The 115,343-nt window shown below is 60.1% G+C and carries 105 protein-coding genes, 1 tRNA gene and 1 riboswitch (1 of these 107 running past the window's edge); of the genes, 62 read left to right on the top strand and 44 right to left on the bottom strand.

Annotated elements, in window-relative coordinates:
- The 5 genes in view from K328_RS24200 to K328_RS0114560 are tightly spaced (at most 34 nt apart) and all read left to right on the top strand, a layout consistent with a single transcriptional unit that may run on beyond the window.
- A protein-coding gene (locus K328_RS24200) for a type I secretion system permease/ATPase (RefSeq protein WP_051284941.1) crosses the window boundary here: on the top strand, positions 1 to 21 show its 3' end. The gene continues 1,743 nt to the left of window position 1, outside the view; 21 of the gene's 1,764 nt are visible here — the last part of the coding sequence; its start codon lies off the left edge, out of view; its stop codon occupies positions 19 to 21.
- Positions 22 to 33: 12 nt separating this feature from the next.
- Positions 34 to 1,431: an HlyD family type I secretion periplasmic adaptor subunit gene (locus K328_RS24195; protein ID WP_051284940.1), complete on the top strand. Its 1,398-nt coding sequence runs from the start codon at positions 34 to 36 to the stop codon at positions 1,429 to 1,431.
- Positions 1,432 to 1,456: 25 nt separating this feature from the next.
- The gene (locus K328_RS0114570; protein ID WP_028466600.1) at positions 1,457 to 2,770 is read left to right on the top strand and encodes a tetratricopeptide repeat protein; all 1,314 of its coding nucleotides are present in this window, start codon (positions 1,457 to 1,459) and stop codon (positions 2,768 to 2,770) included.
- Between the two features lie 34 nt (positions 2,771 to 2,804).
- Positions 2,805 to 5,195: a UDP-N-acetylglucosamine--peptide N-acetylglucosaminyltransferase SPINDLY family protein gene (locus tag K328_RS0114565; RefSeq protein ID WP_028466599.1), complete on the top strand. Its 2,391-nt coding sequence runs from the start codon at positions 2,805 to 2,807 to the stop codon at positions 5,193 to 5,195.
- A gap of 17 nt (positions 5,196 to 5,212) precedes the next feature.
- Positions 5,213 to 6,010 (top strand): FkbM family methyltransferase, encoded by a 798-nt coding sequence (locus K328_RS0114560; protein ID WP_205620673.1) that lies wholly within the window; start codon positions 5,213 to 5,215, stop codon positions 6,008 to 6,010.
- A gap of 28 nt (positions 6,011 to 6,038) precedes the next feature.
- Here the strand turns inward: K328_RS0114560 and K328_RS0114555 are convergent, their stop codons facing one another.
- From K328_RS0114555 to K328_RS0114535, 5 genes are all read right to left on the bottom strand, one after another.
- Entirely contained in the window at positions 6,039 to 6,734 is a 696-nt protein-coding gene (locus K328_RS0114555) for an acylneuraminate cytidylyltransferase family protein (protein WP_156901366.1), read from the bottom strand.
- Positions 6,735 to 6,806: 72 nt separating this feature from the next.
- Positions 6,807 to 8,420 carry a calcium-binding protein gene (locus K328_RS24190; RefSeq protein WP_051284939.1) on the bottom strand — a complete coding sequence of 538 codons (1,614 nt, stop codon included), beginning with the start codon at positions 8,418 to 8,420 and terminating at the stop codon, positions 6,807 to 6,809.
- Between the two features lie 459 nt (positions 8,421 to 8,879).
- Complete coding sequence (locus tag K328_RS0114545) at positions 8,880 to 10,760, bottom strand: tetratricopeptide repeat protein (RefSeq protein WP_028466596.1); 1,881 nt, start codon at positions 10,758 to 10,760, stop codon at positions 8,880 to 8,882.
- A gap of 41 nt (positions 10,761 to 10,801) precedes the next feature.
- Entirely contained in the window at positions 10,802 to 11,878 is a 1,077-nt protein-coding gene (locus tag K328_RS0114540; protein WP_051284938.1) for a Gfo/Idh/MocA family protein, read from the bottom strand.
- A gap of 68 nt (positions 11,879 to 11,946) precedes the next feature.
- A complete protein-coding gene (locus tag K328_RS0114535) occupies positions 11,947 to 12,963 on the bottom strand; it encodes an NAD-dependent epimerase/dehydratase family protein (protein WP_028466594.1) in 1,017 nt (338 codons plus the stop codon).
- A gap of 123 nt (positions 12,964 to 13,086) precedes the next feature.
- Here K328_RS0114535 and K328_RS0114530 point away from each other — a divergent pair, with 123 nt between their 5' ends.
- The 4 genes from K328_RS0114530 to K328_RS0114515 all read left to right on the top strand — a co-directional run bounded on the left by K328_RS0114530 (position 13,087) and on the right by K328_RS0114515 (position 16,361).
- A complete protein-coding gene (locus tag K328_RS0114530) occupies positions 13,087 to 13,524 on the top strand; it encodes a hypothetical protein (protein ID WP_028466593.1) in 438 nt (145 codons plus the stop codon).
- 136 nt (positions 13,525 to 13,660) lie between these two features.
- On the top strand, positions 13,661 to 14,032 hold the full coding sequence (locus K328_RS0114525) for a hypothetical protein (RefSeq protein WP_028466592.1): 372 nt from the start codon (positions 13,661 to 13,663) through the stop codon (positions 14,030 to 14,032).
- 33 nt (positions 14,033 to 14,065) lie between these two features.
- Positions 14,066 to 15,268: a glycosyltransferase family 4 protein gene (locus K328_RS25925; protein WP_051284937.1), complete on the top strand. Its 1,203-nt coding sequence runs from the start codon at positions 14,066 to 14,068 to the stop codon at positions 15,266 to 15,268.
- The gene (locus tag K328_RS0114515; protein WP_028466591.1) at positions 15,255 to 16,361 is read left to right on the top strand and encodes a glycosyltransferase family 4 protein; all 1,107 of its coding nucleotides are present in this window, start codon (positions 15,255 to 15,257) and stop codon (positions 16,359 to 16,361) included. The genes K328_RS25925 and K328_RS0114515 overlap by 14 nt, the downstream gene beginning before the upstream one ends.
- Here the strand turns inward: K328_RS0114515 and K328_RS0114510 are convergent.
- The 8 genes from K328_RS0114510 to K328_RS0114475 all read right to left on the bottom strand — a co-directional run bounded on the left by K328_RS0114510 (position 16,353) and on the right by K328_RS0114475 (position 26,333).
- A complete protein-coding gene (locus tag K328_RS0114510; RefSeq protein ID WP_028466590.1) occupies positions 16,353 to 17,270 on the bottom strand; it encodes a glycosyltransferase in 918 nt (305 codons plus the stop codon). The genes K328_RS0114515 and K328_RS0114510 overlap by 9 nt on opposite strands.
- Entirely contained in the window at positions 17,267 to 18,202 is a 936-nt protein-coding gene (locus K328_RS25920; RefSeq protein WP_028466589.1) for a glycosyltransferase, read from the bottom strand. Before K328_RS25920 ends, K328_RS0114510 begins: the two co-directional genes overlap by 4 nt.
- Positions 18,203 to 18,225: 23 nt before the next feature.
- A complete protein-coding gene (neuC, locus tag K328_RS0114500) occupies positions 18,226 to 19,380 on the bottom strand; it encodes a UDP-N-acetylglucosamine 2-epimerase (RefSeq protein ID WP_028466588.1) in 1,155 nt (384 codons plus the stop codon).
- Positions 19,381 to 19,384: 4 nt separating this feature from the next.
- Positions 19,385 to 20,569 carry a LegC family aminotransferase gene (locus K328_RS0114495; RefSeq protein WP_036554414.1) on the bottom strand — a complete coding sequence of 395 codons (1,185 nt, stop codon included), beginning with the start codon at positions 20,567 to 20,569 and terminating at the stop codon, positions 19,385 to 19,387.
- A complete protein-coding gene (locus tag K328_RS0114490) occupies positions 20,569 to 21,567 on the bottom strand; it encodes a GDP-mannose 4,6-dehydratase (protein ID WP_028466586.1) in 999 nt (332 codons plus the stop codon). The genes K328_RS0114495 and K328_RS0114490 overlap by 1 nt, the downstream gene beginning before the upstream one ends.
- 113 nt (positions 21,568 to 21,680) lie before the next feature.
- Positions 21,681 to 22,829: a glycine oxidase maturase GoxB gene (gene goxB / locus K328_RS0114485; protein ID WP_028466585.1), complete on the bottom strand. Its 1,149-nt coding sequence runs from the start codon at positions 22,827 to 22,829 to the stop codon at positions 21,681 to 21,683.
- Positions 22,826 to 24,880, bottom strand: coding sequence for a CTQ-dependent glycine oxidase GoxA (gene goxA, locus K328_RS0114480; protein WP_205620672.1), 2,055 nt, complete (start codon positions 24,878 to 24,880; stop codon positions 22,826 to 22,828). Before goxA ends, goxB begins: the two co-directional genes overlap by 4 nt.
- 109 nt (positions 24,881 to 24,989) lie before the next feature.
- The gene (locus K328_RS0114475; protein WP_028466583.1) at positions 24,990 to 26,333 is read right to left on the bottom strand and encodes a nucleotide sugar dehydrogenase; all 1,344 of its coding nucleotides are present in this window, start codon (positions 26,331 to 26,333) and stop codon (positions 24,990 to 24,992) included.
- 54 nt (positions 26,334 to 26,387) lie between these two features.
- Between K328_RS0114475 and K328_RS0114470 the strand changes: the two genes are divergently transcribed.
- Positions 26,388 to 27,254 (top strand): phytanoyl-CoA dioxygenase family protein, encoded by an 867-nt coding sequence (locus K328_RS0114470; RefSeq protein WP_028466582.1) that lies wholly within the window; start codon positions 26,388 to 26,390, stop codon positions 27,252 to 27,254.
- A gap of 127 nt (positions 27,255 to 27,381) precedes the next feature.
- Here the strand turns inward: K328_RS0114470 and K328_RS0114465 are convergent, their stop codons facing one another.
- A complete protein-coding gene (locus K328_RS0114465) occupies positions 27,382 to 28,302 on the bottom strand; it encodes a pirin family protein (protein WP_028466581.1) in 921 nt (306 codons plus the stop codon).
- Positions 28,303 to 28,531: 229 nt separating this feature from the next.
- Here K328_RS0114465 and K328_RS25915 point away from each other — a divergent pair, with 229 nt between their 5' ends.
- From K328_RS25915 to K328_RS0114435, 6 genes are all read left to right on the top strand, one after another.
- Positions 28,532 to 30,187, top strand: a complete 1,656-nt coding sequence (locus K328_RS25915; RefSeq protein ID WP_051284936.1) for a sensor domain-containing diguanylate cyclase — start codon at positions 28,532 to 28,534, stop codon at positions 30,185 to 30,187.
- 164 nt (positions 30,188 to 30,351) lie between these two features.
- A complete protein-coding gene (locus K328_RS24170; protein ID WP_051284935.1) occupies positions 30,352 to 31,227 on the top strand; it encodes a shikimate dehydrogenase family protein in 876 nt (291 codons plus the stop codon).
- Positions 31,228 to 31,235: 8 nt separating this feature from the next.
- The gene (locus K328_RS0114450) at positions 31,236 to 31,778 is read left to right on the top strand and encodes a hypothetical protein (RefSeq protein ID WP_028466580.1); all 543 of its coding nucleotides are present in this window, start codon (positions 31,236 to 31,238) and stop codon (positions 31,776 to 31,778) included.
- Positions 31,775 to 32,455 (top strand): glycosyltransferase family 2 protein, encoded by a 681-nt coding sequence (locus K328_RS24165; protein ID WP_051284934.1) that lies wholly within the window; start codon positions 31,775 to 31,777, stop codon positions 32,453 to 32,455. Before K328_RS0114450 ends, K328_RS24165 begins: the two co-directional genes overlap by 4 nt.
- Positions 32,452 to 33,114, top strand: coding sequence for a glycosyltransferase family protein (locus K328_RS25910; RefSeq protein ID WP_028466579.1), 663 nt, complete (start codon positions 32,452 to 32,454; stop codon positions 33,112 to 33,114). The genes K328_RS24165 and K328_RS25910 overlap by 4 nt, the downstream gene beginning before the upstream one ends.
- Entirely contained in the window at positions 33,111 to 33,824 is a 714-nt protein-coding gene (locus K328_RS0114435) for an acylneuraminate cytidylyltransferase family protein (RefSeq protein ID WP_028466578.1), read from the top strand. Before K328_RS25910 ends, K328_RS0114435 begins: the two co-directional genes overlap by 4 nt.
- A gap of 25 nt (positions 33,825 to 33,849) precedes the next feature.
- Here the strand turns inward: K328_RS0114435 and K328_RS0114430 are convergent, their stop codons facing one another.
- Entirely contained in the window at positions 33,850 to 34,623 is a 774-nt protein-coding gene (locus K328_RS0114430) for a hypothetical protein (RefSeq protein WP_156901362.1), read from the bottom strand.
- A gap of 201 nt (positions 34,624 to 34,824) precedes the next feature.
- Between K328_RS0114430 and K328_RS0114425 the strand changes: the two genes are divergently transcribed.
- Complete coding sequence (locus tag K328_RS0114425; RefSeq protein ID WP_028466576.1) at positions 34,825 to 35,460, top strand: putative 2OG-Fe(II) oxygenase; 636 nt, start codon at positions 34,825 to 34,827, stop codon at positions 35,458 to 35,460.
- 3 nt (positions 35,461 to 35,463) lie between these two features.
- Here the strand turns inward: K328_RS0114425 and K328_RS0114420 are convergent, their stop codons facing one another.
- Positions 35,464 to 35,841: a hypothetical protein gene (locus K328_RS0114420; protein ID WP_028466575.1), complete on the bottom strand. Its 378-nt coding sequence runs from the start codon at positions 35,839 to 35,841 to the stop codon at positions 35,464 to 35,466.
- Between the two features lie 117 nt (positions 35,842 to 35,958).
- Positions 35,959 to 36,186: riboswitch (cobalamin riboswitch) on the top strand.
- A 101-nt stretch (positions 36,187 to 36,287) separates the two neighbouring features.
- Between K328_RS0114420 and cobW the strand changes: the two genes are divergently transcribed.
- Genes cobW through cobO form a run of 3 tightly spaced genes read left to right on the top strand, consistent with a single transcriptional unit; the run spans position 36,288 to position 41,806 of the window.
- Positions 36,288 to 37,316, top strand: coding sequence for a cobalamin biosynthesis protein CobW (gene cobW / locus K328_RS0114415; protein ID WP_028466574.1), 1,029 nt, complete (start codon positions 36,288 to 36,290; stop codon positions 37,314 to 37,316).
- A 30-nt stretch (positions 37,317 to 37,346) separates the two neighbouring features.
- Positions 37,347 to 41,105 carry a cobaltochelatase subunit CobN gene (gene cobN / locus K328_RS0114410; protein ID WP_028466573.1) on the top strand — a complete coding sequence of 1,253 codons (3,759 nt, stop codon included), beginning with the start codon at positions 37,347 to 37,349 and terminating at the stop codon, positions 41,103 to 41,105.
- Positions 41,106 to 41,155: 50 nt separating this feature from the next.
- Positions 41,156 to 41,806 carry a cob(I)yrinic acid a,c-diamide adenosyltransferase gene (cobO, locus tag K328_RS0114405; protein ID WP_051284933.1) on the top strand — a complete coding sequence of 217 codons (651 nt, stop codon included), beginning with the start codon at positions 41,156 to 41,158 and terminating at the stop codon, positions 41,804 to 41,806.
- Here the strand turns inward: cobO and K328_RS0114400 are convergent.
- The 5 genes from K328_RS0114400 to K328_RS0114380 all read right to left on the bottom strand — a co-directional run bounded on the left by K328_RS0114400 (position 41,803) and on the right by K328_RS0114380 (position 46,938).
- Positions 41,803 to 43,092: an FAD-dependent oxidoreductase gene (locus K328_RS0114400; RefSeq protein ID WP_028466571.1), complete on the bottom strand. Its 1,290-nt coding sequence runs from the start codon at positions 43,090 to 43,092 to the stop codon at positions 41,803 to 41,805. The two genes, cobO and K328_RS0114400, sit on opposite strands and share 4 nt — an antisense overlap.
- A gap of 181 nt (positions 43,093 to 43,273) precedes the next feature.
- Positions 43,274 to 44,491 carry an adenylate/guanylate cyclase domain-containing protein gene (locus K328_RS24160; protein ID WP_156901360.1) on the bottom strand — a complete coding sequence of 406 codons (1,218 nt, stop codon included), beginning with the start codon at positions 44,489 to 44,491 and terminating at the stop codon, positions 43,274 to 43,276.
- A 48-nt stretch (positions 44,492 to 44,539) separates the two neighbouring features.
- A complete protein-coding gene (neuB, locus tag K328_RS0114390; RefSeq protein WP_028466570.1) occupies positions 44,540 to 45,568 on the bottom strand; it encodes an N-acetylneuraminate synthase in 1,029 nt (342 codons plus the stop codon).
- A 6-nt stretch (positions 45,569 to 45,574) separates the two neighbouring features.
- Entirely contained in the window at positions 45,575 to 46,228 is a 654-nt protein-coding gene (locus K328_RS25905; protein WP_051284931.1) for an acetyltransferase, read from the bottom strand.
- 47 nt (positions 46,229 to 46,275) lie between these two features.
- Positions 46,276 to 46,938 (bottom strand): NAD-dependent epimerase/dehydratase family protein, encoded by a 663-nt coding sequence (locus K328_RS0114380; RefSeq protein ID WP_245577549.1) that lies wholly within the window; start codon positions 46,936 to 46,938, stop codon positions 46,276 to 46,278.
- Here K328_RS0114380 and K328_RS0114375 point away from each other — a divergent pair, their 5' ends adjacent.
- Genes K328_RS0114375 through hisH form a run of 3 tightly spaced genes read left to right on the top strand, consistent with a single transcriptional unit; the run spans position 46,939 to position 50,036 of the window.
- Complete coding sequence (locus tag K328_RS0114375; RefSeq protein ID WP_245577548.1) at positions 46,939 to 48,603, top strand: N-acetyl sugar amidotransferase; 1,665 nt, start codon at positions 46,939 to 46,941, stop codon at positions 48,601 to 48,603.
- Between the two features lie 24 nt (positions 48,604 to 48,627).
- Complete coding sequence (gene hisF / locus K328_RS0114370) at positions 48,628 to 49,395, top strand: imidazole glycerol phosphate synthase subunit HisF (RefSeq protein ID WP_028466567.1); 768 nt, start codon at positions 48,628 to 48,630, stop codon at positions 49,393 to 49,395.
- Positions 49,395 to 50,036: an imidazole glycerol phosphate synthase subunit HisH gene (hisH, locus tag K328_RS0114365; RefSeq protein ID WP_028466566.1), complete on the top strand. Its 642-nt coding sequence runs from the start codon at positions 49,395 to 49,397 to the stop codon at positions 50,034 to 50,036. The genes hisF and hisH overlap by 1 nt, the downstream gene beginning before the upstream one ends.
- A gap of 18 nt (positions 50,037 to 50,054) precedes the next feature.
- Here the strand turns inward: hisH and K328_RS0114360 are convergent, their stop codons facing one another.
- Entirely contained in the window at positions 50,055 to 51,386 is a 1,332-nt protein-coding gene (locus K328_RS0114360) for a surface carbohydrate biosynthesis protein (RefSeq protein ID WP_028466565.1), read from the bottom strand.
- Positions 51,387 to 51,824: 438 nt separating this feature from the next.
- Between K328_RS0114360 and K328_RS0114350 the strand changes: the two genes are divergently transcribed.
- Both K328_RS0114350 and K328_RS0114345 read left to right on the top strand, forming a co-directional pair.
- On the top strand, positions 51,825 to 52,724 hold the full coding sequence (locus K328_RS0114350) for an NAD-dependent epimerase/dehydratase family protein (protein WP_169721213.1): 900 nt from the start codon (positions 51,825 to 51,827) through the stop codon (positions 52,722 to 52,724).
- A 127-nt stretch (positions 52,725 to 52,851) separates the two neighbouring features.
- The gene (locus K328_RS0114345; RefSeq protein WP_028466563.1) at positions 52,852 to 53,634 is read left to right on the top strand and encodes a phytanoyl-CoA dioxygenase family protein; all 783 of its coding nucleotides are present in this window, start codon (positions 52,852 to 52,854) and stop codon (positions 53,632 to 53,634) included.
- Here K328_RS0114345 and K328_RS0114340 read toward each other — a convergent pair.
- Positions 53,631 to 55,262 (bottom strand): carbamoyltransferase family protein, encoded by a 1,632-nt coding sequence (locus K328_RS0114340; protein WP_028466562.1) that lies wholly within the window; start codon positions 55,260 to 55,262, stop codon positions 53,631 to 53,633. The two genes, K328_RS0114345 and K328_RS0114340, sit on opposite strands and share 4 nt — an antisense overlap.
- A 218-nt stretch (positions 55,263 to 55,480) precedes the next feature.
- Between K328_RS0114340 and K328_RS0114335 the strand changes: the two genes are divergently transcribed.
- The 6 genes from K328_RS0114335 (at position 55,481) to K328_RS0114310 (ending at position 61,023) form a co-directional block, all read left to right on the top strand.
- Complete coding sequence (locus K328_RS0114335) at positions 55,481 to 56,065, top strand: SIS domain-containing protein (protein WP_028466561.1); 585 nt, start codon at positions 55,481 to 55,483, stop codon at positions 56,063 to 56,065.
- Entirely contained in the window at positions 56,065 to 56,817 is a 753-nt protein-coding gene (locus K328_RS0114330) for a transaldolase (protein WP_051284930.1), read from the top strand. The genes K328_RS0114335 and K328_RS0114330 overlap by 1 nt, the downstream gene beginning before the upstream one ends.
- A 45-nt stretch (positions 56,818 to 56,862) precedes the next feature.
- Positions 56,863 to 57,876 carry an NAD-dependent epimerase/dehydratase family protein gene (locus K328_RS0114325; RefSeq protein WP_028466559.1) on the top strand — a complete coding sequence of 338 codons (1,014 nt, stop codon included), beginning with the start codon at positions 56,863 to 56,865 and terminating at the stop codon, positions 57,874 to 57,876.
- Positions 57,877 to 57,957: 81 nt separating this feature from the next.
- On the top strand, positions 57,958 to 58,950 hold the full coding sequence (locus tag K328_RS0114320) for an NAD-dependent epimerase/dehydratase family protein (protein WP_028466558.1): 993 nt from the start codon (positions 57,958 to 57,960) through the stop codon (positions 58,948 to 58,950).
- Positions 58,951 to 58,952: 2 nt separating this feature from the next.
- A complete protein-coding gene (locus K328_RS24150; protein WP_084608319.1) occupies positions 58,953 to 59,957 on the top strand; it encodes a thiamine pyrophosphate-dependent dehydrogenase E1 component subunit alpha in 1,005 nt (334 codons plus the stop codon).
- 13 nt (positions 59,958 to 59,970) lie between these two features.
- Complete coding sequence (locus tag K328_RS0114310; RefSeq protein WP_028466557.1) at positions 59,971 to 61,023, top strand: alpha-ketoacid dehydrogenase subunit beta; 1,053 nt, start codon at positions 59,971 to 59,973, stop codon at positions 61,021 to 61,023.
- Between the two features lie 3 nt (positions 61,024 to 61,026).
- Here K328_RS0114310 and K328_RS0114305 read toward each other — a convergent pair whose 3' ends face one another.
- The 5 genes from K328_RS0114305 to K328_RS0114285 are packed head-to-tail and all read right to left on the bottom strand — an operon-like array spanning position 61,027 to position 66,356.
- The gene (locus K328_RS0114305) at positions 61,027 to 61,683 is read right to left on the bottom strand and encodes a class I SAM-dependent methyltransferase (RefSeq protein WP_028466556.1); all 657 of its coding nucleotides are present in this window, start codon (positions 61,681 to 61,683) and stop codon (positions 61,027 to 61,029) included.
- Positions 61,676 to 62,563 carry an NAD-dependent epimerase/dehydratase family protein gene (locus K328_RS0114300; RefSeq protein ID WP_028466555.1) on the bottom strand — a complete coding sequence of 296 codons (888 nt, stop codon included), beginning with the start codon at positions 62,561 to 62,563 and terminating at the stop codon, positions 61,676 to 61,678. The genes K328_RS0114305 and K328_RS0114300 overlap by 8 nt, the downstream gene beginning before the upstream one ends.
- A 1-nt stretch (position 62,564) precedes the next feature.
- A complete protein-coding gene (locus K328_RS0114295) occupies positions 62,565 to 63,857 on the bottom strand; it encodes a UDP binding domain-containing protein (RefSeq protein ID WP_028466554.1) in 1,293 nt (430 codons plus the stop codon).
- 3 nt (positions 63,858 to 63,860) lie between these two features.
- The gene (locus K328_RS0114290; RefSeq protein WP_028466553.1) at positions 63,861 to 64,787 is read right to left on the bottom strand and encodes a Gfo/Idh/MocA family protein; all 927 of its coding nucleotides are present in this window, start codon (positions 64,785 to 64,787) and stop codon (positions 63,861 to 63,863) included.
- Positions 64,788 to 64,802: 15 nt separating this feature from the next.
- The gene (locus K328_RS0114285; protein WP_028466552.1) at positions 64,803 to 66,356 is read right to left on the bottom strand and encodes a PfkB family carbohydrate kinase; all 1,554 of its coding nucleotides are present in this window, start codon (positions 66,354 to 66,356) and stop codon (positions 64,803 to 64,805) included.
- A gap of 322 nt (positions 66,357 to 66,678) precedes the next feature.
- On the opposite strand from K328_RS0114285, the gene K328_RS0114280 reads away from it, so the two are divergent.
- The 8 genes from K328_RS0114280 to K328_RS24145 all read left to right on the top strand — a co-directional run bounded on the left by K328_RS0114280 (position 66,679) and on the right by K328_RS24145 (position 75,027).
- Positions 66,679 to 67,746 carry a sirohydrochlorin chelatase gene (locus K328_RS0114280; protein ID WP_036554406.1) on the top strand — a complete coding sequence of 356 codons (1,068 nt, stop codon included), beginning with the start codon at positions 66,679 to 66,681 and terminating at the stop codon, positions 67,744 to 67,746.
- Positions 67,747 to 67,760: 14 nt separating this feature from the next.
- A complete protein-coding gene (locus K328_RS0114275) occupies positions 67,761 to 68,414 on the top strand; it encodes a precorrin-8X methylmutase (protein WP_028466550.1) in 654 nt (217 codons plus the stop codon).
- Complete coding sequence (locus tag K328_RS0114270; protein ID WP_028466549.1) at positions 68,411 to 69,652, top strand: bifunctional cobalt-precorrin-7 (C(5))-methyltransferase/cobalt-precorrin-6B (C(15))-methyltransferase; 1,242 nt, start codon at positions 68,411 to 68,413, stop codon at positions 69,650 to 69,652. Before K328_RS0114275 ends, K328_RS0114270 begins: the two co-directional genes overlap by 4 nt.
- Positions 69,649 to 70,368, top strand: a complete 720-nt coding sequence (gene cobI / locus K328_RS0114265) for a precorrin-2 C(20)-methyltransferase (protein ID WP_028466548.1) — start codon at positions 69,649 to 69,651, stop codon at positions 70,366 to 70,368. Before K328_RS0114270 ends, cobI begins: the two co-directional genes overlap by 4 nt.
- Positions 70,365 to 72,161, top strand: a complete 1,797-nt coding sequence (gene cobJ, locus K328_RS0114260) for a precorrin-3B C(17)-methyltransferase (protein WP_028466547.1) — start codon at positions 70,365 to 70,367, stop codon at positions 72,159 to 72,161. Before cobI ends, cobJ begins: the two co-directional genes overlap by 4 nt.
- A complete protein-coding gene (gene cobM / locus K328_RS0114255) occupies positions 72,158 to 72,925 on the top strand; it encodes a precorrin-4 C(11)-methyltransferase (protein WP_028466546.1) in 768 nt (255 codons plus the stop codon). The genes cobJ and cobM overlap by 4 nt, the downstream gene beginning before the upstream one ends.
- Positions 72,926 to 73,175: 250 nt before the next feature.
- On the top strand, positions 73,176 to 74,015 hold the full coding sequence (locus K328_RS26400) for a GSCFA domain-containing protein (protein ID WP_169721212.1): 840 nt from the start codon (positions 73,176 to 73,178) through the stop codon (positions 74,013 to 74,015).
- Positions 74,016 to 74,061: 46 nt separating this feature from the next.
- Positions 74,062 to 75,027, top strand: a complete 966-nt coding sequence (locus K328_RS24145; protein ID WP_084608317.1) for a DMT family transporter — start codon at positions 74,062 to 74,064, stop codon at positions 75,025 to 75,027.
- 51 nt (positions 75,028 to 75,078) lie between these two features.
- Here K328_RS24145 and K328_RS0114245 read toward each other — a convergent pair whose 3' ends face one another.
- Both K328_RS0114245 and K328_RS0114240 read right to left on the bottom strand, forming a co-directional pair.
- Entirely contained in the window at positions 75,079 to 75,834 is a 756-nt protein-coding gene (locus tag K328_RS0114245; RefSeq protein ID WP_036554404.1) for a cobalt-precorrin-6A reductase, read from the bottom strand.
- A gap of 2 nt (positions 75,835 to 75,836) precedes the next feature.
- Positions 75,837 to 76,928, bottom strand: a complete 1,092-nt coding sequence (locus K328_RS0114240) for a cobalt-precorrin-5B (C(1))-methyltransferase (RefSeq protein WP_028466544.1) — start codon at positions 76,926 to 76,928, stop codon at positions 75,837 to 75,839.
- A 162-nt stretch (positions 76,929 to 77,090) separates the two neighbouring features.
- On the opposite strand from K328_RS0114240, the gene cobA reads away from it, so the two are divergent.
- Together cobA and K328_RS0114230 are read left to right on the top strand one after the other, a co-directional pair.
- Positions 77,091 to 77,933 carry a uroporphyrinogen-III C-methyltransferase gene (gene cobA / locus K328_RS0114235; protein WP_028466543.1) on the top strand — a complete coding sequence of 281 codons (843 nt, stop codon included), beginning with the start codon at positions 77,091 to 77,093 and terminating at the stop codon, positions 77,931 to 77,933.
- A 4-nt stretch (positions 77,934 to 77,937) separates the two neighbouring features.
- Positions 77,938 to 79,266, top strand: coding sequence for a cobyrinic acid a,c-diamide synthase CobB (locus tag K328_RS0114230; RefSeq protein ID WP_028466542.1), 1,329 nt, complete (start codon positions 77,938 to 77,940; stop codon positions 79,264 to 79,266).
- 68 nt (positions 79,267 to 79,334) lie between these two features.
- Here the strand turns inward: K328_RS0114230 and K328_RS0114225 are convergent, their stop codons facing one another.
- Complete coding sequence (locus tag K328_RS0114225) at positions 79,335 to 79,823, bottom strand: Fur family transcriptional regulator (protein ID WP_051284951.1); 489 nt, start codon at positions 79,821 to 79,823, stop codon at positions 79,335 to 79,337.
- Positions 79,824 to 80,057: 234 nt separating this feature from the next.
- Here K328_RS0114225 and K328_RS0114220 point away from each other — a divergent pair, with 234 nt between their 5' ends.
- The 4 genes from K328_RS0114220 to K328_RS0114205 all read left to right on the top strand — a co-directional run bounded on the left by K328_RS0114220 (position 80,058) and on the right by K328_RS0114205 (position 83,715).
- Positions 80,058 to 80,591 carry a PAS domain-containing protein gene (locus tag K328_RS0114220; RefSeq protein ID WP_028466540.1) on the top strand — a complete coding sequence of 178 codons (534 nt, stop codon included), beginning with the start codon at positions 80,058 to 80,060 and terminating at the stop codon, positions 80,589 to 80,591.
- A gap of 182 nt (positions 80,592 to 80,773) precedes the next feature.
- Positions 80,774 to 81,841, top strand: a complete 1,068-nt coding sequence (locus K328_RS24140) for a hypothetical protein (protein WP_051284928.1) — start codon at positions 80,774 to 80,776, stop codon at positions 81,839 to 81,841.
- Between the two features lie 234 nt (positions 81,842 to 82,075).
- Positions 82,076 to 83,521 (top strand): methyl-accepting chemotaxis protein, encoded by a 1,446-nt coding sequence (locus K328_RS0114210; protein ID WP_028466539.1) that lies wholly within the window; start codon positions 82,076 to 82,078, stop codon positions 83,519 to 83,521.
- A 118-nt stretch (positions 83,522 to 83,639) separates the two neighbouring features.
- Positions 83,640 to 83,715 (top strand) — tRNA-Thr (locus tag K328_RS0114205).
- A gap of 27 nt (positions 83,716 to 83,742) precedes the next feature.
- On the opposite strand, the gene K328_RS0114200 is transcribed toward K328_RS0114205, so the two are convergent.
- Positions 83,743 to 84,585 (bottom strand): hypothetical protein, encoded by an 843-nt coding sequence (locus K328_RS0114200; protein WP_028466538.1) that lies wholly within the window; start codon positions 84,583 to 84,585, stop codon positions 83,743 to 83,745.
- A gap of 200 nt (positions 84,586 to 84,785) precedes the next feature.
- On the opposite strand from K328_RS0114200, the gene K328_RS0114195 reads away from it, so the two are divergent.
- Together K328_RS0114195 and K328_RS0114190 are read left to right on the top strand one after the other, a co-directional pair.
- Positions 84,786 to 85,142, top strand: a complete 357-nt coding sequence (locus tag K328_RS0114195; protein ID WP_028466537.1) for a hypothetical protein — start codon at positions 84,786 to 84,788, stop codon at positions 85,140 to 85,142.
- 6 nt (positions 85,143 to 85,148) lie between these two features.
- Positions 85,149 to 85,646 carry a hypothetical protein gene (locus K328_RS0114190; protein WP_028466536.1) on the top strand — a complete coding sequence of 166 codons (498 nt, stop codon included), beginning with the start codon at positions 85,149 to 85,151 and terminating at the stop codon, positions 85,644 to 85,646.
- A gap of 30 nt (positions 85,647 to 85,676) precedes the next feature.
- Here the strand turns inward: K328_RS0114190 and K328_RS0114185 are convergent, their stop codons facing one another.
- A complete protein-coding gene (locus K328_RS0114185; protein ID WP_028466535.1) occupies positions 85,677 to 86,117 on the bottom strand; it encodes a hypothetical protein in 441 nt (146 codons plus the stop codon).
- A 170-nt stretch (positions 86,118 to 86,287) separates the two neighbouring features.
- Positions 86,288 to 87,010: a Bax inhibitor-1/YccA family protein gene (locus K328_RS0114180; protein WP_245577547.1), complete on the bottom strand. Its 723-nt coding sequence runs from the start codon at positions 87,008 to 87,010 to the stop codon at positions 86,288 to 86,290.
- Between the two features lie 168 nt (positions 87,011 to 87,178).
- On the opposite strand from K328_RS0114180, the gene K328_RS24135 reads away from it, so the two are divergent.
- The 4 genes from K328_RS24135 to K328_RS0114160 all read left to right on the top strand — a co-directional run bounded on the left by K328_RS24135 (position 87,179) and on the right by K328_RS0114160 (position 88,921).
- Positions 87,179 to 87,562 (top strand): hypothetical protein, encoded by a 384-nt coding sequence (locus tag K328_RS24135; RefSeq protein ID WP_051284927.1) that lies wholly within the window; start codon positions 87,179 to 87,181, stop codon positions 87,560 to 87,562.
- On the top strand, positions 87,559 to 88,191 hold the full coding sequence (locus K328_RS0114170) for an SIS domain-containing protein (RefSeq protein WP_028466533.1): 633 nt from the start codon (positions 87,559 to 87,561) through the stop codon (positions 88,189 to 88,191). The genes K328_RS24135 and K328_RS0114170 overlap by 4 nt, the downstream gene beginning before the upstream one ends.
- Before the next feature lie 69 nt (positions 88,192 to 88,260).
- Positions 88,261 to 88,719: a hypothetical protein gene (locus K328_RS24130; RefSeq protein ID WP_051284926.1), complete on the top strand. Its 459-nt coding sequence runs from the start codon at positions 88,261 to 88,263 to the stop codon at positions 88,717 to 88,719.
- A gap of 1 nt (position 88,720) precedes the next feature.
- Complete coding sequence (locus K328_RS0114160; RefSeq protein WP_036554400.1) at positions 88,721 to 88,921, top strand: hypothetical protein; 201 nt, start codon at positions 88,721 to 88,723, stop codon at positions 88,919 to 88,921.
- Here the strand turns inward: K328_RS0114160 and queC are convergent.
- A complete protein-coding gene (gene queC, locus K328_RS0114155; protein WP_028466531.1) occupies positions 88,918 to 89,622 on the bottom strand; it encodes a 7-cyano-7-deazaguanine synthase QueC in 705 nt (234 codons plus the stop codon). The genes K328_RS0114160 and queC overlap by 4 nt on opposite strands.
- A 138-nt stretch (positions 89,623 to 89,760) precedes the next feature.
- Positions 89,761 to 90,930, bottom strand: a complete 1,170-nt coding sequence (rlmN, locus tag K328_RS0114150) for a dual-specificity RNA methyltransferase RlmN (protein WP_028466530.1) — start codon at positions 90,928 to 90,930, stop codon at positions 89,761 to 89,763.
- A 24-nt stretch (positions 90,931 to 90,954) separates the two neighbouring features.
- On the opposite strand from rlmN, the gene K328_RS0114145 reads away from it, so the two are divergent.
- On the top strand, positions 90,955 to 92,124 hold the full coding sequence (locus K328_RS0114145) for an NAD(P)/FAD-dependent oxidoreductase (RefSeq protein WP_342665343.1): 1,170 nt from the start codon (positions 90,955 to 90,957) through the stop codon (positions 92,122 to 92,124).
- A gap of 13 nt (positions 92,125 to 92,137) precedes the next feature.
- On the opposite strand, the gene K328_RS0114140 is transcribed toward K328_RS0114145, so the two are convergent.
- On the bottom strand, positions 92,138 to 92,683 hold the full coding sequence (locus K328_RS0114140) for an invasion associated locus B family protein (RefSeq protein ID WP_245577545.1): 546 nt from the start codon (positions 92,681 to 92,683) through the stop codon (positions 92,138 to 92,140).
- A gap of 260 nt (positions 92,684 to 92,943) precedes the next feature.
- On the opposite strand from K328_RS0114140, the gene K328_RS24125 reads away from it, so the two are divergent.
- Both K328_RS24125 and K328_RS0114130 read left to right on the top strand, forming a co-directional pair.
- The gene (locus K328_RS24125) at positions 92,944 to 93,483 is read left to right on the top strand and encodes a sigma-70 family RNA polymerase sigma factor (protein ID WP_036554398.1); all 540 of its coding nucleotides are present in this window, start codon (positions 92,944 to 92,946) and stop codon (positions 93,481 to 93,483) included.
- A gap of 2 nt (positions 93,484 to 93,485) precedes the next feature.
- Positions 93,486 to 94,175, top strand: coding sequence for a ChrR family anti-sigma-E factor (locus K328_RS0114130; protein ID WP_028466527.1), 690 nt, complete (start codon positions 93,486 to 93,488; stop codon positions 94,173 to 94,175).
- Here K328_RS0114130 and K328_RS24120 read toward each other — a convergent pair.
- Positions 94,172 to 94,753, bottom strand: a complete 582-nt coding sequence (locus tag K328_RS24120) for an RNA methyltransferase (protein WP_036554394.1) — start codon at positions 94,751 to 94,753, stop codon at positions 94,172 to 94,174. The genes K328_RS0114130 and K328_RS24120 overlap by 4 nt on opposite strands.
- A 104-nt stretch (positions 94,754 to 94,857) precedes the next feature.
- Between K328_RS24120 and K328_RS0114120 the strand changes: the two genes are divergently transcribed.
- The 4 genes from K328_RS0114120 (at position 94,858) to K328_RS25895 (ending at position 101,844) form a co-directional block, all read left to right on the top strand.
- Complete coding sequence (locus K328_RS0114120; protein ID WP_051284925.1) at positions 94,858 to 95,919, top strand: asparaginase; 1,062 nt, start codon at positions 94,858 to 94,860, stop codon at positions 95,917 to 95,919.
- 122 nt (positions 95,920 to 96,041) lie between these two features.
- A complete protein-coding gene (locus K328_RS26930; RefSeq protein ID WP_051284924.1) occupies positions 96,042 to 97,277 on the top strand; it encodes a matrixin family metalloprotease in 1,236 nt (411 codons plus the stop codon).
- Positions 97,278 to 97,375: 98 nt separating this feature from the next.
- Positions 97,376 to 99,160, top strand: a complete 1,785-nt coding sequence (aspS, locus tag K328_RS0114110) for an aspartate--tRNA ligase (RefSeq protein ID WP_028466525.1) — start codon at positions 97,376 to 97,378, stop codon at positions 99,158 to 99,160.
- A gap of 8 nt (positions 99,161 to 99,168) precedes the next feature.
- On the top strand, positions 99,169 to 101,844 hold the full coding sequence (locus tag K328_RS25895; RefSeq protein ID WP_051284923.1) for a glycosyltransferase: 2,676 nt from the start codon (positions 99,169 to 99,171) through the stop codon (positions 101,842 to 101,844).
- Here the strand turns inward: K328_RS25895 and K328_RS24105 are convergent.
- From K328_RS24105 to rfbC, 5 genes are read right to left on the bottom strand one after another with little or no spacing between them, the layout of a single operon-like run.
- Positions 101,841 to 102,962, bottom strand: coding sequence for a M23 family metallopeptidase (locus K328_RS24105; RefSeq protein WP_051284922.1), 1,122 nt, complete (start codon positions 102,960 to 102,962; stop codon positions 101,841 to 101,843). The genes K328_RS25895 and K328_RS24105 overlap by 4 nt on opposite strands.
- A gap of 24 nt (positions 102,963 to 102,986) precedes the next feature.
- Positions 102,987 to 103,853 (bottom strand): glucose-1-phosphate thymidylyltransferase RfbA, encoded by an 867-nt coding sequence (rfbA, locus tag K328_RS0114095; protein ID WP_028466524.1) that lies wholly within the window; start codon positions 103,851 to 103,853, stop codon positions 102,987 to 102,989.
- A gap of 23 nt (positions 103,854 to 103,876) precedes the next feature.
- Positions 103,877 to 104,755 carry a dTDP-4-dehydrorhamnose reductase gene (gene rfbD, locus K328_RS0114090; protein WP_036554391.1) on the bottom strand — a complete coding sequence of 293 codons (879 nt, stop codon included), beginning with the start codon at positions 104,753 to 104,755 and terminating at the stop codon, positions 103,877 to 103,879.
- Between the two features lie 5 nt (positions 104,756 to 104,760).
- Positions 104,761 to 105,825 carry a dTDP-glucose 4,6-dehydratase gene (rfbB, locus tag K328_RS0114085; protein WP_051284950.1) on the bottom strand — a complete coding sequence of 355 codons (1,065 nt, stop codon included), beginning with the start codon at positions 105,823 to 105,825 and terminating at the stop codon, positions 104,761 to 104,763.
- Positions 105,826 to 105,847: 22 nt separating this feature from the next.
- The gene (gene rfbC / locus K328_RS0114080) at positions 105,848 to 106,408 is read right to left on the bottom strand and encodes a dTDP-4-dehydrorhamnose 3,5-epimerase (RefSeq protein WP_028466521.1); all 561 of its coding nucleotides are present in this window, start codon (positions 106,406 to 106,408) and stop codon (positions 105,848 to 105,850) included.
- A gap of 155 nt (positions 106,409 to 106,563) precedes the next feature.
- On the opposite strand from rfbC, the gene K328_RS24100 reads away from it, so the two are divergent.
- From K328_RS24100 to K328_RS0114065, 3 genes are all read left to right on the top strand, one after another.
- The gene (locus K328_RS24100; RefSeq protein ID WP_051284921.1) at positions 106,564 to 107,439 is read left to right on the top strand and encodes a glycosyltransferase family 2 protein; all 876 of its coding nucleotides are present in this window, start codon (positions 106,564 to 106,566) and stop codon (positions 107,437 to 107,439) included.
- Positions 107,439 to 107,867 (top strand): YqaA family protein, encoded by a 429-nt coding sequence (locus K328_RS0114070; RefSeq protein ID WP_028466520.1) that lies wholly within the window; start codon positions 107,439 to 107,441, stop codon positions 107,865 to 107,867. The genes K328_RS24100 and K328_RS0114070 overlap by 1 nt, the downstream gene beginning before the upstream one ends.
- A gap of 185 nt (positions 107,868 to 108,052) precedes the next feature.
- On the top strand, positions 108,053 to 110,626 hold the full coding sequence (locus K328_RS0114065; protein WP_084608316.1) for a DUF4347 domain-containing protein: 2,574 nt from the start codon (positions 108,053 to 108,055) through the stop codon (positions 110,624 to 110,626).
- Between the two features lie 8 nt (positions 110,627 to 110,634).
- On the opposite strand, the gene K328_RS0114060 is transcribed toward K328_RS0114065, so the two are convergent.
- Positions 110,635 to 112,725, bottom strand: a complete 2,091-nt coding sequence (locus K328_RS0114060; protein WP_028466518.1) for a tetratricopeptide repeat protein — start codon at positions 112,723 to 112,725, stop codon at positions 110,635 to 110,637.
- A gap of 850 nt (positions 112,726 to 113,575) precedes the next feature.
- On the opposite strand from K328_RS0114060, the gene K328_RS25890 reads away from it, so the two are divergent.
- Positions 113,576 to 115,343 (top strand): DUF4347 domain-containing protein (locus tag K328_RS25890; RefSeq protein ID WP_051284920.1); only part of this gene is annotated, 1,768 nt, incomplete at its 3' end.

Below are 115,343 nucleotides of genomic sequence, written 5' to 3'. Positions count from 1 at the left end.
AAGGCTGTGGCAGAAAAATGACTGGAGCCCTCAATGGCTGATACCCTTCCTGCATTAGATGGCGACTTTCTCACGAAGCGACTCCCGATCAAGGCGCGAGATGTTGACGTGAATAATGGCGCCGTCGGCGGCTCGCAGCTCACCAAACAGACATGGCATCGCTCCTCGCTATTTGGATGGAGCGTTCTGTTTGCATTTTTCGTGCTTTTCGGCGGCTGGTCCGTTGTCGCCCCCCTAGCGAGTGCCGTCCGCGCGCCAGGCAAACTCCATGTCGCAAGCGAGCCTCAGGTTGTTCAGCACTTCGAAGGTGGTATCGTTGACAAAATCCTCGTCCATGAGGGCGACACCGTCGAAAAAGACCAAGTACTTGTCCAGCTGAACCCTCTATCGACAGATGCGCAAATCGCACAATTGGAAAACCGTTTATTTGCTCTGCTGGCAGAACGTGCAAGGCTGCGAACAGAGCGTGACGGCCTGAGCAAAATCGAATTTCCCGCTATCATTCTGAAACAGAAGAATGACCCTGAGATATCGGGGCTTATTCATCGTGAAGAAATTTTGTTCCAGAAGCAGATGAAATCGCTCAACGATCAAAAACAACTGATTGCGGAGCGGATTTCTCAGTATCAAACCCAAATTGATGGCTCAATTGAACGGCTTGCGTCTATCAACAGGCAGATTGAGATTGTGGAAGAGGAACTCACCGGGGTTCGCACACTGTTTGATAAAGGCCTGGAGCGTAAGCCGCGCGTCCTTTCGCTGGAGCGTGGACAAGAGCAACTTCGCGGAGCCGCAGCTCAACTCAAATCAACTATCGCGCAGTATAAACAGGCCATCAACGAACAAGACCTGCGCCTTGCAGCCTTGGAAAACCAGCGTGAAACAGAAATCTCGTCCCGGTTACGTGAAAACGCCCTGCAATTGAATGATATTCAGGAGCAGGAAAACGTCTGGCGCGACCGTTTGAACCGCATCCAGATCAAGGCTCCAATGAGCGGACAAATTGTTAATCTGAACATACACACGACTGAAGGCGTCATCCGGCCCGGCGAAACCTTGATGACGATCATCCCGACTGAGGACGAGTTACTGGTCTCGGCCAAGATTGACCCGAAAGATATTGATGTCCTTCTCATCGGCGCACCGGTTCAGTTGCAGCTGTCAGCTTTCAATCCACGGACTACTCCTCCGATCGAAGGAACCCTTACGTCCGTGTCAGCCGACGCTGTGACAGACGGCCGTTCATCTAAGGAGTTCTTCGAAGCCCGTATCGTGATAGATCCTGAATCTCTTTCGCATAACCTACCTGGTGTCCGGCTGACTGCTGGCATGACGGTCTCGTCTCTTATTTCAGTGGGCGAGCGGACTTTGTTCGAATACATCGTGACCCCGCTGAGCCAAAGCCTCAGTCAGGCCATGAGGGAGCCATGAGCGGACTTCTTCTTATGGGCAAGGTATGGCGCAGATAAAGTCTGAGTTCAAAGTGGAAGTGGATGAAACGGCCGCCCCAGTAGCTTTAATCAGCGATTATCCGCTCCGCGTCATTCTGATGACTGGCGAAAGGCTCCTCGAACAGAAGCAGTATGACGTTGCTGCGCGGGTCTTTATGGAAGCCTTGCTCAAACGCCCTTGGTCTATCCGAGGTCTTACCGGCCTTGGCATTGCATACAATGCCATGAACAGGCCCGACGAGGCGGCGCGATGCTTTGCGCAAGTCATGTCCTATCGACCTGATTTACCGAAGGCGATGGAGGGCTGTGGCCATGCTTTTTCGATGCTGGAGAACTATTCTAAAGCGGAATCCTGGTATCGTCGCGCCGTCGCGGCCGCCCCCACCGCAAGATCCGTTTCCATTGCGCTCGGCGTCACTAAACTTAGACTGGGTGATTGGCAGCAGGGCTTTGCACTCTACGATCAGCGGGAAGGCGTAAAAACGCTTGAACAATCTATTGGCTCAGAAAAAATATGGGATGGACATGCCGCTCTTGAGGGCAAAACCATATTCGTTATCGGCGAGCAAGGCTATGGAGACCATATCCAGTTCGCGCGATACTGCGCGTTTCTGAAAGAGAAGGGCGCCCGCGTGATCTTCTTTACGCGGGAACCGCTCCGCAGGCTTTTTGAATGGATCCCGTCCATCGACCGGATCGTGGTCGACGGACAGAAGGCGGCATTCGACTACGCGGTGATGGCCATGAGCCTGCCCGGCCTGTTCAATACAGAGGCAGGCTCCGTCCCGTTCCGGACACCATACATCTTCCCGCCTCGCCCCGTCTCATGGGACAGCCGCACCAGTAAATCGGGTAAGCCAAGGATTGCCCTTGCCTGGAAAGGCAATCCGAACAACTCGCGCGATTATGTGCGCTCATGCCCGTCCGAGCTGATAGCCGAGCTGGTCGAGACGACCGATAAAGCCAATTTCCACGTCCTGCCCTTCGAGCTTGGATCAGAGCAGAGCGCCGTCCTGCGTAACCTGCCACAGCTCTGCGGTCAGGATGGCACGTTCGCCGATGTCGCGCTTGCCTTGGACGATATCGATCTCGTGATCTCTGTCGACACCAGCCTGGCCCATTTGGCCGGTGCTCTCGGCAAGAAAACCTGGCTCATGATCGGCCGGCAGCCGGACTGGCGCTGGCTTACTGCCGGAGAGGATGCTTTGTGGTACGACAGCATCCACATGTTTCGCATGGGCGTGGACTGGCCGGAGCTCATTGACCGCATTAAACAGGAGCTGGATCGTTTTCTGCGCGATTCAGATCGGCAGAATTAATTCCGGCTGCACATCGGAGATAAGGGACTGAGAGTTGACCGCTTCCGCTATTCTGAAATCACTCGTCCGGGATCAGGCAGTTTCGCTCCTTGAATCGCCAAGCCGTTCAGACGCTTGGGATCTCGCTGGTCAGAACTTCATTCGCCAGAAGGATATCCAGTCAGCCCTGTCTTCCTTCAAGCGATCCGAGGCTTCCGGCCCCCCTTACCCCGCGGCTTACCTGTACCGGCTTGCGATGGCTCTTGAACTCAGCCAGAACCACGGCGCCGCCGCCGCCCGGTATATCCGTGTCTATCGTGACAAAGACGCGGCACAGCGACGGGATGCTTTGTACCGAGCCGTCGGGTGCCTGCACCGCATGGGGGATCAGGCGACAATCGCGGAATTATTAGGCGATCTGAACCCCGGCGACTGGCGCGGATACCAGGAACTCGGCCTGATCGCCGGACTCGCTTTTTCCGGCACCGGAAATCCGGTTCGGAGTATTTCATGGCTCCTGATAGAACCGGACATCGAAACGCCTGAAAGTTCTGCTCGGCTCGTCCTCACGACGCTGATTGATAAAGGTGCGGAATTCAGAAATGCCGCGGACGTGCGGCGGTTTCTGCTCGAAAGCATTGAAACCTTTTTCATCGGCTCTCTGCTCTGCCGAAAGGTGATTCGATGGGTCGTTCGGTCCGGCCATGCCGGACAGTTGGCCTCTCCTGAGCTCATTCAATCAAGCAAGGGAAAATCCCTCAGCTACGCGTCGATGTTTTTCCGCGAGAGCGGCGCAAAGGACACGGCCCGCCGATTAGGCAAGATGGCTCTCGTCCTTCAGCCGGATGATCCCGGCAGCATGCAGGCCATTCTACCGGATGAAACCGAGGGAAATGTAGAAAGCCTGCATTCCCCCGTGCGATGGGCCAAGGCGATCATTATCGTCCCTGATTCCACGGATTTCATGGTCAACGATGCGGTGATCGCACTCAAGATCGCGGATCTTGAATCCCTCACGACCACGTATCTCGCGCGGGCGGCCGACCGGTTCAAAGCAAGCCCCAAATTGCTCTACAATATAGGGGCGCATTTCAATGAAAAGGCGCTGGCTGAGCAGGCGGAACCGGTTCTGAGACGCGCAGTCCTATTGGAACCTGGATATGCGAAGGCTTGGAGCTCCTATACAATTTCCATGTGCACGATGCTCAAACCAGAACGAGGCATCGTCTCGTCGCTGAGAGCTTTGACGTCAGATCCAAAGGTTCAATCGGGATACACCAATCTGGCGATGGCCTATCGAGGTGTTGGCGAGCTGGATCTTGCAGTTTCTGCCGGCAAACGGCAGCTGGAGGTGTCGCCGAACGATGCGGTGGCTCGTATGGGCGTTGCCTTCAATAGCCTCGCCATTGGAGCGATCGAAGAAGGCTTCACATTTTACCGTCATCGTTGGGCCCAGAAGGGATTCCCATCCAAGAAACGCCCGTTTCCGCAAACCGAATGGACCCTTCAGAAAATTCCCCGGGCGAGTAAGGTGCTGATCTACATGGAGCAAGGCATGGGCGATGAGCTCATGTTTTCTTGGTTCCTTTACTATGCGGAAGAACTCGCGCCGGGGCAGGTTGTAGTGGAATGCGACCAGCGCCTTATACCGGTGTTTGAAAGGACCTTCCCGACAATCGAGTTCTGGCCCATGACAGGGCCATGCCAGCGGCGACTGCTTGCTGACGATATCCAGTACAAAGTCCCGATTGGGCATTTGCCAAGCATGTTTACAGCCCGGCTTAGACAGCTGATCAAGGATCGGTGGACTCTGGGTCTTGATAAAATGCGTAGCGGGAATGGATGGATCCAGCCGTCGCCAGAAGGCGTGACCCGATGGCGAGATGAACTTGCGGCGATAGCTGGCGACCACCGTATTTGTATCGGTGTTGCCTGGCGGAGCGGGAATATGGCCCGAGCTCGTGTCTCGCAGTACCTCACCGCTGAGGAAATTGCGCAAAGTTTGCCGGATAATTCAGTCGCTGTGATCCTTCAGTATGTCTACGAGGATGAAGAAATCGATATCATTCGGCGGGAAGCTTCCCGGCGCGGGATTGATGTTGTTATTTTTGACGACCTCGATCTGAAGAATGATCTGTCCGATGTTGTTGATCTCTGCGCCGCGGTTGACGCGATCGTCACTCCGCTGACATCGACCGCTTTTATGGGAGGGGTGGTTGGCACGCCGACGTGGGTGTTCCGGACATCTCCGACGGAGAGTATCTGGCAGCAGCTCGGGGCTCCCCTTATCCCCTGGATTCCCGATATTAGGCTGTTTTTCAGGGACGCGACGGAGAGCTGGGACGCGTCGATCGTCACGGTCCGTGACGATCTTTCGGCGTCCATTGACTGGGTTCTTGAGCGGCGGAGACCGCGGGCGCAAGGCACCGAGGCAGACAACCAGTGAGTTCTGGATCCGACATATTGCGACTGCCATCCCGGCTCTTTTCCGACGGCTTTTTGCATCTCCCGATCAAGAGTGCCTCTGCAGCGTCGACAAAGCTTCAATTGCGGTTTCCTGTTGAGCTTCTCGAAGATTCCGGGTTGTTGCGGTTTGTCTTTTCCGAGTTTTCCGGCTCTGGGTTTGAATTCCGTGAACGAATGTTGTTAACCTCGCTGATTGAACCTTCCGATTTTCTGGTCGATATCGGGGCGCATTTTGGATTGTATTCGCTCGTTCTATCCGATGCGCTTCCTGGATTGGCTTGTCTTGCGGTTGAGCCGTCACCGGAGAATTACGATATCCTGTCGGAGAATGTGCGCTTCAATGGATTGAGCGAACGGATTTCGGCTGTTCAATGCGCCTTGGGAAACCGAATTGGTCGGGCAGCTCTCCGGTTGAATTCGAGCATGGGTCATCACATATCCGGGCTGGCCGGAGACAGCCACGGCCGGACGATTGACATCGATCTCCAATCCCTTGACGCCTTGCTCGCCTCACCTGCTGGAGAGATGGCCGGATTACGCCCGGTCTGGCTGAAGATAGATACCGAAGGGCGTGAAGCCGATGTTCTCGAGGGGGCCAGAGGGGCATTCCTGTCCGGGCGGATTCGGGGCGTTCTCTGGGAGTTTCGGGTCGGACATCTTGTCAACCCCGACAGGGATGCGATTCTCGGGTTCTTCAGGGAGTTCGGCTTTGAGTCTTTTGAGGTCTCAGACAGCAACATGATCTCGGTGCAGGCGTCTCTATTGAAGGAAAAGCTCCAGGTGCTTTGCGCTTGATCAGCTTGCCGTGCCCCAAAGTGGCGATTCAGAGATTGTAATGCCGGGCAATCGCCTCCGCGATTTTGACGTCATCCTCATAGTCGATGTCGATTGAGCGCCACGGCTCCATGATATGGATGGCGGATTGCGGATCGTAAAGCGCGCCTTCACGCAGCAATTTTGTTGCTTTGAATATATAGACCGCCCCATTTATAGCCCAGCTCCTGTCCCGTAAGTCCGTCTGCTCGCTTCCTTTTGTGGTCTGTTCCGAGCCCAATCTTGTTCTGGTCTCGGTTGTTCCGAAGGGCGGGGATGGTGGCGTGCGCCAGCGTGTGACAGAAACCCCGCTCTCGACGTTATTCTCTGCCATTCTTTCCAGCAGCGCCGATATGTCCGCGCCGGTTCGAAAAGGCGATGTCAGTTGCAGCAGAATGATTGTGCAGGTTTCCAGACCCAGTTTTTGAATGAGGTAGCGGAGAACATCCGCAGAAGACGTTTGATCCGCCGCAAGTTCGACCGGACGTGCATCGCATTCCATGTCCGGGTACTGCTCAGCCGCCGAGATCAGCTGCATGTCATCGGTGGATAGAATTGTCCGCTCGATCACGCCACTTTGAGCCACTGCGTCCATTGTGCGCTCGAGCAGTGTGCGTTCGCCTATACGCAGGCGGTTCTTTCCGCAGACCCGTTTGGATCCCATACGGGCAGGAATGATTGCGACAATCGGCTGTAATGCTGTCAATTTTCAATAATCACAAAAAGAAAGGGCGGGCCATATTGGCCCGCCCTTCCTCATTCAAAATATGTTTCCGACTTAGCTGAACGTGAAGTCGTTCAGGTCCAGCGTGGTGACGCCGGTGACCCGGATCACGGTGTAGTCGGAAGCGCCGCCGCCGTTGATGGCAACAGTGACTTCGTTGGAGCCGCTGACCTGAACCAGGCTGTTGGTGGTTCCAGTAAGCGTAGCTGCGGTCTGGAACGCCGGGATCGAGCCGCCTGAGAAGCCGAAACCGGTCAGCTGGATCTTGTCGGTACCGTCTTCAAAGTTGAAGACGATGGCAACAGTTCCACCGGCACCGAGAGATGCATTATCAGATGCCTCGATGACGAAGGTGTCATTACCGGATCCACCGTACAGTGAGTCTGATCCTTCGCTGCCACCCGTAGATGCAAGCTTGGCATAGATCACGTCATTGCCGTCGGAACCGTAGATGATGTCGGAACCTGCCGAGCCCGCGTAGATGATGTCGTCACCGGCACCACCAGACAGGAGATCGCTCGCGCCTGTTGCACCGGCACCGTACATGATGTCGTTGCCGTCATCACCGAACAGGGTGTCGACGCCGGAACCAGCCATCATGCTGTCGTTACCGGTACCACCATAAAGCAAGACCGAGCTGGAATTGGCAGTAGCGACAATCGTGTCGTCACCAGCACCACCATACAGCGAGTCGTTACCACCGGTACCAAGGATCGAGTCGTTACCAGCGTCGCCGGAGATCAGGTCAGCATCGGAGCCGCCATCGATCACGTCGTTACCGTCGCCGCCGAAGAGCGAGTCAGCACCGTCGGAACCGAAAATGCTGTCGATTCCAGCATTACCGAACACCTGATCAGCGTCTGAACCACCGTAGAGAACGTCGTTATCGGCACCACCGAACAGAGTGTCCGATCCACCAGATCCACTAAGAGTGTCGATGCCGGCGTTACCATAGATCAGGTCGTTGCCGTCGCCACCAATAACGGAATCGTTGTCTGCACCACCGAAGATCACGTCGGCCTCAGAACCGCCGTTCATGGTGTCAAGACCGGCACCGCCATAAAGCGTGTCAGCACCAGAGGTACCGACCAAGCTGTCGCCGCCTTTGTTACCGTAAATCAGATCGGCGTCGGCACCACCATCGATGACGTCGTTATCCGCACCACCGAACAGTGTGTCCGCGCCGCCGGAACCGAAAATGGTATCACGCTCGGAGTTACCATAGACCAGATCCGAACCGTCACCGGCCGAGACCACATCGTTGCCGGCACCGCCATAGATGACGTCGGAACCGTCGCCGCCACTGACCACGTCGTTACCGAGATTACCGAAAACAGTGTCGGCACCGGAACCGCCGTCGACCGTGTCATTACCCTGACCGCCATAAACGATATCAGAGTCGCCGTCAGCGGTAACGTTGTCGTTGCCAAGGTTACCGTAGAGAACGTCATTCCCATCAGAACCAGACAGCGTGTCATCGCCCTGGCCACCAAACATGGTGTCCGCGCCGGAACCGCCAAGAAGAGTGTCACCACCCTGATTACCGTAGACTAGATCCGCACCACCAAGCGCGGAGACAATATCCGAACCACCAAGAGCGGTGATGAGATCGGAATCTCCCGTGCCAGTAATCGTATCCGTCGTACTGGTGCCCGTTATCGTTGCCATTACAACCCCCTAGTTAGCATCAAAGCTACACCAAAACCGTTCTGGGTTAGCTTTGGTGCCGTATCTGGATTTCGTCAACCAAAAAATCCTGCACACCAAGCGAACGCCAGTCCTATTGCTAGCCGCGACGAAACGGCTCGGGTGATTTATTACACCGCTTGCCTAATGAACGCAAGCGGTTACCGGACGGTTTTAGCGCACAAGAATACCGCAACCCAAGCTCCCCCTACGTTCCTGCGCCCGAACGCTGACCACTCCCCTTGCATCTCGTTTAATTTCATAAAATCAATTAGTTATGTATAAACACCTTATCTTTTCAGGCACCTCGTCTGTCACGGCAGGGTTTCCTCACCTTCCGCAATTGGGGCAAAGACGCGTCGATCCGGGCAAAATCCAATCTGTTACCGTGTCTTCTCGGCAACAGATTGGAGATTGCTGGCAGACTTTAGCCGCAGAAAATTACCGAAGAGATTTTACAACCGCACTTAGGATCGATTCTGGATCTTCACTTCCCGGCGGCCAGAGCAATGTCGAATTTGGCAGCATCGGGGAATGTTGTGCACCGACTCGATAACGCCAATCACGCTGGACCGGCATCAACATCGCCACAGAGCGCGTGCCTGTAGCGACAGCCATCGGGACCAAGGCCGTCGCCAGGGAAACGACAACGTCAGCGGCCGCGATGGCGTCCGCGAGCCGAACGAGATCGTCGCGCACATCGAAGTCAGGTCGCACAACCCGGTCTTCTCCGAAAACGCGGACCAGCCCATCCCATTCATGCTCTCCCATGCCATATTGCAGCGGTAGGAAGACGGCGTTCTCTATGGCTGTGAGTCTCGAGAATCTCTCGACGTCGATAGCAAACGAGAGGTGTTGCACTGGTTTCGTGCTGCGCCAGGCGAGGCCGATGAGACGTACTGACCTGCCCCCGGTCAGTCGATGTTTGACTGCGTCCACCCATTCGGGGTCTGGTCGCATCCAGCCTGTCGGTGTCTGCTGCCCCGCCAGGCCCAGCCGATGTGGAAGACTCAGGAGAGGCAATTGTGCCTGATAGTCAGAGATGTCGACCTGCACATCGAGACGTCTCGGCAACGGCGTGATCTTGGGAAAGCAACGCTGGACAAGAGGCATCAACCGAGCATCGGTCTCGACCGTAAAATGCTCCGGACGGTCAGCGAGCGCCGTTAGATAAGACAGCCCCCAGATTTCATCCCCGACGCCCTGCTCGCCCCAGAGCAGTATTTTTCCGGCTGCCGGGCGCCCCGGCTCCCACAATGGCAGGTCAAAAGAAGCATTTGGCCAGAGCGAACGTTCGCTCGTAGGCATCTCCGCCGGCGCGAACCACCGGCCTTCATATGTTGCCAAGCCTTCCGAATAGCGGCCGGATTTCAAGAGCGTTATCGCCAAGTTATTTTGAAACCTTTGATCCTGCGGGGCAGCGATGTCGGCGCGTCGCAAGTTGGTCAAAGCATCGCCGACATTGGCCATGCTTTGAAGAATCGTGCCGCAGATGAAATAGCGTTCTCCGATGTGCGGATAAAGAACGGTCACGCGCCTGGCAATCGTGAGCGCCTCCTCTAACTGCCCTGTGCGCTCTAGAATCGCCGCCCGATTAGCGAGAACAGCGAACGCTCCAGGCGCTAGAATGTCAGCAAAGTCAAGCAACCCGGTCGCACGCGTGAATGCGCGCTGCTCGATAAAATAGCCTGAAGCGGCGATATAGGCATTGAGGTTGGCTGGATTACAAATCAGAGCCCGACAATGACACCGGCGGCTTTCGGCACTCTTATACAGTCGTTGCTGAAGAACGCCTCGCAACCGCCATGCATCGGATAGCAACGTTGAGGATCGGAGTACTTTCTCAACAACCTCAAGGGGCTCCAGAATCTTGCCACCCGCGATCTGACTCTCTACTTGCCCCACTCCCGTATCTGCATGCGCTCCCTGAACCCAAGCATGGGACTGAAATTTCCAACGCTTTGTCCTTTTTGCCATAAGGGTAGAGAGGCTCGTAGAGATCCGCGCCAAACCGGGCTGCAGCAATGCCGCGCGCCGAAGGCTGACGAAAGCTTTGTCCACCGTTTCGGCCTGCACATGCCTGTTCGACAGATTTACGTACAGACGAAAATCACCGGGTATCAGAATGATCGCCCTATGAAGAAGCGTCGCTCCTCGATCCGGCCAGCACCCGGCAAGAGCCGCCCAGCGCATGCCATCAGACGGACTCAATAGCGCTAGCGCCCGGAAAGACTCACGCTTTTCATCGTCAGCAAGCGCCCCCCGCGCGGCTCTAGCACGCAGGGTTTCCTCTAGAATAACTAACGGATCAGCGTCAGGCATATCACTGTCACGCGTCATATCCGAATGACCCACGCAAAGGGCTAGAGCCCCAGGCGCTCTGATTTCGGAGCATCCTTAAGCGCAACCCAACCGCCGACTTCCATACTTCGGTAAAGGGCATGGAGGAAAGCGAGGGCCTTGCTGCCTTCATCAACCGAGACAGGTACATCCGTCTTTCCGGCGCGCCAATAGTCGATGACCTCGCGAATATAGGGGCCGTGACCAAGGCCATAGCTGGTCGGCACTTCCTGGGAGAATGCTGCCTGCACATCCTCGTCACCGGCTTGCGGCTCAATCGATTCCCATGTCTCGACCAGGTTGATCGCCCGGCCGCCTACCTTAGCAAGGGCCTTGTCACCGACAATATGGAGAGAAGCCTCGAAATCCCGCGGACGCGCCGCCGTCGTGGCTTCGATCGTACCCATGGCACCATTCTCGAACCGGACGATCGCGGTCGCCGTATCCTCGGCTTCCAGTTTGTTGATCACAGCCCGGCCCTGGGCGCAAACCGCCTCGATCGGGCCTCCGAGCCAACGCATGGCATCGATATGATGGATGGCCTGCTGGGACAGCACCCCGCCATCCATCCGCCAGCGGCCATGCCAGGGGTCGTCGTAGTAAGACTGGTCACGACTCCAGTGCACCCGGATACCAACGGAAACCAGCTTGCCGAACCGGCCCTCATCCATCGCGCCCCGCAGGAAACGCATCGCGGGATTGTAGCGGTTCTGTTTTATCTCGGCACAGATCAGACCACGCTCCCGGGCAATCCGCGACAGCTCCTCTGCATGCTCCAGACGCAGGGCAACGGGCTTTTCGACGATCACATTGATGCCGGCCTCAAGCGCCTTCTTCGCATGCTCATAGTGATTGCCCGACTCGGTCAGGATGCAAAGCAGATCCGGTTTTTCGGAAAGCAGCGCGTCCATATCGGCAACCACCGGACAGCCGCCAATATCGTCGGCGAAGGATGCCGATTTTGACCCATCGAGATCCGTCACCGCCACAACGTCGGCAATGTCCGTCAATTCGTCGCGGAACACTTCCCGGTAACGCGCCGAAACCCGGCCGCATCCCAGAACCCCGATCCGGGCCCGATTTGCCCTGCTCGCTTCCATCCTCATCTTACTCCGCTTAATGCTTTCCAGGCTCCCCACGCATAGGGCAGCCCCATCATGTCATCTCTTCAGACTTTTTCACCGTCACCCAAATAGGCGAACCAGGTCTTCGTCGCGTCCGCGATTGAATCCGGATCCCAGAGCGGGGCATCCTTCCAGCGTTCGATATCCGCCAGCATGCGGGCCACGCCATCCTCAAAGGAGATTTCCGGCGCCCAGCCAAGCTCGCCCTGCAGCTTGGAAATATCCGCCCAGGTCACATCGGGCTCACCCGGCCGCTTCGGAACATAAACGACCTCGCCGCCGATCAGCTCGACAAGCCGGTTTATGGATTTCGGGTTTCCGCCGCCGGCATTGTAGATTTCGCCAGACTTCTCCGTCAGCGCCGCCGCATGAAATGCGCGCGCCAGGTCAGAGGCATAAATGAAATCTCGTCGCTGTGTGCCGTCACCGACAACCGTGAAGGGTTTCCCCGCAAGCTTCTGGCGAAGGAACACACCGAAGACGGCGCCATAAGCCCCCGTAGTCCGGACACGGGTACCGTATGCATTAAAAATGCGTACGGAATTGGCTGGCAGTCCATAGACCTGATGCCAATGCAACACTGCCTGCTCACCCTGATATTTGCTGAGGGCATAGGGATATTGCGGCTGTGCAGGATGCAGCTCGGTGGTCGGTGTGTCCGCCAATCCATAACAGGATGACGACGCGGCATAGACGAGCTTCTCGACATTCGCCTCGCGTGCGCATTCCAGGACATGGACAGTGCCTTGCGCATTCGTCGCCATGTAATCGATAGGTCGCTCGATCGATGGCACAATGTCGCCGATTCCGGCGAAGTGGTAGACGAAACGTGCTCCTTCAAAGGCGCGCCGCATGGACTCGATGTCCCGGATATCCGCTTCGAAGATCCTGAGGTCCGGATTGTCCGCATGGTGCTTCAGATTCGAACGGTGACCGCCGACAAAGTTGTCGACCACATGCACACGGAACCCCTCGGACAATAGAAGATCGACCATGTGGCTCCCGATAAAACCGGCTCCACCGGTGACGACCGCGATCCCGCGTTCGCTATTCCGAACCATCAAACCCAATCCCTCTGTTGAATTCCGGACCCATGTTCAAGATAACTCGCTGCTTAGCACAAGATGTGGCAATTCGGACAGCACGACCCAATTCGCCATGTCTTACGATAGGATGGGCGTCTGATGCCGAACAAATGGGTTCTCGAATCCGACCTGATTTTCCTTGAGCCAGCCGCGCGTTTTGCCGGACTGAACCCGAATGCCGTCCGTGAGTATCCGGGGCCGACGAAAGTTGCAGCCCTGATCTATCCGACCCCCTTTTGCCGGAACTCCATAGATTGGATGCGCGCCTTGTCGCACCTTGTTGCCCGAAACCGGGACTTCGAGCTGTTCCTGGTCAATGTAAAATCCGAGAGCGATATGCGGGAAACCAGCAGGACCCGAATTTATCCGGTTCTCGATGACCAAATCATCACACTTCTGACCCAGATAAACCAAGCCGATACGTTAAACCTCGCGCAGCAAAGCCGCAGGGTGGAAAGTATCTTGGAGCGTCTCAAACAGCGCGCATCCGAAGCTCTGCGTGATGAAATCGCCAATTTGTACGACAAAGGGCGATAGCACCGTGTTCCTGCATACGCGCAACCGCGACATGCCGGCCCCTTGAACGGGGACACAGCATCGACTAATGAACTCTATCAGGTCTCGCGGGCGCCTGTTAAGCCTCGACGCGACGCCACTACCAGATCAGGTCCCAATGAAACAGATTCTTGCATCCATAGCTCTCGTATTGAGCCTTGCAGCCTGTAAGTCAGAGGAAGAAGCTATCGATGGCCGGTGGGTCGGCACGATTACGGATGAAGCGCGCAAAGAACTCCGGATTGACGGCAAAATCGCCGACGACTTATTCGTAGTTGTGTTCGAACCGGATACCATTCATCTGAATGACACGGTTCGCAAGGCTGAGTATCTTTCCAATAAAGGGCGGACGCTGGTCAAATTCAAGAATGAGAACCGCGTCATGACCATCTATTTTGACGAGGGCGATAAGAATAAAATCCGCATGACAGCTGTCAGCTATTTCCGCGGAAAAATCTATAACTTCGAGCTGGAACGAGACAGCGATTAACGGAATTATTTCCGCCTTGGACCCTGCCCAAAAATGAAACCACAACGCATCGGAATTTCTTGGGCCATCCTGCCTGTAACGGGCTGGGGCATCTACGGCTACCAAATCATCCGGTATATGAGCCTGAAGACCAGGTTTATTCCGGTTATGCTTGAAGACATAAATCTGGATGTCGTCGACAAATTGGAAGCAACTGTAGTTTCCAGGTTGACTGAAAAGCCCTTGTTGCAACAACCAGATGGGCTTATCCCCTTCAAAAACACGGGTAAGCGGCTACCAATTCCAATCCTCCATGCCCGCGGCACAGGCGTCCAGCCACAATTTGCAGATCATTCTCTTGGTGTCATTGGCAGTCATAATCACGCGCTGACTTTTTTCGAGAACGCCAACATCCGAAAAGAAGAATCCGAGACCTACAAACGGTTTGCAAGCGTCACAGCCGGGTCGACGTGGAACGGTGAAATTCTGAAAAATGCAGGCGTGGAGAAAACCAGCGTTATTTTCCAAGGAGTTGATCCGGCGCAATTTCACCCGGCGCCCAAAAAGGGCTTGTTCGGTGACCGCTTTGTCATTTTCGCCGGTGGCAAGATGGAATATCGGAAAGGGCAAGACATCGCGCTGGCAGCCCTGAAAATCTTCATCGAGCGGCACCCCGAAACCCTTCTTCTTTGTATCTGGGACAATCAATGGCCCCACAGTTCGGCCTATCGACAATTTTCCAACTCACCACATCTCCCCTCGGTGCCAGCTCCCAATGCCAGAGGCCATCTACAAATCGACAAGTGGTTTGAAATATTCGGCCTCAGTAGAAAGCACGTGTATGCATTCACGAACTATCCGCATCGTGAGACTCAGGGACTGATGAGAGAGGCCGACGTTGCCCTCTTCCCGAACCGTTGCGAGGGGGGAACAAATCTCGTTGCCATGGAGACGATGGCCTGCGGCATCCCAACAATTATCTCCAGCAACACCGGGCACCTCGACATTATTCATGAAGGGGCTTGCATCCCGCTCAAATCCCAATCACCGGTGCCATCGCCCGAACCGGGGTTCGACACCACAGGGTGGGGTGAATCCTCAGTTGAGGAGATCGTCGAGCAGCTGGAATACGTTTACCAAAATCGTGAGAGAGCCGCCGAGATCGGCTTGCGCGGCGCCCAACGGATGCATCAGCTTTCCTGGGATCGGCAGGTAAGCCAATTGCTCACATTCATTGAAGATCATGGCCTTTCCTGAAGCAAAACCAGAAGCAATGAACAGCAGCCTGGTGCATGCGATCGGCTGGTTTGACGGGCGTTTCGGATACAATGTTCACACTCGAAATTTCTTCGATAACTTGTCGAAACTGATACCTGTCGCAGCTTCCCCGCTGTTTGGCCTTGATGGACCGTGGCAAGAGGATCGCGCTGTTCTGACTGCGCTTACGAAGCTCTCTCCCCGCGCGACCATCGCCCTGCTCTACGGCGATATGATGGACATTCTCGACGGCGCCCCCGGTAAACGGATTGCTTATACTGTCTGGGAATCGACCGAATTCCCGGCCGGCTGGCTGGATAAGCTCAAGCGTGCCGATGAAATATGGATTCCGACGGCCTGGGGCCGTTCCGTGCTCATCGACAACGGGGTTTCAGCAAGTCAGGTTCGGATCATGCCGGAAGGCGTCGATCCTGATGTGTTCAACCCGGAGATAGAACCAACTAACGCACTGGCTGCATATGAAGGGTTCAAGTTTCTGAATGTCGGGCGCTTCGAAACCCGCAAAGGGACCGAACTTCTCATCAAAAGCTTCGATGCGGAATTCGGCCCCGACGATGCAGTACGCCTCGTCCTCTCTTGCGACAATCATCACGACCCGGATTTCGATATCGGCCGTATCCTGCGCGGCATGCGGCTTCAGCGCCCAGACCGTATTGTCGTTATCCCTCCGGTGCGGAGCCATGCCCGGTTCGCCGAACTGTATCGCGCCTGCAATGCGTTTGTTTCCCCGTTCCGAGCCGAAGGCTGGGGGCTTCCAATTTGTGAGGCCATGGCCTGCGCATTACCGGTGATCGCAACGGACTATAGCGGGCCGACCGAGTTCATGGACGACTCGGCCTATCGCGTGACCTACAAACTGGTCCCAATCGAAGATAATTATTACAGATCAGCTGCCAATGTTGGCGGATGCTGGGCCGAACCGTGCGCCCAGCATCTGCGGAAATTGATGCGCGAAGTTTACGAGGACAGGGAAGAAGCGGCCAAGCGCGGGCGCGCCGGCTCCCGCCAGATCCTGGGTAATTTCACATGGATGGATGCAGCCCGGAAAGCTATGGAAGTCCTATCAAGCTGAAAGGGCTCTTTCGGTCAGCCGCTTCCAAACCTCCAGATTGTCACCAAAAGTAGCATCCACGCTGTTTTCTATAGCTGTTTCAAACGCTCGGTCGATGAGTTGCCGATGCCACACCGGATCGGCTGCCAGACGCAGAAGGCCATCTGACAGCTCTTCTGCAACCGTCTCAAGTGTCGCACTGTTGATCCAGATACCGTTTTCCGGACATGCAACATCGCGCAAACCTCCGCCATGCATTCCAGCAACCACAATGTCTGATGCCATAGCGTCAAGGAGGGGGAGAGCACTACCGCAGAGCCCTCTGAGAGAGATAAGAACATCACAACCCACAAGCCTATCTCGCCACTCCTCAAGGGCTTCAGCATCCAGATCAACCCACTCACATTCAGCAAGCTCGGGCCAGCCTCGTGTCAAGATACCTTTGATGAAATCAATCGCGAACTGACTACCCCCGAAACAGCCGATCCGTGACACCTGCAAGTGGTCCACGATGTTTCGAGCACTGGGATTAAAGTCCAGATATTCCGCTGATATTCGAAGTGTTTCGACCGACTTCCCAAGGGCGAGTTTTTGTAACATCCGTCCCGATTCTCTGCCCGGAGCAAGCGCAGAAACCACAAGATCAGAAGTCCGAATCCAATGATGATCGGTTTGGAAAAAGATATAGGGGTTCCAAATGATAGGCGCATGGGGAATCTGCCGCTCATCAAGATGGCGACGCAGGAACTTCCGGCACGCGACATCAAACACCGCAATTGCACCGTCACCAGGCAGATGGCGTGCATCATCTGAGAACTCGTAAAGACCTGCTGCCTGCCCTCCAGCACGTAACCGATCGATCTGTCCCTGATAGAAGCGCCGCTTCTCCGAGTACGCTGGTTCTCCCTCCATCAGGACAAAGCCAATCACAGGAACGATCTCCAGAAGTCGAGAAGCGCATCATCCATTGCCTGATCCGTGTATCCGGCAACAGTCTGTCGCCCGGCCTCCACCAGTCCTGAAAATGCATTGGGATCGGCACGCAATGACAAAATCGTCTCGGCGAGCAGATGAACCAGGTTGTCAGGCGTCGCCTCATCATACCAACGACCATTGGCTGCCGTCGCATAGTCCAGACCACCACCACCATGATAACCGACCACGACACAGCCTGCGGCCATCGCCTCGAGAGGTGGGAGCCCAAGCCCTTCATTCCGGCTGAGTGAAAGGAACACGGCACTTTCCGCCATAATCGCGGCGACGTCATTCGGATGCCTGTTATGAATGCTGACAAAGGGTGTTCCCGCGATATGCGGGTACAGATACCGCAATCCATACATAACCGAACCGAATTCGATCATACGCTTGCGCGGCATATAGCAAACCTGGATTTTTTTCTCGTCCGCCGGGCCAATGGCCGGACGGATCGCCGGGCGAATGACGAACGGATCCGCAACACCATGTGCATCGCGCAGGTGCGCAGCGATCGGCTCTGATACACAGAGAAAAGCATCAATCGGGAAATCCGATAACCGCTCGTGAGGCTGCAATGTTCCCCCGAGAAAGTAGTGATTCTGGCAGAAAAAAACCCGCCTCACTGGCATAGACATGACACGGTCAAAAGTGTGCCTAGGTAACGAGTCATGCAGGACGAGAATATCGCCGGGGCCGATTGCCAGCTGGTTACTGTTCTCAAAAACGGCATCTTGATCAACCCAGGGCGGAAGCCCGCCTTCATAGCTGCTCGCGATTTTTGCGTCGAACCCAGCCCGCCTGAGGCTCGCGACGTGAGCCGCCTGCACGATCACACCACCTATCGGCTGATCGAGATTCTTCACCGTCGCATAAACTATCTGAACCATCGGTTTCCGGCGCCGCCTGTTGCCTATAACGGGTCGTGGTAGCGCTTCATGCCGACCCCGACGAAAGGCGCTGCGGTCCGGAGGCGTGCAATAGTCCGTTCCGTCGCCCGACCGTCACCATATGGATTAACCGTATTGGAACAATCCATCGCCGAAGCCCGGTGAATCGCTGCGGTGATCGCATCCCGCTCTGGCAAGCAGTCGACCACCGACGTGGCCCGTATCCGGCCATCCTGGCGAGTGCCTATATTCACCGTCGGTATGCCGAAAGAAGGTGCCTCATAGAGACCGCTGGACGAATTACCGACGACCATTGAGGCGTGACGCAATGCCGAGAGATAGAGCATCTGGCCGAGTGACTCCCGGGCGAGGATTCGGGATGAGGATAATGCAGCCTCCTCCAGGGCCAGGTTAAGAGCCGCACCACCGGTATCGGCATTGGCGTAGGTGACTAGCGACACGTGATCTGTCGGAAGATCCTCGAGAGCGGCTAAAAGTTCACCGAACTGCTCTACAGGTGAGCCTTTATCCGCAGTCGCCGGATGGAAGGTGACGACAAGCAGATGCTTGCCGAGCGGCGCCCCAACTCGACGCTCCACCTCGTCCCGTGACAAAAGGTCGAGCGTCAGGATCGAGTCGAGTGCCGGTGACCCTGTCGTGAGTACTGTCGCCGGATCTTCTCCCATCCGGATCAGGCGCGCGCTGGCCTCCTCGTTGGTGGTGAAATGCAGGTTGGAGAATTTCGAGATCGCATGTCGCAGGCCGTCGTCAAGTGAGCCTGACGTGACATCGCCACCGGCGATATGTGCAATGGGAATATTCAGCAGATAAGCGGCAGAAGCAGCAGCGAAGGTCTCGAAACGGTCGCCCAGTAACAGGACAAGATCTGGTCTCTTACCACTCCACGCCCGCGTGAAACCGGCCATCCCGGCACTGGTCGAGAGCGCCACGTCTTCATGAGAACCGCCGGTCGTCTCGCAATCGATCCTGCCGGCGATCTCGAAGCCCGCAGCCTCAACTTCGTCGACCGTATTGCCGAACCGGGGCGACAGATGCATGCCGGTGACATAGAGATCGAGCGCAAAATCCGGCTCCGCAAGAATGGCTTCCAGAACCGGTTTCTGGATGCCGAAATCGGCGCGGCTGCCGGTCACGCCGGCGATGGTCTGGCGTTTCATGCCGTCAGCCCTGGCGCCCGAGCTTCGGGCTGCTCGGCAGATTGACGATCCGGTCCACCAACTCTTCCGTCACCGAGAGAGATGCCCGAGGGCATTCGCCGTTGAAGGAGAGCTCATGCATCGGCGTCCAACAGGGCCTGGCCTGGATGCCATCCGCGTTGAGCGCTTCCAGCAGCGCTTCGCGTGCCGCCCGGTCCGGCACCATCACTACATTGAGCCAGTAATTACTGACACACCCTTCCGGTTGCCCGAAGAACTCCGCATCCGGAACAGTGGCAAAAGCCGCACGATAGCGTTCCGCTAGTGCCCGCTTCTCCGAAAGAAATTGCGGCAGCATCTCGAACTGAGCGCAGCCAAGGGCCGCGTTCAGGTTCGGCAGCCGGTAATTATAGCCAATTTCGTCATGATCGAAGGCCCAGCGGTGCGGCAGTTTCGCCGTCGTCGTCAGATGCTTCAACCGCTTGGCCAACGCCTCATCATTGGTCACCACCGCGCCGCCACCGCCTGTCGTGATCGTCTTGTTTCCGTTGAAGCTGACAGCCGCAAGGAGCCCGCCGCTTCCCATCAGCCGGCCGTCCCGGGTCGATCCGAGGCTTTCCGCCGCGTCCTCAACCAATGCCAAATGCCAGCGCGCGGCTACCTCGACCAGTCGGTCCATGCGGATCGGATGTCCGAAAACATGCATCGGCACGACCGCGCTGATCCGGCGACCGGTCTTGCGATTATACGCCGCGCCACCCCGAATCTCCGCGATGCCTTCGAGATAGGCGTCGAGCGCATCTGGATCGAGGCCCAGAGTCTCACCCTCGCTATCGACGAAATGCGGCACCGCCCCCGCATGATAGACAGCATTGCAGGACGCGACGAAGGTCAAAGCCTGAACCAGCACCTCGTCATCCCGCTCCACACCTGCAGCGACCAGAGCGATATGCAGCGCGCCCGTTCCGTTGACGCAGGCGATGCCGAAACGGGTTCCCGACGCATCCGCCACAAGTTGCTCGAACCGATCGACATAAGAGCCGACGGAGGATACCCAGCCGGTATCGAGACAATCCTTCACGTACTCCCATTCGCGGCCGATGAATTCCGGCTCGTGCAGGGGTAACGGCCGGCTCTCCGGGAGCACGGAGCGCACGGCATCGACAATGGCGGACGGATCGAACGCACTGTTCTTCAGAACGGTAGTCATCAGACCTGGTATCCTTCCGGATAGCGGGCGAGGTTCGCCGGGTCGGTGAACCACTCGATGGTTTTCTCAAGCCCCTTGTCGAAGCCGTCGCGGCCGCCATGTGCGGGCGCCCAGCCAAGACTACCTTCTGCCACCGCAACACCGGCAAACAGCCGCTCGACCTCGCTTGCATCTGGACGCATGCGCTGTTCGTCCGAAACGATCTCGACATTGCGGCCCATCACCCGGCCGATGGCCGCTGCCGTCTCGCCAATGGAGATCTCGAAACCGCTTCCGATATTGGTCACACGGCCGATGGCCGCGTCGGCTGTCATCGCCGAAACGAAGCCCTGCGCCGTGTCCCGGACGAAGGTGAAATCGCGGGTCGGCGATACGGCACCCAGCCGGATTTCCTCCGCCCCGCGCGCGAGCTGCGTGATAATGGTCGGGATCACCGCGCGGGCGGACTGGCGCGGCCCATAGGTATTGAACGGGCGCAGCACCGAAACCGCCAGGCCGAAGCTCTTTTCATAGGATAGCGCGAGATGATCCGCTGCCGCCTTGGAAGCTGCATACGGGCTCTGCGGGTTGACCGGATGTTCCTCTGTGATCGGCACGAACTGGGCGGTGCCGTAAATCTCGCTGGTCGAGGTGCAGACGACCCGCTCCGTCTCCCAGAGACGCGCCGCTTCCAGCACGTTCAACGTGCCCGTGACGTTGGTGTCGATGTAGCTCTCGGGCGCCCTGTAGGAGTAAGGAATCGCGATCAGCGCCGCCAGATGCAGGATAGCCGACGCGCCCTTCGCCATGCTGACGACACAGCTCCTGTCGCGAATGTCGCCGAGCTCAATTTGAAGGCCGCCACGCAGCTCTTTCGGAATCGTCTCAAGCCAGCCGGTCGAGCCAAAGGAATTGTAAAGCGCGAGCGCCCGCACTTCCTGGCCTTGTTCCAGCAGCGTTTCAACCAGATGCGAGCCGATGAACCCATCGGCGCCGGTCACCAAAACCGGACCCGTCATGCCTGTCCCCATAAGATCTTGCGCGCGGGAATTATGTCACCCGCGTCAGACGCCGGACGATACATCAGGCAAGGGACCGGGTGAAAGCCAGATAAGTCATACCGTGCAGAAGATCAGGAGCCTGCCGCCATTGCTTCCGCCGAAGCTCTCTTGCGGCGCTGCCAGAACGGAGAGGCATCGAACCGCCGTTCCTCGGCATAGATCGCGGCTCTGCTTTGCAAGAATTCCTGCACGCCCTGACCAACCTTTTCGGCGTAGGCAGCAAGTGGTTCTGCGTCGCCGCCAAGCCTGGCCATCGCCGCATCGGCACCCCTAATCCCGGTCCAGAGCGCGGTGGTCATACCGTGGGAGGACAGCGGGTCGAAGGCTGCCGCGGCATCTCCGATGGCCGCCCAGCCCTCCCCAGCGGCAGGGGCAAGCCAGGTCGTACCGGCACTCGCCAGATCAGGTGAGGCATCGAGGTTGAATTCGGCGTCACGCAGCCATCGCCCGACATAGGTCGTGCGCTCCAGCATCGCCCGGAAAACATCTGCATCCCGCGTCACATCCTGGGGGAGCAAATCGGGGTCTGTATAGAAATTCAGCACCAGCCGGCCATCCGCCAGCAAGGTTGCGTACCACCAGCCTTCCGGCACGGTCTCAAGCAGGGTCGCCCGGGTCGGCTCCACCCCGGCATTTTCCTGCTGCGAAAGAACAGCACACAGCGCGACAAGCTGATCCGCCCGGAACCGGGCGGCATGATCCGGTGCATGTATCCCGGCAATCACGGCGCCCCGGCCGGAGCCATCCAGGATGAACCGGGCGCCGCATCGGCCCAACCGATCCCCGTCTTCGACCTCCAGAACCCAGCCGTCGCCATTTCGGTCAAGCCCGATCAGCCGAGCCTCGACGGGTGCCGCGCCTGAGGCAACGGCCAGCGCCCGCATTTCCCGCTCAAACACAGCCCGTTCCAGAACCGTACCGGGTCCTTCGAGATGAACGATCCCGCTGCGTTCCGCCAATTGGTCGCTGCCCCAGGCGGAAAACACGGATTGTTCCGGACGATGACAGGCCGCATCGAGCAATCTGGCAGCGCCGATTTCTTCCAGCATCGGCCGGGCCGCCGGGGACAGATGCTCCCCCGGCAGATCTCCGGCCTTCTGCCCCGGAGCGATCCAGAGGGGAGAATGCCCCGTTCTGATAAGACGGAGGATTGCGGCGGTTGCCGCAATGCCGCCGCCAACCACCGCGATATCCGCTGTCGAAAACGCTGCCGCCGTCATTTCGGCAACATGCCGTCCTTCGGCTTCCAGTCGAAGCGGAACTCCATCGTGTCCGCGCGCCCGACCTCGACATAAACCTCTCTCGGTACCCCGGCCGGTGCCTTCTCGTCTCTCGGGCCGGGGAGCTTCACAACAAATCCCATCCGCTCCCAGAGGGTGATCATGTTGGTAATGCCGTCCCAATAACTGCCGTTGGCATGATAGCCGATCCCGGCCACCGCGCGGGACCAGGCCACCCGGTTGTCGAAGAACTTCCGGCGCTCGCTGGTCGAAAGCGTCTCGTTCATCAATTCCTTGTAATAGGCCTCGGGCAGCACATCGATCGGCAGCAGTGCCGGCCACCAGACTGCGGTCGGGTAATTCTCCTGCATCAGGACCTGCTGACAGGAGAAAGCATCGCACTGCCAAGGCAGTCCCATCCAGCGGGTCAGGTCCCCCGCCATTTGCGGACCGATCGGCGGCGGTGTATCGCCGTAGCCGTCGAAGGCGATCTTCGGTGTCAGCAGAAAGCCCAGATCCTGCACCAGACTGGGCCGGTCGCCATGGGCCAGCCGGAAGGGTTCCGCATTCTCATCGGTGTTGCGCTGATACATCGGCGCCAGCCGGAGATAATAGGTCAGCTCCACTCCCGGATGGAACGCACCGCCGGAACACGGCTCCAGGGCGGCTTCCGTCAGCGCGTGGGGCTGTTGTTCAAGCGGCAGGTCTTCCAGCTTTTCGACCGCATCCGCTTCGGTATCCTGCCAATCATTGACGAACTGTCCCGCCGCCCACATCCGCAGGTGCTCGTATTGCTGCTTCGGGAACTGGAACCATTGCAGCGGACTGCCGGAATAGTTCACCCCGTCCCCCATCATGTAAGGGATCTTCAGGCGTTCTTCCTTGAAGGCATCCGGCTTGGTGTTGTACGGATTGCGAAATTTCTCGAAGACCGAGAGCCGGAACGCCCTGTTGCCCTCGTCCGGATTGGCGAGCTTGGCGATGAAGGCCGGGTCGGAGAAATCGCCGATATCCATCCAGCCTTGCCGCAGGTTCGCCGCGTCGGTCAGCCAGACCATCAGCGCGACGCGCCGGAAGGTCGGGTAAATGTATTTCCGGAAGGAGATCGGCGCCTCCGGCGGCTCCACCCAGCCCTCCTCGGCATTCAGGTTGCTGACCACGTCATACATGGTCGAGATCGGCGGAATGTCCGGCGCGAAGTTCGGACCGACGCAGGCAACCCAGGCCGGATCGGCCTCGAAAGCCACACCGTTGGCCAGCTGAACCGTCGCCGTCACCGGCCCGTCGCACCAGTCGTCATGCCAGCCGTCATTATCGGCGAAACTGGTGATCGCGGCTTGGGTCGGGGAATTCGAGACACCGGACGGCGGTACAACCAGCAGCCTGCCTTCCTCATCGGTCCGGACATTGCCGAGCCCGACTTTCTCTTCCCCCCAGAATTCACCCTCGAAGGCATAGGCGGGGTCGGCTCCATCCGGATTCACGTTCTGCCCGGAGATATCCTTTTTCCCGCCATCGATCACCAGCATCCGCTCACGTTCCGTATTGTCGGTGAAATACTGGTTCCGTTTCTGCCCTGGCAAACCAGGGGCGAGATCGCCATTGTCCAGCGGGTTGTTGAAGCCGTACCAGGCCGCCTTCGCATTCACGAGATGGGCAGACCAGGAGATTTTCGCCCCCCTGCCCGTCACCTCGCCAATGACACGGTCCTGCGCATCGAAGGCATAGACCCGGAAGCGCTGGACCTGCTTCTTGATCTTCCGGTCGCCATCCTTGAAACCGCCGTTCGGCATCGGCGGCAAGCCGGGCACCTCCGGCGCATGGAACCATTCATCGCTGCCACCGACGCGGCAAATCCCGATGGCGGGATAAATCCGCACCCTGGCGATCTCGGCCCCTTCGGGCGCAGGTTTCGCAGTGCCCGCCGCCACAGCGGCTTTCGGCTGCCAGATCAGGTTTGCGCCAAGAACTCCCGCAGCCGTCCCTGCCAGAAAGTCCCTGCGGCGCACAGAATTGCCTTGCGGCTGGTTATTTAAAAATTTCCGTCCCACTGCGTTCTCCCCGTCTAAATGACCGGGCACAGACTGCCACCATTGCGCGCATCATGATAGAGTATAAATTTATTATTTCTCGTAAAAATTGCCTCCAAAAAGACACTCGTCAGGCAGAGATAATATGATCGCCTGTCAGTCCCCGCGCCCGCATGGCGTTGCGGGTATCGACCACCAGCCGGGCATGGGTCGAGATCAGTCCGTAATCCACATCGTCGTGGTCGGTGACGACCAGCACGGCATCCGCCGCGGCCAATCGTTCCGCTGTCAGCCCTTCGCTCTTGCAGCCCGCAAGCGCGCCGAATTCGCGGGACGGCAGGATTTCCGGAATCCAGGGATCGTGAAAGCCTGCCTTAGCGCCCGCAGCCCGGAGCTTCTCCAGAATGGTCAGGGCCGGGCTTTCGCGCTGGTCCGCCACGTTCTTCTTGTAGGCCATGCCGATCAGTAGGATGTCGGCGCCGTTCAGGCCCTTGCCCGACTGCCGGTCCACCGCCTCGCGCAGCCGGTCGATGACATAATCCGGCATCGCCCGGTTGATCTCGCCCGCAAGCTCGATAAAGCGGGTCGACTGGCCAACGCTGCGGGCCTTCCAGGCAAGATAGAACGGGTCGATCGGAATGCAGTGCCCGCCGAGGCCCGGGCCCGGATAGAACGGCATGTAGCCGAAGGGCTTGGTCGAGGCCGCCTCGATGACTTCCCAGACATCGATATCCATGGCGCCGTAAATTACCTTCAACTCGTTCACCAGCGCGATATTCACCGCCCGGAATACATTCTCGGTGATCTTCACCGCCTCCGCCGTCGCGGCGCTCGAGACCGGCACGACCTTTTCCAGCACGGCGCTGTAGAGCGCCACGGCGAGCTTCCCGGAAGCTTCGTCGACACCACCGACCACCTTCGGGATACGGCCGATGGAATAGTTTTGATTCCCGGGATCTTCGCGCTCCGGCGCGAAGGCGAGGAACAGGTCCTTGCCGACCGTGCGGCCCGATGCTTCGAGAACAGGCCGCAGCTCCTCGTCCGTGGTGCCGGGATAGGTCGTCGATTCGAGCACCACAAGCGCGCCCAGCTTCAGCACCGACGCCAGCGCGGCGGCGGTATCGCGGACATAGCGCAGGTCCGGATCGCGCTCAGGGGTCAGCGGCGTCGGCACACAGATCAGCACCGCATCCGCATCGCCGAGGTCAGCGATCTCTGCCGTCGCCAGAAAATCCCCCGCCGCAATCTGCGCGCCAAGCCCGTCCACCGGGATATGCGGCAGATAGGACCGCTCCGCCGTCAGCGCCGTTATCTTGGCACCGTCGATATCGTAGCCGATCACCCGGAACCCGGCCTTCAGGCAGGCCAGCGCCAGGGGCAGGCCGACATAGCCGAGCCCGATCACGCCGATCCGCGCGCTCTTGTTGGAGACTTTGTCCAGAAATGCCTGGTCGAGGAATACTTGCACCGTCATGGGATCTGTCCGTAGCCTGAAGCAGGTTCACACGCAAGCACGGGAGAAAATGCGATGGCCGGTCTCAGCGACGCGCAAAGGGATGCCTTCTGGCGCGACGGCTATCTCACCATCGAAAACGCCGTCTCGCCGGACCTGCTCGGGCGGTTGCGCGATACTTTCAGTGGCTGGGTCGAGGAAAGCCGGGGCCATGCCGCCCCCTATGGCGAGACCATCAACAACAAGCCGCGTTTCGACGTGGAGCCGGGCCACACGTCAGAGAAACCGGGCCTGCGCCGGGTCAATGCGCCGGTCGAGGTGTCCGAGGCCTATTACGAGGCGATGGCCTCCAGCCACATGACCGATTGCGTCGCCGACCTGATCGGCCCGAATCTGAAATTCCATCACTCGAAGATCAATTCCAAGCTGCCCGGCGGCGCCACCCAGGTAAAATGGCACCAGGATTTCCCCTTCACCCCGCACACCAATGACGACGTGATCACGGCGCTGCTCATGGTGGACGAGGTAACGGAAGAGAACGGCCCGCTGGAAGTGCTCCCCGGCTCGCACAAGGGCGAGATCCACGGCCTCTGGCATGACGGTGTTTTCACCGGCGCCATCGACGACGCCATCGCGGAGGAGTGCCAGAGAAAGGCCGTCCGCAGTATCGGGCCCGCAGGTTCGGTCTGCCTGATGCACACCCGCCTTCTGCACGGCTCCGCCCCGAACCGCTCGGCAAACCCGCGGACACTGTTCATCTCGGTCTATTCGGCGGAAGATTCCGTGCCGGTCTCGCCCAGCCCGATGCCGAACAAGTTCGAGGGCACCGTGGTGCGCGGCGTCCGGACCGGCCGCGTACGGGCGATCCCTTACGAGATCACCCTGCCGCAACTACCCTCGACCGCATCCTTCTTTGACCAGCAGGCGAAGCATAAGGAGTGAGTCCCGCTCCTACCGCCCAAAACCGTCATCCCGATGAAAATCGGGATCCATGATGACGATCTCCGCTCTATGAACGGTGGATCCCGACCTGTGTCGGGATGACGACTTGGGGGCAGGAGAACGCCTCTCAGATCCCTGTCGCGCCTTCGCGGATGAAGGTGCCGTTATTGAGGTCGTGGATTGCCTGCCGCAGTTCCTCTTTTGTGTTCATCACGATCGGGCCGTGCCAGGCGACCGGCTCCTTGATTGGCTTACCGGCGACGAGCAGGAAGCGGATGCCCTCCGGCCCTGCCGTGACGCTGATCTCATCACCGCTGTCGAACTTCACCAGTGTACGGTTGCCGGACATGTCGCGGACAGTCAGCTCCTCGCCGGCGAACTCCTTCTCCACCAGCACACCAACCGGGTTGGAAGCGTCCCGGAACCGTCCGGCGCCGGCGAAGATATAGGCGAAGGCGTTGGAATGGGTGTCCACAGGCAGCCGCTTGGTCGTGTTCGGCGGCACGGAGATATCGAGATAGAGCGGATCGGCGGCGATGCCGTCGACGGGGCCGCGCTTGCCCCAGAAATCGCCGGTGATGATCTTCACCTTCGTGCCGTCATCGTCCGTGATCTCCGGAATGTCTCCACCGGAAATATCCTGGTAACGCGGCGTCGTCATTTTGTGCGCCGAGGGCAGGTTGGCCCAGAGCTGGAAGCCGTGCATCTGGCCGGCCGCATTCCCGCGCGGCATCTCCTGATGCATGATGCCCGACCCTGCCGTCATCCACTGCACCGAGCCCGCCCCGAGCACCCCGTGATTGCCGAGGGAATCCCCGTGCTCGACCTCGCCCGCCAGCACATAGGTGATGGTCTCGATACCGCGATGCGGATGCCAGGGGAAACCGGCCTGGTATTTCGCCGGATCGTCGTTTCGGAAATCGTCCATCATCAGAAACGGATCGGTCTCTGACGTATCCCCGAACCCGAACACCCGATGCAGATGCACGCCCGCCCCTTCCATCGTTGGTTGGGCATGGGACTCGGATTTTACGGCGCGGATCGACATGGCTGGCCTCCAGAACTCAGAGCGCGGCGGAACTGCCGCGCTTCATGAGAGATGGGGTGATGATAGCAGATTGGGAGGGGGTGATTGTTCGCTGATGAGGACACTCTGTTGCTCTCCGTCAGCTGAAGCCATTAGCGAAATTTTCACCACTTTCGATCAAAACCGATCTGTCTGTGTTGGGGAAGGGCGCTGGCCGCAATAAAGCGCCTCGATTAGGAGGTCGACAACGATGCGTCTCAAGCATCTCTTGATTATTGCGTTCGTCGTCGTGTCGGCAGCCCCCATGTTCCTCGGTCTGCAATATCTGAATAGTCAATTCGGCCAGTACACGCGTCAACTGTTCTCCGAGAATCTCTCGGCCCTGTCCCTTATCGCCAAACAGCGCCTTCTGGGGGCTGTCGACAGGATCCGGGACACCACGTCGCTGGTCGCCAGCCGAACACAGCTTCGGCACGATATGGCAGAGTGGAATCGCACGCACGATGCGGCCTATGCAGAAGACATCGCCCGCATCATCCTCGACGCGAGACAAGGGCTGACCCTTCTGAAAGAAATCTCCGTCTATGATCGGCAAAGCAATCTTGTCGCCTCGACGTCCTCCGCACCGGCACCTTGGCGGCTCGAACCCGATCAGGTCTTCAAGGAGAGCATCTACCTGACACAGGACGGCGAAGACGTTATTGCCACCAGTGTCGCCCCGCTGGTATTCGACCACAAAGTCTCGGGCTATATCCGGCTCGCATTCAAGACCACCTTTATTACCGAACTGGTCCAGCAGCGCACCGGGCTTGGCGAGACCGGCGAATGGTTGTTCGCCGTGCGCCACGAGAGCGGCGACGCCTTGTTCGCTGTTCCTCTCAAATACGACCAGAAGGCAGCATTCCGGCGGCGTGTTGCGATGGACCGGCTCGACGTCCCGATCACGCAGGCCATGCTGGGCAACGAGATCGTCATGAGCTTCGCTCCGGACTATCTGGAAAGGCCCGTCCTGGCGTCAACGCGCTACCTCTCCGAACTCGATTGGGGGCTCGTCGCCAAGATCAACGAAGAGGAAGTCGCAGCTCTGGTAAACCGGAACACGAAGCTGATCTACATCGCCGAGCTCTCCATCATCGTGCTGGCGATCTTCGCCGGTGTAGGACTGTCTTTCTTTATCGCCAAGCCGATCGAAAAATTACGGGCTCACACTGCGAAAGTCACGAGGGGCGAACTTGCGAAACCGCCAGAGGGCGGCGGGTGGCGCGAGGTCAGGGAACTGACCGAACATTTTTCGGTCATGATTGCCACTCTCAAGGAGTTCAACGAAACGCTGCAAAGCAAAATCGACGAACGAACGCACGACCTCGGCGAAGCCAACCGGAAACTGACCGAGCTGGCGACAAGAGACCCGCTGACGGGGCTCTACAACCGGCGCCATCTTGAAGTCTGTCTGGACCACGAGATCGGTAGGGCCCGCCGCTACGGCAGCGCGCTGGCGATAGTGATTATGGACATCGACCACTTTAAAGCGGTCAACGACGCGCACGGCCACGGAGTTGGCGACCTGGTGCTGCAACGGATCTCCGAGTTTCTAAAGAGCACTCTGCGCAAATCGGATATCGTCGCGCGGATCGGCGGAGAGGAATTCTGCTGGATCTTGCCGGAGACTCCGGAGGATGCAGCCGTGGCTTTTCTCGACAGAGTGCGCATCGGTATTTCAGAGATTGCATTCGAGGCCGATGCCGTCGCGTTCAACGTAACGTGCAGCTTCGGCCTCGCTGAGCTGAGCGACGCCTCTCCTGACGCCGACAAACTTCTGAAAAATGCCGATCTCGCTCTCTACGAGGCAAAAAGAGCCGGTCGAAACCGGATCGTCGCTTTCACGCAAAGCCCTAGAGAAGTGTAAGCGAGTACCTGCTGTCAGCGACACGCCAGTCGCCGCTCTACAGCAGCTTGGCCTTCGCCATATTCTTCACCCTTCCCTCCGCACCTCCACCTGCGCTAAACCAGTCTCACTTATTCCGGCGGCATTCCGCCACTTTCCGAACCAACACCCGGGACCGGTTCCACGTGCAGGACTTTCTCGACAACGCCCCACGCATCACCACCGAAAAATTCGCCGCCATTCTCGGGCTGACCCCGTCCAAAGGTGCACGCTCTCCGCTGCTCTGGAACGCGGCCTTTACGGCCGGCGGGATCGATGCCGCGATGGTGCCGATGGATGTAACGCCGGAGAATTTGGCCGGGCTGGTCGCGGCGCTGAAGGCAGACAAACGCTATATCGGCGGTGCGGTCGCGGTGCCGCATAAACAGGAGATCGCGAAGCTGCTGGACCGGCTGGAGCCGGAGGCGGAACGGATTGGCGCGGTGAATGCGATCTACCGGGACGGGGACGATCTGGTCGGCGCCAATACGGACGGGGCTGGGGCGCTGTCGCAGATCGCGGACGCCCTGCCGGACCTCGCCTCCCGCAAAGCTGTGTTGATCGGGCTCGGCGGGGCCGGGATCGCGGTCGCGGCCTATCTGGCCGGCGCGGTGAAAGAGCTGGTGGTCGCCAACCGGACCCCGGTAAAGGCCCAGGAGGCGGCGGCGAAGCTCGGCGCGCATGTCTCAGCGGCAGCGCTGCCGCTAACGGCGGATCTGCTCTCGGAGTGTGGCGTGCTGGTGAATTGCACCTCGGCCGGATATCAGGACGGGGATGCTGGCACACCTCTCGGTGCAGACGCGGAGGCGCTGATCGCCGCCCTGCCGGAGCACGCATTGGTCTATGACATCATCTACCAGCCAACTGAAACCGCGTTGCTGAAACTGGCGGCGGCGCGTGGTCTGAAGGTACAAAACGGGCTCGGCATGAATCTCGACCAGGCGGTGATTGCTTTCCAGAAGGCAAATCCTGGCGCGCTGCCGATTGATGCGGTACGCGACGCCATGCGGAACGCGGGGTAAGCGGCACCATGAAAATCAGACCCGCCAGCGAACAGGATGCACATTTCAAACACGGTGTAATCCTGCTCGGCGACCATGCGGACACGGTCGAAGCGGAAGCCTGGCCGATCGCTCTCGATGCGATCCGGCACGAGGAGCTGGAGAAGGTGGCGGAAGATTTCGACATCGTCGTTCCAGCCGACCATCTGTCCGCACCACCATTGCTCAAGGCCGGAACGAGGCCAGCCTTTCTGGTACACGATCTCGACGCGCTGGAACGGCTGCGGGCGATGCAGGAGACAGGTACTCTCAGGGGAACCATCCTGTTCGCGCCGACCATGGTTGCCCGCATCGAGCTGCACCGGCTGGCCCGGCCGACCCTGAAAGCCGCCCGGCCGATCCCGCTCGGCAAGGTGCTGGAAGAAGCCGATATCGCCGAGGAAACAGGCGGCCCCGGCATCGCCGCGTCGCTGAAGCCGACCGTGCTTGGAAAGAAAGTGCTGTACGCCCTGACCGAAGGCGCAGCCCTCGATTTCGGGGTGGTGGATGAAGACGACTGGAGGCAGTCATGATCAGTGTCGTCCTGCGGGCCAAGAACGAAGCCGCCTGGATCGGCCGCTGCCTGACCGCGCTGAAGCATCAGCGGGTAAAGGATATCGACGTCATCCTGGTGGATAACGATTCCACCGATGACACGCTGCCGATCGCCGAGGCCTATGGCGTCAACATCCAGTATATCAGCCGCGCGGAGTTCTCTTACGGCCGGGCGCTGAATATCGGCATCGCCGCCGCGAAATACGACACCGTGGCGCTGATTTCCTCGCACTGCGTGCCGGTGGACGAGCTTTGGGCCGATTACCTGCTGGCCCATCTCGGCCCGAACGGCGACCCGAAGCTCTGCGGCATCTATGGCCGGCAGGAGCCGCTGCCGGACACCAGCGCCATCGACCGGCGCGACCTCTGGACCACCTTCCGGGACGAACGGGTGCGCCAGCGCCGGGATTACTTCTTCCACAACGCCAATTCCGGTATCCGCAAATCGATCTGGGACGAGCATCCGTTCGATGAGGAAATCCGCGGCGTCGAGGACCGGGAATGGGGCAAGCGCATGATCGCGCTCGGCCATGAAATCCTCTATGAGCCGGGCCTCCGGGTCTATCACCATCACGGCATCCATCAGGGCCGCGACGAGGGCCGCGCCAAGCGGGTGGCCGAGGTCATCGACTACATCCGGACGAGCGCGCCATGAGTGACATCCTTACCATCATCCCCGTCTATTCCGGCGCCAGCTCGACCCCGAAACTGGTGAAGCCCTTGCACGGTGCCTCCAGCCTTGTCCGCACCATCGAAGCGGTGCTGGAAGATCTGCCGGACGCCAATGTGGTGCTGACCGCCGACGATGACGCGGTGAAGGCCCAGGCTGCGCCCTTTGCCGACCGGATCACCATCCATGACCGCAAAGCCGAGAGCTATTCGGACGCGCTGGTGGACGTGCTCGATGCACATCCGGCGAAGCAGGTCGTCGTCGTCGAGCCGACCCATCCGTTCCGGCCGCGCGGCCTGATCCGGCGCACGGCGGAGAACCTGGCGGCCCGCGAGCATCTCGACAGTGTGGTCTGCGTGCGCGAGTTCGAGGCCAGCCTGTGGCGGCTCGACCCGGACCGCACCATCCAGGCGCTCGATCCGGGCGGCGACCGGCGCAGCTCGACCTATTTCCAGGAAGTCGTCGGCCTGGCGCTGGCCACCCGGCCGGAGCTGATCCGCGAGGGCCGGCGTCTCGGCGACGCGGTCGGCTTCGAGGTGGTCGACCAGTTCTGGGCCCTTGTCGATATCCGCGACGACATGAGCCTCGCCATGGCCGAAATGGTCGCGGACCGCTTTACCGAACTCAGGAATTCCATCGCATGACAAAGTCTGACCGCGTTCTCGCCATCCTGCCCGCCCGCGGCGGCTCCAAGGGCCTGCCCGGCAAGAACGTCAAGCCGATCGGCGGAAAGCCGCTGATCGCCCATTCCGTCGAGCATGCGCTCGCCTCCGGCGTCTGCGACCGGGTGCTGGTCACCACCGACAATGAAGCGATCCGCGATGCCGCCGTCGCCGCCGGGGCCTGGTGCCCCTTCATGCGCGAAGGCTCGCTGGCCGAGGACCTGACGCCGACCGAGCCGGTGCTGAAGGATGCGCTGGAGCGGGCGGAAGAGATCGACGGGCCGTTCGGCATCGTCGTCTTCCTGCAGCCGACGGACATCTTCCGCAAGCCGGAATGGATCGCCGAGTGCGTCAACCGGCTGAAGGCGGACGACAGTCTGGAAACGGTCTTCGTCGCCAACAAGACGCACAAGAATTTCTGGTCCCGGAACGCGGACGGGGAATGGCAGCGGGTGTTCGACTGGATGGCCGTCTACGGCCCGCGCCAGACCCGCACGCCGCTGTTCCGCGAAGATACCGGCCTCGCCTCCGCCATCCGCGCCGACCTGATCCGGGCCGGCAAACGGACCGGCATGAAGGTCGATATCCTGGAGATCGACGATGTCGCCTCCGGTATCGACATCCACGACGCCTTCGACCTCTACATGGCCGAAAAGGCGCTGGAATATTTCGCGAAGAACGGCGGGCAGTAAGCCCGCCGCCAAGATCGCCGAAAGGTTATTGCAGCCCTCCGCAATTCACGCTGTTACCGGCATCATAGACATAAGCCGTCACCGGATTCTGATTCGCGTTCCAGGTCACGTTTATGTTGAAAGCACAGGCACAATTGGGGCGCTGCCCTCCACTTCCATTAACGAACGAGACAAAGGAGTAACGCCAAGTCGCCGCTTCGCCTTGTCCGAGATCTTTTTCCTGATCGGTATTATCCCACCACCAGGAACCTGCATTTGACGAGCCGCTGAGAACACCGTTGTCTCCTGGTTGCCGGTAATTGTCACCACCGAACGAGGCCACCTGCTGGACCATCGCCCCAACCTGTGGGAACTCGTGCGCTTGATTATTATCGATCCGCACATCCTGGCCGCCGATCCGTGTATCCCCATCCACCGAAGTCGTATTGATGGTTGGATTACCGGCAGCCTGGCCGTTGCTGACGATGGACATCTGGAGAATCTGACCGGGCGTGCAGTGGGCTTCGTTACTCCCGTTGTCGTAGGTTGCATCAACGTAGAAACCTGTCTTTTGACTTGGGGAATTGCCGCCCAGAATTTGGGAATTCGCGCCGGTCGGGCAGGTATATTGATATTCGTTGGCGCCGCAGTTGTTTCCGCCGACATTGGGTGCCAGCTTCGCACATTCGTTGAAATCATCGATGTTTCTCGGCGAGCACATTGTCACATTATTTTGCCTTGTAATCGTCATATCCGCGCAGCCGCATGCCGCCAATGCACTCTCCGCACCAGCCAGCCCGGCACTTACAAGCAGTCCCAACGTCCATCCGTACCGCATAGCACCCTCCCTAGCTGAGTATTTTTATACTCTATCGGAAATTCAATATTTTACAATTTTTAATTGCATAATACACCCCATCCCGGCCTTCACAAAACTACGACAAACCGGTGTTTGACCGAGCGTCGCCCTGGCATGCTATGGAAGTGACCGGACATATAATCGCTTGCAGGGGGCTGGCAGATGGAACTGAAATTCGATTCCCGCACGGATATTCTCGATGTCTTCCCGACCCGGTTGTTCATGTTCTCCATCGAAGGCAGCGCGCCGCTCAATGACGCGCTGAAAGCCGCCGTCCTGACCCGAGAGGCATCAGGCGAGCCGAATGCCGGGGGTGTTATCGGCGGCTGGCGATCCAGCGGCAATCTGTTCGACTGGCCGGACAAGGGCATCGACACCATCCGCCAAACCGCCCTCGGCGCCCTCCAGACTGTGGTGCCGCAGATCGCCGGAGGTGACTGCACATTCAACGCCCGGCTCTCTGGCTCGGCGACGGTGCTGCGCTACGGCGCCTATGAAAAAAGCCATCTGAAACCGGGACATCACCTGACGATGATCTATACGGTCGAGGCCGGCGACACACCCAGCGCCGACGCACCCGAGAGCGGGACCATCGAGATCGACGACCCCCGTGGCGCCGCCTGTCTAGCAGGACTGCCCATAGATCCTGTTGGCAGCCCCATGCTGGTCGCGCCCAAGAATGGCCAGCTCACCGTTTTCCCGAGCTGGCTCACTTTCCGCACGAACCCTTATTACGGAGATGGCGAGAGGGTTACGCTCACAATCTCGGCGGAAATCCTGAACCTCAAACGGTCCTGATTTTCAGACGGAAATATTGACCAGAGAGCCACGCTGGAGGTCTTCGGCAAGGGCAATCCGTTCGGCTCCCTCTGCTTCAGACAAAGCCCGGCGGCGCTGGTCAGCCCGGTCGGAGGCGGCGGAAGCGGCGCTTTGTGCATCGTTCAGTTCGGCCTCGCGCCGGGCGACGGCATCCTCTGCGGAACGCAGCGCAGACTGGGCTTGCGACACGGCAGCGCTTTGCTGGCCGGACGAGCCCAGAACCGCAGTGGCGGCAACCGCCGCACTGTTTTCCGCAGCAACAGGTGCGCCAGATTCCGTGGGCGAGCTTGTCTGCCCCGTTCCATTGCGGTTCAGGGTACTGAGTTGAGGTGCTATCGAAGCCGTCGCTGTGATGGCCATTTCTGGATGTCCGGTTCCGGCCCGCCGGGGCGGGGCTTCCCTTCGATATAGGCATGAATGTAGCCGATTTCAGCCTCTCCGTCGACGCGCTCCCTTGACACTGTCCCCACGCCGTCCGACAAGAGATTTGCTGACGGTTCCCGCCCTTCAACTCGGAGGGGGGATCAAAAGGGAACGCGGTCGGTTCGGCGTGTCTGCCGGATCAAGCCGCGGCTGCCCCCGCAACTGTAGCCGGCGAGCGGTCTGTCCCGAAGCCACTGGACGCAGGATTTCCTGCATCCGGGAAGGCGGACAGAACGTTATGACCCGGCGAGCCAGGAGACCTGCCGCCAGCATCGTCGCCCGCCTTGATCCGGGGTGTGATCAGGGCACGGTCTTCCGTTCGGTGACGAGAGCGCAACGCACCGATCCAAGGCATAATGCCGTGGAAGGCCCAGGAGACAGACATGACAGAGAAGATCCCCGCCACCGTTATCACCGGCTTTCTCGGCGCCGGCAAAACCAGCCTGATCCGGCATCTGGTCGAGCATAACGGCGGCCGTCGCTTCGCCTTCATCATCAACGAATTCGGCGATCTCGGCGTCGACCGCGAGCTGCTGACCGGCTGCGGTATCGAGGGCTGCAGTGACGATGACGTGGTGGAACTCGCCAACGGTTGCATCTGCTGCACCGTAGCGGACGATTTCCTGCCCGCCATCGAAGCCATCCTGGCCCGTCCGGAGCGCCCCGATCACATCATCATCGAGACCTCCGGCCTCGCCCTGCCGAAACCGCTGGTGAAAGCCTTCGCCTGGCCGGAAGTGCGCACCCGCATCACCGTCGACGGTGTGGTCACCGTGATCGACGCGGCCGCCGTTTCCGAAGGCCGCTTCGCCGACGACCACGACGCGGTGCAGGACCAGCGCTCGGCGGACGAGTCCCTCGACCATGAAAGCCCGCTGGAAGAACTGTTCGAGGAACAGCTTCAATGCGCCGACATGGTCGTTCTGAACAAGACCGACCTGCTGGACGAGGCGGGCCTCGCGAAAGTGCACGAAATCGTTGCGCCCTACCTCAGGAGCGCGGTGAAGACCGTCACCAGCGCCCATGGCCAACTCGGTGCGGATGTGCTGCTCGGCCTGGGTGCGGCAGCGGAAGACGATCTCGACAGCCGTCCGTCGCACCATGACGACGGGCATGAGCATGACCATGAGGATTTCGACAGTTTCGTGCTGCCGCTCGGCGTGGTCGATGACGCGGAAGCTCTTGAGGAACGCATCATTGCGGCCGTCGAGAGCCATGACATTCTGCGCGTGAAAGGCTTCCTCGACATTCCGGGCAAGCCGATGCGGCAGGTTATCCAGGGCGTCGGCCCGCGCATCCAGCGCTATTTCGACCGCGACTGGCAGGCCGGTGAAACACGCGCTTCAAGGCTCGTGGTAATCGGTCATCACGGGCTCGACCGGGACGCCATCGCCAGCGCCATCTCCGGATAATTCCACCGAACCGCACAAGGCGGAGGCTCCATGCATCTCCTCGCGGCAACTCCCGGCTCGGTCACGGATGGCAGCGAAGCTGTCGATCTCGGCCAGACGCCGGGCGACATCCTGTTCCTGAGCGCGGCGGACACTGAACTCGCTTGCCTCGCCCAAGGCTATGCGCAGGTGACAGCAGACCACGACGGCGCTTTCCCCAGCCTGCGGCTGGCGAACCTGATGCAGCTCGGCCACAATCTCTCCGTTGACCTCTATGTCGAAGAGATGGCCATCCACGCCAAGATGATCGTGGTCCGGGTGATCGGCGGCATCGGGTACTGGCCCTATGGCGTCGAGCAGCTCGCAGCGATCTGCCGGAAAAAGAAAATCCCGCTCGCCTTCCTGCCTGGCGACGACCAACCAGACCCGGAGCTGACCGGGTATGGCAGCCTCGACACTGCCGCCACCCAGCGGCTCTGGCGCTACATGATCGAGGGCGGGATCGGCAATGCCGCCGAGGTCATCCGTTTCGCCGCCAGCCTGATCGGAACGGAAACCGAGTGGCGTGAGCCGGCACCTCTGCCAAAGGCGGGATATTACCTGCCCGGCATGGCTCATCCGTCTCTGGAAGAGGTACTGGCCGCGTCTGAACCCGGCGCGCATCCGGCGCCTATCGTCTTTTATCGGGCACTCGTACAGGCCGGCAACACGGCTCCGGTGGATGCATTGATCGAGGCGATGCGGTCTGAGGGTCTGGCCCCGGTACCAATCTTTGTCTCCAGCCTGAAGGACCCGGTCTCCGCCGGTCTTGTGCGTGGTGCCATCGAACAGGCACCGCCGGGCGTGATCCTGAACGCCACCGGATTTGCGGTCTCCAAACCGGGCGCACCAGGGACCGAAACCCCATTCGATGGTGGCGATTGCACGGTGCTGCAGGTGATCTTTTCCGGCGGCAACCGGGAGAATTGGGAAACCTCGACCAACGGCCTTTCCGCCCGCGATATCGCCATGAACGTGGCCCTGCCGGAGGTCGACGGCCGGGTGCTGGCCCGCGCCGTCTCCTTCAAGGCGGAAGCCCGCCGGGATGAAGCGACTGAATGCTCCCTCGTCACCTATGAGCCAGTGCCGGATCGTATCACCTTCACGGCGAAGCTCGCGGCGGCGTGGGCCCGCCTGCGCGCTACCGATGCGAAAAAGCGCAAGCTGGCGATCGTGCTGGCCAATTACCCGAACAAGGACGGGCGGCTCGGCAACGGCGTCGGGCTGGACACCCCGGCCGGGACCGTCACCGTGCTGCGGGCGCTGGCCGAGGCCGGGTACGGCGTGCGCGATATCCCGATCAACGGCGATGCCCTGATCGGCCGGCTCTCCGTCGGGCCGACAAACGATCTCTCCGACCGGGCCTCCCGCAAGGGCGGCGCGCTGCTGTCACTTGCCGATTACAAGCTGGCCTACGCAAGGCTCCCGGAGACTGTCCGCACCGAGATCGAGGAACGCTGGGGGCCACCCGAAAGCGATCCTTTCGTCTCCGGCGATGCCTTCCGGCTTTCGGTCCTCTCCCTCGGCAACGTGCTCGTCGGCATCCAGCCCGCGCGTGGGTACAATATCGACCCGACGGCGAGCTATCACGACCCGGACCTGGTCCCGCCACACGGATATCTCGCCTTCTATATCTGGCTGCGCGAGCAGTTCGGCGCCCATGGCGTCGTCCATATGGGCAAGCACGGCAACACGGAATGGCTGCCTGGCAAATCGCTGGCCCTGTCCGAGAGCTGCTATCCCGAGGCCGTGTTCGGTGCGATGCCGCATCTCTATCCCTTCATCGTCAACGATCCGGGCGAGGGAACGCAGGCGAAACGCCGCTCCGCCGCCGTCATCATCGACCATCTGACACCGCCGCTGACCCGCGCGGAGAGCTACGGCCCACTGAAAGAGCTGGAAGCGCTGGTAGACGAATATTATCAGGCCGCCGGAGTTGATCCGCGCCGCCTGAAACTCCTGTCGGAGCAGATCCTGGAGAAGATGGCCTCCATCGGTCTCGACAAGGATCTCGGCCTCTCCGACCGGGACGGCGAGGCGGAGAAACTGAACCGGCTGGACGGTTATCTGTGCGAGCTGAAAGAACTGCAGATCCGGGACGGGCTGCACATCTTCGGTGCCGCGCCCGAAGGCCGCCTGCTGGACGATCTACTGACCGCTCTGGTCCGCGTGCCGCGCGGCAAGGGCGAAGGCGGAGACGCTTCCCTGCAACGGGCTCTGGCACGTGACCTCGGGCTTGAGCTGGATAGTGAGCCGTTCGATCCGCTGGCCACCGATATGGGGGCGCCATGGGAAGGCCTCCGTCCGGATGCGCTTGCCGCTGTCGATGACCAGCACTGGCGCACCCATGGCGACACGGTAGAGCGGCTGGAACTGCTGGCGCACGACCTCATCGCCGGGCGCCGGGGAGCAGCCCCCGAATGGGAGCGCACCCGCGCCGTGCTGGAGATGGTCGACAGCCATCTCCGTCCGATCGTCACGGGCTGTGGCGAGGCGGAGCGCGCGGGCCTGCTGACCGGTCTCGCCGGGCGCTTCGTTGCCCCCGGCTCGTCCGGCGCGCCGACGCGCGGACGGCCGGATGTGCTGCCGACGGGCCGGAATTTCTATTCGGTCGATACCCGCGCGGTACCAACCCCCGCCGCCTGGCAGCTCGGCTGGAAGTCCGCCTGCCTGCTGCTGGAACGCTACCGGCAGGAGAACGGCGCTTGGCCGGAGCGGCTGGCGATCTCCGCCTGGGGCACCGCCAACATGCGGACCGGCGGCGACGATATCGCCCAGGCCCTCGCCCTGATGGGCGTGAAGCCGGAATGGGACGTCGCCAGCGGCCGCGTTACCGGTTTCGAGATCCTGCCCTCCTCCGTGCTCGACCGGCCACGCGTCGACGTCACCTTCCGGGTCTCCGGCTTCTTCCGGGATGCCTTCCCGTTCCAGATCGACCTGCTGGACAGCGCCGCCCGTGCCGTCGCGAAACTGGACGAACCCGCAGCGCAGAACCCGCTCGCCGCCCGCTACAAGAGCGATGCGGCAGCTTTCGAGAAAGCCGGTGCCAGCCGGGAAGCGGCGGAAAAGCAGGCGGGTTATCGCGTTTTCGGCTCAAAGCCCGGAGCCTATGGCGCCGGCCTGCAGGCAATGATCGACGAGCAGCTCTGGGAAAACGAGGAAGACCTCGCAAACGCCTATGTTGCCTGGGGCGGCTATGCCTATGGCCAGGGCGCCGAGGGCGAGGCCGCGCATGCGCTGTTCGAGTCCCGCCTGAAGGATGTGGAGCTGGTGCTGCACAATCAGGACAACCGCGAGCACGATCTGCTGGACAGCGACGATTACTACCAGTTCGAGGGCGGCATCACCGCTGCCATCCGGCATCTTTCCGGCAATCAGCCGACGGTCTATCACAACGACCATTCGCGGCCGGAGAACCCGCGTATCCGCTCACTCGAGGAAGAGGTCGCGCGTGTCGTCCGGGCACGCGTGGTGAACCCGAAATGGATCGCAGGCGTGATGCGGCACGGATACAAGGGCGCCTTCGAAATGGCCGCCACCGTCGATTACATGTTCGCCTTCGCCGCCACCGCGCGCTGCGTCGGCGATCATCATTTCGATGCCGTGTTCGACGCCTATCTCGGCGATGACGAAGTCCGCACCTTCCTGGAGCGGCACAATCCGGCCGCTCTGAAGGAGATGGCGGCGAAGCTCAGGGAAGCACTGGATCGCGGGTTATGGCGTCCGCGCCGGAACGCGGCGCACGAGGAATTGACGGCATTGGCTGGTTGACCCACGTGGGTTGCCGGGTGCCATGATGGACGGCAAGAGGGAGCGAGAACATGAGCGACGAAAATATCGAGGCAGGCAGCGAGCCGGAAGCTGGAATAGATCCGGAAAAGGCCGCACGTCATGCCGAGAAGATGGCGAAGAAAAAGGCCGCCCGGAACAAGATCATGGCCACCAAGACCGAAACCGGCGGCCTGCTGATCGTCCATACCGGCAAAGGCAAAGGCAAGAGCACAGCCGCCTTCGGCATGGTCTGCCGGGCCCTCGGCCATGGCATGAATGTCGGCGTCGTGCAGTTCGTCAAAGGCAAGTGGGAGACCGGTGAGCGCAAGGTGCTGGAAGCCTTCGCGGATCAGATCTCCATCCGCACCATGGGGGAAGGCTTCACCTGGGACACCCAGGACCTGAACCGTGACATCGCCGCCGCCCGTGCCGCCTGGGAGCAGGCGAAGGAACTGATGGCGGACCCGGACATCGACATGGTGCTGATGGATGAGCTGAACATCGTCCTGCGCTACGATTACCTGCCGCTTGAGGAAGTCGTCGAAACCCTGAAGAACAAGCGCCCGGACCTGCATGTCATCGTCACCGGCCGGAACGCCAAGGAAGAGTTGATCGAGGCGGCCCATCTGGTGACCGAGATGACCCAGATCAAGCATCCGTTCCGTCAGGGCTTCAAGGCCCAAGCAGGGATTGAGTTCTAGGACGGCAACAGAGGCAACCGGGCCCTCAGGGTCGATGCGATGCCGTTGATCTTCGGGTCGCGGGCGTAACTCTCCCACGCCCCGTCGACGAAATTGACATAGCGCGTCGTGCAGAGGTCACGGAAAGCGTCGAACCGCGCACGGTCCGCCGGCGAGAAGAAGATATGCCGCCGCTGTGGCTGCTGGACCGCGATCTCGATCCGGACGTCGCCATAGAACGACCGGCAGATCTCCTGCACATGCGCCTGCAATTCCGGCGCGCTTTTCCCGTCCGGCATATGCTCCACCGTGACGGAGTGCCCGCCCTCCCGCGGATAGCTGAAAATCCGCGTGATCGGGCTGCCGGTGCTGTAGACCTGCATATAGTGGGGATCGGCCGGAAGCCCGGGGCCGGAGATGCTGCCCGCGCTCACGGTGATATCCACAAAGGGATCATCAAGGCGCCCCAATCCGGCGGCGGCAATCACCGGGGTCGGGTTCGCCGCCCAGACGATCAGGTCCGGCCTCAGGGTCTCTCCGCGCAGCTTCAAAATGGCAGTGTCATCTTTGAACCGCGGCACGACCGGCTGGCCTGTGCAAACAATGACGCCTGCCTCGGTCAGAATGGTTTCGAACACATCGAAAAAGGCGTTGTAGCCATGGGTTGGCAGACTGCCGATCGGCCGCCCCTCGCCCCGGACCGTGCGCGGCAGCCCCAGCAAATCGTCCGCAACGGGCGAGCCGGCCTTCAGAGTATCGATCTCTTTAACATCACCGCGCAGGTAGAGACGCCCAAGCTGGACGTTGTAGGCATTTCCCGCATCAATCGCTTCCGGATCGGCCCCGAGATGTCTGAGCCATCCAAGCACGGCGTCACCGATAGCCGGCGGATAACAATGCATCCTGTCCGCCAGACTGACGCATGCGCGGAAGGTCTCAGGATCGGCAAGACCATCCGGCGGCGCATCGAAAACGGGCGCCTCGAAATCCTCATGCGAGACGGCACCGAAACCGAGATCGGTATAGGAGCCGTAATAGTGCGCGAACCGATAAAGATTGTTTTGCAGCACGTCCGGCAAAGCCTTGTGCCACGCCTGCTCCGTGCGCAGATACTGGCAGCCATTGAAATACCATTTCCCGCCGCTCTCGAGGTCGCGCAGGATGCCACCAAGCAGCGGTTTAGCTTCGTAGAGTGTCACCAGAAACCCGAGGCGAGCAAGATCGAGAGCCGTCGCGCACCCGGTGATACCGCCGCCGACAACAGCAGCTGTCTTGCCGCCCCGCTCCGTATCCCCACGCATGGTCATTACGTCGCCCGAGGAGCCGGGTCGGTGTCGAAATCAGGCATCGATAAAACGGGGCTCAGTGACAAATCGGCGATCCTCTTCACGCGCCGGCGATCTGGTATCGGGACCGGCCATCTTTGCAATCCTACAGGAAGAGGACTGTCAGGAGGCAACCCGCGTCTTCATTATGCGGCTCACGATGTCACTCCGGGACGTAGATATCCTGCGTGCCGGGCAGGCCGCGCAGGCTGAAATCGCCAAGTTTGCGGACAGGAACCGGCAGGCATTCGGCGAAGGTCTTCGACATCAGGATCGGCTCATGCAAGGTGCGGCACTTGGCGCCGATCCGGGCAGCAAGATTCACGTCCTTGCCGATCACCGTAAAATCCAGCCTCTCGCCGGAGCCGACATTGCCAAAGGCGACCTTGCCGTGATGCAGGGCGACGCCCGCCTTGACCTCTACATCCGCTCCCCATTGCGAGGTGTCCAGCGCATCGAGGCAAGCCTGCCCTTCTATCGCGGCCTCAAGCGCACCGCCCCGGCAGAGCTGGCACTCCCCGATACCCGAGGGATCCTGGAATATCGCAAGGATCCCGTCACCGGTGAATTTCAGAACCTCGCCGCCGTGTTTCAGGATCGGCGGGATGATGCAGTCGTAATAGGCGTCCAGCAGCTCCACCGTCTGCTTGTCGCCGAGCCGGTCGGAAAGCAGCGTGAAATCGCGCATGTCGGCGACCAGGATCGCCGCCTCCATCGTGTTAACCACGCCACGCCGAACCTCACCGGCGAGAATGCGGCCGCCGGGCTCGCGGCCAACATACATGGCAAGTACATCATCCATGCTGCGATAGACGGACATCAGCTCCAGCACGATCTTCGCCGTTGGCATGATCTGCTGCAGCAAGGCGATGTCCCGCTCTGAGAAGCCTTGAATTTCACGACTGGCAAAAGTCAGCGCATTCCGCATACCGTTGGCGAAGATGATCGGCACGCACAGATAATCCGAATATCCGAGCGCCTTCAGGTCGTCCAGAATCGGAAATTCCGCCGCACTCTTCTCGTCAATCCGCCGATGGAGCCAGCTCCCGGTCTCATGCACCAGCCGGAGTGGGCTTTCCTCATAAATCCTGGCATTGCCCGGCGCGTAATGCCAGGGCTTGACCTCGACCCCCTGCCCCATGCGCCACTCGCAATGCACGCCTTCCTTGATCGCGTGCAGCACCATAAGGATCGCCGTGCCGCGCTCGACCGGAACGCCAGCCAGAGCCAGACGACGGCAGAACTCATCCCAGAGCAGGCCAAGATCACGGCCCTCGCGGGAGACCTGCAGCAGCCAATCCGAAATCTCGCGCGCAGTCAGCATATCCTCGGCGCTGAGGATCGACGGCGGAGCCGCCGGACGGTCGGTGATTGTTTTCATGCGCGGGTAGATGGGGCGGAAGGAGTGCAGGGACAAGGTACTTTTGCGTCAGCCGATATCAGCGAGGCTCAAAAGTGTCCCGGCCGGGATCGCCCGCATGGCGCGACGGCCGATCACCATATCCGCACGCGACGGTGCGATGCCGTCTCCCGGCCGCAGATATGTCAGGTCAGCGGCCGTGATTTCTGCCCCTTCGGCGATATCCGCGCGAGCGGCAATGCTGCGCCGGGCGACCAGTGCCACCTTGCGTTCCGCCTCCGTCGGCTGCTTGCGGCCATTGCCGATAGCAGCCTCGGTAATCCGGATATTATCGACCATCCGCTTCAGCTCGGCCGGATCGAGAGATGCCTTGTGATCCGGCCCCGGGAGGTTCTTATCAAGTGTGAAGTGCTTCTCGATAATAGTTGCGCCTCGTGCCACGGCAGCGATGGTCACGGTATCGCCGAGCGTATGATCGGACCAGCCGATGGGATACCCGAAAGCCGTCCGGAGCGTATCCATGGCCGCCAAGTTCGCATCCGACGGATCGGCCGGATAATCGCTGACACAATGCAGCAGGCTGATATCACCCGCGCCACTCTCAGCCAGCCAGCCGAGTGCCTGCTCGATCTCCCCGAGATTGGCCATACCGGACGACATGATCACCGGCAGCCCGGCCCCGCCGATCGCCCGCACCAGTTCGGGATTGGTGATCTCGCCCGAGGGAATTTTCAGGCGGCGCACCTTCAGGGACAGCAGATGATCAAGGCTGACAGGGTCAAACGCCGTCGACATGAACTCGATGCCGAGCGAGGCGGAATATGCGGCCAACTCGCTAAAGGCTTCCAGCGGCAGTTCAAGATCCGCCAGCATGTCCTTCTGGGAACCCGAGGCTCCGGAGTTGGTTTTCTGGTAGTCAGCCATGGGAGCCGTTGCCGCGACAATGGACTCCAGCGAGAAGGTCTGAAACTTGACGGCATCCGCGCCAGCTGCGGCTGCGGCTTCCACCAGACGGCGCGCCATGGCGAGGTCGCCGTTGTGATTGACCCCGGCTTCGGCAATGACGAAGACCCGGCCCGCTTCCGAACTATTCTGCATATATCCTCACAGCACCGTCGCGCCCGGTGCGCGCTTACGGATCAAGACTGCGGGAACACCGCCCCATAATTCGTCGCTGCCTGCGTCGGAGGCCAGGAAGGACCCGCCGCCAATAACGGCACTCTGTCCGATCGTGCGACCGTGGGACACGGCGGCACCAATGCCGATATAGGCACCAGCCCCGATCCGGCAATCGCCGCCCACCGTCGCGCCCGGAGCGAGCGCCGCATAATCGCCTAGCCTGCAATCATGCTCCAGGATCGCGCCCGTATTCAGAACACAAAAGGCATCGATTTCCGCGCCGGGATTCACAATCACTCCAGGCATCAATACGCTTCCCTCACCGATCAAGACGCCTTCGGCCACTGCGGCGGACGAAGCCACGATGGCAGGGAAGCTGGAGAAACCGGCCTGTTTGTAGCGGGTCACGGTTTCCCTGCGGCGCACACCTTCACCGAGAGCGATGATGACAGCTTCCCCACAGCGAGCCTCGAGGAATGTGTCTTCGTCCTGTACCGACCTTCCCAGGAAAGACGCGCCCTCAGCCGGGTCCCGGTCAATGAAGGAGACGATGTCGAGTTGGTCACCCGCCTCAACCATCATGGCGATGACCTTGGCGTGACCTCCGCAGCCGACAATATGGACCGGAGCTCGTGGCACAATGCGTTCCTTACGTGCGAACTTGTACGTTCGCTCTACGCGGCAGTTCACGCATCGTCAAGAATACTGCGCAGCCCTTCCCGGTAGGTGGAGTATGCCAGCTTGACACCAAGTTCGGACTTGATCCGCGCGGTATCGAGCCTTTTGCACTCGGAATAAAACGACCGCGCCATCGGAGACAGCTCCGCACTGTCAAACGGAATCGGCTCAGGCGCCTCCATATCGAGAAGTTCCGCGGCGTAGCGGATGACGTCTCCGCTGGGACAGGCTTCATCATCCGCGACATTGTAGATTCGGCCATGATTCGGTCGCTGCATCGAGGCCATCAATATAGTCCCGATATCATCGACATGGATGCGGTTGAAGACCTGGCCCGGCTTATCGATGATCCGTGCCTTGCCACTGCGCAATTGATCTATGGCGCTCCGGCCGGGCCCGTAGATCCCGGAAAGCCTGAACACCTGAACGGAGACGTCAGTATTCTCGAAAGCGGAAACCCAGGCACGTTCCGCCGCAAGGCGGCGTCTGCCGCGCTCGGATCCCGGATTGGGAAGATCGGTCTCGTGCACCACGGCGCCACCACGGTCACCATAGACAGCCGGTGTCGAGAGATAGCCGACCCATTCAAGGCTCGGCAAAGCGCGCAGATCAGCCAAATGCTGGAGTAGCGCAGGGTCACCTTCCTCACCAGGCGGGATCGAAGCAACCAAGTGTGTAACGTTACGGAAAACATCAAATCCGCCAGCGACCGGGGCGTCACCGCAAAAGCGATACAATTCCAGATCTTCGTTAGGCTCCTTCTCTCGCAAACTGCGAACGGTCCCGGCCGTCCGCCAGCCAGAGAGCCGCAGTCGAGATGCCAACCGAGAACAGGTGTACCCAAAACCGAAACAGAAAAGCTGCCCGCTTACACCTGCACGGACGCCAAGCTGTTTCTGTTCCATTTTTACTCACCTTCTCGGAGGGCCGTACGGGTAAAAATATTGCTTTTAAAAGAAGCAATCGTGTTAGGAAACCGGATCAGCGCAGAAATCCATCAATCCAAGGCTTCCATGTATAAATATCCAGCGCACGTCGATATCGACTTTTCGAGCTTTGCAGCTGACAATCCTGAACCGAAAACCCGCTACGGGCTTCCGCAGGATATCGAGTTCTGTACACGGTGTGTGATCTCGAATCAGCGCCCGAACTCGACTGTCGAATTCAAGCACACAAAACAGAGCCACAAAGCGACAATCGCTCTGGATGAAGAGGGTGTATGCGACGCTTGCCGTGTCGCCGAGGAAAAACACACCATCATCGACTGGGGCGGGCGCGAAGAGGAACTGATTGCGCTCTGTGACCAGCACCGAAGCAAGGACGGAAGCTACGATTGTCTCGTTCCCGGCTCAGGCGGCAAGGACAGCTTTTACGCGGCTCATATCCTGAAAACCAAATACGGGATGCATCCGCTGACCGTGACCTGGGCACCTCACATCCATACGGACTGGGGATGGAAGAACTTCGAATCATGGATCCATGCCGGATTCGACAACTATCTATGCACGCCGAATGGCAGAGTGCATCGCCTGCTGACCCGTCTCTCGGTGGAAAACCTCTACCATCCGTTTCAGCCTTTCGTTCTAGGCCAGAAAAATCTCGCGCCGAAGCTGGCCGAGCGTTTCAATATTCCGCTGGTGTTCTATGGCGAGAACGAAGCCGAGTACGGCAATCCGAAAACCGACGTTGTCACCCCGATCCGCTCCAACACTTATTACGCGGCCAAGGATTTCGATAATATTTACTTGGGCGGGGTCTCGCTCACCGAGCTGCAAGAGGATTTTGGGCTCGAGGAGCAGGATTTCATCCCTTACATGCCTGCAGACCCGGACCGTCTGGAGAAGGTCGGAATTGAGGTCCATTATCTCGGTTATTATCTGAAGTGGCACCCTCAGAGTGCCTACTATTATTCCGTCGAGCATGGCGGATTCCAAGCTTCTCCGGAGCGGACACCCGGCACCTACAGCAAGTACAACAGCATCGACGATAAGATCGACGACCTGCATTACTTCTGCACCCACGTAAAGTTCGGCATCGGCCGTGCAACGTATGATGCCGCACAGGAGATACGATCCAAGGACATTCTCCGTGAGGAGGGCGTAGCTCTGGCAAAACGGTTCGACGGTGAGTATCCAGACCGTTTTGAAGCGGACAACTTCGCCTACATGAGCATTACTGAAGATCAATACCCCGTAGCCGCGAAGAACTTCGAAAATCAAAAAATGACCCGTGATTATTTTCTGCACCTCGCAGACCGATTCCGCTCGCCGCACCTCTGGCAGCGCTCGGAGAATGGGGAATGGTCACTGCGCAGAACGGTCTGGCAACAGAATTGACGGTTGGCCACGGAGCCCATTGAAATGCGCCCGATCCGATTAATCGCCCGGCTTGATATCAAGGGCCCGAACCTGATTAAAGGCATCCACCTCGAAGGCCTGCGCGTCATCGGAGATCCGCAAACCTATGCTCAGCGCTATTACGAGCAGGGAATTGACGAGATCATTTATATGGACACGGTCGCGAGCCTCTACGGACGCAACAATCTCACCGAAATTCTCGAACACACTGCGCACCATGTGTTTGTCCCTATTACAGTCGGTGGCGGTGTCCGATCGGTCGAAGATGCGCGGAAGCTGCTGCGGTCTGGGGCGGACAAGGTCGCAATCAATACGGCGGCTATCGCCCGTCCCGAGCTGATATCGGAAATCGCGGAAGAATTCGGCAGCCAAGCGGTCGTGCTTTCTGTCGAAGCGAAGCGGCAGAACTCCGGCGGATGGGAAGCCTATACCGACAACGGTCGGGAGCATTCTGGGCGCGACGTTATCGAATGGGTCCAGGAAGCGGAAAAACTGGGCGCCGGCGAATTATTGCTGACCTCGATTGATCAGGAGGGCACACGGAAAGGGTTCGATATCGCGTTGTTGAGCGCGATATCGGGCCTTGTCAGTATCCCAGTCATCGCTTCCGGCGGGATGGGGTCTGTGGAGGATCTTGTCGCCGCCGTGCAAGACGGGCATGCAGATGCAGTCGCCATGGCCGACATCCTGCACTACGACCGCATGACGATCGCAGAAATCCGTGATCAAGCCCTGGCCGCAAACATGAACATACGGGAGCTGTCGATCTGATGAGTGCTCCAAGGGTAACAGTTCTCGATTTCGGCATAGGAAATCTGTACAGCGTCTGCCGCGCCGTCGAAAAATCCGGGGCCTCGGTGGAGCTGGTCGACAAATGCCCGCGGGCAGATCAGGTCGAACGCCTGCTGCTGCCTGGAGTCGGTGCCTTCGCGAAATGCCTTGATGCCATGAGGCGCTATGGAGCGGTTGATCTGGCGCGGGAATTCGCCCTGACTGGCCGGCCGTTGCTCGGCATTTGTGTCGGCATGCAGGCACTCTTTGAGATTGGTGAAGAATTCGGAGAGCATCAGGGCATCGGATTGATCGCCGGACGTGTAAAGCAGCTGCAGCCAGCGGCCGGCAACAACGCGTTCAAACTGCCTCATATCGGCTGGGCGCCGCTTGAATGCCCGCGGCCGGGCAGATGGGACTCAAGCCCGCTTCGATCGGTGAAGCCGGGCGAGTTCGCCTATTTCGTGCACAGCTACCATGGCCTGCCGGATGATCCAGAAGCCGTCCTGGCGACAACGACTTATGATGGGACAAAAGTCACCGCAGCCGTGATCAAAGAGAATGTGACCGGAGTGCAGTTCCATCCGGAGCGGAGCGGGCCGGTCGGACTCAAGATCATGGAATCCTTTGTGCACTCATAATGCCGAAGCCGGGCCGCGTCAGTCCACAGGCGTGAACACAAAGAGTGAATCGCCTATTTTCTCGGCTTTGGCACTGAACCCGATGCCCGTCGCCTTAACCAGATTGGTCACTTTCTGGTTCAATTGCTTGATGTCGAGATCGATCTTCTTGCGCTGATACTGTGACCTGTTGACGGCGACCCTGAGCCCCCTGCCATCACGGAAGACCGACCCAGCGGAACGCGCCACCTCGAGAGTGTCGATGCCATGGAAGATACCAGCGGTCGCCAGCTTCTGGTCCAATCCCGAAATGTGCTGCCGGAGAATCTGATCTCGATCCTGCCGGATCGCTCTGATAGCGCCTTCCCGGTCCCGAATACCCGCTTCCACTGCATCGAACAGGCTATCCATGTCGCGGAATACAGGGGTTACAAGATTGGAGAGGAAAATTGACTCGACCCAGTTTGTATAGAACGCATAGGCACCCACCGGAACGCCGAGCACCATGGCTTCCGTGCCGGTAGTGCAGGTATTGTGGATGAAATAATCGGCCCCCAGCATCCAAGGCACGGCCGAACCCTCGAAAACGACATGGATGCGCTCTTCTCCAGACAACGCGTCCGTCCAGGACTTTACGTCCTCGGCAGGATGCGGCCGCAGGACAATCTGGTGATCGGGGAACCGATCGCGGAGCTTCCGGGTCATGACCTTGAAAGCGGCCATATTCATCACTTCTAGATCGTAAAAATCATCGAAGAACTTCCGGTCCTCCGGATCCGACCGATTGGCGTATCCGACATTTTCACAGACCTTGACGAAGTTTTCAGGCTTGCCCCAGGCCGTGTTGACATAGCCGAAATTTGTATTGATCAGGATATATCGGCCGTACCGGGTCCGGTAGGCCTGCGCATCTTCGTCGAACGCTTTGGTGAATTCCTTGCGCAGCAGATCGAACCGCGGATTGCCGGTGATTGTGAAACGGTCCTGAAAATCGGGAAACGCGTCGGCGTAGATATCGTACTGATTCTGCCCCTGCAGAAAGAAGCGGTCGATCAGTGGCAGAGCTTCCAGCGACACTTCCTTCAGCACGAACTTCCGGTCAGCGATCGCAGTGACCTCCTCATCGATCGCAACGATCTTGTGGCCGTGTTTGTTGGCATGCGACATCCAGACGGACTGAACCTTGTTCGTCCCTTTGAAAAAGACAATTCCCGGAGCGAGATTCGGCAGGTTGTTAACCATGAGCCATTGCTGGCCGATCACGACTCTGTAGCCTTTCTGCATGGCCGCCATGACGAGCAGAAGGCGCGCATCGAGTTCGCGAGCAGCCTCCTCAATTGGTAAATACAGATGCTTATAAGATTTACTCATCAACCTGCTAACTAGGTAAGAAATTTCAGCGTTCTATTTAGCGTTTCGATCCCTGCGCTAGCAAGCTGGCAATCCGGGAGAGGAGCAAGTTTTCCTGAGCTTTTTCTTATCCAGAGCAAATATCATCTACTTCGAACTTGCCCCCGTCTGTGCGACCCTCTACCCAGAGTGCTTCGTCCCAGGACCATGTTGGTCATGGTCGGCCGCAATGCCTACAAGTCGGCGGCCGCTTCGAACGCCACTCCTCCGCTTTCCTTCATGAATTGAGATGTCAGACTTTCGCCGACAGAGCGGTTTGTCTTGATCAGGATAATGTACTGACCCAAGCTATGACTCTAAGCAAACAGCCTGTCCTGCACTGACGCTTGAAAACTCAGCCTTCATGCTCCGCGATATCGAGTCCACCACGACAACAGACATTATTCCGGGACAACAATAGTGACCCCACCCGTTATTCTGACAGGTGCAGGATCGTTTCTGGGAGAATATGTGCTCAAGGCCCTTGATGCGGAAGGGGTCGATACTTTCGCCCTTTCCCGACAGGCGGTAGCCACCTGCACACGCCACAGCCTATCCGCACGAATTAAGCCCGTCGAGGCCGACCTGTCCGCCTCCAGACTCGACTGGTCCCCACCGTCAGACAGCCCGCACATAATCATTCACCTTGCTTTCGACCGCATGTCGTCGGGCGACAGCCCGCACGGCGCTGAAATCAATAACCGGATCACACGCAACGTCCTCGGCCTTTGCCGCGCCTCAAAGGGCTCCTCGATCGTGAACGCCTCGAGTACTTCGGTATATGGAAAGCCGGAAGGTGGAATGGTTTCCACAGAGACGGCACCAATATCTCCGTCAGAATATGGAGCATCCAAGTTGTTGGCGGAGCAGCTCCTCGCCGAGGCGCCGGAAGTAGCTTCCGTCTTTTCAGTCAGGCTTCCTGCAGTCCTCGGACGCGGTGCCCACCCGGAGAACTGGCTTGTCCGCATGGCCCAGCGCTTGATACAGAATAAAGATCTGACCTACTCCTCACCGGACTTCAAATTCAACAATGCCGTCCTCGCAACAGACGTAGCGAAGTTCTTCGTCAAACTTGCCGTGACGAGCCATTTACCACCAGATGTTAGAGTACCCATCGGATCCACCTCTGGACCGTGCCTCGCAGAAATCCTGCATCAGATGCGGAGCGATCTCGATTCAAAGTCCAGGCTGAAAACTTCGCCCGCGAATCAACCACCGTTCGGAATTGACAATTCCGCCGCTAAAAAACTGGGCTACCGACCTCGCAGCATAATGGAAACAATCAGGCAATTTACGCGGGACTTCGCTCAAGGCGCTTAGAATGCGCGTCTCTGCCAAGATCGGTTAATATGTTCGAAGAGCGTCATCACCATGATATTGAGAACGGCATCAGCGGGCCTCTCGGGCTTCATCAATAGGATCCCTTAAATTGAAGATGGCGTCAGACATGCTTGAACTCAGCCAGGAACAGATCGCCGAATATAAAAAATCCGGCATTTTTGCTTTTCGGATGCATGAGACAAGCAGTCGCTTGATTTCAGATATTCGCGCCCGGGTAAACCGCCATTTTCCTGAAGCGGCACAATATTACACGTCGATGGACGATGAAGCCTACCGGTCGATCGTCGCCAAAGCGCAAGATGAAATAAACGCGCTATCTTTCACAACTGAGTTCTGCCGCCTTGAAAAACAAAAAATCGAAAAAATTCTTAAAATTGATGATTTATTAGTCACCAGAATTTCATACCTTCGAGCGACACGCCCAGATAAAAAGAAAATTCAAGAAAATGTTGGATTTCATCGGGAATCTTTTTGGAATGAGAACATGAAATATGGAATCAATATTTGGATTCCATTATTAAATGTGACACCCCTCAACAGCTTACAGTACGTTCCCGAAAGCCAGAATATTCCGGACGCGAATATCGAGACTATAAATGAAGGCGAAAAGAGCAGCACAGTTGCGAAACATTCGTCAGGCCACAAAATCGGACTGCTCTATGATGTGAAAACCATCACAGGGGGCGTTGATTTTTCGAACATCAAGCGAATCTCGCTGCCTGAGGATCATTATGTGATCTTTGACACCAATCTAATTCATGGCGCAGCAAGCAACGAGAGCACAGACATCCGCTTCAGTCTCGACTTTCGCGTACTCCCAAACAGCAAAGTCGAGCAAGATCTCGGAAATTTCGCGTCCCAGGGGAAGATGTGGACCCGGTTTGACTAGGTTCGCGGTGCGCGCGCTTTCTCGACAATGAAATTACCCATCACCAGCGCATCCAGCCCGGTCGAGGCAAAGGTAGAGATCGCTTCCAGCGGCGACTCGACAATCGGCTGACCCTTGATGTTGAAGCTCGTGTTCATCACGGATGGAACACCGGTCTCGTTCGCAAAAGCCTTGATAACAGCATGAAACCTCGGATTGCTGTCGGTCGAGACCGTCTGCACCCGAGCGGTTCCGTTCAGATGGGTGACGCCCCCCAGAACGGATTTCTTCTCTTCCAGAACCGGGAATGCCTTGGTCATGTAAGGAGAAGGCTTGGACATCTCGAACAGAGTGGATGCCTCTTCCTCAAGCGTCGCCGGCGCGAACGGGCGGAATTCCTCGCGGAACTTCACACGGGCATTGACTACATCCTTCATCTCCACGCTGCGCGGATCTGCTAGGATCGAGCGATTCCCCAGCGCCCGCGGGCCAAACTCGGAGCGGCCCTGAAACCAGCCGACAATCTTTCCCTCGGCCAGCCAGCGCGCTACCTCTTCTTCCGGCGCACCGCTCTCACGGAATGCCATGCCGGTCAGATCCAGCGCGGACTTGATCGTATCGTCGGCGGCAGAGATGGATGGGCCGAGATAGACGTTCGAGAGAGGCTCCGGGCGGTCGCCCGAGGCGAAAGCTCCATGGTAAGCGCAGCCAAGAGCCAGCCCGCGGTCGGACGAAGCGGGCTGCACGAAGAAGTCCTTGAGAGACGGCAGCCGGTCGAGCTTCAGATTGGCCGAACAGTTCAGGCCGACGCCACCGGCAAGAGCCAGCCGTGACCGGCCGGTTTTTTTCTGGATCATCTCGACAAGCGAAACCGCACAAGCCTCCAGTGCCTGCTGTGTGGCAAAGGCGACATCCATCAAACGCTGGTCTATCGGCTCGCCAAGGCGTCGGGGCTCGCCGAGCAAATCGACGAGTTTCTGACTATAATAGGGCTCCAGACGGGATTTCGGGGCGGGATCGCTCCGGATAAATTCAGAATCGACCCGATAGCCGTCCGCAGTCGGCTTGGCGAAAACCGTCAGGTCGTATTTCTCTTTACCGTAGGCCGCCAGCCCCATGACCTTGAACTCATCCTCGCCCGGCATGAAGCCGAGATAGGACGTCATCGTTGCGTAGAACATGCCGAGGGAATTCGAGTTCGGGAACGATCCGAGTATCTCCACCCCTTTCCCGGTATCCGCAATACCGTACGCCCCGCTGAGACGGTCGCCCTGGGCGTCGTAGGACAGCACGAAAGTATCGTCGGCCGGCGCATGGAAATAAGCGGATGCCAGATGCGCCATCTGGTGATTGATCATCTCCACCGGCGGGCAATGACCAAAATAATAGGTGATGTAGTCCCGAATGCGGCCGGGCATGTCATCGTAGGTTTCGCCCGGATGAACGATCCCGTCGATGTTATTCATTGAGAGGCCGGCATGCTTGAGGCATGCGGATATGGCGCGTATGGGAATCTGGCCATATGCGCCTTTCATGCGAAGAAGGCGCTCTTCCTCGATAGCGGCCACGACCCTGCCGTCACAAATCAGCGCGGCGCCGGCATCGTGCTGATTGAGCGTGACGCCTCCATGGATGCCCAGAATATTCACTCGGAGATATTTCCGCTTAAAACCTCATATACGCCGGACTCTGCATTCATGAGCAAGGAAACGCCACTCCGATCTTGCGGCCGATAATCGCAACTGTCCCTAGGACTTGTCATAAAAGACTTATGGCTTGAAACTTGCATTCGCTTTCTTGTTCTGGGAAAACGCCTGCGGTCTCGTTTTCCCGTTTTCGATACGAAACAGGCTGCTTGGAGTTAGGTTTGCCGCATATTCAGCGTTTCCTCGAACTTGCGGGTGAAGTGTGCCGCTCCCTCGATCCGGTGGCGATCGAGGATATGGCGCTAACGCTCAAGCGCGTTCGTGATAACGGCGGGCGGCTGTTCATTCTCGGTGTTGGTGGCAGCGCCGGAAATGCAAGTCATGCGGTGAACGATTTCCGCAAACTCTGCGGCATCGAAGCCTACGCCCCGACCGATAATGTTTCCGAACTCACCGCCCGCACCAACGACGAAGGATGGGAAACCGTTTTTCGCGAGTGGCTGAAAACCAGCCGGGCACGGGCCGAGGATGCGCTGCTGATATTCTCCGTCGGCGGCGGCGATGCGGAACGCGGCGTTTCGATGAATCTGGTGCACGCGATTGACCTTGCGCGCGAGTGCGGCATGGCGATCTGTTCGGTCGTCGGACGCGATCAGGGTCACGCGGCACGGCATAGCACCCACGCTATCGTCGTCCCCCAGGTCGACCCGAGCCTGGTCACTCCGCTTTCCGAGGCTTTCCAGTCTGTGATCTGGCACGCCCTCGTCAGCCATCCCCAACTGCAGATTGCCGAGACGAAATGGTGATGGCAGAGGACAAAATCGCCCTCTCCCCGGCTTCCGTCTCCGCATTATCAGTGGCCGTTTACGCCGACGGGGCCGACCTCGCAACCATCGCCGCGCGCGCCAAGGACCCTTTGATCAAAGGTTTCACGACGAATCCGACCCTCATGCGCAAGAGCGGTATCCAGAACTATGAGCGCTTCGCCAAAGACGCGCTCGCTCTGGTCGATGGGCGGCCGATCAGCTTTGAGGTATTCGCTGACGATTTTTCGACAATGGAAAAACAGGCCCGACGGATTGCATCCTGGGGAAGCAATGTTTCGGTCAAGATCCCGGTAACCAACACCAAAGGCGAGTCCGCAACGTCGCTGATCCGCCTGCTGTCCGCTGAGGGCATCTCGGTAAATGTAACAGCCATCATGACTGCGGCGCAGGTCCAGGCTGTCAGTGCGGCTTTACATGCCGACACACCTGCCATCGTCTCCGTCTTCGCCGGACGTATCGCCGATACCGGCTGCGACCCGGTGCCCGTAATGCAGCACTGCAAGAACCTTCTCGGTGACAAACCGGCGGCGAAACTGCTCTGGGCAAGCCCGCGCGAAGTGCTGAACCTGTTCCAGGCCGATGCAGCAGGCTGTGACATCATCACGGTTACTGATGATCTACTGATGAAGCTGGTTAATATCGGCAAGGATCTGGATGCATTCTCACTTGAGACGGTGAAGATGTTCTTCGATGACGCAACGTCGGCTGGCTACAGTATTGTCACCGACTAGAATTTTAATCGGTCTGAAGCAGACAAATTCAGGGGAGTGAACCCGTTGGCAAATCGATTCAAGAAGGTCCTGGTTACGGGTGGGGCCGGATATGTGGGAAGCCTGCTGATCCCCCAACTGCTGGATCAGGGCTACGAAGTCGTCTCCTACGACATTCAATTCTTCGGTGATGACTTTCTGCCGAAGAACGATCCCAAGCTGACCTCCGTCAAAGGCGACATCCGCGACACGGCGGCTTTGTCAGCAGCCCTCAAGGGCTGCGATGCGGTGATCAATCTCGCCTGCATCTCCAACGATGCCAGCTTCGAGCTGAACGAATCTCTGAGCGAGACCATCAATTTCGACGCCTTCGAGCCGATGGTGATCGCCGCCAAGGCAGCTGGCGTGAAACGCTTCATCTATGCCTCCTCCAGCTCCGTCTACGGTGTCTCCGACCAGCCCGACGTGAAAGAGGATCACCCGCTGTTGCCGCTGACCCTCTACAACAAGTTCAAGGGCCTGTGCGAGCCGCTGCTGTTCAAGCATCAGAGCCCGGACTTCGTCTGCGTGACAATTCGTCCGGCCACGGTTTGCGGTTACGGTCCGCGCCAACGCCTGGATCTCTCGGTCAATATCCTGACCAACCACGCCATCAATAACGGCAAGATCACCGTGTTCGGCGGCGACCAGCTGCGCCCGAACCTGCACATTCAGGACATGTGCAATCTCTACAAGATGCTGCTTGAGGTCGAGGACGAGAAAATCGCCGGCGAGACCTTCAATGCCGGCTACCAGAACCAGTCGATCATGGATATCGCCAGGATCGTCAAGAAGGTGGTCGAGCAGGAAATGCCGGAGCTTGGGGACATCGAACTCGTCACCACGCCGAGCGATGACAACCGCTCCTACCACATCAATTCCGACAAGATCGCGGACAAGCTCGGCTTCCGCCCGGCGCACTCCATCGAGGATGCCGTCCGCGATCTCGTCACCGCGTTCAAGGCGGACAAGCTGCCCGAGCCGATGACCGATGATTTCTACTACAATGTCAAAAGGCTCAAGGCGATCAACGCGTCCTGACCCTGACCTGCTGATATTCCGGAGCTGCCGCAGGGTGGCTCCGGGTCAGGTGATTCTCGGCAAACAAAGAGCAGCGAGATAATGACAAAAACCTATGCAATTCTCGGCGGCGGCGGCAGCTTCGGTATCCATGCCGCGAAATACCTGCTCGACAATGCCGACCCGAAGAAAGTGATCGGTATCGGCCGCAACCCCTTGCGCCCGGCGCCTTTCTCGCTCGATATCGAGAGTCACCCGAAATACGAATATCATGCCCGCCACATCACCTATGAGCTCGACCTTCTGCTTGAGCTGCTGGACGAGAAAAAGCCGGACGTCGTGGTCTGCTTCGCCGCGCAGGGCGAAGGCGCGGTTTCCTGGAAACATTCGTGGCGCTTCTTCGAGACCAACTGCGTCGGCCTTTCGCATCTGACCGAGGAACTGGCCAAGCGAGACTACCTTGAACGCTTCATCCAGATCGGCACCTCCGAGCTGTACGGCTCCGTCGAGCATGCGGCGAAGGAAGACGACCCGATCCGTCCGTCCAGCCCCTATTCGGCGTCAAAGGCTGCGTTCGATCTGCACCTGATGGCGGTCTCGAAGCATTTGTCCTTCCCGATGAATATTATCCGGCCCTGCAATGCTTATTGCCCTGGCCAGCTGCTGCACCGGGTTATCCCGCGGACCATCGTGATGGCTAAAAAGGGCGAGAAACTTCCCCTGCATGGCGGCGGCAAGGCGGAAAAGTCCTACGTTCATGCCCGCGATCTTGGCCGCGCCATCCATCTGGTTGCAGAAAAGGCGCCGCTCGGCACGATCTACAATGCGGGCTCGGCCGAGCCGACATCGATCCGCCGCGTCGTCGAGCTCTGTGCCGATGCGCTTGGCAAACCGTTCGAGGACATCTGCGAGGTTGCTGGCGAGCGCCTCGGGCAGGATTCCCGCTACTGGCTCGACAGCAGCGCCATCAAGCGCGATGTCGGCTGGGAAGCGGAGATCGGCTGGGAACAGGGCCTCGCCGAAATGGTCGAGTGGGCCGACACCTACTGGGACCAGATCAAGGACTGGCCAACCGGTTACACGCTGCGGGGGTGAGCATGACGCCGAAAGCTGCAATCGGCGGGAACACCCGTCCGGAGGTTGATATCCGGCGGGAGCTCTATCGTTCCATGCTGCGAACGCGCCGTGTCGAAGAAGCAATCGTCGACCGCTATGCCGAGCAGGAAATGCGCTGCCCGGTGCATATCTGTATCGGACAGGAGGCACCGCCGACCGGCATCTCTGCCCACCTGCAAAAGCAGGATCACGTCTATAGCGCCCATCGCAGCCATGGCCATTATCTGGCCAAGGGCGGCGACATGCCGGCGATGATCGCGGAGATCTACGGCAAGTCCGACGGCTGCGCGGACGGCAAAGGCGGCAGCCAGCACCTGATCGACCTCGATGCCGGTTTCATCTGCTCCGCACCGATCCTCGCCAGCACGATTTCTGTCGGTGTGGGGGATGCCTGGGCCGCGCGGCGGCGCGGTGAAGACCGTGTCATCGTGATCTATTTCGGCGACGGCTCCACCGAGGAAGGCGCTTTTCACGAAGCATTGAACTTCGCCGGTGTGAACAAGCTGCCGATCATCTTCGTCTGCGAGAACAATCTCTTTTCCGTGCACACACTACTGGAGACCCGCCAACCGGAGAACCAGACAGTGCGCCGCCTTGGGCCGCCGAATGGAATGGAGAGTTTCGACGGCGATGGTAACGATGTGGAAGAAGTCTGGCGGCTTGCGGAGCATGCGGTGAACAAGGCCCGAAACGGCGGCGGCCCGACGCTGCTTGAATTCCACACCTACCGCTGGATGGAGCATTGCGGCCCGCTCGACGATACCCATCTCGGCTATCGCAGCGCCGAAGAACTCGAAAACTGGAAAGCCCGCTGCCCGGTCGATACCTATCGCGACCGCCTGATCGAGGATGGTTCTGTGGATCGGGCTTGGCTGGATGCCGAGGAAAACACTCTTCGCAAAGAGATCGAAGCCGCCTTCACTGCCGCCAAGAACAGCCCCTTCCCGGACGCGGAAGAACTCTTCCGGCACGTGTATCCGGAATGACGAGCGCACCGCGATGACCAGGGAAATCAAATATTTCGAAGCCCTGCGCGAGGCCCAGGCGCAATGCCTGGAAAGCGACCGGGATGTTGTCGTCATGGGACTGGGCGTGCCGGGCCCGACCGGGGTCTTCGGCACCACCAAGAATCTGGTCGACGATTACGGCCCGGACCGGGTGCTCGACATGCCCTCCTCCGAAAACGCCATGACCGGCATGCTTCTGGGGGCCAGCAGCAACGGCATGCGGCCGATCATGGTGCATATGCGGGTCGATTTCGCCGTGCTTGCCATGGAGCCGCTCGTCAATCAGGCGGCCAAATGGCACTACATGTATGGCGGCAAGATGCGGGCGCCGCTGACGGTCCGGATGATCATCGGCCAGGGCTGGGGTCAGGGCCCGCAACACTCGCAAGCCCTGCAGGCTTGGTTCGCGCATATACCCGGCCTGAAGGTCATCATGCCGACGACGGCACATGACGCCAAAGGCATGCTGATCTCGGCCGTGCGTGACGACGCGCCGGTGATTTCGATAGAGCATCGCTGGCTTTACGGCATAAGCGGCGTCGTGCCGGAAGAAATGTACGAAACACCGATCGGCAAGGCACGCGTCATGCGGCCAGGCAAGGATGTGACCATCGTGGCCGCATCCTATGCCAGCCTGCTGGCATTGCGGGCGGCGGAAATGCTGGCCGACGCCGGGATTGATGCGGAGGTTCTGGACCTGCGCACCATCACGCCGCTGGACCGGGAAAGCATTGTCGCGAGTGTCCGCAAAACCGGTCGGCTGGTTGTAGCCGACACAGGCACGGCCGAATTCGGCATCAGCGCGGAAATTGTCTGTGCCGCCGTCGAGGGCGCGTCGGAGAGCCTGAAATCCGCACCGCACCGGGTTGGCCTGCCCTCCGTGCCGACACCGACTTCACCGGCCCTGAGCGAACATTTCTACCCCCGCGCCATCAATATCGCGGAAGCGGCAGCGGCAACACTTGGCGCCAAGGTCCAGTTCACCGAACCGGAAACCGGCACCTGGCATGACGTGCCGGACCCGAGCTTTACCGGGCCTTACTGACGTTCACGAGATAATCGTCCAGGACCAGTCACCCTGATATCCGGCTTCCTCGAAAAGCGTGAGCCAGCCATCCGGGTAATCGTGGAATTCCGCCGTCAGCACCCAGTCCTCGAAGACGGCCTTCTGCTCTGGCGTGTGGTAGGAATCCACACGGACAAAGGCGTTTCCCTTGCCGACCCGGCCGATCTCGCGAAGCGCCCGGATCGCGCCATCCCGCTTCTGGTTGTGGATCACATCCAGCGCCAGCACGAGATCGAAGCTCCCGTCCGGAAATGGCAAAGCCTCGCAGTTCCCCACATGCAGCCGCCCGACCACCTCCGGCGGACAATGCTTCACCGCGTATTCCGAGATATCGAGGCCGAAAACCTCAAGTCCAGGACCGGCACCGAGCAGATCCTTGACCAGGAAACCCTTGGCGCAGCCGATATCGAGAACTCGCATGCCCGGCTTCAGCCCGTAATGCGCAACGATATCCCGGGCGACCGGTTGCCACCGTCCGTCATACCGGTAACCGCCGTACCCGTACTCTCGCGGCCCGTCGAAATAATGCTCCCCGAACTGCTTGGAGAGCCGAACCACTTCCGGGTCTTTGCCGACAGTGCGTTGCTGCAGGTTCCGTTTGGTCTTCGGCAGTGCGCGCAGAAGATCGATCTCAGGCATCGCGCATCCCGCCGGCCAGCGTCTTCTTCAGGCCTTCTTCAAGCGGCGTGAACCGGAAGTCGGGAAAAGCGCGGGCCACGTTGGCCGGATCGAACGGCCGGTAGCCATTGTGCGGCATGGCGCCCTGCCGCGACTGACCGACCACCGCGCTCGACGAGCCGGATAACCGAACCACCGTTTCCGCGATATCCCGGAAGGCATGAACATCGCCGGTCGCGGCGTTGATTACGCCTGTGCTGCGATGCAAGACCATCCGGAGGATCAGATCCGCAACGTCATCGACAAGGACATGATCGCGACGCTCCTCGCCCTCTCCGAAAAGCCGGATTTCCTCATTCGCGGCAGCAAGCCGCATGAAGCGGTTCGGGCCATAGCCGTTATGCGGATCGGACGCCCCGTAGATCAGGGTCGGCCGGATGATGCCGAGCGGCACGTCGAGTTCAGCGCCGAGCGCGACTTCCCGGGCCAGATGCATGGCCCCGTGCAGACTGGCAGGCTCGGCGGCGGCACTTTCCGACATCGGGTAAAGAACGTCGCGATAGACCGCGTCGGAGCTGACATTGATCAGATGCGCCAGTGATCTAGTGCGGAGCGCCTCGATGACGTTGGCAACAATCGTCATGTTGTCGCGCAGCATGGCGGTATTCCGGACCGGAGCCATCGCGGAAACGAAGACAACCGTATCGCCCGGCACGAGCAATCCGGCCAGCTTGTCAACTGCGTCATCAGCAAGGAGATCGACATCGGACCGGCCTATGGAAGCGACCGCAACGCCCTCCTTCTCCAGCGCCCCGACCACCGCCCCACCGACGAAACCAGCCCCGCCGATAACCGCAACACGTCCCGGAAGTACATCGGTCTCGTTCAGATGTTTCAGCATGTCAGTCAGTCCCCAATGATCGGCCGAGTACGAAATGTGCGAAACCGGCCTCGCGCATTGCTGCGCTGTCGAGCAGACCGTATGGATCGACCACAGCACGCCCCCGCATCACCTCCGCAAGGCGGCTGACATCCAGCTCCCGGAGTTCCGGCCACGGCGTCGTCAGGAACAGCACATCGGCATCCCGGCAAGCCTCCAGAGCATTTTCGCAATGGTTCAGATCGGGGAGCACACCAGCTTTCACCACCGGGTCATACACGACGATCCCGGCATCGCCGCCGAGATTTTCGAGCAGCACCAAGGACGGTGCATTCTTCAGGGAGTGGGTGTTTTCCTTGTAGGCGAGTCCCAGTATGGCGAGACGTGGAGAGTCGCCGAGCATTGGGCAAATCAGGTCTCGATACGTTCTGTATGGCCAGTCCTTGCGCCACGTGCTGTTCGACACCCAAGCCTCGACCACGCCCGCGTCTGTCTTGTGCGCTTCGGCAAACCGGATGACGGTCGCGAGATCGCGTTCCAGATTGCCGCCGGAAAGACCGAGGCCTGGCGTGAGGTATGAATATTGGCCGATCCGCCGGTCGAGTTTCAGCGCCGGGACAATTTCCGACCAGTCCGCACCGATCCGCTCGCACAGCTCCGCCAGCGTATTCGCCGTCGAGACCGAGGCGACAAGGCAGCAGTTGATCGAGATCTTCGCCAGCTCCGCACTCTCGTATCGCATCGGCAGGATCGGGCACTCAAATGCGCCGAGCAGCGCCGTATAGGATTCCGGCAACGGCACAGCCGCATCGGCGCAGCCAACGATATAGCGCTCGGGATACCGAGCCCGCTCGATGGCCCGGCCGAAGACCAGTGTCTCGACCTGGTAGAACAGACGATCCTTCGGGAAATCCAGCGCGCGTGTGAAACCCGGCGGCACCTGGCAGAGAATGACCAGTAAGGCATCGGGCCCAAGCGCGGGGATGATCCGGTCCAATAGTGCCTGTACCCGGCTCAGGTCGGATTGCCCCTCGTCATCCGTCGGCACGTCGACAGAGATATAGACGATATCGGCCCGACCGAGGTCCGCGGTCTGCGCGGTGAAGGTCAAACGCTCTCTGTTCGCGGCAAGCATCTCCGGCAGATCCGGCTCGACGACCGGTAATTCCGAGCGGTTGAGGCCATCCACCTCCGGCCCCGTCTCTGCGAACCCGATCACCTCGAAGCCAAGATCCGCAACGGCCACAGCTGAGTTCAGGCCGAGATGGGTCATCCCGGCAAAACCGATCACGGGCTTTGTCACACCGCTCGGCATTTCTCACGTGGCTCCCTGAATTTCCGAGGACAGGCGCCCAAGCGAACGATAAAGCCAGCGGTCATTTTCGAGATTGGATACTCCCTCGCCCGAGCAAAGCGCTTTGAAATGCGCATATTCGGCTTCCCACGTCGGATCATCCTGAACCAGCGTCACGGCTTCTTCCGGCGGCCTGCCGCTTGGCAGCACGCGGCGGCGATGCACAAAGCGGGAGGGCCCCCATTTGCAGAGCGATTCGATATGCGCCGTGCCGTGCTCGGCAAACACATCGCAGGTGAAATGGTTTCGCCAGGACAGCAGGGACATCTCAAGCTCGATACGGGGGCAAGCCCCATCCGAGGCGATGACCACATGATCCGGCGCCGCATTCTCGAAACTGTCAGCCGAGACGATACGAAAATCATCGGCGATATCACCGAACCAGAACCGCGCCGTATCGAGCAGGTGGCTACCGAGATCCGGCAGCACGCCAGCGCCCATATCCCGCCAGGCAGAGTCGCGCACAAGCCGCGCCGTGCCGTTTCCGTAAAACATCCGGCAGCGATAAATCTGACCCAGAGTGCCGGACGATATCAGCTCGCGCATACGGACAAAATGCGGCTCGAAACGATGATTGTAGGCCGTGTAACAGACCGCACCTGAAGACGCGGACAGCCCTGCAAGCACATCCATCTCGGCTTCGCCGGAAAACCAGAGCGGCTTCTCCACCAGCACATGCTTGCCATTGCCGAGCAGATATTTCAGCAGCTCGAACTTGGGCTCGTCCGGCGTGCAGACCAGCGCTGCATCGTAATTGTCCAGCGGGACGCTTTCGAGAGTCCGGAAACCGGCCTCGTCATGAAAAGGATCTACCGTGCCGACGCAATCGGCTCCCGCAACACGGCGTCTTTTATGGCCCTGAATGCCAAGGCCAACGACAAGGGCACGCATGGCCAAAACTCCGTCCTAGCTCTCGAATTTGGCGCGTCGCTCGACGGCGGAGATCTTTTTCAGTACGTCCGCCGGGGTGACCGGAATGTTGCCGTCCTGCTCGCACTCTATGGCTGCCGCGAATGACCCGAGGATTGTTGCAATTGGCGCGCTACCCCGCGTCATCATGGCTAGCGTCGCATAGGCAAGCAGGGCATCACCCGCCCCAACCGCGTCTTCCACCCGGTCCGCGAAACTGTCGACAACAAAGAAAGAATCGAGCGCTTCGTGATCCGCGTTCCGGCAAGTCAGAACGCCTCGATCCCCCAGCTTGAGAATCAATGTCCGACATTCCGCCTCGTCGTAAATCCGGGAGGCCAGCGGGCGGATGCCCGAATCCTGGTCCGCGATGCTGAACCGCGCTTCCCGCTCGTTCGGGGTGATCAGATCGAAGCCCTTGAACTCGGTGATATTGCCCCAGCGGCTCGCCACCTGGCTGTCGGCAACCTTGAACAGGTCAGGCCGGATCGCCTCGGTCAAAGAAGGGATGGTGCGGCGGTTGAAAATACCGTGACGGAAGTCGCTAAAGACGACCGCGCCTTCTTTCGTCGCCTTGATCTGCTTAACCAGGCGGACGCGGATGTCATCGGAGATGCTGGAATTGTCGAGCGTGTCGATTTTGAGCAGCCGGTATCCACCGGCCACGATGGCATTCTTGTTGGTTGTCGGTCGCGTCGGGTCGATGATCGGCTTCAGTCTGATCCCTGAAGCCTCCTGATCCGCGATGACAAAATCCTTGTATTCGTCATAGCCGAGAACCGTGGAAAAGGTCACTTCTGCACCGGCAGCTGCGAGATGCTTCGCAACGATCGCCGCACCGCCGATATAATCGCGCCTGCCCTGGTACGACACGCTGATCGTCGGCGTCTTGGTCTGGCCGCCGATCAGCGAGGTTTCCGTATAACTGTCGACGATCGTATCGCCGATCACGTGAACCTTTTGCCCGGCCATTGAGCTCAGAGTGGAGGAGAGATCGTCAAACCCGAAATCTTCCTGGCCCATCAGGGTCAGAAGCTTTTCCATCGGGATCTGCGGTGCTTCGAGGTCGATCAGTCTGGACGACGAATAGACGATATCTCCAGGCGTGAAGATCACCTCGCCACCGTAGGATTGGACAGTGTCCAGCTCTTCCTGCGTCTTTGGCGGCAGACCTTGCGCCGTATATTCATAACCCTTCGCGAAAAAATCCGGCTGGATTGCGAGCAAATTGTCGAGCGGTTTGTCGTTCTGGTCGATCACGACATAGTCGACCATTTCAAACGCCGCGAGATTGAGGGCCCGAAGTTGCTCCGGCACGTGCGGGCGATAAACGCCCTTCGCGATATGCCGGTCAGCGGTCAGGCTCGCGATCAGGATCTTGGCCTTGCTCTTCGCGAACCCCAGATGACGCAGATGTCCCGGGTGCACCACATCGAACACCCCGTGGCACATGATCACCTTCTTACGGCGCGGGAAGCTGCCGACAATCTCGGCGATCTCGGCAGCGGTCTTGATCTTGTGCTTGTAGCGGTCGGTGAATTCGGCACTCATTAAAAAGCTTTCCTGATCATCCGAGCCGCCCCGCCTCCGGGAAACAAGCTCTTGTAATCGCCCACGATACCCTCATCGGGATCAGGGGGCAAAGTGATGACATCACAGAAGCAGAGGTCGCGGTGGCGACGCAATTGGTCCGATCCGGACTTGCCCCGGTCCGCCCTAGCCTCTATCCAGAACACTTCGGCCCGGGACACTGACGTGACGGGCGCCTCGGGAGCGTCCGGGGCCGGATAGATCCAGCAAGGATATCCGCGGCGGCTCGTGGCCGGGATGGCAATATTCCCGCGCCCCCGTGCACGCGGCGGTGGGGGATGAGATGAGCATTTCAGATAAAAAAATCACCGGAAAACTGGGCGTGATGGTCTGCGGGCATGGCAGCCGCGATCAGGCTGCCGTGGACGAGTTCGCGAAACTCGCGATCCGGATCAAGGAACAGATGCCGGACATGCCGGTGGATTACGGCTATCTGGAATTCGCCACACCGATCATCCGTACCGGCCTCGACGCCCTGAAGGAACAGGGTGTGACGGACGTGCTGGCAGTGCCGGGCATGCTGTTCGCCGCGGGTCACGCCAAGAACGACATCCCCTCGGTGCTGAACACCTACCAGGCCCAGTCGGGCGGCATGAATATCCATTACGGGCGCGAGCTCGGCATCGACGTGAAGATGATCCGCGCCGCCTCGGCCCGCGTCGAGGAAGCCCTGCAAGCAGCAGGCGATAACATCTCCCGGCACGAGACCATGCTGGTCGTGGTCGGCCGCGGCGCCTCGGACCCGGACGCCAACTCGAACGTCTCCAAGGTGATGCGCCTGCTCTGGGAAGGCATGGGCTTCGGCTGGGGCGAGACCGCCTATTCCGGCGTCACCTTCCCGCTGGTCGAACCGGCGCTCGAGCATGCCGCCAAGCTCGGCTACAAGCGCATCGTCGTGTTCCCCTATTTCCTCTTCACCGGCATCCTGATCACCCGGATCTACGATTATGTCGACAAGGTCGCTGCCCGGCATCCGGAGATCGAGTTCGTCAAGGCGCCGTATCTGAACGACCACCCGCTGGTGATCGAGACCTTCCTCGACCGCGTCCGGGAGATCACCGACGGTACCGGCAACATGAACTGCCAGATGTGCAAATACCGCCAGCAGGTGCTCGGCTTCGAGGACGAGGTCGGCCTGCCGCAGGAAAGCCATCACCACCATGTCGAGGGCATCAACGACAGCGGTGGCCATAGCCACGATCACGACCATGGGCACCACCATGATCACGATCACAAGCACGGACATTCCCATGACCACGGGCACGATCACGGACACGGGCACGACCATCATCATCACCCCTATCCCCACGCGGACCATCCGCTCGGCCCGCGCACGCTGACCGATTCCTGATCAGGCCAGTCGCCATGACCGCGCCAACTTTCGAATACGAGAAAGACCCGGCCGCCATCTACCGGCGATCCTTCGAGATCGTCCGGGCGGAGACTGATCTTTCCCGCTTCGACGCCGACGAGGCCGAGGTCGCGGTGCGCCTCGTGCATGCCTGCGGCATGCCGGAGATCGCGCCCGATCTGGTCTTCGCAGCCGGTGCGGTCGCGGCTGGGCGGACGGCGCTTGCAGCCGGCGCACCGATCATCTGCGATGCAGCCATGGTCGCCCATGGCGTGACACCAAGGTTGCTACCGGCCGGAAACGAGGTCATCAGTCTGATCCGCGATCCGCGCCTGCCCGATATGGCGAAGGCCGAAAGAACGACGCTCTCCGCCGCCCAGGTGACGCTCTGGCAGGATCACCTGGAAGGCGCTGTCGTCTCCATCGGCAATGCGCCGACGGCGTTGTTTCGGCTGATGGAGAGCATCCTTGCTGGCGGCCCGCGCCCAGCCGTCATTCTCGGTTTTCCGGTCGGCTTTGTCGGCGCAGCGGAATCGAAGCAGGCACTGGCGGCAACCGAAGGCCTGCCGCCTTTCCTCACCCTGCCGGACAGGCGCGGCGGCAGTGCCATGGCGGCGGCGGCGGTGAATGCGCTGGCGATCCTCGCCGGGAAAGGCACCGGCCGATGACGTCCGAGGCGCCCTGGCTGCGTGTGATCGGCATCGGCGAGGACGGGCTGGATGGCCTCACACCCACCGCCCGCGCGTTGGTGGACAGTGCCGAGGTGCTGATCGGCGGCGCCCGGCATCTCGCCATGGTGCCTGACGACAGGCGCGAACGGCATGAATGGCCCTCCCCGCTCAGCACGCTGGTCGAGGCGATCCTCACCATGCGCGGACGCCCGGTCGCGGTGCTGGCGACCGGCGACCCGATGCAGTTCGGCATCGGCGCCACCCTCGCCAAGCATCTCCCGGCCAATGAAATGGCGATCCATCCGGGACCGTCCGCCTTCTCCCTCGTCGCCGCGCGCCTTGCCTGGCCGCTCTCCGAAGTCCGGACACTGACCCTGCATGGCCGTCCGCTTGCCCTGCTCGCGGCTGCCCTGCAGCCGGGCCTGAAACTGATGCTGCTGAGCGACAGCCGGGAGACACCAGGGCAGGTCGCGGCCTATCTCTCCGGTGCCGGGTTCGGCGCCAGCACCATGAGCGTGTTCGAGCATATGGGCGGTGATGCGGAACGTCGGCTCGACGGAACGGCGTCGGACTGGCCGCACCAGTCCGGTGCCAATTTCAACACCATTGCTGTGGCGCTGTGCCAGCCGAACAGACCTGTCGCTCTCGGCACCACGCCGGGCCTGGATGACGATCTTTACGAAAGCGACGGGCAACTGACCAAGCGCGAGGTGCGCGCGGCGACACTCTCCGCCCTGCGGCCGGGACCGGGCCAGTTGCTCTGGGATGTCGGCGCGGGCTCCGGCTCCGTCGCCATCGAATGGATGCGCACGGACCCGCTGGCGAAAGCCGTCGCCATCGAGAGCAGTCCGGAACGTATTGAAACCATCCGGCTCAATGCAGACGCCCTCGGGGTGCCGTTTCTCAGGATCGTGGAAGGCCGCGCACCGGAAGCTCTGGATGGCCTTGAAACACCGGATGCCATCTTCATCGGCGGCGGAATCACTGGCGATGGCGTACTGGATTCCTGCTGGTCCGCATTGAAGCCCGGCGGAAAACTGGTCGCGAATGTGGTGACGCTGGAAGGCGAAGCCGTGCTGTTCGCGGCGCAGGCGCGCCTCGGCGGACAGCTTTCCCGCATCGCCGTCTCCCGCGCGGAACCCGTAGGCCCCTATCAGGGCTGGCGGCCATTGATGAGTGTCACCCAATGGGCAGTAACCAAGCCAGCGGCAGACAAAGACGGAATAGCGGCATGACCGGTTTGCTCACAGGCATCGGCGTTGGACCGGGCGACCCGGACCTGATCACGCTGAAGGCGCTGAAACGGCTGCAGGCGGCGGACCTGATCTGCTATCCGGCGCCGGAGGATGGCGACAGTCTGGCCCGAGAGATCGCCGCGCCGCACATACCGGAAGGCCGCGGGGAATACGCCATCCGCATGCCGATGGTGACCTCCCGGTTCCCGGCGGCGCAGGTCTATGACACAGCCAGCCTGCATATCGGCGCGGCGCTCGACGCGGGCCAGAATGTCGTCGTGCTGTGCGAGGGCGATCCATTTTTCTATGGCTCCTTCATGTATCTCTATGAACGGCTGGCCCCGAAGCACCCGGCCGAAGTGGTGCCCGGCATCTCTTCCCTGATGGCCTCCGCCGCTGCGCTCGGCGCCCCGCTGGTCTCCCGCAATGACGTGCTGACGGTTTTGCCCGCCCCCCTGCCGGACGACATTCTGCGCGCCCGGCTGGAGAACACGGACGGCGCCGTGATCATGAAGGTCGGCCGCCATCTGGAACGCGTCCGAACCTTGCTGGCAGATCTCGGCCTGCTCGACGGCGCCCGCTATATCGAACATGCCACGATGGACAGCCAGCGCTGCCTGCCGCTTGCCGAGGTGGACGCCTCCGCCGCCCCCTATTTCTCCATGATCCTCCTGCATAAACGCGGTGAGGCCTTCCTTGAGGGAAGCCGCCTATGACAATCGTCGTTCTCTCCCCCTCCGGCCGCGAGACCGGTGAAAAGCTCGCCAAGGCGCTGGAGATGGAGCTGCATGCCCGCAGCGCGCCCGCCGACCGGGTTTTCACCGAAGTCGCAGAGCACTTGCGCGATCTGTTCACCATCGGCTCGCCCATCCTGTTCGTCGGCGCCGCCGGAGCCTTGATACGCATCCTGGCGCCCTTGCTGGCCGACAAGGAAACGGAACCGCCGGTGCTGGCCATCGCCGAAGACGGCTCCGCTGTCGTGCCATTGCTGGGCGGACACCACGGTGCCAACGATCTGGCCCGCCGGGCCGGTCAAGCACTCGGCATCGCACCATCGATCACCACCGCCAGCGACCTCAGTCTGGGTGTCGCGCTCGACAACCCGCCCGCCGGCTGGCACCTCGCCCCCGGCGCCGATTACAAGAGCGTCGCCGCAGCCGTGCTCGCCGGAGAGAGCGCCGCCATCGATCCGGCTTTGGACTGGCTGGCTAACGCTGATCTCAAGCGGGACGATGCAGCGGGTTGTCAAATCACAGCCTCCGTCAAAATCGCCGATGCCGCACCGAATAGCCTGACCTATCACCCCGAACGCCTCGCCCTCGGCGTCGGCTGCGAGCGGGATGCGGAGCCGAAAGAGCTGATCCGGCTGGTCGAGGAAACTCTGGCCGAAAACAATCTCGCCCCCGAGGCTATTGCCGGTGTCTATTCCATTGATGTGAAGATGGATGAAGCGGCAGTACATGCCCTCAGCGCCCACTTGGGTCGACCGGTTCGGTTCTTCGATGCGGCCCGGCTGGAAGAAGAAACACCGCGTCTCGCCACACCGTCGGACGTGGTGTTCCGGGAAGTCGGCTGTCATGGCGTCAGCGAAGGCGCGGCCCTTGCCGCCGCCGGGCCGGACGCGACCTTGATTCTGCCGAAGCGGAAATCGAAACGCGCTACCTGCGCCATCGCCGAAGCTCCCGCACTGATCGACGTCACCTCCACCGGCACGGCGCGCGGACAACTCGCTCTCGTCGGGATTGGCCCCGGCGCGGATTACTGGCGCACGCCGGAAGCAGATGCGGCCATCCGCGATGCCGAAGTGATCGTCGGCTACGGCCTCTATATCGATCTGCTCGGCCCGCTCGCGGCAGGCAAGGAGCGGCATGATTTCGCCCTCGGTGAGGAAGAGAAACGCGCCGCCTATGCGCTCGATCTCGCGGCGGAAGGCAAGTCGGTCGTGCTGGTGTCTTCCGGCGATATCGGCATCTACGCCATGGCGACGCTGGTCTATGAGCTGCTGGACAAGGCGGGCCGGAAAGACTGGGAGCGGCTGCATGTCTGGGTGACGCCCGGCATCTCCGCCCTACAAGCCTGCGCCGCCCGGATCGGCGCGCCGCTCGGCCATGATTTCTGCACCATCTCCCTTTCCGACCTGCTGACCCCGTGGGAAGCAATCCAGCAGAGAGTGAAGGCGGCAGCGGAAGGGGATTTCGTGATCTCCTTCTACAACCCGGTCTCGATGCGCCGCCGGACCCAGCTCGCCTATGCCCGTGACGTGCTGTTGCAGCACCGCCCGCCGGAGACACCGGTGATCCTCGGCCGCTCCCTCGGCCGCGATGAAGAGACAATCACCGTCACCACTCTTCAGGATCTTTCCGTCGATCAGGTCGACATGCTGACGCTGGTCATGGTCGGCTCCAGCGAGACCCGGTTCAACGGCAAGCACGTCTATACCCCGCGCGGCTATGCCGGTAAGGCCGGCACCTCTATCCGCGCGGACAAAAACTCAGAGGCTGCACAATGACCGTCTATTTCATCGGCGCCGGTCCCGGCGATCCGGACCTGCTGACCATCAAGGGCCGGGACCTGATCGCCCGCTGCCCGGTCTGCCTCTATGCCGGCTCGCTGGTACCGGAAGCGGTCGTGGCACACGCGCCGGAGGGCGCCAAGGTGATCGACACGGCACCAATGACGCTGGACGAGATCCTGGCGGATATCGAGGCCGCCCACGCGGCGGGCCACGATGTCGCCCGGGTGCATTCCGGCGACCCGTCGCTCTATGGCGCCATCGCGGAGCAGATCCGCCGCCTGCGCGCCCTGGGTATCGCGTTCGAGATCATCCCCGGCGTGCCCGCCTATACGGCGGCGGCGGCGGCGCTCGAAACCGAGCTGACCCTGCCGGAAATCAGCCAGACGCTGATCCTGACCCGGACGACGATGCAATCCAGCGCCATGCCCGAGGGCGAGGAGCTGGAAGAACTCGGCCGCTCAAAAGCGACGCTGGCCATCCATCTCTCGATCCGCAATCTGCGCCATATCGAACGCGCCCTGACACCGCATTACGGCGCGGACTGCCCGGTCGCCGTGATCTACCGCGCAAGCTGGCCGGACCAGCAGATCATCCGCGGCACGCTGTCAGATATCCGCGGCAAGGTCCGCGCGGCCAAGATCACCCGGACTGCCCTGATCATGGTCGGCCGGGTGTTGAGCGAGAAAAATTTCCGGGACAGCGCGCTCTATGACGCCGAGCACACGCATGTTTTGCGGCCTGAAAAGAGCATCACTTAATAACGTATTAGTGTTATGAGCATTTTGTCAAAAAATGAAGAACTTCAGTTTTTTATTGTCCCCACGTTCCGCCACTCGCAAAATCGTGCAGTTTAGCATCGGTGCGTCAACGCAGCATCAGGGTTTGAAAATAAATAATTAGTAGAAATAAATTCGCAGAATGACATTTTAAGCACCCTCCCAAACGTGACACTCACCAAGGTTTACAAAACAAAACCATCACGAAACCTATTTCATACTGGATGAAATTTTGAACTTTAGGCCATCTCGATACCCGACCGACATCAACGCGTTTTCAGATTTCTCGGTTTTTATCCGAGAGGCATTCTCAGACATCACGCACAATCAAGATAAGCTGATCAAGAAAAACAGCAAAATTTTAGCTCAAGGTTCATGTTTTGCTGGAAATGTCATCGATTCCTTGAAAAAAGAAGGTCTCGCGCATTGCGATCATTTTGATATTTCGGAAAACCTTAACAACACTTTTGCAAACAAAGCCATTATTGATATAATAATAAATGAAAAAACTAATGAAGAAAATAAAAATTGGCTTGAAACAATTATTCGCGGAAAAACATTAGATCAATGTCATAAAATTCTTCATGATGCTGAAATTGTAATTTTAACGTTTGGCGTATCATTTGTTCTTGTTGACCACCAAACACACGAAATTCAGAGCAAACCCGGAAAAGGATCCATATTACAACAAACAAACGTTTCAAAAAATGCCGATAACATTGAGTACATTATATCTCGAATTAAAAAATTCAACCCAAATTGCACAATTATTGTGACAGTCTCACCCATACCCTTAAGCACAACAGCGACAGTAAGAAATGTATTTATCGATGACTTCCTGTCTAAATCAACAATCAGGTTGGCCGTTGATGAAGCGTTGAACAGAATCTCCGAAAAAATCATTTACTGGCCGTCTTTTGAAATTGTTAGATGGTCTAATATCCATTTCTCTCCCAGTTTTGGCGCGCCCCATGATGTTTCATCATGGAATGGGGAACCTCGACATCCAGACCCGAAAATCATCGCCGAAACGATGAAATTTTTCTTGGAAACATTTAGTGACATCAAATAACAGTCACTAATTTGCCTCCCTGATTTTGGCTCTGGCAGGATGGAGTATGGAACAGTGTGACGGTATGCGGCCGGACCGGATCGCCTTCGGTATTGCCTGCATCCTGATCTCGGTACTGTTCATGGCCTTTGCCGATGCGGTGGTGAAGCTGGTCAGTGCCGAGCTCACTCTGTGGCAGGTTTTTGCCGCACGCGCACTCATGGCACTTCCTATTCTGGTCCCCCTGATACTTGTGAGGAAAGCCGGATTCCGGCCGCGTACGCCGAGCTGGACCTGGCTGCGCAGCGTCTTGCTGGTGCTCACCTGGATCGCGTTTTACGCTTCGCTGCCGGAACTCAAACTTTCGGTCGCCGCCGTCGCCGTCTATACAAACCCGATCATCACCGCCCTGCTCTCCGCCGCATTGATCGGCGAAAAAGTCTCCCCGCGCCGCTGGGGCGGTGTCCTGCTTGGTTTTCTCGGTGTCGTCGCCATTCTCCGGCCGGGCACTGATGCCTTTTCCTGGTACGCGCTCCTGCCCCTGCTGGCCGCCCTGCTCTATTCCCTCTCGATGATTCTGACACGGAGCAAGTGCCGCGATGAAACGCCGCTGACACTTTCCTTCACTCTCAACAGCGCGTTCCTCATCACCGGGCTGATCCTCACGATACTGCTCGCCCTCGCGAACCTCGACGAAGGGACACAAGGAAGCGCGCCGTTCCTGCTTGGCGACTGGGGAGCCATGGGAGTCCGGGAATGGGGTGTAATGGCGCTTCTCGGCGCACTCATGGCGCTCTATTCCGCCGGCACGGCCAAGGCCTACCAGATCGCGCCACCATCGGTCATCGCAACGTTTGACTATGCCTATCTGGTCTCTGCAGCGCTCTGGGGTTTTGTCTTCTTCGCCGAACAACCAGATCTGCTGACGGTGTGCGGCATGGTACTGATCACAGCAGCGGGCCTGCTTGTCGCAGCACCGGGACGAAGAAAAACCCCAGCCGTTGTTCCTGCCAGTGAGCCGGGGCCTAGGTGATCAAAGGGTTGCGCTGACTTCCCTGGGTCCCTGCGTGCGCAGGGATGACGATTAAAGAATTCTCTCCACCCAGGTGAGCGCGCTTTCCACGTCTCCGACAATCTCCCCCTCCGGCAGGGGGGGGCGCGCAACCATCACCACTGGCATACGGAGTGACCGGGCGGCGAGGATCTTGCCGTAGGTGGCCGTGCCGCCGCTGTTCTTTGAGACGATGACATCGATCGCGTTATCCTTCAGGAACGCCGTCTCGTCCGCTTCCTGGAACGGGCCGCGCGCCAGCACCACGCGGGCGCCGGGCGGTAACTCCGCCTCGTCCGGTTGTTCGACCGCACGAACAACATGGGTGCCGTTCATCAAATAGTGAAACGGCTCAAGTTCCTGCCGCCCCACCGTCAGGAAGACCGTCAGCGGATGGGTTTGCGACAGCGCATCCAGATGCCTTGCCGCTTCCTCGTAGTCATGTGCGTGATGCCAATTATCACCGGATGCCTGCTCCCAGGCAGGGCGCACCAGATGCAGACAGGGCGTTCCGACCTCCGACGCTGCTTTCGCGGCATTGGCAGAGATTTGCGCAGCATAGGGATGGGTTGCATCGACCAGCGCTGAAATGCCCTCTTCCCGGAGATAGGACGCCAGCCCCTCCGCACCGCCGAAGCCGCCGGTGCGAATTACGCAGTCCGGCAGTTTCGGGTTGCGGGTCCGCCCCGCCAGCGACAGCACGATTTCAAGGTCCGGATGCGCCACTCGGAGTGCCTCGACGAATGCATTGGCGAGATCCGTTCCGCCGAGCACCAGAATACGTGCCATCCTCAGATCTCTCCCGCCGCACCGACCAGATTGCCCGTGCGGTCGAACACCTCGACAATAATTTCCACTTCCGTGCCCGCGACCATTGCAGCCGCTTCAGCGCGGGCCAGCGCGCCGATCCGGTCGCCCAGCGGCAACCCGGCCTCCAGCGCCATATTCAAAACTTCGAGCGCGGTGTTACCGCCCCTCGCCCGTGCAACCAGAGCCGCATCACCGCCCACCGCCGCAAGCTGTTCGGCCAACCAATCCATATCCACCTGGCTGCGGCCTGAATGCAGATCCATATGGCCCTGCGCCAGTTTCGCCAGCTTGGCGAAGCCGCCGCCGATCAACACTTTCGGCAAGGGGTGACGGCGCAGATATTTCAGCATGCCGCCAACAAAGTCGCCCATGTCCAGCAAGGCGATCTCGTCCAGCCCGTGCCGACGGACCACTGCCGCTTCCGAGGTCGAGCCGGTGCAGGCGGCGACCAACGGGAATCCCCCGGCGCGGGCAACGTCGATGCCGCGATGGATGGAATGAATCCAGGCTGAACAGGAAAATGGAATCACGACGCCGGTGGTGCCGAGGATCGACAACCCGCCGACAATCCCGAGCCGCGGATTCCAGGTTTTCTTCGCCAGCGCCTCGCCACCTGGCACGGAAATCTCGATTTCCACGTCACCACTGCCGCCATGGGTGCGGGCAACTTCCGCCACGACACCGCGCATCAGCTCACGCGGCACCGGGTTGATCGCGGGCTCGCCCGGCGGGATCGGCAGGCCGTCGCGGGTCACCATGCCGACACCCTCGCCCGCCTTGAACACCACACCGCTACCGGGCGCACCAACCCGCACCGTCGAGACGATGGTGGCAAGATGCGTCACATCCGGATCGTCGCCCGCATCCTTGATAATGGCGGCGCTGGCCACACCATCGCCCAGCGCTTCGCGAGCCAATGCAAAGTCCGGCTGCTCCCCTTTCGGCAAGGTGATGGAGACCGGATCGGGGAACGCGCCGGTCAGCAATGCCGTGTAGGCGGCCTTGGTCGCCGCCGTCGCGCATGCGCCCGTGGTCCAGCCTCGTCTCAGCGGTCCGTCCGGTTTTCTTGCCATGAAACCTCTTAACCGGTCCGGCGCTACGCTTCCATGTCGAATTCACGCGGCTTCTGGACGCAGAGGCAGTAGATCATCGTCTCGCCCACCGGTATTTTCAGAATGAAACATCATCTTCCGCCGCGCTGGAAAACACCCCGGTGCGGGAGTAGGGTCTGAGCCATGACAAACGTGACAGATTTCACCGCTGACTTCGCACCGGGCAGCGTCTGGCTGGTGGGTGCCGGGCCGGGCCATGCCGGGCTTCTGACCCTGCAGGCCCATGCAGCCATGCAGGCCGCCGACGTGATCGTCTATGACGCGCTGGTCAGCGAAGATATCCTGGCGCTCGCCCCCGCCGATACACCCCGTGAATATGCCGGCAAGCGCGGCGGCAAGCCGTCGCCGAAACAGGCCGACATTACCCTGCGGCTGATCCAGCTCGCCAAGCAGGACCTGCGTGTGCTGCGTCTCAAGGGCGGCGATCCGTTTGTGTTCGGGCGCGGCGGTGAGGAGGCCCTGTCTCTCGTCCAGGCGGGTATTCCGTTCCGGATCTGCCCCGGCATCACGGCCGGGATCGGCGGCCTTGCCTTCGCCGGCATTCCGCTGACCCACCGGGACACCAATCACGCCATCACCATGATCACCGGGCACGATGCCACCGGTAATGTCACCGGGGTCGACTGGGATGCGGTCGCCCAGGGCAGCCCGGCGCTGATTCTCTACATGGCAATCAAGCATCTGGGCGCGATCGCAGACAAGCTGATGGCTGCCGGGCGCAGCCCGGACGAGCCGGTCGCGCTTGTCACCAACGCCTCCATGCCGGACATGCAGGTGCTCGAAACCACCCTTGGCCGCGCGGCGGAAGATATCCGCCTGCATGACGTAAAGCCGCCCGCCATCGTCGCCATCGGCGAGATTGTGCGGCTGCGCGCCGGGCTCGACTGGCTCGGTGCCGCCGCCGGCAAGAGGCTCCAGGCTGACCCGCTTGGTCTCGGCAAGAGCGACACGAAGCAGACCGGATAAGCATGTGTCAAAGGGCCTGATCATCGCCGCACCGGCCTCTGGCAGCGGCAAGACCACGGTCACGCTCGGCCTGCTCCGGGCGCTCCGGCGCAAAGGCATCGATGTTGCCAGCTCGAAGATCGGCCCGGACTATATCGATCCCGCCTTCCATGCCGCCGCCACCGGCCGCGCTTGCGTCAATCTCGATAGCTGGGCGATGCGGCCGGATACGCTGTCGGCTCAGCTCTCTCCCAAACCGGCGCTCACCATCGTCGAGGGCGTCATGGGCCTGTTCGACGGCGCCCACCTCGGCAATGCCCCGGCCCCGTTGGCGGATGGCTCAACAGCCAGCCTCGCGCGCCTCACCGGCTGGCCGGTGTTACTGGTTGTCGATGCGGCCCGGCAAGCCCAATCCGTTGCCGCACTGGTTGAAGGCTTCGCCCGGTTCGACCCGGATGTCCGGCTGGCGGGCGTGATCCTGAACAAGGTGAGCAGCGAGAAACACGAGGCGATGCTGCGCCAGGCGCTTGCCAAGGCTGGGCATGCCGTACTCGGCGCCGTCCGGTCGGACACCCAGATCGCCCGGCCAAGCCGCCATCTCGGTCTGGTTCAAGCGGGAGAACATCCCGATCTCGACGCCTTTCTCGACGCGGCGGCTGACCGGATGTCGGACGATCTCGCTCTCGACGTGATCATGGAAGCCGCATCGCCCCGCACCACCGCAACCGGCGCCGCTGCCGTTGCCCCGCCGCTACCACCGCTCGGCCAGCGAATCGCGGTTGCACGGGATGCCGCCTTCGCTTTCTCATATCCGCATGTTCTCGATGGCTGGCGCAACGCCGGGGCGGAGCTTTCTTTCTTCTCTCCGCTCGGTGACGAAGCACCAGCCCCGGATGTGGATGCAGTCTTTCTGCCGGGCGGCTATCCGGAGCTGCATGCCGCCCGCCTCGCCGCGGCAACGATCTTCATGGAGGGCCTGTGCGCGCATGCCCGTGCCGGCGCCCGGATCTATGGTGAGTGCGGCGGTTACATGACCCTTGGGCAAACTCTGACGGATGCCGATGGTGTGGTTCACCGCATGGCCGGATTGCTTCCGCATGCGACAAGCTTCGCGGTACCCAAGCGCCATCTCGGCTACCGAATCGCCACGATGCTCGCGGACACCCCGCTCGGACCGGCGGGAAGCATCTGGCGTGGGCATGAATTCCATTATGCCGCCACGGCCGGGGCAACAGGCAGCGCTCCGCTATTCCGGATTACAGATGCTTCGGGATCGGATCTCGGCGAGATCGGTGCGCGAATCGGGACCGTCTTCGGGTCCTTCATGCATCTGATTGACCGTTCAGATGCATGACATGAACCGCCTACGACTCTAGCGGGCAGGCGCTTCACTCACGGGTTGGTTTGTTTAATTCGGAAAGATTAGGCCGGCGGCTTGCCGCTGATGATCTTCGTCTTGGCCTTCGGCTTATATTTAGGCGCCGCTTTCACTTCCGCCTTCTTCACCGGAACGCCGAACAGTTCGAGGTGATGGTCCACCAGCTCGAACCCGAGTTCCCGTGCAATATATTCCTTCAGGGCCTCGAGTTCCTCGTTATAGAACTCGATCACGTTACCCGTCGTCACGTCGATCATGTGGTGATGATGGTCTTCCTCACCATTGATTTCCTCATAACGCGCCCGGCCATCGCCGAAATCGCGCTTGGTGACGATATTCGCTTCCTCGAACAGCTTCATGGTCCGGTAAACGGTCGCGATCGAGATCGAACGATCGATCTCACGCACCCGCTCATGCAAGGATTCCACATCGGGATGATCCTCTGCCTCGGACAGGACGCGCGCAATCACCCGGCGCGGCTCCGTCATCTTCAGTCCTTTTTCGAGGCACAGGGCCGCAACCCTGGATTCCATGCTGGCTTCAGCCATTCCCTGACAACGCTCCGTATCCTGTCGGGACCACAGTCCGTTGGGGAGATTATACCAGCGCTACCGCCATGACAAACCAGCTTTCCGCATGCCCCTCAGAGCCTCGGGATCGCAGTCCGTTTTCCAAGGCGCAGGAAGCTGGTTTCACACCCGAATCCAAAAAAATTGAATTTCGTTCAATTTGTACTAAAATATTTTTCTAAGTTCAGGAGGCAGACTGTGGCGCAAGAAAGCACGCAATTGCTGGTGAACCGAGACAGCATCTGCAGACTATACAATGTCTGGGCGACATTACCGGTTGGGAAGCCTCGCAGACTGCTGGATCCGCTGAAATTTGGTCCCCGCCTGCTTCCCCATCTCGCCTTGCTGAAGGCAATACCGGACGATTATCGCTACGAGCTTATCGGCGGACGTATCGGTGAATTGTCACGCAGCCTGAAACCCGGCAGTACGGCTGGAGCACAGCACCAGCCCGCGACCAACCGCTCAAATATATTCCGCCTGATGCGCACTGTTGCTGAATCCCGGAAGCCGGCGGCACAAACAGCGGCTTTTGAAGGCACCAGCGGAATCCCGAGACGATGCTTCAGCATGGTGCTTCCATTGTCGATGGACGGCATGGCCGTAAACGACCTGCTTCTCGGCTTGTGGCTTGTTCCCAGCCCCGCCGAAAACAGCCTTAATATCCAGATCGAGCCTGTCCCTTCGGTTCCGGAGCTTGTCGAAGAACTGGGTTTTCCCCGCTCGGCATAGTGCTCACGCAGGTCGAGTTCGCTCCAAATGCCCGGAATCTCTTGCCCTCTGCTAGGCAATTCCGACCCTTTTCAGAGTATGGACATACACAACACGTTCAGGTTCCAACTCACCATCACGCGATAAGTGTTTGGAGTCATGACGAGTCCTCCGGCAGGCACTGAAATTGCTCATACAATGGCATGGCAATTTCCCTTTCAGAGGTTGGCGCCACCGAACCCGGTCCCGTCGGCTCGCACATCGACACTGCTGATATGGACAGCCTGTACCGGCTGCCCCTCGGTCTGCTTCCGCTCAAGACCATGGCTTTGAGGCGCCATTCCCTGATCAAGAACGCACAGCTTCACGCCGTCGTGGAACTGTTTAGAGACAGTGGCTCGGGCAGCGGACAAATCCAGCCGGACCACCTGCCCGATCACTTCAACTCCCAAGCCCCGGAATTGATGAGCGACGTTGCGATCCTGAAGCGCCTCGCGGCCATCGGCAGCTACGACGTCTACACCCTGCGCGTGGCGCTGCGAGAGTTGGATATCGGGTTCGAGAATTATGATGCACTTCGGCTTTCCCCGGAAAAATACCGAGAGCTGACCCAGCTCATGAAACAATATACGAGGCCGATCGTCCGCCGGCTTTTTGCAAAGGATGGCGCCGCCCTCGGCAGCTACGGAAATCTGGTCGAGTATCTGCGCAATCCGGATCGGGATACCGTCCTCTGTGAGCTGGAAAAACTGGCGGCCGATCTTGAAACCGATGTGTCCGCGATCCCGCGCTTTCTCGAAAATTACGGCGACACTTTCCTCGGGTTCTCCTATTTCCGCAGCTGCCTGACCGAGTCGGAAGAACGCATCAAACATTTCCGCCCCTGGGTTCAGGAGCTGCTCGGCTCATCGATCGCCCAAAGCAATCCTTCTCTCCAGAGCAGGACAACGCAGGCCATGCAGGCGCTGTACGGGATCGTCGCGTCAGTTAAACAGCGATTCGACCATTTCGATCAGAGTTCCAGCCATTTTTGGGAAGACCCTACAGCCGAGTCCTTTCACACACTGCGCGCACAGATCGTTGAGCAGCATGGAGCCACCGGCAGCGTTCTATGCGGACTTGTCGTCAAGCTGAACCTCTGGGAAGAGCGGTTCGCCTCACATGGCGGCAGCTTCCAGCGACGACTCGAGTTCCTAGAATCTGAAATCTTCCCCGGACTAAGCGCCCTTGCCGCAACGGAAAAACGAACAGCGAACCGCTACCAGAACTGAACAACCAGACTGTCCATGCAGACGGCAAAACGCCTTTGGATTGCGTAAAAATTAATCATTTCAAATTTTAGGCGAAACCCAATCGAGATCAGGTCAAATCCGACACAGCAAAGATTTATCGATACTTATCAAACAATACCGCCAGAAAATCGATACCAGGTCCGAATCTGGCAACAATGTTGCAGCGCACAAACCCTGCCAAATCCATCCGAAATCGGACCGTTGGGGGAAACCATGCTGCAATCACTGCACAATTCGCATTCCGGTCGGCCTGCCGCTTCGGCTTTTACCGGCCTGCCCAGCACGCTTTCGATCGGTAACTGCATCAGTCTGTTCAGCGAGGTTGCCGACAGCACAACAGAGGCTGAAAGCCTGCAGCAATGCCTCGCCCCCGCCCTTGAAGCAATCTGCGCGTTCATGAACTGGCAATCCGGTCATGCATATCTTCGCACGCCAGAGGCCGGCACGATGGAGAGCGCCCGAATCTGGTATTGGGCCTCCCGCATTTCCAGCCGTGCACGATCCGAGTTCATCGAGGCAAGCGAAGCGACCGTGTTCTCCTCTGGGCAGGGCATGATCGGGCAGGTGATGGAGAGCGTATCCTGGACCCGGATACCGGATGTGCGGGTTCACCCGGGCTTCGTCAGGGCGAAGGCCGCTCAATCGCTCGGGCTCAAAGGCGCCTTTGCCTTCCCGGTCATCTCAGAGAATGACGTCGTCGCCGTGCTTGAGTTCTTCAGCGAGGAGACAGCCGAACTTGATGCGGAGCTCGCGGGACTGATGGCTTTCATCGGGGATCAACTCGCCCGCGTCTGTGAAAGGGAGAAGGCCACCAGGGCGCTCGATGCAATCGCCGCCGACTTCGAAACCGCCGTCCGCGGCGCTGTGGCAAGCGTTATGGACGCTGCCGGACACATGCGTGACCTCTCGGACCAGGTGACGGAGGAAGCGGACAATGCCGTCACACAACAAGAATTGCTGACCGACGAAACCATGACGATGTCAGAGATGCTGACGGGCATGGAGGAAGCATCGGAGCGCCTGGACAGTTCCGTTTCAGTGATCCAGACACATGCTACCGATACCGCGCGCGCTGCGACCGAAAGCCATCAGGTGCTGAAGACCGGTCATTCCGCAGTGAGCGCATTCTCCAGCTCGATCCTGAACATCAAGAGCATCGCGGAGTCGATCGACCGGATCTCGGGTCAAACCCATCTTCTGGCCCTGAATGCCGCCATCGAAGCAGCCCACGCGGGCGAAACCGGTCTGGGGTTCGCGGTCGTTGCCCGGGAAGTGAAGTCTCTCGCCGCATCCGTCTCCAACCTGTCGCGGCAAATTGGCGAAGAGGTGGTGTCCTTCGCTGAAGCAACAGACGTCAGCAGCGACGCCTTCGAAAGCGCGACCAACGCAATGGACCACCTGCTGAGTTCGGCCGAAAATATCCGCGCCGCTATCGACCAGCACAATCAGGAGACCCGGAATATTTCGTCAATAAGCCAGCAGACGACCGCACGCTCGGAAGCAATGCGGGACAGGCTGTCTGAGGTCGGCGTGGCCGGACGGGCCGCGGCAGACGCGGCGGCAAGAGTGCGCAGCCTCGCCGAGAATGTTGCCGTCGAAGGATCCGGCCTTGGTAGCGCCCTTGACCGGTTCGAGGCAAACCTGGCGCGAATCCGCTGAGCCCGGCAGTTCCTATCCGGAGCGGAACTGCCGCCAGGACCAGCATGCTTGCGCGAGCCGATTTTCCCCTTGCACCAACAGCCGTGAGGGCTTAAGTAGCCGTTCCCGCGAGGGAGACGCCGCAGTAGCTCAGGTGGTAGAGCGCGTCATTCGTAATGATGAGGTCGGGGGTTCGAGTCCCTCCTGCGGCACCACACCCCCACAGAAAAAAACGCTCCTGATCAGGAGCCGGGAATCAGTACTTTAGGTGGCGGCGGGAGCTTCATCTCCCGCGGTGTACTTGACGTCTGTGCCGAAGGAATCGGCATTATCATGGCGTATTCACCCTCGGCTCGGATTTGATCCCTGGCCCTGGTTAGCCAGCTCTGGCTCTGCCCGGCGCCGACCACCAGGCGAATAAACAATCCTGCAACAGTATCGACTTCGACAAAGAGCGGGTCCTGAGCAGCCAGCAGTTCCGGGAACTCCGTACGCAGCAACTCCCATCCTGCCAGCGCGGCCTCATGGGTCCGATAAGAGGCCAGATGTAGCCCTCTGCCACCGGTCTCTTCCGGCCAGCTCAGCTCGCTGGTCCGCAATTCCAACCGTTCGAATCGGGCATTCGCGCGCGCGTCCGCCGCCTCCTGATCAGCATTCAGCTTGCTGACCGCCCTAAGGGCAGCATCGACATCCGCTTGAATCTCTGAAAGCTGTTCCGGGTCAACGGTCGCTGCTTGCGCCGGCGCGCGCGCCGTGGCAGTTCCGGCAGGAGCACTGGCGCCAAGGGCGATCCGCTTCTCGACCTTGCGGGCGACGATATTGAGATCGGTCTTCAAGCGACCGAGCGTGTCTTCCATCTCCGAGAGGCGGGCATCGCCGGTATCTGCCGCGGCCACGGTTTCGGAAACCCTCTCGTCAATATACAGCCGTCGGCGTGGGCCACGCACCGCTTCCGCGCGGTCGAGTTCATCCCGCACATAAGCGCGTACCCGCAGCTCCTCGCTGCCGCTTCCAAAGAGGTCGCCGAGGCCGCATCCGCCAAGTGCAAGCAACAACGTGACGGCACAAATATGGGTAAATTTCATCGGGTTCCTCAACGGACCTACAATATCTAGTGGAATCATAGCAGAGTCGTGGCGTCCTGAGAATCCCATGTCTGACAGTCTGTTTTTCGCAGCTTCCGTCTGTCTTTTCTCTCGGGATGCCATCTGCCGTGGTCCGGCAGCATTGCCGACACGGGCGATCCGTCTCTAAGCTGTCCCAGCAAGATCAAGGATTGTGCCCAATGCCCAAATACACACCCGGCCCGTGGCGAATGAATACGAGTGGCGAGCTCTGGTCCTACGCTCGCGGCAATGCACCGGCAGAGATCGGCACTATGAGCTGGGCAGGCGCCCCGCTGGAAAGGCAGGGGAATGCCCAGATTATCGCCGCGTCGGCGGATCTCTGTGAATGTCTCGACGAGGTCATGCTGCTGATCTCCCAGCCGGAAGTCGCCGAGGCTATTCTCGGCACCGACAGGTTGAAGACGCGAGCCCAGCTGATCCTGGAGAATGCCCGCACGGTGCTGGCCGAAGCAACCGGCCGCGACTTGCCGGAATGGCCCGGGCGTGACGAAACCGACACACGCCTCGATGGCTAAGCCCCTATGGATCTGAGAGCATTCGTCAGAACCGTCGCCGACAGTGAGGTCGTCGACTGGACACCGATCCTGCGTCCGACGCTGCGTCATCGCTTCGTGCCCCGGACCAATCCAAAGGGCGAGGAAATCGGCCTTGCGGCGGATCAACACAGCCTGCATCTGACGTTCCTGAAGGATATCCGCATCACGATGGCCTACGGCATGGTCGAGAACGCGAACTATCAGGTGCCCTCACCCAACCGCTTCGCCAGCGAGAATGCACGCACCCATCTGCTCGATTGCTTCTGGGAAGGCCGCCTTGCTTTTCGCGATATCATCATCAATGTCGGGCGTAATCGCTGCCTGCTGCCTCTGCCCGAGGAATGGACGGAAACCGGCATGGAAATTCCCGTCCTGCGCTACGGGCTGGCAAGACTGATCCACGAACTGGCAGGACCGCCGACCATATTCGATGAGTATTTCAGCATGTCCGGAATGCAGCGAGTCAACCGCCGCTGGCCTTGACGCATAGGGCAGACACCAGGGGAAACCGGCTCAGAAGAGCTTCTGGAAATTCCCGCCCGCGTAATGCAGCAGATAGATAGTGCCAAGCCCGCCGACGAGGATAAGAACTAGCAACAACGTGACCTTGGCGGCCATCGCATAATCGCCCTTCGTGTTCTTCCCTTTCACATTCCGCGCAGGTGCCGGTCGCGCAGGTGCGGCAGCAGCGGTGGCCGGCTTATCCGGTGCCGGTGCTGGCGGCGGCGCCTTATCACGGTTCACCTTCGAGGTGGTGTCGAACACCACGATTTCCTTACCGTTTCCGGTCGCCTCATCGAAGGTATCCTTGATCACCTTGACGGCCTGGAACTGCTTCTCTCCGTGCAGTGACTTGGCAACGTCGATCGCAGTATCGCGATCCGGATAGGTCGAATCGACCGCCCAGTTCCCGCTCTTAAGCGTGTGCACCTCGTAAAGGGTCTGAACCGCCATGACCAACAAGTCCTAAACTCAAAAAAACAACCTAACCGGAAATCCGGCACAGCGTGTTTATATATAAATTAATCTTGATGACCGGTTAACAGTGATCTGAAAAAAAGCCCTAAAATTAAAAAGGCCGCGCCGGGAAACCGGCGCGGCCTTTTTTATTAGATCCTGGCAGGCTATTCGCGATTGCCAAACAACTGCAGCATGAACAGAAACATGTTGATGAAATCGAGATAGAGCTGCAGAGCGCCCATGATCGACTTCTTGGTCGAGACCTCGTGGCCGTCGGACTCCATATACATGTTCTTGATGTTCTGGGTGTCGTAAGCAGTCAGGCCCGCGAAGACCAGCACGCCGCCGACCGAGATCATGAACTGCATCATGGTCGAGGCCAGGAAGATGTTGACAACGCTGGCGATCAGGATGCCGATCAGGCCCATGAACAGGAACGTGCCCATGCCGCTGAGGCTTTTCTTCGTGGTGTAGCCGTAGAGGCTGAGACCGGCGAAAGCAGCAGCTGTGATGAAAAACACCCTTGCAATGCTCTCGCCCGTGAAGACGAAAAAGATGCTGGCGAGCGAAAGGCCCATCACACCGGCATAGATGTAGAAGGTAGTCCGCGCTGCCGAAGCCGACATCGAATGGACACGTGCGGCGAGGAAGAACACCATGCCAAGCGGGGCGAGCATGATCACCCATTTCAGCGGTGAGGCGAAAATCAGCTGCGCGAAAGCCGGCGAGCTCATCGCCAGCAGCTTGGTGCCGATGGCGAAGAATCCGGTCAGCGCAAGGCCGATGGTCATATGGTTATAGACGCCGAGCATGTAAGAGCGCAGGCCGACGTCGATTTGTGCGGCCTCCGCCTCGGCAGCAGTCATGTGTTTGCGATCCAAGTTCATGTCTCACTCCCAATGAGCCGAAGGTCAAAAAACAGTTCAGAGAAGAAGTAATGAGGCACGTCAGTATTTTCAACTGAATCCGGAGCAAAAGTCGCAAGACTTGCGGATCCGGTTGGAATGGCCCAAATGGACTGACTGAATTACGCCATTTTGAAAGAAAATTCGCAGATGGTCGATCTCGGAGAGCTCAAACCCCTTTTTCGCGACAACAACGAGGCCGAGTACGAGCTGGACCTGCGCGGTCTCGACATGCCTCATTCCGTCGCCTCGACCGAGCGCATGCTGGAACGCAACAGATTCCGCACATCTCGCTCCGTCCGCATCCTGATCGACGCGCCGGACGGCGAAGGCGGTACCAGCCATTTCCAGCCCATCGGACGTTTGCTGCTCGACGCGCGAAAAGAGGGTATCCTTGAGCAGATGTCGACCCTGCCGCCGGAAGACTCGCTTGGCTTCCATATCGTGACGACCGGCAAGCCGGATGCTGGCGAAGATGAAACCGCTTCAGATGAGACGGCAGACGTGAGCGAACCGGAGGGAGAAGACGTTTGAGAAATCTGGCCGACCGCACGACGGATTACTTCGAGACCCTGGCCCGCCTGACCCGCGAGGCGAGCGTGACCGACGATGCGGGCAGCCAGAAAACACTCAGCGACGGCTTCGCCGATTTCCTTGCACAAGGCCGCGCGGCCCACGATGCCGGCAACAAACTGATCTTCGTCGGCAACGGCGCCAGCGCATCGATGGCCTCCCACTACGCCCTCGACCTCACCAAGAACGGTGGCATCCGCTCTCTTGCCATTACCGATCACGCCATGCTGACAGCGCTGACCAACGATATCGGCGGCGACGCGATCTTCGCCGAGCAGATCGGCTTCTATGCCCAGCCGGGCGATATTCTTGTCGCCATCAGCAGCAGCGGCTCCTCGCCGAACATCACGAAAGCGGTCGAGCGGGCGCGGGACATAGGCTGCGCTGTTATCACTTTCTCCGGCTTTACCGCAGACAACCCGCTGCGGCTGTCGGGCGATCTGAATTTTTATGTCGCCGGGGACGAATACGGCTTCGTCGAAACCGCCCACGCCGCGCTGATCCACGCCATCATCGACCTGTCGCTCGGCTGGGGCACGGAGGAAGACCGCAATCCGGGCGCTCTGAAACGCCGCCGTGCGGCAGTATAAGTCCCCCATCGTACTCAGGCGCTGCTGAACAAACCGCCTCGCATCCCCCGCGCAAAGGATGAGCGCCCAATGCAGACAGTCGCCGTGCCGAAAGCCGCCCTCACCTGGTCCCTGCTTCTGCTGCGTCTCGGCGTCGGCATCGTGCTCGGCATGTGGGTGCTGAACAAGTTCGTGAACCCGGCCGGCACGTCCGGCGTGCTGCAACATTACTATGGCGGCCCCGAAATTGGGGCCGGCATCTCCTACGCCCTTGGCGCGGCACAAGGCTTCATCGTTCTGGCCTTCGTGATCGGCTCCCGGAAACGCGTGGCCACCGCTTTGGTCTTCCTCATGCATCTCGGCTCCACCCTTGCACCGGTCGCGAATTATCTCGATCCATGGACCGTGCCGAACCTGCTGTTCTACGCCGCCTGGCCGATGCTGGCGGCCATCGTGGTGCTCTATCTGTTGCGCGACTACGACACGCTGTTCTCGATGGAAGATGGGATGGAAGAGAGGCTGAATGCCTTGCGCCCGGCCGGAGACTGACGTGAGCCAGGAGAAGGGCCCACATCTGTCGAAACCGGAGGTCCGGCAACTTGTCACGGGTCTTGACGATGCGGACGACGACACCCGGCGCGCGGCCATGACGCGCCTGTCATGGCGCCCGGCCTGGGCGATCCGCAGTCGCAGCGGCGCGCTGGCCGCATTTCTGGATCTGTTTCGCCGCCGCAAGGACGCGCGGAATTAAGAGGCCTGCCCGCCGGCATACCCAGCCCAGCCGGACTTGCGCAGATCGCAGGCCGGGCAGTCGTCGCAGCCATAGCCCCACGCGTGCAGCACGGTCCGGTCGCCGCGATAGCAGGTATGGCTCTCCCGCCGGATCAGCTCCACGAGATCCGCGCCGCCAAGCTCCTCCGCCATTTTCCAGGTCGCCGCCTTGTCCAGCCACATCAGCGGCGTGTGCAGCACATAGCGCTTGTCCATGCCGAGGGTGAGCGCGACCTGCAGCGCCTTGATGGTGTCGTCCCGGCAATCCGGATAGCCGGAATAATCGGTCTCGCACATACCGGCGATAATATGCCGTGTATCCCGGCGATACCCGACCGCCGCCGCCGTGGTCAGGAATAGTAGGTTGCGGCCCGGCACGAAGGTGTTCGGCAACCCGGCCTCGGTCATCTCGATTTCCTTGTCCCGAGTCAGCGCCGTATCGCTGATCGCGCCGAGCAGCGAGAGATCGATAAAATGATCCTCCCCGAGCTTCGCGCCCCAGTCCGGAAAACGCTCCCGCAGCGCCGCGAGGAAGGTCGTCCGCACCTCAAGCTCAACCGCATGGGTCTGCCCGTAATCGAAAGCAATGGTCTCGACATGATCAAACCGGTCCAGCGCCCAGGCAAGACAGGTGGCGGAATCCTGCCCGCCGGAGAAAAGAACCATCGCTGTTTCGGTCATGGGGATACCTGCTTTTGACTTGCCGTTCAGGTTCAAGAGTCGCGGCAGTCAGCGCTACTAAGCCAATCGCTCTTTTGGGGAAACACAGGTCGAAAGCTGAAAAGAGATCAGCGCGACGTTAGTCGAATGGTGACGTCTCTAACCCGCACTCGCAGCCGCAATTGCCGCGATCCGGTCTTTCTTCCTGAGCCGCTCGCTCGCGGACTTCAGCTGTCCGCAGGCCGCCAGGATGTCCCGCCCGCGCGGGGTCCGGACCGGTGAGGCGTAACCCGCCTTCAGAACCACCTGGGCGAACTTCTCGATGGTCTCGTCGTCGGAGCATTCATACTCCACGCCGGGCCACGGATTGAACGGGATCAGGTTGATCTTGGCCGGGATATCCTCGATCAGCTTCACCAGCGCGCGGGCGTCTTCCACGCTGTCGTTCACGCCTTTCAGCATCACGTATTCGAAAGTGATGCGGCGGGCGTTGTTAACGCCGGGATAGGTCCGGCAGGCGTCGAGCAGGTCCTTGATCGGGTATTTCTTGTTGATCGGCACCAGCTTGTTGCGGATCTCGTCGGTCACCGCGTGCAGGGAGACCGCGAGGTTCACGCCGATTTCGGCGCCGCAGCGCTCCATCTCGGGAACGATGCCGGATGTGGACAGGGTGATGCGGCGCTTGGACAGGCCGAGGCCCTCGCCGTCCATGGCGATCATCATGGCGCGCTTCACATTGTCGAAATTGTACAGCGGCTCGCCCATGCCCATCAGCACGATGTTGGTCAGCTTGCGATCGCTCTGCGCCGTCGGGAAGCCGCCGAGCCGGTCGAGCGCGACCAAAATCTGAGCGACCATCTCGCCGGAGGTCAGATTGCGGACAAGGCGCTGGGTGCCTGTGTGGCAGAAGGAGCAGGTCAGCGTGCAGCCGACCTGGGAGGAGATGCAGAGCGTGCCCCGGTCATCGTCCGGAATGAACACGGCCTCGGCCTCGTTCCCGTCATCGAACTTCAGCAGCCACTTGGCGGTGCCGTCCTCACTCCACTGCTCGCGGGTGATTTCCGGGCGGCCGATCTTGTAATGCTGGGCCAGCTCTTCGCGGAGCGGCTTCGCCAGCGTCGTCATCTCGGCAAAATCTGTCACACCCTTGTGGTAGATCCAGTGCCAGATCTGACCCGCGCGGAATTTCGGCAGGCCGCGCGTCTTCAGCTCTTCGATGAGCTGCTCGCGATCAAGGCCCACCAGATCCTTGGCGGCAAGGTCTGCGGCGAGATCGGTCGTCGCCGGCTGGTCGGAGGCGGCGGAAGTGGATAAAGCATGTGTCGACATGGGCCGTAAAATGAGTGCACAGGCCTGCAAAGGCAAGCCGAATCGGCGGAAAGCTGCCATGCCGGAAGCGCGCATCTCACAGCCCCGGGACGTGGCAGGGGAAGTTGCAGGGGAATACCAGCAATGAGCGCATCACAGAAGGTCGTCATCGCGGGTGCCGGGATCATCGGTGCCGTGGCCGCGTTCGTGCTGAGCCGGGCCGGTGCGCACGTCACCATTGTCGAGGCGCGGCCGGGACCGGGAGAGGGCGTCTCGGCGGCATCCTTCGGCTGGATCAACGCGATCACCTTCGATCCGGAAAACGATCCGGCACTCTATGGGTTGCGCCGGGATGCGTTCGGCGCCTGGGCAGCACTGGAACAGGCCCTCGGCAAGCCGCTTCCCGGGCACCGGCAGGGCGCACTGTTCTGGGGGCGCTCCGTCGAGGAGACCATGGAGACCCGGGATAGGCACCGGGAGGCCGGTAGCAGCTACCGACTCATCGGCCAGGCGGAGATCGCGGCCCTGCTGCCGCAGCTCACCTCCCCGCCTGAGGCCGCGCTGTTCGCGCCGGAGGAATTCGCACTCGATGTCAGTGCCACCGTCCGGATGCTGCTGAAAGCGGCGGAAGAGAATGGCGCGGTGCTGATAACCGGCGCCCCCGTCACCGGGATCGACAGCGAGGGAGGGCATGTGAGTGCCGTCCGGGCAGGCGATCATCGGCTTGAGGCGGACAGGCTGATTGTCGCGGCGGGAACGGAGAGCGGCCGGATCCTCGCCCCGTTCGTTCCCGATCTCGGTGTGGCGGCCTCGCCCGCCGCGCTGGTCACCGTCACCGGGAATTTCCCGCAGACAACCTGCATCACGGATAGCCCGGAGCTGGAATTCCGCATTCCCGCACCCGGCCTCTTGATGTCCGCCCACAGCGTCCCCGAGGGAAGCAATCCGGAAGACGCCCTCGCCCGGCGTACCGTCGAGCGGGTGAAGCGTGTCCTGAAAGAGACGGGAGAGGTTGCGGTGCGGTCCGTGCAGATCGGCCAGCGGCCGTTCCCGGAAAGTGGAGTGCCGCTGGTCGGCCCGGTTGCGTCACTCGCCGGGGCCTATGCCGCCGTGGCCCATCCGGGCGTCATCCTGGCACCGGCCATCGGCGCCACGCTCCACGATCTGATAGCAGGGCGACCCGCCGGAAGCGGGCTTCAGCCAAAAGCTGTCTAAGCCCGGCCGCCGGTTATTTCCGGCACTTGCCGTCGATCAGCTTCTTGGTAGCGGTGAAACCGCGCAAGGAATAGGTGTCCGATGTCTTGGTGCCGCGCGAGGAAACGCCGGCCACCACCATCTTGCTGCCCTTGATCATCGCGTTGACGATGGAACCGTCCGTCTTGGCATCCGGCGCCCAGGCCCGGTCCTTGTCGGTGAAGAGGGAGAATTTCCGCCCACCGATCTCGACCTCGACCTCGCTATCCGGCTTGTAGCTATAGCCGGTGACGATGCTGAACTCGCCCTTGCTGTCCGCGTCGGGGTGGTGGGTGACCAGCGCGTAGATGTGGCCGCGCTTGGAATAATTGCCCTCAGCCTTGGTCGGCGTGCTGGCCATGTAGCAGACCGTCTTGCCGCCACTCTCGTAGGTGTAGGCAATCCAGTCGCTGTTGCGGCCGATGGTCTGCGGTTCCTGGGCCAAGGCGATTGGGGCGGAAACGATTGAAGTCGCGCCGACAGCAACGGCGAGACCGAGCAAAAGCAAGCGGAAGTGCGTCATGGTGATAGAGCCAGCCATTCCGGTTTTCATATCTAGGGTTTTGGATGCCATCCCGGCGGTCAATATACAATGCAAAGAATGTGGCGGGATTGAGAAATCGGCCGGAAATCGAGAAATTTTTCCCGGCGATTGATCCGTCCCTGTGCCGCGACCGTATCCCTACCGTCATGTTTGAGCAAGCCAACCTGGAAACTTCGAGCCGCGAGCTTGAGTACGCGCCCTCCGAGGCGCTACAACCTGTCCGGACATCAAAGAGGGTGGGACGGCTCATATTGAAGATGACGCATGACCAGCTTATCGAGGCGATTGCCGAGTCGCAGGACAAAATGGCGTTCCGACAATTGTTCGAACATTTTGCCCCACGGCTGAAATCGTATCTCCTCAGGCTCGGCGCGGACCCGGCCACAGCTGAAGATGTCGCACAGGAAGCGATGGTCATGGTCTGGCGCAAGGCAGCGAGCTTCGACCGCAGGCAGGCCGGCGCGAGCACATGGATCTTCACCATCGCCCGGAACAAGCGGATCGACCGGTTACGCCGCGAGCGGCGGCCGGAGCTGGATCCGGAAGATCCCGGACTCGTTCCGGCAGCGGAACCGGCTCCCGACCGGTCGCTTCAGGACACCCAGGCGCGCCGGCACATCGCATCGGCCATGCGGGCCTTGCCGGACGAGCAGGCCGAACTGGTTCGCCGTGCATTTTTCGATGACGAGTCCCACAGCCGGATTGCCGAGGAAAGCGGTCTGCCTCTGGGAACCGTAAAGTCACGCATCCGTCTGGCCCTGACCCGGCTGAGGCACGAGATGAAGGAATTTGAATAGTCATGGCTAAGGCAAAAGCAAACGCTGGCAACATGCCCGGCGAGGAGTTGCTGCTCGACTATGCAAGTGGTGCCCTGCCGGAACCGGTTTCGGTGCTGGTGGCGACCATGCTCGCCCTGCGGCCAGACCTGCGCAAAACGGTCTCCGAGATGGAAGCTGTCGGCGGCTATCTGCTGGAAGAGATCGAACCGGCGGCCCTGTCGGACGACGCTTTCGACGCCATACTGGAACGGATAGAGTCATCCGACATGCCGGATGAGACGTCTGCGAATAACGATAATAGCGCACCGTCCGACGCCGCGACGGTCGCGGCCGTGCCGGAGCCACTGCGCTCCTATCTCGGCCGCCCGCTCTCCAAGCTGGCCTGGCGCAAGCGTGGTCCGGGCATCGAGGAATACCGCCTGCCGGTCTCGGATAAGCGCTTCGAGATGTCGGTCCTCCGCCTCGGTCCAAGCCGCAGCGTCCCGACGCACAGTCACGAAGGCAGCGAGCTGACGCTGGTTCTCGACGGGGCTTTCAGCGACGCCGCCGGCCGGTACGCACGCGGCGATCTCGCAGTGAATGGCGAGGAAGACCAGCATGCACCGATGGCCGATCCAGAGGATGGTTGCCTCTGCCTGGCAATCACCGGCGGCCCGCTGCGCTTCAGCAATCCATTGATCCAGCTCTACGACAGGATGACCCGGGGTTAGCTCTCGCTCTCCGCTGCCTTTGCAGCCGCAGCTTGCCGTTTCCGGTTCTTACGAACCCAGAGCGGCGGACCGAAGCTCGGGACTTTTTCCGGCTGCGGTTCAGTTGGTCCGCCCGGCATCACCGGTCGGCGGGCGAAATTGCCGGTGGATTGCAGCCGGTCATACATCACCAGCGCACCTGCCAGCCCGACATTAAGCGAGAACTTGGTCGGGATCTTCACGATGTGATCGCAGCGCGCCACCATCTCCTCGGACAAGCCGCCGCGCTCCGGGCCGAGCACATAGGCGGCGATTTTCGGGTGATGGAAACTCGGCAACTCGACGGCGTCGTCGGTGATCTCGATGCCGACCAGGGCGCATCCCTTCGGCAGCAGCATGTTGCCGACCGTATCGAATTCATAGAACGGTAGACTGCCTGCAGTTCCGGACGTGTCCGTCTGCTTGAGTTCGTGAACTGAAAGCGCCGCCTGGACGCTGAAGACAAAACTGGCGCCGAAAGCGTGCGCCGTTCTGTAGATCGCGCCGACATTGCGGGATTTGCTGATCCCCTCGACGCCCATTCCGAAATATCCTCGCATGGCGTCTCTGTTGCACAAACCCGTGCTCCAAGGCAAGTTGCCTTGAACGTCAATTCACCGGCCGCGAGAGCCGGGAAAAGCCATGACAGACCAGGAGACGACCAATGAGCCCGGACAGCCTCGCCGCTGACGACCGTATCGTGCGCACCCATATCTCGGAGGTTGATGCAGCTCCCCTGCTCATTGAAGTCACACGCGGCGACATGGTGGAATCCGTGCATCGCGGGATCGTTTCCGTGGTCGACGCCAACGGCAAGGACGTGATGACGCTCGGCGATGTCGAGCGCCCGACCTACCCGCGTTCCGCCATAAAGCCCTTGCAGACCCTGCCGGTGATCGAAAGCGGTGCCGCCGACGCCTTCAATCTGAGCGAGGCGGAAATCGCGCTCTGCTGCGCGTCCCACCGCGGCGAGCCGATCCACGCGGACAAGGTGATCCCCTGGCTCGCCCGTCTCGGCCTCGGTGTCGATGATCTGGAATGCGGACCACAACTGCCCTTCCACGAAGCATCCGCGCACGCCCTGATCAAGGCCGGCACCGAGCCAACCCGGGCGCATAACAACTGCTCCGGCAAGCATTCCGGCATGCTGACCACCGCCGTGCATCTCGGCGAACCCACCAAGGGCTACACCGAAGCCGACCACCCCGTGCAGACCCGGCTGATCGAGCTGATCGGCGAGATGGGCGAGATGGACCTCTCGCGCACGGCACGTGGTGTCGACGGTTGCGGCATCCCTGTCTTCGGCGCGCCCTTGCGCGGCGTCGCCTATGCCATGGCCCGCCTTGCCGCACCGGATGCGCTCGGCGCCGACCGGGCCTCTGCCTGCCGCCGGATCGTCAAAGCCTGCGCTAACAATCCGCTTATGCTGTCCGGCACCGACGCCTTCAATTCCGTGGTGCTGGCCGAAACAGGCGAGACCTGTTTGCTTAAGGGCGGGGCCGAGGGCTACTACACGGCAGCGCTGCCGGAAAAGGGGCTTGGTGTGGCGATCAAGATAGACGATGGCGCGGGCCGGGCATCCGAGGCCGCCGTCCTTGCCGTGCTGGTCCGGCTCGGCGTGATCGACGACGCACAGAAAGCCCGCATTGAAGCCACATGTTCACCGGAAGTCCGGAACTGGGCCGGACGGCTGGTCGGTTTCATCCGGCCGACGCCCGCGTTCTGACTAAAAAAACAGACTGTGGCAAAGATCACTGGCGAACAGACTATATAAAATACAATATTCCTTAACGATACTTAAGCGATCTTGGCTTTCTATCGTCCGATGGGGAAATAGGATCCGGCATCATGGCTAATGTCGACAGCGATCTGCTCGGAAACCTCGAGGGCCACTCTGTCGGCATCGAAGGGCAATACACCTCGGATCATGGCACGGACGAGACGCGCTCGATCGACCTGCAGCGTGCCAGTCAGGGCGGACTGACCGTCCTCTCTTCCGATCTGCTCGGCTTTACCTGGACGACGACGATAAATTATTCGTTCGACACCTCGTCCCTCGGCTACAGCAGTCTGGATGCCAGCTATCAGACGCAGTTCGAAGCCGCGATGGCGACATGGTCGAATGTTGCCGACATCACGTTCGTCGAAACCAGTGCCGCCTCAGCGGATTGGGTTATCGCCTGGGAGCCCAGTTCGGACGGGTCCGGCGGCGTTCTTGGAACCGCCTATTACATAGATGTCGGGCTAGACGGCAAGATGGTATCGGGAACGGACTCGGTCACCATCTTCATGGATCAGGCAGACACGGAGTATTTCTTCACGACCGCTATCCATGAGGCCGGGCACGGGCTGGGGCTCGGCCACATCAACCATACGTCCTCGATTATGTCGACCTACCTCAACACCTCGCTCTCAAATATCACCGCCTACGATATTGAAGTTATCCAGTCACTCTATGGCGAAGTCGGGTCGACGATTAGCACGGCGACCGTCGGCACCAGTGATGCAGACAGTCTGTTCGGCACATCCGCAGCGGACATTATCAGTGGCGATAGCGGCAGCGACCTGATCTCGGGCGCCGCCGGCAACGATCTGATCTACGGCAACAAGAACACGGATTACCTCGTGGGCGGCGATGGAGACGACACCATTTTCGGAGGGCAGAACAACGGCCCCGAGAGCGGTTCTCCCCTGGCTCTACGCGAAGGAGCCGACACGGTTATCGGCGGCAACGGGAATGACATTCTTTACGGAAATCATGGCGGTGACCTGATCGTCGGGGACAGTGGCGCGGATACCATCTTCGGCGGGCAGGATTCAGACACGATCTCCGGCGGCGCAGGATACGACGATCTCTATGGCAATCTGGGGCCTGACAAATTCCTCTATTCCGCAAGCAATGAAGGCTGGGATTACATCCACGGCTACGCGTCAGAAGACGCGATCCAGCTCTCGGGCGGCGTCACCGCGACGAGCGTCACGGTGGACAGTTTCGGCGACACGGTGATCAATCTCAGTAGTGGCACACGGATCGACCTGATCGGCTATTCTGACTCCAGCAGTGTCACTTTCGAGGTCGTGTAGCCCCCTGCCAGCCGGTTTTCATGCATTTTTTCTTTGCGGGCCGCCCTCTCGCACGCTAGGAGATGCCGCGCGCTAAATTCCGAAAAGATTGATCAGTCATGCACCGCTATCGCAGCCATACCTGTCACGATCTCCGCATCGACCACGTCGGTGAAACGGTCCGCCTCTCCGGCTGGATCCACCGCCGCCGCGATCACGGTCAGCTGGTCTTCATCGACTTGCGCGACCATTACGGTCTGACCCAGTGCGTCGTCGACATCGAGGACGAGACCTTCAAGACGGTCGAGAAGCTGCGGGTCGAGAGCGTGGTGACGATCACCGGCCGCGTGGTCAAGCGCACCGACGAGACGATCAACGACAGGCTGCCGACCGGTCACATCGAACTCCGGATCGACGAGATCGAGGTGCAGTCCATCGCCGACGTGCTGCCGCTGCAGGTCAATGCGGATGAGGATGCCGGCGAGGACACCCGCCTGCGCTACCGCTTCCTGGACCTGCGCCGCGAGCGCATTCACAACAACATCATGCTGCGCAGCAAGGTGATCTCCTCGATCCGCCGCCGCATGACCGACCAGAATTTCATGGAGTTCCAGACTCCGATCCTGACCGCCTCCTCACCGGAAGGCGCGCGCGACTTCCTGGTGCCGTCACGGCAGCATCCGGGCAAGTTCTACGCCCTGCCGCAGGCGCCGCAGCAGTTCAAGCAGCTGATCATGGTCTCCGGCTTCGACCGGTACTTCCAGATCGCTCCCTGCTTCCGTGACGAGGACAGCCGCGCCGACCGCTCGCCAGGCGAGTTCTACCAGCTCGATGTCGAGATGAGTTTCGTTGAGCAAGAAGACGTCTTCCAGGCCATCGAGCCTGTCATGGCGGGCGTGTTCGAGGAATTCTCCGACTGGAAGGTGCCGGGCCCGTTCCCGCGCATCCCCTACAAGGAGTCGATGCTCAAATACGGTAACGACAAGCCGGACCTGCGCATTCCGTTCGAGATCTCCGACGTGACCGAGATCTTCCGGGACAGCGATTTCGCCGTCTTCGCCAAGGTCATCGCCGGCGGCGGCGTGGTCCGCGCGGTGCCTGGTCCGAAATGCGGCAGTCGGGCGATCTGTGACCGGATGAACAGCTGGGCCCAGGGCGAAGGCGCACCGGGCATGGGCTACATCATCTTCGGTGACGGCGAGGCCCGCGGCCCTATCGCGAACCGCCTGACACCGGAGAAGATCGCGGAGCTGAAAGCACAGACCGGCATGGGCGATGGCGATGCCATCTTCTTCTCCGCCGGCAAGGAAAGCGACGCTGCCAAGCTGGCCGGTACCGCCCGCGTGAAACTCGGCAACGATCTCGATATCGTCGAGAAGGACACCTTCCGGCTCTGCTGGATCGTCGACTACCCGATGTTCGAGCTGGACGAAGCGACCGGCAAGATCGACTTCTCGCACAACCCGTTCTCCATGCCGCAGGGTGGTCTTGAGGCACTGGAAACCCAGGAGCCGCTGGATATCCTCGCCTACCAGTACGACATCGTCTGCAACGGTATCGAGCTCAGCTCCGGCGCCATCCGGAACCATCTGCCGGAAGTCATGTACAAGGCCTTCGGCATCGCCGGGTACGAGCCGGAAGTTCTGGAAGACAAGTTCCGCGGCATGCTGAACGCCTTCAAATATGGCGCCCCGCCTCACGGTGGCATCGCGCCGGGCATCGACCGTATCGTCATGATGCTGGCAAACGAGCCGAACATTCGCGAAGTCATCCTGTTCCCGCTGAACCAGCGGGCTGAGGACCTGATGATGGGCGCGCCGAGCGAAGCAGAGCCTCAGCATCTGAAAGAACTCAGCGTCCGTCTCGCCCTGCCGCCGAAGCCGGCAGCACCGGCCACCGAGTAAATAAACACATGCTTGGTGCCGCCGAGGCGTTCAAACACGCGCAGGCGGCACTCGCCGACGGGAAACTGGATGAAGCAGCGAGACTGTTTCGTCTGGTTGCCGAAAAAGCCGAAGCAGACACGGCCTCCCTGATCCATCTCGGCCAGATCGAGCTCCAGCGACGCAATCCCGGGAACGCCGAGAATGCCTGGCGGAAGGCTCTGCTGCGCCAGCCCGCGAACGCCACAGCCCTCGCCTTTCTCACGGACCACCTGGCGGCCGGCGCCCCGGGCCTTTCAGTTGCGCCCTATTATGAGCGCCTGCGCATCCTGTTGCCCCGGCATGCCGGACCTGCACAGCTTCTGGCCCAGATATATAGCACTGCAAAACAGACCGGCCGGAGCTTGCGCCGCCATGCAGAAGCCGTCCGCCTCGATGCTGGTAACCCGGCATCTCACGCCCGCTATGCGACAGCCCTGCATGGCGCAAACAGGCTGACAGAAGCGTTACAGGCCTTCCGGCGCGAGGCACTGCTGGAACCAGCCGCTCAGGAGGCCTGGTTCAATCTCTCCGTCATTGAGCCTGCTCTGGGAGATCGGGAACAGGGTCTCTCCGCCATCGCCCGCAGCCTGACACTCCGCCCGCTCGATGCCCCGGCGTTGGCAAGGCAAGCGCAGCTCCGGCGACGCTTGGGCAAACCGGGGGCCGGGATCAGCACGCGCAGATCCGTTCTGCTCGACCCGGCGGAAAACCGGGCACTGGTCACGCCGGCCCGCACCGGAGACGGTTCCGCCGCCGCGCGCTGGTGGTGCATCAGCCCGGGCGAACTGGAACCCGGCATGCTGCATGTGCGGGCATTGCTTGCGGCAGGGCGCGCGGACCAGGCGCTTGCCGTCCTGGGCGAGATCAGGAACGGCGACACTCCGCCGGACGAACTACTGCTTCTTGCCGCCGAGGCGCAACGAAAGGCTGGGCGCACGGAACTCGTTCTGCCGAAAACCCAGTATCAGCAATGGCTGGAGTCCTTCCCGCCGTCAGAGCAGGAATCACTGGCTGAGACCCTTACCTTCTCCATCCTGCTGCCCATCTACAATCCGAACCCCGGTCATCTCCGCGAAGCAATCCAGTCCGTAAAAGGCCAGAGCTATGGAAACTGGGAGCTCTGCATCGCCGATGATGCTTCCACGGATCCGGAGGTAACGCACATTCTGCGGGAAACCGCAGCCGCCGATCAGCGCATCAAACTGGTCATCCGGCCCGAAAACGGCCACATCTCAGCCGCATCCAATTCCGCGTTGGAACTGGCGACGGGCGAATTTATCGCCCTGCTCGACCATGATGACCGGCTAACGCCGGATGCCCTCGCCGAGATGGCCCGGGCGCTGGACACTCAGCCGGATCTTGATCTGATCTATTCCGACGAGGACAAGATCGATGCGGACGGCAACCGGTTCTCACCGCACTTCAAACCAGCCTGGGATCCGGACCTTTCTTTAGTCTCCAACTATATCTGCCACTTCACGGTAATCCGTCGAACGCTCGCCGATGCTGTCGGTGGATTTCGTATCGGTTTCGAAGGCAGCCAGGATCACGACCTGGTGCAGCGGGTTGCCGAGAAGAGCGCGCCGGAGCGCATCGGTCATGTCCCGCGCATCCTCTATCACTGGCGCGCCGCCGGTGAATCAACGGCAACATCCGTCGAGACCAAACCTTATGCGATTGCCGCCACCGGACGCGTAATCCGGGACACGCTGACACGACGCGGGACAAATGCACGGGCCGAGCAACGGGGCGGGCGTTGGCGGTTGCGGCGGCCCTTGCCCGACGCTCACTCCGTCTCTGTTATCATTCCCACACGCAATCGGCTGAACCTGCTGAAAACCTGCATAGACGGCCTGCTGACGCAGACCGATTACGGCGCGCTCGATATCCGGATCGTCGACAATGGCAGCGACGATCCCGCGACACTGCGTTATCTCGACCAACTCTCCCGCCGTTCCAACGTCGCCGTGCTCCAGGATGATGCCACTTTCAACTTCTCCCGGCTTTGTAATCTCGGGGCGCGCGACGCAGCGAGCGAGTATCTCTGCTTCCTGAACAACGATATCGAGCCCGCGAACCCGGACTGGCTGACGGAGCTGGTCGCCGAAGCGGCCCGCCCCGAAATCGGCCTCGCAGGGGCCAAGCTGCTCTATCCGGACCGGACCGTGCAGCATGCCGGGATCGCGCTCTCGGGTGAGCATGTGGCCCGTCACACGAATCTCGGGATCTCACAAAATGACGGCGGCTATTGGGGACGGGCGATGCAGGTTCAATCCCTGTCCGCCGTAACCGGCGCCTGCATGGTAATGCGGCGGGAGGTCTTCGAGGCTGTCAGTGGGTTCGATGAGGCGCTCGCGGTCGATTTCGGCGATATCGACCTCTGCCTGCGCGTCCGGCAAGCCGGATACCGGGTGCTCTGGACGCCGCACGCCCTCTTGATCCATCACGAGTCAGCCTCGCGCGGTACCGTGATCACACCGGAGAAATCAGCACTTTACGACGTGGAGCGGGCGTTCATGGTGGAGCGCTGGGAAGCCCTGCTCGAGGACGATCCCGCATACAACCCCAATCTCTGCATCACACCGGAACGGTCGGCCTTCGCCCTGCCGGAAGAACCACGTTCGATAGCCAACACGGTCCGGCTCGGAATGCCATCGCTCTAGTCAATCCTGAGATCAACTGTCTGAACAGCATGGTTCTTGCCGGGACCGGTCGGTCGCTCGACCTGAATCACACCGCGGTAATTCCCTTTCGGCCAATCCTGACGTGCCTTCTTTCCGATATATTTGAAGGTCCTGAGCTGGTGTTTTGCCTGCACCCAGTCCGTTTCCGCCAGCACCGCACCATCCGCGCCCGTAAATCGCATCGAAACACGGTCGCCCTTCCGCAAACCATAGAGATCCGTCCAGAGCACCAGAAGCGGCGCGTCGGGTGAAATCTTCGGATCGGCATATTTGCCTTCGGAAACGCCGAGCGTATCCGGCGCCTCGGCGGCTATTCCACTGGCCTGGATCAGCGGCGCGGAATAGCGGAAACTGCGCAGCACCGATTCTTTCCAAAGCGGCGCCTTGCCCAAGCCACACGCACTTTCGTCAGCCCCGAGCCCGACAAATGGATCGACGACTTTGCCGTTATTTTCGAACTGAACGTGGAGATGCAGGAACTCGGTCGAGCCGGACAGCCCGACGAGACCGAGCCGGTCGCCGCTGACCACCGTGTCGCCCGCCTTCACGGCAACGCTGCCGCGCTTCAGGTGGCAATACTGACTAACCCAGCCACCGCCATGATCGATCCGGACCCCGTTGCCGCAATCCCGCCCCTTGAGAGACGCCTTGCCGGCAATCCGGATATTCACGTCCGGCATTTCATCCCGGATGCCGACCACCTTTCCGGTCGCCGCTGCCAGCACGGGCACTTCATTCCGGTTCAGCCGGCGCGGATCGGAGATGGCGAAATCCACGCCCTTGTGACCATCGACGGTCATCGCCCCGCATTGGTAGTCGCGGCGGCCCTTGGACGGGTCGAGGTCGACATATTTCAGCGGCCAGCAATCCACGCCAGGGTCGCAGGAAAGCGGCATCGACAACGGTAGAGGAGACGGCTCGAGCCCCCCCAGATCCAGCGGCGCCTGTTCCGAGACTTGAGATAATACTGTCTCAGAGGCCATTGCCTCTGTCGGGCGCGATGCCTCACCTGGATAAAGCAGAGCCGCCAGAAGCCAGATAAAACCGCCGCCGAGAATCAAGACAAGCGCGATATAAATTGCGATCAGTCGGCCCAAAACCAGCTCCGTTTTTCGGTGTGCCTAGCTTTTCACCAACGACCGCAGATAAATCCCGTAGCCACTTTTCGCCAGCGGCTCCGCCAGCTTCAGCAGCTGCTCGTCGTCGATATAGCCCATATGGTGAGCGATTTCCTCGACGCATGCAATTTTCAGCCCCTGGCGCTCTTCCACCGTGCGGACGAACTCGGACGCCTGCAGCAGCGAGTCATGGGTGCCGGTATCGAGCCAGGCATAACCGCGGCCCATGCGTTCCACATGCAGGTCGCCACGCTCCAGATAAACCTTGTTCACATCGGTGATCTCAAGCTCGCCGCGGGGCGACGGCTTGATCGACTTGGCGATCTCGATCACGTCCCGGTCGTAGAAATAGAGGCCAGTGACCGCCCAGTTCGACTTCGGATGCTCCGGCTTCTCGACGATCTCGTTCGCCTTGCCCGCCTCGTCGAAGGAGACAACGCCGTAGCGCTCCGGGTCCCGGACGTAATAGCCAAAGACCGTGGCGCCGCTCTCGCGGTCGGCCGATCGCTGCAGCATCTCGGTCAGGCCGTGGCCGTAATAGATGTTGTCGCCAAGGATCAGGGCGGCGGTGTCGTCGCCGATGAAGCTCTCGCCGATGATGAAGGCCTGCGCCAGGCCGTCCGGCGAAGGCTGCACCCGGTATTCCAGAGTGATACCCCACTGGCTGCCGTCGCCGAGCAGCCGTTGGAAGCCTTCCTGGTCATCCGGAGTAGTGATGATCAGGATATCCTTGATCCCCGCCAGCATCAGCGTGCTCAGCGGGTAATAGATCATCGGCTTGTCGTACACAGGCAGGATCTGCTTGCTGACGCTGACGGTCAGCGGGTAGAGCCGTGTGCCGGACCCGCCGGCGAGGATGATCCCTTTCATCCCTCTCCCTTTCTCTCGTTTATTCAGGCCTCGGCCAGAAGCACCTCGAGCACATCGTCGAGGCCATCCTGCCAGGGTCTGCGCGGCACAGTGAAGGCCGCGAGAATTTTGCCCGCGTCGAGCACGGAATTGACCGGTCGTTTCGCCGGTGTCGGATAGTCACTCGCCGGAATGGCCTCGACCTCGGGGCGGCGGCCCCAGACGAGTTCCGCCCGGGCAAAGATCGCCTCGGCAAAGCCGTGCCAGCTTGTCTTGCCCTCGGCCGTGTAATGGTAGGTGCCCCAAGCGCTCCGGTTGCCGTCAGCAATCCGGGTGGCAATGGTCAGGATAGCGTCGGCGATATCCGCTGCCGATGTCGGTGCACCAAACTGGTCGGCGACGACGCGCAACTGGTTGCGGTCCTTGCCGACCCGCAGCATGGTCTTCACGAAATTGGCGCCATGGGCGGCATAGACCCAGGAGGTACGCATGATGACATGCTCATCCAGCGCGGCGCGTACCGCCTGTTCGCCAGCTTCCTTGGAGGCACCGTAGACGCCAAGCGGCGCCACCGGGTCGCTTTCCAGATAGGCACCGTCCTTGCTGCCGTCGAAGACATAGTCGGTCGAGATATGGATCAGCGGAATACCAGCGGCTTTCGCGGCGGCGGCGAGATTGGCCGGGCCATCGCGATTGATTGCATAGGCTGCGTCCCGGTCCTCTTCCGCCTTGTCGACAGCCGTGTAAGCCGCCGCGTTGACGATCAGGGACGGTTTGATTCTCGCCACAGCCGCCTGAACGGCGGCCGCATCGGAGATGTCGAGGTCCGCCCGGACAAGCCCCGTCACGTCATGACCATGCTTCGCCGCACGCGCCAACAGCTCCGTGCCGACCTGCCCGCCGGCTCCGGTGACGAGGATCATGACCACTACTCCTTGGAGCCGGTGCCGAGACGCTCGCCGGCATATTTGCCGTCGAGGATCGGCTGCCACCAGTCCTTACGGTCGAGATACCATTCGACGGTCTTGCGCATCCCGCTCTCAAAGCTCTCTGACGGCTCCCAACCAAGCTCCGCCTTGATCTTCGAGGCGTCGATGGCATAGCGGAAATCGTGGCCCGGACGATCGGTCACATGCGTGATCTGCTCGGCATAGCCCTTGCCGTCCTGGCGCGGCACGAACTCGTCCAGCAGGGCGCAGATGCCGGTCACCACATCGATGTTGCGGCGCTCCTCATTGCCGCCGATATTATAGCTCTCGCCTGGCACGCCTTTCGAGCAGACGGTCCAGAGCGCGCGGGCATGATCGTCGACAAACAACCAGTCGCGCACATTCTCGCCTTTGCCATAGACAGGCAGCGGCTCGCCCGCGAGACCCTTGATGATCATCAGCGGGATCAGCTTTTCCGGGAAATGGTAAGGCCCGTAATTGTTCGAGCAATTGGAGAGCACGGTCGGCAGGCCGTAGGTCTCCATCCAGGCCCGAACCAGATGATCCGAAGAGGCCTTGCTGGCGGAGTAGGGCGAGCGTGGATCGTAGGCGGTTTCCTCGGTGAACAGCCCCTCGTCGCCGAGCGAACCGAAGACTTCGTCAGTGGAAATGTGATGGAAGCGGAAGCGCTTCTTCACGTCTTCCGGGGCGGCATTCCAGTAGTTCCGGGCCGCCTCCAGCATGGTGTAGGTGCCAACCACGTTGGTCTCGATGAAAGCCGCCGGACCATCGATCGAGCGGTCGACATGGCTTTCCGCCGCCAGATGCATCACCGCGTCCGGCTTGTACTTGGAGAATATCCGCGCCAGCGCCGGGGCGTCGCAGATATCCGCCTGCTCGAAGCTATACCGATCCGACCCGCTGACCTCGTTAAGCGATGCCAGGTTCGCCGCGTAGGTCAGCTTGTCGAGATTGATCACCGTCACGTCGGTGTCGGCGATCAGATGGCGGATGACGGCGGAGCCGATGAAGCCGGCGCCCCCGGTAACGATGACGGTCTTGATGTCGCTCACGCTCGGGATTTCCTCAGGCTTCGTAGGTGAAGGGGCTGTCGAAGTCGGCAAAAGGTGTATAGGCCTCGTCCTTGGCAGACAGGATCGGTGCGCCGTCCAGCGGCCAGTCGATGCCGATATCCGGATCGTTCCAGGTCAAACCGCCCTCGCATTCCGGTGCGTATTTGCCCGTCACCTTGTACAGAACCTCTGTATTTTCCTCGACGGTGCAGAACCCATGAGCAAAGCCGACCGGCACCAGGATCTGATTCCATGCGTCAGCACTGATCGTGCGCGCAACCCATTTGCCGTAGGTCGGCGAGCCTTTGCGGATATCGACGGCAACATCGAAGATCGCGCCCCGGATGACCCGGAGCAGCTTGTCCTGGCCATGCGGCGGGGTCTGGAAATGCAGCCCGCGCAGGGTACCTTTTGGCGCCGAGAAGGAGTGATTGTCTTGCACAAAGGTCAGGTCGAGACCGGCAGCTTCGAAAGCGCCCTGATTGTAGGTCTCGGAGAAAAACCCACGATGATCGCCGAACTTTTTCGGCGTGATGATCTTAACGTCAGAGATCTCGGTTGGCTCGACCTGCAAGGCCCTGTCTCCCCCTGGATTCACGCGGCCTTATAAGGCCTGCGCGGCTATAGCATGTGGTGCGCGAAGGCGGCAAGCCGCGCGCCCCGGAAAGCCGCACGGGCGCTTGTCCCCGGAGCTTGTAACATGGACTGAAAAAATGGCACATCAGAGCCATGGAAACTCAGCGCCCAGAAACAACGCCCCCCGGCTGCGCCGTCATTATCGTCAGCTACCATACCGGCCCCTGCCTCATGGACTGCATCCAGGCGGCTCTCGGTGAGGCGTCGGCGCGGGAAGTGGTGGTCGTCGATAACGGCAATCCGCCTGATGTCCTCGCCGCGCTGAAAAAGATGGCAGCGGTCGATCCGCGTCTGTCTCTGCTGACCGGACACGGCAATGTCGGCTTCGGGAAAGCCTGTAATCTCGGCGCGCGGGCGACGACGAGCCCCTATCTTCTGCTGCTGAACCCGGACAGTATCCTCGGGCCCGGCAGCCTCGACGGCGCCATGGCGCTGCTCGGCACGCGACCCGATATCGCGCTCTATACGATCCGGATCGAGAACCCGGACGGCAGCGAGCAGCGCGGCTGCCGACGCAATCTGATGACCCCCTGGACCTGTCTGGTCGAAGCCTTCAGCCTGCACAAGCTCGGCTTCAAGCGGATCAACCTCAACCACACATCCCCGCCATCCGCACTGACGGAAGTTGAGTGCATCTCCGGGTCCTTCATGCTGTTCCCCCGCCCGTTCTTCGAGAAGATCGGCGGCATGGACGAGGACTATTTCCTGCATATGGAAGATGTCGATACCTGCCTGCGCGTCCGTAAGGCGGGTGGCAGCATCTGGTTCGACCCCGCGTTCTCCGCCACCCATGTCCAGGGCACCAGCGAGACGACTAAGCTTTATATCGAAAGGCAGAAAACGAGGGGCGGCATGCTCTATTTCGCCAAGCATTTCGGTGGCTGGGCGAACCCTCTCGTGGCGCTGGTCAATCTCGCACTCTGGCTCCGGTTCGGCCTGATCGCCCTGCGGCTCGGCCTGAAGCGCTGATGGAAGAACTCGGCGTCTATGGTGGGCTTTTCCTCCTCTCCTTCCTGGCCGCAACTTTCCTTCCGGCGCAATCCGAGTTTGGCCTCGTCGGGCTGCTCCTGACGGAGACCTATTCGGTCCCCCTGCTCATCGCCGTTGCGTCGGTCGGCAACACACTCGGATCGGTCGTGAACTGGCTGCTCGGTCGCTTCATTGACCGTTTCATCAGCCGAAAATGGTTCCCAGCCTCGCCGGCACAAATGGAGCGCGCCTGCGGCTGGTACCGGAAATACGGTCAGTGGAGTCTGCTGCTGAGCTGGGCACCTATTATCGGCGATCCTCTGACGCTCGCTGCCGGGGTATTGCGTGAGCCGTTTGGGCGGTTTCTGCTGCTCGTCGCCATCGCGAAAACCGGGCGTTATATCGTCGTCGCAGTTCTGACGATCTAACATCCTCCAACACCGACCGTCCGCCCCAGCTGCGCTGAAATTTCCGCAAATCTTGTGACTTCTTCAGTTTTTAAAAATTAAAAAACTGGTTAACAAACTGTGAATCATTTTAATTAAAATTTGTGATAATTATCACATCGAATTTTATATACGGTTGACGCTGACAGAAAGTTAGAGCCCCGATCATGACGCATGCCTTCCCTGGCGCACGCCCTTCCAGCCTTTCTTCCATGGCATCCAACACCCTGTTCTTCGTCGACCAAGAAGTCCCGGGTCCCGAAACGATTCTGTCCGGTCTCAATCGCGGAACAATCGTCAAACGGCTGCCAAGAACCGGCGATGCCCTGGATGCCATAGCGTCATTCGCGGAGATACGGACGGCTCCGGTAGAGCGCATTGTCATCCTGTCCCACGGCAGTGCGGGAAGCCTCAGACTGTGCGGCCGGGAAATCGACAGCACAGCGCTGAGAGACTCGGGAGGAGCCCTGTCCCGCATCCGCGACGCACTCGCGCCGGACGCAGAGATTGTCCTGATGTCCTGTTCCACTGGGGCGAGCACTTCGGGACGTACTTTCCTGAGAATATTGGGCAACGCGACCGGCGCGACGGTCAAAGCCGCGGACGCGGACATCGGCGGGACTGCCGGTTGGGCAGCTCTGCTGGCTGCATTTTCCTATATCAGCAGCACCGCGCTCGCAACCTACCCGCACCGTCTTGGGCTGCTCGTTGAAGGTAATCAGCTCGTTGCCACGGATGAGACGCTCAATGGCAGCGCCACCGACGACGCAATCAAAGGATATGGCGGCAATGATCTGCTGAATGGCCTCGCCGGCAAAGATAATCTCTCCGGCGGTGATGGCAACGATACACTTTCCGGCGGAATCGGCGCAGATTCGGTCTCGGGTGGCAACGGCGACGATCTGATTGCCATCAATAGCGGCGACCTCAACGAAACGACATTCATCGAAGTGATTGACGGTGGTGCCGGCAACGACACCATAAGCCTCGGCACCGGTTCCTATGAACTTTCGAGAACCAGCATATCCAACGTCGAGATCATTTCCGGCAGTTCCGGCGCGGACACCATCAACGGGCACGCAACGAACGCGCACAAGCTGTCTACCGGTGCCGGCAATGACGTGGTCTCACTCGGCAGCGGCGCCGACACACTCTCAGGCGAAGCCGGAAACGATACGCTCTCAGGTGGCGGAGGCGCCGATTCGATTGATGGCGGCGCTGGCGATGACTTGATCGCTGGCGGTTCGGGCACTGATACCCTGATCGGCGGAGACGGTAACGACACCTTCTCCGGCAGCGCCAGCGAGATGAATGGCGACACGATTTCCGGCCTCGAGGCCGGCGACAAGATCGTCATCACCGGCACCGACCTTTCGAGCCTGAACGGCAGCACCGCGGGCAGCACCATTGATCTCGGCGGTGGCAATACGCTGAACCTCACCGGCACATCCGGCAGCGTGAAGTACGAGGCTGCCTTCTCCGGCGGCAACACCACCCTCACCGTAGCGACTGTTCCTGCCGCAAGCTCGCCCGGCGGCTCTTCCGGCGGCGGCCTGACCGTGACCAACCAGACCGAAGCGGACACCGCAGGCACCTCCACCGGGCGCACCCTGGCGAACACCAGCGGCAGCACCGCGACCGGCGCGCTGGTGCAGAATACCGGCAACGGCAACGTGGTGACGGCGACACTGCCGTCCGGCGTATCGCTGACGACCTCCGGCACCTCCACTGCCCAGCCAATCAGTACGGCCAGCACCACCCTGACCGGAGAAATCCAGGCCACCGAGCCCACCGTCGGTGCGCAGAGCTTCCTAGACGGGCACGGCCAGACCTTCATCAACGGTTCCAGCGGCGTTAATCTCGATATCCGCTCGATCACCTTCACCGGCGGAGGCTCGACGGCCCAGACCGTTCAGATCACTGGCGATTCCTCCACGTCCAACGGCTCCGAAGCTTTCGTCATCGACACCTCCGGCCTGCCGACTGGTTCCACCCTGCAACTCGACAATATCGAGTTCGCCGCCATCGTCGGCAGCGCAACCGTCAATGGCGGCGGCGGCCAGAACTATGTGGTCGGTGACGATGCCACTCAGTTCATTTCCCTCGGCGCCGAGGACGACACGCTGGCAGGTGGCGGCGGCAACGACACGGTCGGCTCGGCCTGGGGGGAGGACATCGTCTATGGCAACCAGGGTAACGATTATGTCTTTGGCGGCGGCGGCATGGATACGCTTTATGGCGGCCAGGGTGCTGACACCGCGTTCGGCGGCAACGACAATGATCTCGTCTACGGCAACAAGGGCAACGACACGCTCTCCGGCGGCGGGAATGACGATCTCCTCTATGGTGGCCAGAGCGAGGACATCGTCTACGGCAATTCCGGGAACGACAGTCTCAACGGCAATCTCGGTGACGACAGCCTTTATGGCGGTAGCGGCAACGACCTGATCTCAGGCAGCGCCGGAAACGACCGGCTAGAGGGCGATCACGGCAACGATACACTGGCTGGAGGCGACGGAGCCGACACCTTCGTTTTCGCATTCGGCGGCGGCAACGACAGCGTCTCCGACTATCAGGCCAACACCGACAGCCTGCTATTTCAGGACGGGCTGACCTACAGCGCGACAGAGGACGGCGGCAACACTGTGCTGACGTTTTCCGATGGCGGCACAGTCACCCTTATCGGAGTTTCGAAAGCCCAGCTCGACATCGAGGCGACTGCAGGCTGGGAGCTGGGATAGTTCTTTCTTCAATTATCCGCCGGCGCGCAGGCCTGTGAAGGTCCCCATGATTTCAAGTTACTGACGACCTGAGACAGGACCGCGGCCCAGTCTCCGTCCGTTTCCTGACGAAATACGCACGTGTTCGGGTACCAGAGGGAATCCTTCCGGATCAGCCCCCAGCGCCAGTCGGGCCGCGTCGGCACCATCACCCAGCAAGGCACCGCCAGAGCGCCCGCGAAGTGAACGGTATTGTTCGGCGGACTGATCACGAGATCCATTGCCGACGTCAGGGCGGCGAGACCGTCCAGATCCTGCATGGGGTCGACGCCATGGCTGGTGTCGACCTGTATGCCCGCTGCCCTGAACGCGGTCATGTCCTCGTCCATCACATTGTACTGAAGCGATACCAGCGCAGTGCCGGGAACTCCAGCGATGCCCGCCCAGAGTGCCGAAGGGATCGAGCGCCGCGCCCCGGTTGGTGCTGCCGAACGCCAGGTAATCCCGACCAGACGCTTTCCGGGATGTCGGGCCTGCAACTCCGCGCGCAAATCCTTCGCGCGGGCCGGGTCGACGATAATCCAGGGATCCGGAGCCGCCTGGCCGCCGCAAAACAGCCGCAGGCGATGCGGCAGATCGCCAATCGCCAGATGAAGGTCGGCGCTATGATGGCTTTCGATCTCACCACCCGGGCCATCCACATCCGGGACCACGACATTTGGAAAACTGCGCTTGATGAGAGGCCGGAGGCGGGGCTCAGTCAGCACCGTGACTTGTGCCCCGCCACGAAGAACATGCTTCAGAAGCGTCAGGAACTGCACCTCGTCACCTATGCCCTGCTCGCCCCAAAGCAGCAGATGTCTTCCTTCAATTGCTTCGCCTTGCCATTGCGGAATAGCAAAGCGCCGAAGGATTTCACGCCCCTCCGGCGTTTCCAGCCTGCGGGTGTGAATTCGCCAGCCTTCTTCGAACTTTTCCTGTCCCAGCAAAGCGAAAGCCAGGTTGTTACGCGCATGGGCGTAGCTGTCCAAAATAAAGAGTGACCGGCGACCATGTCTCACCACAGCCTCGGGATCGCTCCGATGGCCTGCGTTGGCGGAGAGTCTGAACCAGATTTCCGGATGCTCCGGTTTGGCGACCGCGCTGCGCCGGAGCCAGGGCTCGACACCTTTCCGGCCAGGGTTCTGGGTCTCAAGAACGGCCATATTGTTATAAAATTCATGTGCTTTCGGATCGATGGATATCGTCCGTTTTGCCCATTTTCGGGTCCGCAAAAGTCCGGCAATATCCATGCATGCCATTTGATTTTCCGGCTCCATCATCAGGCTCCGTTTGCACGGCTCGAGCGCATCGGTGTTCCGGTCTAGTTTTGCAAGCGCACGCGCATGATTTCTCCACGCCTCCGCAAGACCCGGCGCTGCTAGTGTCGCCGCGCGAAACCACTCTTCAGCATGCTTGAAATCCCCGTCTTCGAACGCAATCAGGCCAAGGTTGTTCCTCGCCGTCCCGCTGCGCGGGGCGAGCCGCAATGTGCGCAAGAAAAATGATTTAGCCCCGTCGAGGTTATTCAGATCGAGAAGCACGTTCGCAAGCTGGTAAGCACCGTCCAAGTTGGCCGGCTCAAGGATTAACAGTCGGCGAATGTGGTGCGACGCCTCCTCGAATTTGCCGGATTGTTTCAGCTCCATCCCAAGTTGCAGATACGCATTGCTGTCCAGCGGCGCTAGAATCGAACACCGCCGCAACATGCGGTTTCTATCGGTGATGTGTACCAGGGCCGCAAGCCCGCGGGCAGTGTCGTTAACACCCGGCGCAAGCAACATCGCCCGGCGAAAACATCCAGCTGCATATTGCAGATGTCCTGATCTTCCGGACGCATTACCAAGATTGATCCAGATCTGTGCGTTATCCGGGATCAGCCTGGCCGCTTTCTTGAACAGTGCCGTTGCTTCTTCCACCCGGTCCGTCTCTGCCCGGATGGTGCCGAGCAATACAAGCGCCTGCGGGTAGTGAAAATCACTTTCGGGAATGCGACTGCAAATGCGCGCGGCACGTGCTCGAAGCCCGGCGTGATATTTGCGCTTGGCATCTTCAAGAGGGTGCAGGGAGTTATCAGACACCGCCAGATTCCATACTTAACCCTGACATAGATGACCAAGCGGGCCACACCTGCAGTTCTCGATTCACTCTATGCCACCTAGCCTGTCGCCGCCACCGCGCCAATGAAGCGCAACCTGAATAATATATTTTTATTCTAATTTAATTCAATTTTTTGATAAATCGCACACCCTTCTAGACAGAGAGATCAAAGCTCTTGCACACAAACCAGAACTCAATTTTTCGCCAAAACCTTATAAAATTACTACTTGTTTAAAAAATAACAGTACCATTTTTACTTCTATAAACATGATTAATGTTTGTTAACAAAATTCAACTCAATAATTTATCTTCATCTATGCTTTCCAACTATGGCGCGTGCGCCATCCAGTCACAGTAATTTCATGGATAAAATTTTTGCAATATCAATGCCTGCATACTATGAAGATCAACTTGAGGATAACGCACAGATCAATCTCGACTTAAGCCCAAAACCACCGGAACACAAATTGCCCCTGAAGGTGGCCACCCAGAACGGGAGCGAAAGTGAACTACCAAGAGCCGCAATCATCAGATGAATTTTTTAATAAAACAACTGCTTATGGCTATTTTTGGCATTCTGCCAAAATGTTCGATCGCCTTTCGCCACGCGCACGATTAGCGAGAATAAATTACTACGCACATATAGAGATGCTCGCACTGCGCGCTCTTTAGATTGCGTTAATTAACCTCCTGTATATTTCCCGTACGCTGGGTTTCCCGATTCATCTCGGGAAGCCGAACCAAACAAAAGCCAACCCTAAGCAAGAAAGCAAATGCGTCCTGCCAATAAATCCAGGCACTCGGCCGCAATTGCACGAACTGGAGACACTAATGTCGGTTACCGCAATGCCGCGCACCCGTTCTGCCCTTTTTAATCATCCGGGATATCTCTTCGTCGATCCGGATGTTCGGGATTGCGCCGAACTGCTCGCGGACGTCGCTCCGTCGATCACGGTGGTACGGCTTGCGAAAGACGGTGATCCGCTCGGCCAGATCGCGGCGGCGCTGGCAGGAGAGCGTGATCTCTCCAGTCTGCACATCCTCTCCCATGGCGAGCCGGGCGCTCTGCTTCTGGCCGGAATCCCGGTTGATGCGGCACTGCTTGAACAGTCGGAAGGCCGGCTTCGTGCCATCCGGGAAGCGCTTGCCGACGATGCTGACCTTGCCCTCTATGGCTGCTCTGTTGCAGCCGGGGACCAGGGGCGTCACTTCATCGCCGCCCTGAAAGCAGGGTTTGGCGCCAACGTGACCGCTTCCGCCATTCCGGTCGGGGCCGGTCCGGGCTGGGGAGCCTTTCCCGCCACGATTTCCGCTTTCTCACCGGAAAGCATGGCGCGCTATCCTCATACGCTGCATCAAACGACTTTCGGGGTCGTGACCACGATCCAGTCAACCACCACGCTCGTGGTCGAAAGCGGCAATGAAACCAGCGGGTTAACGATCAGCGTCGAACGCTCCGACGCCACCGCAATGGCCGGGGTCAGTTCGGGCTTCCTTGATGCCGGTCTGGTCGCGAATACCACGTCCTATACGCTGAGTTACTCAGGCCCGGTCTCGATCACCCAATTCCAGATCGGCGAATTCAGCAATCAAGAGACCGGGGCCAACTACACGTTCACACCAAACTCCGGCTCGGCGGTGACCATCGCTGACAATTCCGGGTCCATCTCTGGCTCGATCGCGACGCTGACCCCTGGGGACTGGTCCAACGTCACCTCCTTCACGGTGTCCTACGCCGGAGCCGGTAACTGGCGGGTCGGGCTCGATAATATCATCTACACAGTCGCCGGCCCCACGACCGGCAACGACGTCCTGACGGGGACCGCCGGCGCGGATACCGTGGACCTCCTTGCTGGCAATGACTCCTATTCCGGACTTGCCGGCGCCGACACCATCACCGGCGCGGCCGGTAACGACACGATCCTTGGCGGCGGCGATGCCGACGTGGTGCTCGGCGGGGACGGCAACGACTTGATTTCCGGCGGCGCCGGGGCCGACAATCTTTCCGGCGATGCCGGTGACGACACCTTTGCCGCGACTTCCGCGGACATCACAGGCCTGGCCGAGACGATCAGCGGCGGCACCGGTACGGACGTGCTCGCCCTCAATGGCGGCGGCGCCTTCGATCTCTCCAGTGCCACGCTGAACAGTATCGAGCTGATTTCCGGCTCCGCCTCCGCGGACTCCATCACGGGCACCAGCGCCGCCGACGCGATCAATGCGGGCGACGGGGCAAACCTGATCTCCGGCGGTGGCGGCGCGGATAATCTGATCGGCGGTACGGGCGCCGACACCTTTGCCGCGACCTCCGCGGACATCACAGGCCTGGCCGAGACGATCAGCGGTGGTGGCGGCACGGACGTGCTGGCGCTGAATGGCGGCGGTGCCTTCGATCTCTCCAGTGCCACGCTGAACAGCATCGAGCTGATTTCCGGCTCTGCCTCCGTAGACTCCATCACCGGCACAAGTGGCGCCGATACCATTGCCGGTGGCGGCGGTGCGGATGTTATCAATGCGGGCGACGGCGCCAATCTGGTCTCCGGCGGTGCAGGTGCAGACAACCTGATCGGCGGTACGGGCGCCGACACCTTTGCCGCGA

This window comes from Nisaea denitrificans DSM 18348 (assembly GCF_000426505.1).
In the GTDB taxonomy this organism is placed as follows: Bacteria; Pseudomonadota; Alphaproteobacteria; order Thalassobaculales; family Thalassobaculaceae; genus Nisaea; species Nisaea denitrificans.
The sequence above is the reverse complement of the archived record's forward strand: the minus strand, read 5'-3'. Positions and strand labels throughout refer to the sequence as shown.

Excerpts from the sequence above, each read along its gene's own strand:
- K328_RS24125 (WP_036554398.1), top strand. The coding sequence starts at position 92,944 with ATGACGCATGACCAGCTTATCGAGGCGATTGCCGAGTCGCAGGACAAA.
- cobM (WP_028466546.1), top strand. The coding sequence starts at position 72,158 with ATGACCGTCTATTTCATCGGCGCCGGTCCCGGCGATCCGGACCTGCTG.
- K328_RS0114290 (WP_028466553.1), bottom strand. The coding sequence starts at position 64,787 with ATGCGTGCCCTTGTCGTTGGCCTTGGCATTCAGGGCCATAAAAGACGC.
- K328_RS0114495 (WP_036554414.1), bottom strand. The coding sequence starts at position 20,569 with ATGACTACCGTTCTGAAGAACAGTGCGTTCGATCCGTCCGCCATTGTC.
- K328_RS0114420 (WP_028466575.1), bottom strand. The coding sequence starts at position 35,841 with ATGGCCATCACAGCGACGGCTTCGATAGCACCTCAACTCAGTACCCTG.
- cobI (WP_028466548.1), top strand. The coding sequence starts at position 69,649 with ATGACCGGTTTGCTCACAGGCATCGGCGTTGGACCGGGCGACCCGGAC.
- K328_RS25915 (WP_051284936.1), top strand. The coding sequence starts at position 28,532 with ATGCGTCTCAAGCATCTCTTGATTATTGCGTTCGTCGTCGTGTCGGCA.
- K328_RS0114300 (WP_028466555.1), bottom strand. The coding sequence starts at position 62,563 with ATGCTGAAACATCTGAACGAGACCGATGTACTTCCGGGACGTGTTGCG.
- cobN (WP_028466573.1), top strand. The coding sequence starts at position 37,347 with ATGCATCTCCTCGCGGCAACTCCCGGCTCGGTCACGGATGGCAGCGAA.
- K328_RS0114450 (WP_028466580.1), top strand. The coding sequence starts at position 31,236 with ATGAAAATCAGACCCGCCAGCGAACAGGATGCACATTTCAAACACGGT.
- neuB (WP_028466570.1), bottom strand. The coding sequence starts at position 45,568 with ATGCAGAATAGTTCGGAAGCGGGCCGGGTCTTCGTCATTGCCGAAGCC.
- K328_RS0114470 (WP_028466582.1), top strand. The coding sequence starts at position 26,388 with ATGGCCGGTCTCAGCGACGCGCAAAGGGATGCCTTCTGGCGCGACGGC.
- K328_RS25925 (WP_051284937.1), top strand. The coding sequence starts at position 14,066 with ATGAAACCACAACGCATCGGAATTTCTTGGGCCATCCTGCCTGTAACG.
- K328_RS0114070 (WP_028466520.1), top strand. The coding sequence starts at position 107,439 with ATGGAAGAACTCGGCGTCTATGGTGGGCTTTTCCTCCTCTCCTTCCTG.
- K328_RS0114310 (WP_028466557.1), top strand. The coding sequence starts at position 59,971 with ATGACCAGGGAAATCAAATATTTCGAAGCCCTGCGCGAGGCCCAGGCG.
- K328_RS0114570 (WP_028466600.1), top strand. The coding sequence starts at position 1,457 with ATGGCGCAGATAAAGTCTGAGTTCAAAGTGGAAGTGGATGAAACGGCC.
- K328_RS0114425 (WP_028466576.1), top strand. The coding sequence starts at position 34,825 with ATGGAACTGAAATTCGATTCCCGCACGGATATTCTCGATGTCTTCCCG.
- K328_RS0114190 (WP_028466536.1), top strand. The coding sequence starts at position 85,149 with ATGGATCTGAGAGCATTCGTCAGAACCGTCGCCGACAGTGAGGTCGTC.
- K328_RS0114465 (WP_028466581.1), bottom strand. The coding sequence starts at position 28,302 with ATGTCGATCCGCGCCGTAAAATCCGAGTCCCATGCCCAACCAACGATG.
- K328_RS0114200 (WP_028466538.1), bottom strand. The coding sequence starts at position 84,585 with ATGAAATTTACCCATATTTGTGCCGTCACGTTGTTGCTTGCACTTGGC.
- K328_RS0114515 (WP_028466591.1), top strand. The coding sequence starts at position 15,255 with ATGGCCTTTCCTGAAGCAAAACCAGAAGCAATGAACAGCAGCCTGGTG.
- K328_RS0114540 (WP_051284938.1), bottom strand. The coding sequence starts at position 11,878 with ATGGAAGCGAGCAGGGCAAATCGGGCCCGGATCGGGGTTCTGGGATGC.
- K328_RS0114345 (WP_028466563.1), top strand. The coding sequence starts at position 52,852 with ATGCTTGAACTCAGCCAGGAACAGATCGCCGAATATAAAAAATCCGGC.
- K328_RS0114545 (WP_028466596.1), bottom strand. The coding sequence starts at position 10,760 with ATGCCTGACGCTGATCCGTTAGTTATTCTAGAGGAAACCCTGCGTGCT.
- K328_RS24130 (WP_051284926.1), top strand. The coding sequence starts at position 88,261 with ATGCAGACAGTCGCCGTGCCGAAAGCCGCCCTCACCTGGTCCCTGCTT.
- K328_RS0114490 (WP_028466586.1), bottom strand. The coding sequence starts at position 21,567 with ATGACGGGTCCGGTTTTGGTGACCGGCGCCGATGGGTTCATCGGCTCG.
- K328_RS24120 (WP_036554394.1), bottom strand. The coding sequence starts at position 94,753 with ATGCGAGGATATTTCGGAATGGGCGTCGAGGGGATCAGCAAATCCCGC.
- K328_RS0114275 (WP_028466550.1), top strand. The coding sequence starts at position 67,761 with ATGACCGCGCCAACTTTCGAATACGAGAAAGACCCGGCCGCCATCTAC.
- hisH (WP_028466566.1), top strand. The coding sequence starts at position 49,395 with ATGAGTGCTCCAAGGGTAACAGTTCTCGATTTCGGCATAGGAAATCTG.
- K328_RS0114280 (WP_036554406.1), top strand. The coding sequence starts at position 66,679 with ATGAGCATTTCAGATAAAAAAATCACCGGAAAACTGGGCGTGATGGTC.
- rfbA (WP_028466524.1), bottom strand. The coding sequence starts at position 103,853 with ATGAAAGGGATCATCCTCGCCGGCGGGTCCGGCACACGGCTCTACCCG.
- rlmN (WP_028466530.1), bottom strand. The coding sequence starts at position 90,930 with ATGTCGACACATGCTTTATCCACTTCCGCCGCCTCCGACCAGCCGGCG.
- K328_RS0114180 (WP_245577547.1), bottom strand. The coding sequence starts at position 87,010 with ATGAACTTGGATCGCAAACACATGACTGCTGCCGAGGCGGAGGCCGCA.
- aspS (WP_028466525.1), top strand. The coding sequence starts at position 97,376 with ATGCACCGCTATCGCAGCCATACCTGTCACGATCTCCGCATCGACCAC.
- K328_RS0114330 (WP_051284930.1), top strand. The coding sequence starts at position 56,065 with ATGGCAGAGGACAAAATCGCCCTCTCCCCGGCTTCCGTCTCCGCATTA.
- cobA (WP_028466543.1), top strand. The coding sequence starts at position 77,091 with ATGACAAACGTGACAGATTTCACCGCTGACTTCGCACCGGGCAGCGTC.
- cobO (WP_051284933.1), top strand. The coding sequence starts at position 41,156 with ATGAGCGACGAAAATATCGAGGCAGGCAGCGAGCCGGAAGCTGGAATA.
- K328_RS24150 (WP_084608319.1), top strand. The coding sequence starts at position 58,953 with ATGACGCCGAAAGCTGCAATCGGCGGGAACACCCGTCCGGAGGTTGAT.
- rfbD (WP_036554391.1), bottom strand. The coding sequence starts at position 104,755 with ATGATCCTCGTCACCGGAGCCGGCGGGCAGGTCGGCACGGAGCTGTTG.
- K328_RS0114130 (WP_028466527.1), top strand. The coding sequence starts at position 93,486 with ATGGCTAAGGCAAAAGCAAACGCTGGCAACATGCCCGGCGAGGAGTTG.
- K328_RS24145 (WP_084608317.1), top strand. The coding sequence starts at position 74,062 with ATGGAACAGTGTGACGGTATGCGGCCGGACCGGATCGCCTTCGGTATT.
- K328_RS0114270 (WP_028466549.1), top strand. The coding sequence starts at position 68,411 with ATGACGTCCGAGGCGCCCTGGCTGCGTGTGATCGGCATCGGCGAGGAC.
- K328_RS0114245 (WP_036554404.1), bottom strand. The coding sequence starts at position 75,834 with ATGGCACGTATTCTGGTGCTCGGCGGAACGGATCTCGCCAATGCATTC.
- hisF (WP_028466567.1), top strand. The coding sequence starts at position 48,628 with ATGCGCCCGATCCGATTAATCGCCCGGCTTGATATCAAGGGCCCGAAC.
- K328_RS0114185 (WP_028466535.1), bottom strand. The coding sequence starts at position 86,117 with ATGGCGGTTCAGACCCTTTACGAGGTGCACACGCTTAAGAGCGGGAAC.
- K328_RS25910 (WP_028466579.1), top strand. The coding sequence starts at position 32,452 with ATGAGTGACATCCTTACCATCATCCCCGTCTATTCCGGCGCCAGCTCG.
- K328_RS26930 (WP_051284924.1), top strand. The coding sequence starts at position 96,042 with ATGGCTAATGTCGACAGCGATCTGCTCGGAAACCTCGAGGGCCACTCT.
- K328_RS0114535 (WP_028466594.1), bottom strand. The coding sequence starts at position 12,963 with ATGGTTCGGAATAGCGAACGCGGGATCGCGGTCGTCACCGGTGGAGCC.
- K328_RS0114475 (WP_028466583.1), bottom strand. The coding sequence starts at position 26,333 with ATGACGGTGCAAGTATTCCTCGACCAGGCATTTCTGGACAAAGTCTCC.
- cobW (WP_028466574.1), top strand. The coding sequence starts at position 36,288 with ATGACAGAGAAGATCCCCGCCACCGTTATCACCGGCTTTCTCGGCGCC.
- K328_RS0114240 (WP_028466544.1), bottom strand. The coding sequence starts at position 76,928 with ATGGCAAGAAAACCGGACGGACCGCTGAGACGAGGCTGGACCACGGGC.
- K328_RS24195 (WP_051284940.1), top strand. The coding sequence starts at position 34 with ATGGCTGATACCCTTCCTGCATTAGATGGCGACTTTCTCACGAAGCGA.
- K328_RS24190 (WP_051284939.1), bottom strand. The coding sequence starts at position 8,420 with ATGGCAACGATAACGGGCACCAGTACGACGGATACGATTACTGGCACG.
- K328_RS0114435 (WP_028466578.1), top strand. The coding sequence starts at position 33,111 with ATGACAAAGTCTGACCGCGTTCTCGCCATCCTGCCCGCCCGCGGCGGC.
- queC (WP_028466531.1), bottom strand. The coding sequence starts at position 89,622 with ATGACCGAAACAGCGATGGTTCTTTTCTCCGGCGGGCAGGATTCCGCC.
- K328_RS24135 (WP_051284927.1), top strand. The coding sequence starts at position 87,179 with ATGGTCGATCTCGGAGAGCTCAAACCCCTTTTTCGCGACAACAACGAG.
- goxB (WP_028466585.1), bottom strand. The coding sequence starts at position 22,829 with ATGACGGCGGCAGCGTTTTCGACAGCGGATATCGCGGTGGTTGGCGGC.
- K328_RS0114210 (WP_028466539.1), top strand. The coding sequence starts at position 82,076 with ATGCTGCAATCACTGCACAATTCGCATTCCGGTCGGCCTGCCGCTTCG.
- K328_RS25920 (WP_028466589.1), bottom strand. The coding sequence starts at position 18,202 with ATGGTTCAGATAGTTTATGCGACGGTGAAGAATCTCGATCAGCCGATA.
- K328_RS0114285 (WP_028466552.1), bottom strand. The coding sequence starts at position 66,356 with ATGAGTGCCGAATTCACCGACCGCTACAAGCACAAGATCAAGACCGCT.
- cobJ (WP_028466547.1), top strand. The coding sequence starts at position 70,365 with ATGACAATCGTCGTTCTCTCCCCCTCCGGCCGCGAGACCGGTGAAAAG.
- K328_RS24140 (WP_051284928.1), top strand. The coding sequence starts at position 80,774 with ATGGCAATTTCCCTTTCAGAGGTTGGCGCCACCGAACCCGGTCCCGTC.
- K328_RS0114195 (WP_028466537.1), top strand. The coding sequence starts at position 84,786 with ATGCCCAAATACACACCCGGCCCGTGGCGAATGAATACGAGTGGCGAG.
- K328_RS0114320 (WP_028466558.1), top strand. The coding sequence starts at position 57,958 with ATGACAAAAACCTATGCAATTCTCGGCGGCGGCGGCAGCTTCGGTATC.
- K328_RS0114295 (WP_028466554.1), bottom strand. The coding sequence starts at position 63,857 with ATGCCGAGCGGTGTGACAAAGCCCGTGATCGGTTTTGCCGGGATGACC.
- K328_RS24165 (WP_051284934.1), top strand. The coding sequence starts at position 31,775 with ATGATCAGTGTCGTCCTGCGGGCCAAGAACGAAGCCGCCTGGATCGGC.
- K328_RS24100 (WP_051284921.1), top strand. The coding sequence starts at position 106,564 with ATGGAAACTCAGCGCCCAGAAACAACGCCCCCCGGCTGCGCCGTCATT.
- K328_RS0114400 (WP_028466571.1), bottom strand. The coding sequence starts at position 43,092 with ATGACCATGCGTGGGGATACGGAGCGGGGCGGCAAGACAGCTGCTGTT.
- K328_RS0114360 (WP_028466565.1), bottom strand. The coding sequence starts at position 51,386 with ATGAGTAAATCTTATAAGCATCTGTATTTACCAATTGAGGAGGCTGCT.
- K328_RS0114120 (WP_051284925.1), top strand. The coding sequence starts at position 94,858 with ATGAGCCCGGACAGCCTCGCCGCTGACGACCGTATCGTGCGCACCCAT.
- K328_RS24160 (WP_156901360.1), bottom strand. The coding sequence starts at position 44,491 with ATGAAAACAATCACCGACCGTCCGGCGGCTCCGCCGTCGATCCTCAGC.
- K328_RS25895 (WP_051284923.1), top strand. The coding sequence starts at position 99,169 with ATGCTTGGTGCCGCCGAGGCGTTCAAACACGCGCAGGCGGCACTCGCC.
- K328_RS0114065 (WP_084608316.1), top strand. The coding sequence starts at position 108,053 with ATGACGCATGCCTTCCCTGGCGCACGCCCTTCCAGCCTTTCTTCCATG.
- neuC (WP_028466588.1), bottom strand. The coding sequence starts at position 19,380 with ATGAAACGCCAGACCATCGCCGGCGTGACCGGCAGCCGCGCCGATTTC.
- K328_RS0114525 (WP_028466592.1), top strand. The coding sequence starts at position 13,661 with ATGAAACAGATTCTTGCATCCATAGCTCTCGTATTGAGCCTTGCAGCC.
- K328_RS0114225 (WP_051284951.1), bottom strand. The coding sequence starts at position 79,823 with ATGGAATCCAGGGTTGCGGCCCTGTGCCTCGAAAAAGGACTGAAGATG.
- K328_RS0114530 (WP_028466593.1), top strand. The coding sequence starts at position 13,087 with ATGCCGAACAAATGGGTTCTCGAATCCGACCTGATTTTCCTTGAGCCA.
- K328_RS0114140 (WP_245577545.1), bottom strand. The coding sequence starts at position 92,683 with ATGGCTGGCTCTATCACCATGACGCACTTCCGCTTGCTTTTGCTCGGT.
- K328_RS0114305 (WP_028466556.1), bottom strand. The coding sequence starts at position 61,683 with ATGCCTGAGATCGATCTTCTGCGCGCACTGCCGAAGACCAAACGGAAC.